This is a genomic window from Flavobacterium pectinovorum (assembly GCF_900142715.1).
GTDB lineage: Bacteria > Bacteroidota > Bacteroidia > Flavobacteriales > Flavobacteriaceae > Flavobacterium > Flavobacterium pectinovorum.
This window is the reverse complement of record NZ_FRBX01000004.1, coordinates 57,672-173,014: the sequence shown is the minus strand read 5'-3', so window position 1 is coordinate 173,014 and position 115,343 is coordinate 57,672. Positions and strand designations below refer to the sequence as shown.

Below are 115,343 nucleotides of genomic sequence, written 5' to 3'. Positions count from 1 at the left end.
TTTTTTCAGAAACTAATTTATCATTTTGATAAAACTCAAAATACCATTGATTATCTTTTGCATTTAATGTTCCCTGCACCCCATCTTTTATAGCAATAAAAGAATCTGGTCTGGATGTTTTTAGCAGCTTCATAACCACTTTTGGTGTTTTATCAATTAATTGATAACCATTTTCTGTTGGTTGTGCGTAAAGTAAATTCGGATCAGAAGTATCTGCCACAGGAGTTGTTGCAACAGCAACAGTTTCCACTGGAACCGAAGCTACCGCAGAAGTCACCTTAGAAGAACCTGTAATTGTTTTACCGCTGTATTTATAATGTAATTTATTTACAGATAAAAAAGCCTGATCAAGACTTTCTTTGTAAGCTACCTCATATTCTTTTTCCTTGCTTTTCCCAATTTCAGAAGTATAAATTACTTTTCCGTAACAATCTTTAAATTCTAAGTAAAGCTTTGTTACTAAAAAACCATTGTCTTTTTTTACATCAATATATAAAAGCTGACAGCGATCACCATATTCAGCAGGAACATCCTCGTTTGTATAATAAGCAGGAAAACCGGCTTTAAGCAAATTAGACTTAGTCATTGTTGACAATCTGTATTGATTTTCTGTTCTAAGGAAATCATATTTCAATGGCACAATTACAGCTTTATAATCGTTAACTGATTGCGAAAATCCAACGACAGAAATTAAGAGAGTAACCAGCAAAAATTTAATTTTCATAGTTATAAATATTTTTTTAGTTCTAATAAATGATTTACTTGTTTAATATTTTGGGGAGCTTCTATTTTTTTATCATTAAAGAAAATAGCATCGAGCCCCGCATTTAGCGCTCCGTTAACATCTGCATCCAGACAGTCACCAATCATAATACAATTTTCTTTTGAAGCCTGAGCCACATTAACTGCATAATCAAAGATAATACTATTTGGCTTTTTAACACCAGCTAATTCAGAATTTGTAATAGTCATGAAATAGCCTGATAATAACGCATTATTGATCTTTTTATCCTGAACATTGGCAAAACCATTTGTAATGATGTGCAATTTGTATTTAGGTTTCAAATATTCCAAAACCTCAATTGCACCGTCAAATAAATGATTGTTATCTGTGAGAGTCTCAATATAATCATTTGCAATTTGATCTATATCTTCGTCTGATATTTTAATATTTAAGGCATCAAAAGAAAATTTTAATCTATTATAACGTAATTCCTGATGCGTAATTTTATCATGTTGATACAATTTCCAACACGCCTGATTTATTGGCATATACTTTTCGATAAAATCCGCAATTTTTACATTTGGAAATCGCTCCTTAAAAATTCGATCAAAAGCTAATTCAGAATTCTTATCAAAATCCCAAAGTGTATGATCTAAATCAAAAAAAATGTCAGTTATATGCGTATTCATAATTTAAAAGATTCCTTCATCTACAAAACTATAATATTTTGTTTCAGTAATAATCAAATGGTCTAAAACTTTAACATCTAAACTATCACCTGCTAATTTTAATTTCATTGTAATTTCTTTATCAGCATCACTCGGATTAAGATTTCCAGAGGGATGATTATGGCACAAAATCAGGCCTGTAGCGCCACTTTCAAGTGCTAATTTAAACACCAATCGTACATCTACAATAGTTCCTGTAATTCCTCCTTTGCTTAATTGCGATTTTGAAATTACCTTATTCGAATTATTCAGAAAAAGCACCCAAAATTCTTCATGAGGAAGTTCACCAATAATGGGCTGCATGATTTCAAAAACGACTTTACTGGATGTTATCTTATTTTTGAATTGTAACGCATCTTCACTCCTTTGCCTCCTTCCTAATTCTAAAGCCGAAACAATAGTAATTGCTTTTGCCTCTCCTATTCCCTTAAAATTCATTAATTGAGAAATTGACATTTTTCCCAACATATTAAGATTGTCTACACTTGCCAAAATCCTTTTGCTTAATGCAACTGCAGATTCATTTCGGCTTCCTGAACCAATCAAAATGGCAATTAATTCAGCATTACTTAAAGCTTCTTTACCTTTAAGCATCAATTTTTCACGCGGACGATCATCTTCTGCCCAATTTGTAATTGGAAAATGAGTTACTTCCATAAGACTAAATTATGGATTTACTCATGCAGATACTATTCGTTAAACCTACATAAGGTTCGTAGTTATCTACTATCTCGAATCCTACTTTTTGGTACAAATTAATAGCCTCAATTTGTTTATATAAGGTTTCTAAAATCATGATTTCAAAACCCTGATTTTTTGCTTCGACTTCTAACTCTCCAATTATCATTTGTGCCAAACCCAAACCTCTGGCTTTGGGCGAAACAAACATTCTTTTTAATTCGGTTGTATTTTTATTATATTTTTTAAAACAGCCACAAGCGACAGGCTCATCATCTAAATAAATGATAAAAACATTAGAATTAAATTCAATTATATTATTTCCCCAATATTCCCTCTTTAACTCCGGATATCGTTCCCACAAAAAGGTATCGAATGTTTCAATCAAAAATAAAAAATCAGGATTTTCGCTAGTTGTTTTTACAACTTTTATAGTTGGATTCATTTATAAAATCTTAAAAGGCTAATATATGAAAAATAAGAAAAATCACTCAATAAAGTTTAAAGAAATAAAAAAGAGAAATCATAGCTTTTGCGTTTGCAGTGATTTCTCTTTTAATTTATGTCTATTTCATTTATTCAATTAATGCTTTTACTTCGTCAAAGTTCAATCCTCCATAATTACCTGAACTCATTAATAATAAAGCAGAATTTTCAAGATTTAAATTGAATAGATATTCTTTAAACTCCACAGGATTTGTGTAAATAATTAAATCTTTTCTATTAAAAGAAGTCGCAATTTGTTCATAGGTAACTTCTTCTAATTGCTTAATTTTTACTGCATCCGGAGAGTAGAATACTACAGCTACATCAGCATATTCAAGCGCTCCTTCGTATTCTTTTAAAAACTCAGCATTTAAACTGCTATAGGTATGCAATTCTAAACAAGCTACTAAAGTCCTGTTCGGATATTGTTCTTTTACAGCTTTTGTTGTTGCTGCCACTTTACTTGGCGAATGAGCAAAATCTTTATAAGCAACTTTTCCTTTTCCTTCTGAAATTTTTTCAAGTCGTTTTGATGCTCCTTTAAAACTTGCAATTGCCTCATAAAAATCTGCTTCATCGACACCCATATTTTGGCAAATCCATTTTGCTCCGGCTAAATTGTTTAAATTGTGCGCTCCAAAAACTTCAATTGGCATATCCCCTTCCGGAGTTTTAAGCAAAGTTATACCATCACTAACTGTATATTCGGGCGTATTATAAGGCAGTTTACGAATTGGATTTGTAGCTGCCTCTGAAACTCGTTTTACTTCAGGATCATTTTCATTGTAGACTAAAATTCCTCCATTTGTAATTTTGCCAATGAAAATCTCAAACTGTTCTACATAATTTTCATACGTTGGAAAAACATTAATATGATCCCAGGCAATACCTGAAATCAAAGCAATATTTGGCTGATATAAATGAAATTTCGGGCGTCTGTCTATTGGCGAAGATAAATACTCATCACCTTCCAGAACCATAAAATCATTTTCTTCAGTAAGATGAACCATTGTATCAAAACCTTCTAATTGTGCACCAACCATATAATCCACTTCAATATTATGATAATGCATTACGTGCAAAATCATCGAGGTAATCGTTGTTTTTCCGTGAGAACCACCAATTACAACACGTGTTTTATTTTTAGATTGCTCATACAAAAATTCAGGATAAGAATAAATTTTCAATCCTAATTTCTGAGCTTTTAACAATTCAGGATTATCAGCTTTAGCATGCATTCCTAAAATTACAGCATCGATATCTGATGTTATTTTTTCAGAAAACCAACCCATTTCAGCAGGTAAAATTCCTTTCTTTTCTAATCTTGATTTAGATGGTTCAAAAATAGCATCATCACTACCTGTTACTTTATATCCTTTGTTATGCAATGCTAATGCTAAATTGTGCATGGCACTTCCGCCTATAGCGATAAAATGTGTTCTCATTTAAATTCCAATTTTTATCCCGAAGCATCGGGACCAAATTCCAATTACATTTCAGAATTCAGTATTTAATATTTGCTTATTACGGTTCAAATTTTTGTTTTAATTCCCTGGCTTTTTTAGGGTCATTTAATTTATTCAAATATAAATTATATAATTTTTGAAACGTGTTTTTTGATTTACCAATTTCATGAGCTTTTATAAAGTTTTTTTCGGCTGCTGTATATCTTTTAAAATAAACATCTATTCTTCCTCTCGACAAATAACCATCAACCGGCGATAATTGTGCTAACTGATTGGAGTACGAAATCGCTTTTGATTCACTTCCGCCAAAAATTCCCGGCAATTGCAAATATATTTCGATTAATGCCCATCTGGCCGGAATATGTTTTGGATCTAAAGCAATCGCTTTTTCAAATGCTTCTTTCATATCACCCACCATTCCCAAAGCTTTAATCCTGTTCACTTCCATGGCCCGCATGGCCAGACAGCCGCCGTATTTATAAAAATAATCTGCTGTAGTAGGCTTAAGTTCTTTTAGTTTTTTAAAATAAACAGCGCCACTTTCCCAGGCCTTATGATGCGCTTCAATTTCGCCTAAATATTCAAGTGTTTTTATATCCGAGGGCTTCGTTTTTAAAATCTCTTCAAAAATAACCTGAGCCTCATCATACTTTTTTGAGTGAAATAATTTCTCTCCTTTTTCAAAATTAGTTTGTGACCAAAGTATAAGCGGTACAAACAAAAAAAGGAATAGCAGTTTTTTCATGTCTCAAAAATAAGGAAATATAACGTGCATCATTTAGTTTTAATTGCAAATTAATATTCAAAAAAAATCCGTCCTGTAAAAAACAAGACGGATTTTTAAATGTTATTAAATTCGATTATTTTACAATCGTCATTTCATCAATAATATTTTTAGCACCTGCATATTTGTCAATAATCCAAAGTACATAACGAATATCCACATTGATTGTTCTTTGTAATTTAGGATCAAAAATAACATCACCGGCCATAGCTTCGATGTTACCATCAAAAGCAATTCCTATTAACTCTCCTTTTCCGTTAAGAACCGGAGAACCGGAATTTCCTCCTGTAATATCATTATCTGTTAAAAAGTTTACTGGCATATATCCTGCTTTATCAGCATATTGACCGTAATCTTTTGCTTTATTCAATTCTAACAAACGTGCTGGCAAATCAAATTCCTGATCTCCTGCTTTATACTTTTTCACCATACTTTCCATGGTTGTATAATTGTTTATTGTAGCATCATTACGAGTATCAGCAGGCAATGCGCGAACTTTTCCGTAAGTAAGTCTCAACGTTGAGTTTGCATCCGGATATTGAATCGTATTTAATTTTGATGCTCTTAAACCTTCAACCAATTCGCGGTAAGCAATTGCAAAACCATCATCAGCTTTTGCCTGATCGTCTGTTTTAGAACGGTATTTTGTCAACAAATCGTTAGAAATAATATACAAAGGATCATGTACAATAGCTAATGGTTTCGGATTAGCCATAAATGCCAATACTTTCTCTTTAGTTGTAAAATAACTTATTTCAGTTGCCTTTGCTACATCTGCAGTAAAATCACCATTATTCTCTGATTTCATTTTAGCAATTTGTGTAGCTAAACCATATTCAGCAGCTTTAGAAGCATACAAATTTAACTGCGCCGTTAATATATCTTTTTCAAGAGGCGCATGAAATTCACCGTAAATATTATCAATCATCGTATTGATTTTTGGTAACATTTCTGCTTTTTTAGCATCATTTTCAGCATAGTAAGCAATCAATGCATTTCCTAAATTTGCAGGACCTGCTGCGTAAGCAGAAGTACGTAAAAGCTGCATCAAATAATTATCATGACGTGCTTTTAAATTGGTCTCTCTGTAATAATCATTGATTGTTGGAATTACATTTTCATATTTTTCGCTATTTGCCGGTTTAGTCGCCCATTCGTAGAATTTGTCTTCTTGTGCCGTTTTAGCATCTACCGTTCCTGCTTTTGTCAAAGCATCGATCATACCCTGACGGTTTTTCCAGTAATTAGCTGTCGAAGCATATTTAGATGCATATTGCAAACGCACTGTAGCATCTTTATCCATATACTTTTTCATTTGGTCCATTCCGGTTTTTGCACCTTCAACCCATGCAGGATAAGCGTACTTAATATTTTGCTCAATTCCGCCAGCTGGCATCCAACGGTTTGTTCTTCCCGGATATCCAAGAATCATAGCAAAGTCATTTTCTTTTACACCTTTAATACTTACAGGTAAAAAATGTTTTGGTTTCAAAGGCACATTCTCTTTAGAATATGTTGCCGGATTTCCGTCTTTATCAGCGTAAACTCTAAACATAGAGAAATCTCCAGTTTGACGTGGCCATTCCCAGTTATCAGTATCACCACCAAATTTACCAACACTTTCAGGAGGTGTTCCTACTAAACGAACATCTGTGTAATCCTGATAAACAAAATAGTAATATTCATTTCCCTGAAAGAAAGGACGAACAGAAACGGTATATTTTCCACCTTCATTATTCTCTTTTTCAATCAAAGCAATTTCTTGTTGAATAATTTTGTTTCTTTCTGTTTCCGTCATCGTATCATTTACTTTTGATAAGATTCTTTTAGAAACATCATCCATACGAACAAAGAAACGAACGTATAATGATTTTGGTTTCATCTCGGCACTTCTCTCTTTTGCCCAAAAACCATCTTTCAGATAATTTTGTTCTGCTGTAGAAAGTTCCGCAATTGCATTATATCCACAGTGGTGATTTGTTAAAACCAATCCATCTTTAGATACAATTTCAGCAGTACAACCTCCATTAAACTGAACAACAGCATCTTTTAAACTATGATGATTAATACTGTAAATTTCTTCGGACGTTAATTGCAAGCCCATTTTTTCCATATCCCTATGGTTTAATCTTTCGATAAACATCAAAAACCACATTCCTTCATCAGCTCTTACAGGAAAAGCCATTAAGCACATGGTCAAGAATAAAACTATTTTTTTCATGTTATTTTGTTTAAGTATGCGAATATAGCGCATTTTCGCAACAATACACAAAATTAGCGCCTAACTACAAAACATATTAAATGTATTTCATCTCAGTTTTGCGAAATTCATAATTCATAAAAAATAAAATTTAAACTAATTTCAAAGATCAAAAATCAATTAACTTATTAAAATCTAAAAGAATGCAAAAAGAAATCATTAAGAAACAATACAATTTGTAAAAATTAACTTTCAATTAAAAATAAACAATATAAATTATTTCTTACAATTATGTTTGTCTAAATTTGCTTTAAATTTAAAACAAATACAAAATGAAAAAATTTTTACTGGCATTAGCCTTATTAGTAGTTACTATTTCTAATGCACAAAAAGGATCAATGTTATTAGGTGGGAATGTTGGGTTTTCTTCAGAAAAACTAGGAGACAGCAAATCAGAAAATTTTGAATTTTCTCCAAAAATTGGATATCAATTTGCAGATAAATGGACTGCAGGAGTTGAAGGTTCAATCAAAACTTTTAAAAACACAGGATCAGACAGCGCAGAGAAATATAAAATTGGAGGTTTTGTACGTTATGCTACTCCACTTTCTGAATTATTTTCGGTTTATGCTGATTTAGGTGCAGGTTATCAAAATGCATCTATAAATAATGCAAAAGGAATGTATGTAAATCTTACTCCTGCTTTGTTTATTAATATGAAAAGAGGATTTGGTTTAAACTTCTCTATCGGAGGTGTTAACTATGATAACATTGATGGTAAAAATGATCCAAGACAAGAACGTTTAGGTTTTGATTTTGGAAAAACATTTAACATTGGTGTATCTAAAAACTTCGGACTTTAATCTTTAAATAAAAAGATAAAAACCGAGATGCTTTTGTTATTCGCTAAAAGCAAAAACCCGACAAGCTATTAACTGTCGGGTTTTTTATTTTATTTTAATTAAAGATTTTAATCATTTAGCATTTTCCAAAGCTTATCTTTTAAATCTGTCAAACCTTGCTGTGCAACAGATGAAATAAACATATACGGAACATCTTTAAAGGCAACATCTAATTCTAGTTTTAATTCTGCTTTTAATTCGTCATCCAGCATATCACATTTTGATATTACTAACAAACGTTCTTTGTCTAACATTTCAGGATTATACTTCGTTAATTCATTAACTAAAATATCATACTCTCCTTTAATATCCGGAGTATCAACAGGAACTAAAAACAGTAAAGTTGAGTTACGCTCAATATGGCGAAGGAAATAATGTCCTAAACCTTTTCCTTCGGCTGCTCCCTCAATAATACCGGGAATATCGGCAATTACAAACGACTGAAAATCTCTGTAAGCGACAATTCCTAAATTTGGTTTTAAGGTTGTAAAAGGATAATCGGCAATTTTTGGTTTTGCTGAAGTTAATACAGACAATAAAGTTGATTTTCCAGCATTTGGGAAACCTACTAAACCAACATCTGCCAAAACTTTAAGTTCCAGAATTACATCCATTTCTACACCCGGTAAACCTGGCTGTGCATATCTTGGAGTTTGATTTGTTGAACTTCTAAAATGCCAGTTTCCTAGTCCTCCTTTTCCTCCTTTTGAAAGAATTCTTTTTTCTCCGTCTTCCGTAATTTCGAATAAAGTTTCTCCGGTTTCCTTGTCTTTTACAACAGTTCCTAAAGGTACTTCGATAAATTTATCTTCTCCATCTGCACCCGTACTACGGTCTCCTCCTCCATCTCCACCGTGGCCGGCTTTAATATGACGAGCAAATTTTAAGTGAAATAATGTCCACAAACCTTTATTTCCAACCAAATATACGTGTCCACCACGACCACCATCACCTCCGTCAGGTCCTCCTTTTTCAATAAATTTCTCTCTATGTAAATGTGTAGATCCTTTTCCTCCCTTTCCGGAAGAAACATATATCTTAACGTAATCTACAAAATTTCCTTCTGTCATTTTTCCTTGTTTATATATAGTTTCAAGTTTCAGCCTTCAGGTTAATCAACAGAACGTCAACAAACTTGAAACCTGAAACTTGAAACAAATTTTCTTTTACTCTTTAAGCGCTTTTACCAGCACTTTATCAATCTTTACACCGTCCATATCCAATACTTCAAGTACAAACTTTTGCCAGATTAATTTTTCGCCTTCTTTTGGAATATGCGAAAGCTCGGTCATAATCATTCCGCTTACCGTATTTACTTCATAATCGTTTGTTAGTTCATCTAACTCAAAATACGTTAGAAAATCATGTAACGAATAATGTCCGTCTACAAGCCATGAGCCATCTTCTCTTTCGATTAACTGAAACTCATCTTTATAAAACTCAGAGGCATCTCCTACTAATGCTTCAAGAATATCATTCAGAGTAATTATTCCCTGAAAAACCCCATATTCATCAGAAACCAAAGCGTAATGAACACCTGTTCTTTTAAAATTTTCCAACGCTTTATAAGCCGTTGTCTGCTCCATTAAATAGGGAGGATCTGTCATGATTGCCGACAAATCAAAATGATCGCTTTCGATATTGGCAAATATATTTTTCAGCGTTACAATACCTACAATATCATCATAGTTATCGCTATAAACTGGATAAACAGTATGTAAATCCATTAAAACCAACTCTTTAATTTTTGCTCTTTCTGCATTTAATGGCAACATATCAACCGATTTACGGTGTGTCATTAACGAGTTTACTTTTCTGTCGCCAATATGAAAAACTCGTTCTACAATATCTTGTTCAATTTCCTGAACCTCACCTACCTCAGTTCCTTCTTTAATGATGGCTTTAATTTCTTCTTCGGTAACTTTTCCGTCAGCAGTTGGTTTTATCTGAAAAACATTCAATAAAAAATCTGTTGAAGATGTTAACAACCAAATAAATGGCGCTGTAATAATCGAAATTACTTTCATTGGCATTGCTACCATTTTTGCAATCGATTCCGGATAATTTAATCCGATGCGTTTTGGAAGTAATTCTCCTAAAACCAAAGAGAAAAAAGTTAAAACCACAACTACAATTCCTACTGCAACTGAATGTGCGTAAGGTTTTAAAACTTCGAATCCGTTTACAAAAGTTTCAACATCTACTGTGATTTTATCTCCACTATAAATACCTGTTAAAATACCAATTAAGGTAATTCCGATTTGTACGGTTGATAAAAACTTATTTGGAGAGTTGGCTAAATCCAAAGCTGTTCTGGCGCTTTTATTTCCTTTTTTTGCGGCAGTTTCCAATCTGTTTTTTCTAGCCGAAATCAGTGCAATTTCTGACATGGAGAAAACTCCGTTTAATAGAATTAGAAAAAATATTATTAGTATTTCCAATTTGTGGTTTATTCGTTATATAATAGTTCGTTAATTGTAATTTGTAACCTCAATGTATTTTATAGCCCAGATGAAAGAGAAAAGCCCGGAGCTAAAAAAACTAATTTTTCTTGCCAGAAAACAGCGACCAGCGGAAGCTCGTTTTATGGTTAGAAAAATAGTTTTTTTAGCGTCCCGAAGCTTCGGGATGTAACGTACAGCCGGAAAAAGCTTCTACAAATTATCTATAACTGACGTTAATCGCTCTGTAATTTCTTCGATAGTTCCGATACCATTTACGGCATGAAATTTACCTTGTTCTTTATAATAACCAATTAATGGTGCTGTTTTTTCGTTGTATTCCTGATATCTCACACGAATTTTCTCTTCATCCTGATCATCTGCTCTGCCACTTGTTTTTCCTCTTTCCAGTAAACGTGCTACTAAAATTTCGTCATCGGCTTCTAATGCAATTGTTGCCGTAACACTTGAACCAATTGTTGGTAAAAATTTATCTAAAGCTTCTGCCTGATCCAATGTTCTTGGATAACCATCAAATAAAAACCCTTCTGTATCAGGGTGTTTTTTTACTTCATCGATTAACATTGCTGTGGTAACTTCGCAAGGAACCAATTCGCCATTATCCATAAAAACTCTGGCTTTTTTTCCTAATTCGGTATCATTTTTTAAATTAAAACGAAATATATCTCCAGTTGAAAGATGTGTTAATTTATATTTTTCTTTTAAAAATTCTGCCTGAGTCCCTTTTCCTGCTCCTGGCTTTCCAAATAAAACGATGTTAATCATAATGTTAGTGTTTCTTGACTTCCAGACTGTAATTCGAGAAGTTTAAAATGAATATATAGTTGTGTTTTGTTTAAATTTATTCTGCTAATTTGTAAACTTCAGATAAATTACGCCCTAAACCATCGTAGTCTAAACCGTAACCTACAATGAATTTATTTGGAATTCTGATTCCAACGTAATCAATCTTAATATCTTTTTTATACGCCTCTGGTTTAAAAAATAAAGTAGCTACTTTAAAATGTTTTACATTTTGCGCTTTAAAAAGATGTTTTAATTCTTCGATAGTATTTCCTGTATCGATAATATCTTCAATAATAACAACCGATCTGCCGGATAAATCCTGATTGATACCAATTAATTGTTTTACTTCATTGGTACTTTCTGTTCCTTCATAAGATGCCATTTTTATAAATGAAACTTCGCAGGGACTTTTGTATTTTTTCAGAAAATCGGCAACAACCATAAAAGCACCATTTAAAACGCCGATAAAAATTGGCGTATCGTCTCCAAAATCATCTTCAACCTGAGCTACTATTTTGGTTAAGGCAAAATCAATTTCTTTAGCCGAAATAAACGGAACAAATTGTTTATCGTGAAGTTGTATCATTATTTTTAATGTTTTAAAACAATGGACAAAGATACAGAATTAGAAACAAAATCTAAGTATCAAAATAAACGGTTGATTTATTTTTTTGTTAATGTTAAATATCAGTTAATGTTTACAAAATTCAATTTAACATTATTTTTAAATTTATTAAATTGTTATAGTATAAATATTTAACTAGAGAGCGTAATGAAAACAGCGACACAATTATTTTCTATATCATTATTAATTTTAATGACAGCTTGCAACGGTCAGGTAAAAAAAGAAGAAAAAGAAGCTCTGGCAAAACAACCCGGAAATGTTGTAAAAACGGCAGTGGGAGAAATTACTTTACCACCTCCTTATGCTACTGAATCTAAAACAAAAAATAGTAAAGTAATAGGCTGGCCGGAAGGTAAAATGCCTACCGCACCGGAAGGTTTTACAGTCACAAAATTTGCTGATGGTTTTGAAAACCCCCGTTGGACTTATATTGCACCAAACAATGATATTTTTGTTGTAGAAAGCGGAACAAGAAGCAGTAAAAATCAAATTACAGTTTTACGGGACAAAGATAAAGACGGCAAATTTGAAACCCGTGAAGTTTTTATAGATGGCTTAAACAAACCTTTTGGAATGTTGGTTTTAAAGGACTTTTTCTATATCGCGAATACGGATGGTTTGTATCAATATCCATATAAAAACAATCCGTTAAAATTAGAAACAAAAGGTGTAAAAATTCTTGAACTTCCTGCCGGAGGTTATAACAATCACTGGACAAGAAATTTACTTGCCAACGCCGATGGAACAAAAATTTACGTTTCTGTTGGATCTGGAAGTAATGTAGCAGAAAACGGCATAGATAAAGAAATTCGCCGTGCTTGTATTCTGGAAATTAATCCTGACGGAACGGGTGAAAAAATCTACGCATCGGGACTTAGAAACCCTGTTGGTATGGATTGGAACCCGGCAAACAAGGAACTTTGGACAGCGGTTAACGAGCGAGATGAATTGGGGGATGATTTAGTTCCGGATTATATTACAAGTGTTAAAAAAGATGGTTTTTACGGCTGGCCGTATTCATATTTTGGTAATATTTTAGATCCAAGAATGAAAGGACAAGGTAAAGATCTTGCTGCAAAAGCAATTGTTCCTGATGTTCCGGTTGGTTCTCATACGGCATCTTTAGGGTTGGCTTTTTATAATAAAAGTGCTTTTCCGGCAAAATATAAAAACGGCGCTTTTGTGGGTCAGCATGGTTCATGGAATCGCTCGAAAATATCGGGTTATAAAGTCCTTTTTGTTCCTTTTGCAAATGGAAAACCGTCTGGACAACCGGAGGATTTTTTAACCGGTTTTATTTCAAATGATGAAAAAGCAGAAGTTTACGGGCGTCCGGTTGCAGTTACGGTTATGAATGACGGAACGCTTTTGGTAAATGATGATAGCGGAAATACAGTTTGGAAGGTTACAGCTAAGTAAAATTCCAAATTTTTTAAATTCCAAATTCCAATTGCTGGTGAATATTAAACACATAGATTCTATCTTTAAAGAAAAGTATTGTATCCAGAATTATTTTTTAATTTTTAATTCTCAATTTTTAATTAAAAAAACTTTATGATCTTAAAAAAATATTGTCTTTTTCTTGTTGCGATTTTTGTTTCTCTAAACACTTTCGCACAAGAAAAAGGCAAAACTATTGATTCTCTTAAAACAGAAAAACTGGAGGAAGTGGTTATTAGTCCGCTTCATATAAATACCAATATTTTGGATGCTCCGGCTTCAATCGGGATTTTATCCAAAAGTCAGCTTTTGCAAAATAACACCACAGATATTACAACGGTAATTAATACAATTCCCGGCGTTTTTATGCAATCGTCGAATTTTGCGACTAGCCGAATTTCGATTCGCGGAATTGGTGCGCGAACTACTTATGGAACCAACAAAATCAGGGCTTTTTACGGCAGTATTCCGTTAACTTCTGGAAACAGCGAAACTGTAATTGACGATATTGATCTTCAAAACCTCAACCAGATCGAAATTATAAAAGGTCCGCTTTCGAGTATTTACGGCGCAGGTTTAGGCGGTGCGATTTTAATTTCACCTCAGCTTTCTAAATCGAATGGACAAAATGCCGGTATGAGTTCAGTCTTCGGTTCTTACGGCTTATTAAAAAATAGTCTGAATTATAGTTTAAACGAAAATGAAGGCAGTTTAAATATCAGTTATCATAATTTAAAAACAGATGGCTGGCGCGAAAACAGTGCGTACAACCGCGAAGGAATTACGCTTGCAGGTGAATTGTTTCGAAAGCAAAACAGCAAACTGACTTATTTTACCAATTATACGTATTTAAAAGCTTTTATTCCGAGTTCGATTAACAAAGATGCTTTTGAAAACAATCCCGAATCGGGCGCTCCAACCTGGGTGGCTTCAAAAGGATTTAAGGAATACAAATCGACTTTGGGCGGATTAGCGTATGATTTCAAAATCGGTGACAACCTAAATAATTCAACTTCTGTTTTTATTAATTATAAAGACAGTAATGAGCCAAGACCTTTTGATATTTTGCGTCAATATACTTTTGCGACAGGAGCGAGAACGCAATTTTCCGGTAATTTTAAAATTAAGGAAACCGGAATTAATTTCATCGCCGGAGTTGAATATTTTACGGATACGTATAGCGGAAATACTTTCGAAAATTTATATCAACAAAATAATGGGCTGGGAAGTTTGCAGGGAGATCAACTTACAGAAACCGATCAAAAAAGGCACTTTTATAATATATTCTCGCAGCTTAAAGCTTCACTTTCTGAACATTTTGAAATTCAGGCGGGAATCAATTATAACAAAACACAATTTGAACTTACAAATTATACCGAAAACTCAAATCAGAAATATAGTTATGATGGTATTTTCTCTCCGCAATTATCCATTCTTTTTAAACCAAATAAAGAACAAACAATTTATTTTTCTGCAAGTCGGGGATTTTCTCTTCCGGCTACCGAAGAAACTCTTACCAGCGAAGGCACCATTAATCCGGATATAAAACCTGAAAACGGTTATAATTTTGAAATTGGGGGAAAGTTCTATTTTTTCAACAAAAAACTTTATACCGAAATTGCTGTTTACCGAATGGAAATTAAAGATTTATTGGTTGCAAAAAGAATTGGCGACGATCAATATGTAGGTGCAAATGCCGGAAAAACTTTTCATGAAGGAATTGAAGTTACGCTAAATCATAATTGGCAAATTAATCGATTTTTTGGGCTGAATTCTTATTTGGGAGCTTCTATTGGAAATTATGAGTTTAAAGAATTTATTGATAACGGAAATGATTTTTCGGGAAATAAACTAACCGGAGTTCCTGCCAATAAAATAAATGCAGGTTTGAGTTTTAATACCCGTTTGGGAATTTATTTTAATGCCGATTATCAGTTTGTAGACGAAGTTCCGATGAACGATGCTAATTCAGCTTTTTCAGATTCATATGCTATTATTAATCTGAAAACGGGATATCGATTTGAGATTCTGCAAAATCTAACTTCTCATATTGCTGCGGGAATAAATAATGTAACTAATGAAAAATATGCTTCGTTAATTTTACCAAATGCGGTTGCAAATGGCAATACTGCGCCCAGATATTATTATCCTGGTTTGCCTGTAAATTATTACGGCAGTGTTTCATTAAATTACTTATTTTAGATGTTTATTTCAAATCGAAAATTAAAAAAAATGTCTTCTGAATTGCAAAAAAAACTCGACTATGTTAGTCCTTGCAGAGCAAGCCGATCGCTGCTTTCAGGTGAAATTTTAGAAAACCATTCTTTATTTGATGAGCTGGTTGCTGCCTGTTTTTTAACTTCGGATAAAAATCATCACAGAGCTTGTTGGATTTTAGAATTTGTTTGTTACGAAGAATTACTTTGGATGCAGCCTCATGTAGATTTTTTCTGTTCGAATCTGAAACATTTGAAAGAAGAAAGCGCCATTAGACCGATTGCAAAAGTGATCCAGCTTTTAATAAAATCTCATTATAAAAAAGCCGAAAACTGCATTCTCCTTTCTGAAGAAAATCTGCAAAATTGCATCGAAGCTTCTTTCGACTGGCTGATAAATGATGTAAAAGTAGCGACAAAAGCCTATTCTATAAGAACTTTATATGTTTTGGGAAATCATTACGATTGGATTCATCCTGAACTGAAAATTATTCTGAATAAAGATTTTTCAAATCATTCGGCAGCATACAAAGCCGTTGCCAAAGAAGTTTTGAAGAAAATAAAATAGCATTGAAGTAATCTGGATATTTGTAAAATAAATAAGGGCAGCTGTGATAGCTGCCCTTATTTCTAATATTCTGGATTTGATTTTTTTGAGGTATTAAATTTAAACCTCAAGAAAAATTCATTTGAGTTTTTGGCACTTGCCATAACTTTACCAGTATTGGTTTCATAAGCATAACCGAATGTCAAATGCTTACTAATTGTTATACCGGCCATTGCTGCGTAAGCATTGTTTACTCTGTAACTTCCTCCAATTTCTAAAAATTCTTCAATTTGAAGCATTAAATTTAGATCTACAGAAAGCGGCGCACCATTAACATAACGCATCATAAAAGATGGTTTTAAAATTAAAAGTGTTGTTGTTTCAAGATCAAAATTATAACCACTACTTAAATAAACGTGTGGTCTGTCTGTAGCAACAGCCGTGTAACCATCTTTGTTTTTTGCTCGTTCAGTATTCAAAATTCTTGGGACAGAAAGGGATACGAAATATTTGTCACTTTTTAATAAGGCTCCAACACCAACATTTGGATTAAACTGATTGATGTTTGCCAAAGCAGGATCTGACTGATTTGAATAGGTTTCAAGACCAGCAGCATTTACATTGTAAAAATTTCCACCAGCTTTTATTCCGAAATACAAATCAGTAAGTTCACCAACCTGCATTTTGTATGAAAGGTCAATTCCTAATTGGGTTTGTTTTTCAACGAATGTCTTATCGTAAACCATAGAAACTCCTAATCCTATGTTACCTCCAACCGGTGTACCAAAAGATAAAGCTTGTGTTTCGGGAGCATTTTCAATTCCTGTCCATTGTTTACGAAATGTAGTTGCCAAAGCAGTTTCGTTGTCTACACCTACATAAGCCGGGTTTACCAAATTCATGTGGTAACGGTATGTTGTAAGTATGGTTTCCTGTTGGGCAAAAAGCATACTACTAAAAAGTAGTAATGCTCCCGCCGATATATTTTTAATTATTTTCATTTCTAAAATTTTAATTTTTACAATTACCTGTTTATGTATATCCAACCTTGTCTGTCAATTGTTCCGTTACCATCTAAATCGATTTGATAGTAATAAGAACTTGCTGCAGGTAAAGTGCTTGACTGACCTTTTGCTTGTCCGTCCCAATTATTTTGGTAATTTCTTGAAGTAAATACTTCTGCTCCCCAACGATTGAAAACACGAACTACAGACGCAGGATGATTTTCTATATTAGAAATAACCCACGTATCGTTTATACCATCTCCGTTTGGAGTAAAGGCTTCAGAAATATTCATTTGATCTTTATCGCAAGTATCTCCAATACCATTATTGTTACGATCTTCCTGATATGGATTTGCTGTAATTGGGCAATTGTCTTTTGCGTCTAAAATTCCGTCATTGTCATCATCAGGATCGCAATTGTCTAAAATTCCGTCATTGTCATTATCTCCAAATTTGTTTACAACAGTCACTTTCGCAGTTGCAGTTGCTGTGTTTCCACTTTTATCTACTACTGTTAAAACAACTGTATTGGCTCCAACATTGGTACAATCAAAAGAAGTTTTACTAAGAGTCATGGTACCGATACCACAATTGTCAGAACTTCCATTGTTAACCTGGTTTGCAGTAACCAAAACATTTCCTGCCTCATCAAGTTCAACCGTTATATCCTGAGTCTGAACTATTGGTGCAATGTTTTCAAGTACGGTTACTATTGCCGTTTCTGAAGAAATTTCTCCATTTGTACCAGTTGCAGTAAGTGTTACTGTATTGGCTCCGGCGTTGGCACAAGTAAATGATGAAGGAGAAACTGCTAAAGTTAGCGATCCGCCACAAACGGTTATTGAACCATTATCAACATCTGCCGCTGCGATTGAAGCATTTCCTAAAGTATCAAATTGAATTGTGATGTTTTTTGTTAAAACAATTGGCGCTGTTTTATCTTCGATTGTTACTGTTGCAGTTGCTGTATCAAAATTTCCGCTGGCATCTGTAACGGTTAAAGTCACTGTATTGGCTCCAACATTTGTACAATTAAAAGTATTTGGTGAAACTGAATACGTTAATGTTCCATTACAAACATCTGCCGATCCATTATCAACATCATTTCCTGTTATTGTAGCATTTCCTGTTACATCAAGTTGAACTGTGATGTTTTTTGTTGAAACAATTGGTGCCTCAGCATCAACTACAGCAACATCATAATTACAAGTCTCCGTATTTCCGGCAGCATCTGTTACTGTCCAGATTACATTTGTTGTTCCAACCGGAAATATTGCTCCGTTTAGTGTAGCTGAATTATTAAAATTATTTAAAACTGATACTGTACTACAATTATCTGCAGCAACAGGATCTAAACTATTGTCTACTACTGTAAAACTACAAACACCTAGGTCATTATTATAAGAAGCCGCAGGAACAGCGCACGTAATAGTTGGTTTTTCTGCATCAACTACAACAATATCATACGTACAAGTTGCAGTATTTCTGGCAGCATCAGTTGCTGTCCAGATTACAGTTGTTGTTCCAAGAGGAAAAATTGCTCCGTTTAATGTAGCTGAATTATTAAAATCATTTAAAACTGTTACAGAACAATTGTCTGCTGCAACAGGGTCTAAACTTGTGTCTGATACTGTATAACTACAAACACCTGCATCATTATTATAAGAAGAGGCAATAGTGGCACATGTAATAGTTGGCAGAGCTGTATCTTCAACTGTTATAGTTGCATTTACAGAAGAAACATTTCCATTATTATCTGTAACATATAAAACAACATCATGATTACCAAGATCGGCACAAGAATAAGTTATTGAACCTGTTGCAGACGAACTTGAAGGTCCGTAAGCAGCTTCAACAGCTAATCTTTTTTGTGTTCCATTACAAGGATCTCCAAAATTATTATTATCTGCCGTAATATTAGCGGTGCTTTGTCCAAGTAAAAAACCAGAAACTGTACTTACACTATTAGAAGCATTACACCAGCCCATACTATAATTACCACAGCTTCCTGTAGGATTTCCATAACTTGCAAATACTACATTTGTAAAAACACCCGATGGTGCAGTAAGTGATAAAACGCTTCCTTCGTTAACCGTATTACAAACTGTTCCCGAAGTTCCCGAAGCAATTTTATAATTGCTAATACCGCAATTGTCAGTACTGCTATCATTTAAATCTTCAGCATTTACCGTTACATTTCCAGTTGCATCTAATTGAACTGAAATGTTTTTTGCAATTGCAACGGGATTTGTAGTATCTACAGCCTCTGTTGCATGTACTGTAAAAGTATAAGGATTTTCATCTGCATCATCGCTTGCGATACTAACAACTGCATTTTGATCTCCGCCTCCACAACTTGAGGTATTAGAGACAAATCGTACAGTAAATGTTTGTGAAGTACCACCAGCAATAATATTCGAAGCTGGCTGCGACAAAATAGAAAAATTACTGCTGCCGCTAATGGTAATCGGTGTACTTGCCAAATTCAAATCATTTACTCCCTGATTCTTAATTGTAAAATTATTATCTACCGTACTGCCTGTAGTAATAAATCCATATTCTGTATTATCAACAGCTTTTGGTGTGCTATCTCCATTTACAATAGAAGTTGTATTACCTTGAATGTTTATTTCCTGATCTGCTGTTGCCGCTGCATAATTAACTGTTATTATGGCATAAACACCCGAATATCCCGGAAGAAGATTGATACCTTCAGAAGATGCCATACCCTCAATATCTAAAACATTTAGTCCCCCAACATTATAATCTGAAGGATTTAGGTTCCATGTAGTAGGAGATGCTACAGAAGGAGAGCAACTACAACTATAAGGACCTGGTGTAGGCTGTGCTTCCTGATACGAATTATTAAATCTTACCTTATCATTTGTGGGAACAGCAGCACAATTTACCGCATAATTTAAACTTACACTAACACTTACAGGTCTACCTGTACCTGTTGAGGTCCATCTTACTTGAAAAGAGCTTCCCGGATTAGTATATCTTATGTTTCCAGGTCCACACGAATTCCCAGTTACGTCTCCTACGCCAACACTATAAACCTGAGTCTGTGCAAACGATGTAAACGTCTGCACTAATGTGACTATTATAATTAATAAAATTTGTTTTTTCATATTCTAATATGATTTTGGTTTTTTTTTGAGTTGATTGTGAATCTTTTATTTTATTTCGAAAACAACAATAAATTGCCTGTTCCAATTGCTAAGAACAATGGAATTTTACTTGTCTTGAAGACAAATTATTTATAAAAGGAAAATTTTAAAACTGCCTGAAATAACAGTTTGCATCATTTAATATGCAAAGTCGAAATAAGAAGTTTTTTGAAAGTTGCGAGGCTTGTTCGCAGAGTAGCGTAATTTTATTATCATATTGGTTTGGTTATAATTATCTAACAAAAATATATTGAAATAAAATCGCTTAAATAGCCCATTCGGACACATCAATAGCCCGAAACGACCAACTCAATTTCAGAAAAAACAGCTGTAAGTATTGGATTTCTTTACAAAAACTAAAATACTGAAAATCAGTTAAATAAAACTTAAATAGAAATAAAATAAATTATAAAAAAAGTATTCATTGTAAAAGAAAAAACACGAAAAAGAAAGAATTTTACAGCGCTTAAAGCCTTATTTCTGAAGGCATTTTTCCAAAACGCTTTTTGAAATTTGCCGTAAACTTGCTGGAACTTTTATAACCCGTTGCCAAAGCAATATTTTTTATCTGCATATCGGTATTTTGAATCATCTGCATAGCAAGAAGTAATTTCTTCTCTTTATGAAATTGCATCATCGAAACACCGTGAACCAATTTAAAAGTTAACTTGAGTTTTGTAGGCGACATACCGACTTTTTCTGCTATATATTCTACACCCAAAAAAGGATTTGCTATGGTCTCCAAAAGCATTTTTTCGGCTTTTGCTATTTTTCTGTAATCAGGAGTTTCCTGAAGGGTATAATTTCCAATTCTCTGATCTAAAAAAGCATTCTTAAAAAATGTAGAAATCAGCTGAAAAGCCTGGGTTTTTAAAAGTGCTTTGCTTAAAATATCTTGTTTATTGTTTTCTAAAATAACCAAAATTTCTTTAGACAATTGCTCTGCATTCGGAACAATGTTTTGGTAGGTAATAAATCCGTTATCTGAATTCAGGAATTTTTTAATATGATTATCTTCAGAAAGTGTTGCAAAAGAAAAATTACGTTCGGCCCAGTCTTTACTAAACGCAAACAAATTAAATTCACATTCAGAACCTTTATAAAAATAGGCCCCAACTGGCGTTCCTGGTTTTTTGAATCCCCAATATTTGCTCGAAAAAGGCGTTTTATCTGCAAATGTGTTTTGTAGTTTTACTTCACTCTCAAAAACCGAAAATGTTAGTGTATAATAATCAATAGGATAATCTTCATCATAAATCGCTTTCAGCATTACGTTTTTCTTAAAAGTAATACTCGTTACAATAACCCACAAACCTTCTTCAATTTCGCGGTATCGCATAACGCCTTTAGAAAAAGGATTATTTCTGTATACAGCCTGCTCTTCCTCAACATGTTTTACCGATGGCGAATTGACAATACTTTTTATAATTACCTGAGGCGAATTAGACAAATAAGGCAACTCAAAAAAACCATCTCTATAAAAGTTAATGTTGTCTTTTATAAATTTAACCCATCTTCCTACGTTCATATTTCTAACTCAAATTTTAATTTTCCCTAAAAACAGAAGGCAATTCCTTAAAACGTTTTTTAAATGCCGCTGTAAATTTACTTGCGCTTTCAAAACCTGTAATTATCGCAATTATCTGAATTTCGATTTGTGAATTTTGAAGCAATTGTTTCGCCAAAAGCATATTTTTTTCTTTATGATATTGCAACATCGAAAATCCAAAAACGGTTTTAAAATTGGCTTTTAATTTTGTTGGCGATGTGTTGACTTCAAAAGCAATTTTATCAATTCCCAAAAAAGCCGATTGTAAATTGTGCAGAATCATTTTTTCGGCTTTGGCCACATTAAAATAGTCCAGATTGCACAACGAAATATTATCTTCAATCCTGCTGTCTTCAAAAGCATTGCTAAAAAACTCGGTAATTAACTTCGTACAATGTTTGCGCAATTCAGGCGTGTTTTCATGAATATTAACTTCGTCTTGTAAAATATTTGAAAGTTTTTTGGATATTGAATGTGCTTTTGGAGCAATATCCAACCAGGTATAAAATCCCTTTTGTCCGTTGAAGAAATTTTCAAGAATTCCTTTTTCGCAAAATTTATCAGATTTTATATGCTTGTCAACCCACTCCTTATTCATGGCAATATTAAAAAACTTGCCTTTTGTGCCTTTATAAAAATAAGTAGCCACTTCAGTATCGGGTTTGTAAAATGTCCAGCATGTACTTAGCAGGACTATATCCTCTGAACCGGGAACTGGAAATCGATACTCAAAAACCGAAAAAGACAAAATATAGTAATCTTTAATATGATCTTGCGTATAAGTTGCTTTGGCAAGAATATTTTCGTTCATCGTAAGGTTGGTTTCCAGAATCCAGAAACCGTCTTCGATGGTGCGGTAACGCATTGTACCTTTCCAAAAAGCATTATCTGTAACAATTAGCTGTTTGGCAGGTGTATGTTTAACAATAGGCAATTTGATAAGGCTGTCTAACATTACCTGAGGCGAATTAGACAGATAAGGCAATTCAAAAAAATCATCTTTTAATAAAAAAAGATATTTCTGAATATGGTTCGCCCAATTATTTGTGGTCATTATATTACGAAATGGATAATGGTTGAAAATCAGGTCAAACCTAAGGAATTCAGGCATATAAAACAAAATATTTAAACCACTTCTTTAAAAAAAATACATTATTTTAACAAATTATTTTTTGCTTTTGAAATTTTAAAAAACAGCAATTCCATACACAATAAATTGGCTTTTCTATTTTATCAATTATCTTTGCACAAACACACTACAAAATGAATTATTTTTCTTCTGATTTTAAATTAGGAATATTAGGCGGCGGACAATTGGGTAAAATGTTATTGTCTGACACCAGAAAATTTGATATACAAACTTATGTTTTAGATCCGAGCGACGAAGCGCCGAGTAAAATTGCCTGCAACAAATTCTTTAAAGGCGATTTGATGGATTATGAAACGGTTTACAATTTTGGAAAACAAGTTGATGTTCTTACTTTTGAAATTGAATTGGTTAATCTTGAAGCTTTAACACAATTAGAAAATGAAGGCGTAAAAGTATATCCTTCTCCAAAAACATTAAAAGGTATTCAGAATAAAGGCATTCAAAAAGCTTTTTATACCGAAAGTAATATCCCAACCGCAGCTTTTTTACGATTTGATTCTCCTGAACATCTTCAACAATCGATCGGGAATAACGAAATCACAATTCCGTTTGTATGGAAATGTACCGAATTTGGTTATGATGGAAATGGCGTAAAAGTAATTCGCCAGATTTCTGATCTGGATGATTTACCCAACGTAGAATGCATTGCAGAAACTATGGTTCCGTTTAAAAATGAATTGGCCGTTATTGTAGTTCGAAATCCATCCGGAGAAATAAAAACGTATCCGGTTGTAGAAATGGAATTTCACCCGGAAGCCAATCAGGTAGAATATGTAATTTGTCCGGCAAGAATTGATGAAAAAGTAGCCGAAAAAGCCAGAGCAATTGCTTTGAATGTTTCAGAAAAATTTAATCACGTTGGGCTTTTGGCTGTAGAAATGTTTCAAACCAACGAAGATGAAATTCTGGTAAACGAAGTAGCTCCCCGCCCGCACAATTCAGGTCATTATTCTATTGAGGCCAGTTATACATCTCAATTCGAAAATCATTTACGCGCGATTCTTGATCTTCCGTTAGGAAACACAGACAGCAAAGTGGCCGGAGTTATGGTCAATTTAGTAGGTGCCGAAGGTTTCTCTGGAGATGTTGTATACGAAAACATCGAAACTATTTTAGGCTGGAATGGTGTTACACCACATATTTACGGCAAAAAACAAACAAGACCTTTCAGAAAAATGGGTCACGTTACCATTGTAAATGAAGATATGACCGAGGCAAGAAAAATTGCCGAAAAAGTTAAGAATACGATTAAGGTGATTAGTGTTTAGTTTTCAATCTCTGTCACAGTTTACAGTTTATAATAGCAATCATTTTTTAATTAGCTTTGTAAAAATTCAATAAATGAAAATTTCAAAATTACATATCGATCAGTTTAGACATTTAGAAAATCTAGATTTTGATTTTACTTATCCTGAGGATTTTCACATTGAAGAAAAAAGAGGAAAACCTTTAGACAAGATATGTTTTATTGGGCAAAGTGCCACTGGAAAGACTGGTTTATTGGAGTTGATTCATGAGTACACCACAAATATTTTAGACATAGAATTAATTGACAATACTTATTTGGCTGGATTAGGTAATCCTATAAAAAATATAGATGGAGCAATTACTTTTTTAATTGGTGATGAAGTTCTTCTATTAAGAAATAAAGAAATTACTTTTAAAAATCTTAAATATAAATACGAAAATAAAGGAGGAACAGTTACTCCATTAATTCCTTATCAAGATCGAATTGATACTTTTTATTTTAAAGCAAATTTAATATCTGACAAAAATATCGATGTCTTTACTAAAAATCCTATCGATTTGTTTGAAAAATATAAAGACCAAACTTCTGTTAAAATAGAAAATATTCTTCATCAAATTCCATATTCTACAATTTTTAACGATGAAGTTGACACAAAAATATGGCTATCACTTTTAAGTGAAATTTTAGAATACAGAAAAAAATTCAATCAAAAAATGTCAGAGTTAATACACAAGGGACTTTTGGCAAACCAAAAAAAGCTAAGTTCTGAATTTGAAAAGTGGCAAAATCAAAACCCTAATAAATTAGAAGAATTTGCAAAAAAATTCAATCCGATTTTAGAAAAATTGAACCTAGAAGTGGATATTATTGACACTGAATATTCTATTCCAATTAAGAATAAAAAAAATGATGAAATAATTCCTATCCAAAATACAAGTACAGGAACAAAAGGACTATTGTTATCATTTTTACCTCTTTTCAAACTAGAAACTAAAGATTCAATTATTTTAATTGATGAACCCGAACGTTCCTTATTTCCAGACATGCAAATGGAATTAATGGACAACTACCAAAATCTTGCTCCAGAAGCACAATTTATAGTAGCAACACATTCACCATTTGTTGCAGCTTCATTTGAACCAGAGGAGCGATTTATTTTATATTTTGATGAAGATGGAAAAGTAGCTGTTCGCAGAGGAAGTTCTCCAATTGGTGATGATCCAAATGATATGTTGAAAAATGATTTTGGAGTAAATTATTATAACAAACATGGTGAGGAAGCTTATCAAAAATATATTAGGCTAAAACAAGAAGTTGCTAACGAAACAAACCCTAAAAGAAAAAAAGAATTATTATTAGAAACCGTTAAACTCGGTGACACTTATAATTTCTAATATGAGAAAAGTTATTAAAGATAATGATTCTGAAATCGTTACAGAAAACCTAAATTATATCGAAGGAAATTCAAATAACAATTCAAAAATTTCGAAAATCTTATATAAAGAGCAAAAGGGCTTTTGCGTTTATACAGAAGAATATTTAGGAAGGGCAGATGCGCGAGACATTGAGCACTTTAATCCAAATTTTAAAGGAACTATTGATGATTCTTACTCAAATTGGTTTTTAGTTAAACATCAATGGAATAAAGAAAAATCTTCAAAATGGCAAGACTACCAACCGATCTTATATCCAACTGCTATTGATTTTAATGAAAGAATAATATACGATAGCGGTGATTATCGAGTTTCTAATCTGGATGATGATGAAGCAACTAACTTAATAAAACTATTAAAACTTGATGATATTATTTTAGCTGACGAAAGAAAAAAATACATTCAAAGAAAAACTAAAGAACTTTCATTATACGGAGAAACTGCAGAAATTTTCTTTAAAGTATTAATTGATGATGACATAAAACAAATATCTTATTTGAGAGCAATTGATGCAGAATTTGACATTGACATCTGGAATTTACTTCCAAATCCACAATAAAGATTAAAGAATATATTAAAAGTTTTCACCTGAAACAAACAAAAACCACATGAGCAAAGTAGCCATCATAATGGGAAGTATCTCAGACATGCCAGTCATGCAGGATGCCATCGACATATTAAAACAATTTAATATTGAAGTTGAAGTAGATATCGTTTCGGCACACAGAACGCCGGAAAAATTATTCGATTTTAGTAAAAATGCACACACTCGCGGAATTTCGGTAATTATTGCCGGAGCTGGCGGAGCTGCACATTTACCAGGAATGGTCGCTTCAATGTCACCGCTTCCTGTAATTGGAGTTCCGGTAAAATCAAGCAATTCTATTGATGGCTGGGATTCAGTTTTATCTATTCTGCAAATGCCAGGTGGCGTTCCTGTTGCAACTGTTGCACTAAACGGAGCAAAAAATGCCGGAATTCTAGCAGCACAAATTATTGGAAGTCACGATAAAAAAGTACTTGATACTATTATCTCATACAAAGAAGAATTGAAAGCAGCTGTTAATAAAGCGGCAGAAGGTTTAAAGAAATAAGAAGTTACGGTTCCTGCAAGGTTTTCAAAACCTTGTAGGTCTAATTATAGAAATCGAATTTAAAACTTCAAAAATACCTACAAGGTTTTGAAAACCTTGTAGGATAAAATACAATATGGATATTTCAACACAAAGGCTTCCCATTACGGAAGCCTTTGTGTTTTTAGAGTCTTTTTTAATTATGCTTCTTCTTCAATATCCTCCAGAACAGACTCAAACTCATATTCAGTTATATCTTCTTTATTTATCCAGTTTTCCGAAGTAACCAGATTATAATTTACATTATCTTCTGTTGTTAATTCCCATATAATAGCTTCAGCTTCAGGAAACGGAATGTTTTGAGATATTTGATTTTCAAACAATCTTTTAATAAGATTTCTGTCAGACAAACCATTGTTCAATAATTTCAGGACATTTTCCGCTGTCAATTTTCTTAGTTCACCATCCATTGGAGTCATTGAAAAATGAACAACCGACGCTTTTGCATTTGGAAATTTTCCGTTGTAAGCTTTAAAAAGCAATTGATTTACATTAAACAAAATTCCTTGCATGTGTATTTCCGGATATTCTTCACAAACTTTATCGATCAACATATTATTTGATATTTGCTCAATCTGCCCTTCGCTCAATTGATCTCCCAATTTATAATCCAACACTATTACCGCAGCTTCGTTTGGCTCATAATCTGAAATAGCCATTTCTAATAATTCCGGCAAACTACTTTTTTCGGCTGTTGCGCCATCCGGATAATTGAATTTTCCCAGTAACTGAATAAAATCCTGATCAGACCAATATCCTTCTACTTCATTAACAGTATCTATATTCTTTATTGCAATTTGATAGTTCATCGTTTTTTATTTTAATTATGATCAGCATTTTATAATTCTAATCGATTTTTTCAATTTACGCTTTTAAAACCGCATGCAGTAATAAATAACATATCTATAACACAATTTAAGAGGATTTTATGCTGCCAATTCATTTTGTATAGATGATTAGATTTTTATAAATTGCTATCTTTGGAATTCAAAAATACTGACTTCAATTAATAAAAATAATTACATCATAATGAACGTTTTACTTTCAAAATTTAATACCAAACATAACACAGCGCCTTTTTCACAAATTAAAATCGAAGATTATGTTCCGGCTTTCAACGAAGGAATTACTTTGGCTAAAGCCGAAATCGATGCTATCGTAAACAATACAGATGCACCAACTTTTGAAAACACTGTTGTCGCAATGGATTTTGCAGGCGATATTTTAGATCGCCTTTCAAGTGTTTTCTTCAATTTGAATTCGGCAGAAACGAATGACGAAATGCAGAAAATCGCTCAGGAAGTTTCTCCTTTATTATCAGAATTCGGAAATGACATTACGCTAAATGCTGCTTTATTTGCAAAAATAAAAACCGTTTACGAACAAAAAGAAAATCTGAATTTAACTCCGGAACAAACAACGCTTCTGGATAAAAAATACAAAAGCTTTTCGAGAAACGGAGCCAATTTACCGGAAGACAAAAAAGATCAATTAAGAGAAATCGATAAAGAATTATCAAAATTGAGTTTGCAATTTGGTGAGAATGTTTTGGCAGAAACCAATGCTTTCGAATTGCATTTGACAAATGAAAATAATTTGACCGGATTACCGGAAGGAACAATTGAAGCAGCAAGATTATTGGCGAAAGAAAAAGGAAAAGAAGGCTGGATTTTTACACTAGATCATCCAAGTTACGTTCCGTTTTTGACTTATGCGGATAATCGCGAATTGCGTAAAAAAATGGCGATTGCTTTTGGGGCAAGATCTTTTCAGAATAATGAATTTGACAATCAGCAAAATGTTTTGAAAATTGCAAAATTACGTTTTGAAAGAGCCAATTTATTAGGATACAAAACACACGCACATTTTGTTTTAGAAGAAAGAATGGCGCAAAGCCCTGAAAAAGTTTTCTCTTTCTTAAATGATTTACTGGCAAAAGCAAAACCTGCAGCTCAAAAAGAATTTGCCGAATTAACCGCTTTCGCGAAAGAACTGGATGGAATTGAACAATTGGAAAAATGGGATGGTGCGTATTATTCTGAAAAATTAAAACAACAGCTTTTTAATTTAGATGATGAAAAACTAAAGCCTTATTTTCAATTAGAAAAAGTTTTAGACGGCGCTTTTACTGTTGCCCAAAAATTATACGGATTAACTTTTACGGAAGTTTTTGACATCGATAAATACCATGAAGAAGTTACAACGTATGAAGTAACAGATGCTGAAAACAATTTGGTTTCGATTTTCTACGCCGATTTCTTCCCAAGAAAAGGAAAAAGAAACGGTGCGTGGATGACTTCATTCAAATCTCAATCCATAAAAGACGGCGTAAACGAAAGACCACATATTTCTAACGTTTGTAATTTTACAAAACCTACAGAAACAAAACCGTCTTTATTGACTTTTAATGAAGTAACAACTTTATTTCACGAATTTGGTCACGGTTTACATGGAATGCTGGCAAACACAACTTATCCGAGTTTATCAGGAACTTCTGTTTTTTGGGATTTTGTAGAATTACCAAGCCAGATTATGGAAAACTGGTGTTACGAGCCGGAAGCTTTGGCATTGTTTGCCAATCATTATGAGACCGGAGAAATTATTCCGATTGAATATGTTCAGAAAATCAAGGAAAGTGCCAGTTTTCAGGAAGGAATGGCAACTTTGCGTCAGTTGAGTTTTGGATTATTAGATATGGCGTGGCACGGGCAAGATCCGACAAGCATAACCGATTTAAAAGCTTTTGAAACAGAACAATTTGCCAATACGCAATTGTATCCTGATGTTAAGGAAAATGCAATGAGTACGGCTTTTTCGCATATTTTTCAAGGCGGATATTCTTCTGGATATTACAGCTACAAATGGGCTGAGGTTCTCGATGCAGATGCTTTTGAATATTTTCAGGAAAAAGGAATTTTCAATGCTGAGGTTGCTACGAAATTCAAAGAAAATGTACTTTCAAAAGGAGGAACAGAACATCCAATGACTTTATACAAACGTTTTAGAGGTCAGGAACCAAAACCGGAAGCTTTATTAAAAAGAGCGGGATTACTTTAAAAATTTTAGATATCAGATTTTAGATTAACCGAAGTAGCAATACTTCGGTTTTTTATTTACATTTGATTAAATCGATAAACTAAATTTCATTAGATTTGCCTTTTTTTTAATCTTAATCTTACAAAAAATATACATTGAAAAAATATCTAAAACCAATTCTTTATCTTTTTATTCTTGGATTAATTTCGATTATAGCTGTAAATATATATGTGAAATCTTCAACTAAAAAACACATTTCTTATTCACTTAAAAGATTCCCGAAAAATGATGTCGGAATTATTTTTGGTGCAGGAATAAACGGAAATCAGCCAAGCAAATATTTAAAAGACCGACTTGACGCCGGAATTTTACTGTATAAAGCAAAAAGAATCAATAAAATTTTGCTTTCGGGAGATAATGGCCGAGAAGAATATGATGAACTAACCGTCATGAAAAATTACTGTTTTTCACATGGCGTTGACACAACAAAAATATTCATCGATTATGCAGGTTTCGACACTTATTCGACAATGTATCGGGCAAAACATATTTTTAAAATTAAGAAAGCGACTTTAATTTCTCAGGAATATCATTTAAACCGCGCCATTTATATTGGACAAAAAATAGGAATAAAATCTGTTGGGTATTCTGCCAATAATGGAGATTATTTAGGCTACAAATATGTTACCTTCAGAGAATACCTTTCTGTTTTCAAATCTTTTTTTGATGTTTTAAGAAATCGGGAACCTCGCTTTTTAGGAAATCCAATTAATATCAATGGACCTTCAAATTATTCTAAAGAAGATAAACGATAAACAAAAAAATCCGAAGTAAAATTACTCCGGATTTTTTGTTTATTAATGAATCCTGTTTGCTATTAAGAACTTCACGCTTCAAAATAATATTTTTATTTTTTTGAATTAATAAATTCTTCAAACTGTTTTATTTTCAATGCTTCAATTTCTTCAATACGTTTTGCTCTTGAGTTGTTTAAATTATTTGCGTTTTTAGCACTAACATTTGTTGGTGGTTTGGTAAACAATAAATAATCACCAAATAAATGACTTAAAAACAAAGGAGATTTGCCTGGTCTGGTTTTATCAAAGTTTGCAGATGTATGGCAAGAAAGGCAATTTACCAAATTACTATTATTGATGGCATGTATATCTTTTTGAGAAGCCTGGGTGTAGGTTTCCATCGTAATGTTTGACAAATTAACCGAGCCTCTGGCCAGTGAATCAGGAAGCGCACTTGAAATATCTCTTGTAACAATTGCTTTTACTTGATTTTCAGGAGAAACACCATCAAAATTTAACCAGATCGAACCATTGTAGAAATAATTTCTAAAAACATCTTTCAAATTCGCCGCAACACACTTATTGATATTCTCTATGTTATTAAAATTATCAGGTTCTTTTTGGCTTGTCGCCATAAAATTTCCGGTTTTTAAATCCCTTGGCACTCCATATTCATAAAGGATAAATGCTTTATTAGGAACTACGGGTGAAGTTCCTTTTTTAATCCATGTTATACCATCTAAACCTGTAGTTGTTCCTTTTTCGTAAAATAGCTTTTCATTTGCAGAAGTTACCGAATTATTCTTTTTATCGTAAACAGGCGCCATATCCTGATGTTCAAAAGTTGCCCAGATAAATTCAGGATGATTTTTTACAACTCCTACTACGTGCATGCCTAATAAGGCCATGGTTTTTTCGACATATTGTCCGTTGCTGTTTAGAACAGCGGCTTTAGTTGTAAAATAATTTTGCTGCTGCGCTTTTGCAATTGCATCTATATTAATCCACGAAACTTTTAATTCTAAAGCCCCAACAGGAAATGTCTCTGAGTTAGAAACAGGTAACTTTTTACTGTTGATTAACGACGCCATTGTAACTGCTTTGTCTTTTAGCAGCGCATTAACGTGAATGGAATAATATACCGTATCTGCAGCATTATTAAATTTAGGATTAGAACGCAAAACGCCGTGAGATCCTGCCTGGTTGATAGAACTCAAAGTTAGTTTCATACCCAACTGTGGTACAACATCTTCCATTTGCGGACTTACTAAATCCAGAGAATCTAAAAAGAATGGATTTCCACTTGCCAATGGTTTTGTAACCCATAAAAACTTTTGCCACGACCATTGATGAAAATCACAATTTGTTGTATTTGCATTATCAAACGGACTTCCATCGCCTTCTGACGGTGCCGGGGTTTGCTCGTGCGGAAACCAGGTGGTTTCACAATCACATGAATCAGTTGCTGAAGCGGTATAGCCGGAAGAAACTCCAAACTTTTCCATTATTTTTTCCTTATTGAAAAAAAATAAGGCAATCGCTGCTATTATGAAAACAACTAATAAACTAATTATAATAGGTTTTCTTTTCATTTTGTTTTTGGTGATTAATTATTGAGGAACAGAATAATTGTAGATGAAATAGATATTTTTTAGATCTTCTAAAAGAAAATACTTAACAAAAAAGGCCGCCTAAACAGACGAGCCTTTAATCAGATTTGTTTTTCAGAGAAATTGGTTTTTATGCCAATTGTTCTTGTAATTTTTTTGCTGTTGCCACAGGCACATTTTCAATTTGGTGGTTGAAATATGAAAAACCTCCAGTTCCGTTCCATGCGTTATCGATAGCAAAATGAGCATCAAAATCAGCCAAGAAAGCACCAAGTGCCGGAGGTGGGAAAGACTGAACATATTGTCCGTGTAAACTAACTACCTGAGTAAATTGTCCAAATCCTGTTGCATATATTTTTCCTTTTACAGAAACAACGATATGACTATCAGGACCGTTTACAGCCTGTGTGATAACTACTGTACCTGATACTGTATGTTGTGATGGTACTACTACTAAACTAAATGTTGCAATTGGAGCGCCTGGCATTCCAACATTTCCGATTGTGCCTTCTGCTAAATAAGCTCCTTCTAATAAATTTTCCATGGTGATAGTTTTTTGGTGTTTTTTTCTTACTCGTAAGGCTTTTCAGAAACCGCCTCGTTTATTTTAGTGGTTTCTGCTCCACTTTCATTTTATTTTTCAAAGTATGTTTTTGTAACAAACCCATTTTTCTGGTTCAAAAATTATCTGCACAGTTATGTATTTCTACTGTCATTTTTATTTTCATGATTAAAATTACAATGCAGATGAAATCATGAATAAAAAAATGTCATGAGACAGGTTTTTTTATCCATGAAGCGAATAATATGTGGAATGAAAAATTTTGAAAACTTATAAAATGAAACTTTCAGAAAAAGATCGTTTATCTTAAGTCTAACAACATTGGGGTTTTAGTTGTATTGGGATCTGTGTACAATTCTGAAGCGGTGACTAGCAGAACTTCTACTTCCATAAATCTTTTATCGCAGTGTAGTAGTTTTTTTAATTCTGAAGATTTTTTCTGAATATACCCCACTCTTTTATCTGTAGAGATATGTTGTACGATTAAAAGCCTAACAACTTCCTTAAAACTTTCATTGGTAGATAATTGAATTTGAAAAGCATCTGCTTCAGTAGTAACAGAAAGAAATTCGTCTAAATCAAAGTGTTGTTCGCAAACGATAAAAGATTTTGTTTCCCTTGATTTTAATTCTAAAAATGATTTTCCATTTACCTCAACCCATCTCCCCAAATCGCCAATTGCATATCTAAAAACCGGAAATCTCTTGCGGAAAGTATTCGTAACAGCAATTGTACCATATCCGTCCTGATCAGGATTGATAATTTCGACGATAATACCTTTAATAACTGAAAACAAGGATGGGTTTTTAGTAAAATCTGACCACGCCCAAATTCCGGTTTCGGCTGAACCGTACATCGAATATATTTGCTGAAAACCGAATACTTTTTGTAAAAGCTTTTGAACATTTGGCCTTAAAAATTCGCCTGCATAAAACAAATTTTCTATCGCTAGTTTTTTATTGTTCGCTTCTAAAAATTGTGCAAAACATAATAATTTTGATGGCGTTCCCATTATAAAATCAGGTTTAAAATAATGAGCCGCCTGTTCCATATCAGTATAACTTGCATGTGAACTTAACGCTAATGTTGTGGCCTGGCATTTTTCTAAAATATCATCCATTATGGCGGCTGTGCGGTACATATCTGAATAACCAAAAATATTCAAAGCGATCGTTTTAGAAGTAAAGAAATTGTTTCTGGTTAGTTCTTCTGCCAATGCAAAACGTTGTTTTTGATTTTCCTGTATATCAACCGGAAAAACCAAAGGCTTTTGCGTACTTCCGCCCGAGCGAACCAAATAAACACCTGTTTTTTCTTCCTGAAGTTTAAAATTGGTATCTAAAATCGGCATCAACTCTTTTTTGCTGAGCATTAGTGCTTCGGTTGCCAGATCATTTCCTTTATAAAATTCGATGTATAAAGGATTCTTTCTGGCTAATTCAAAATATTCCTGCAATACTGAATTATCTATTTCTGGAGAAATACAAGCTGAATACATAGTTAATGGATTTCTTTTATTTATTTCTTCTTTTGAAATAATAGCGGTTTCTAATTAAGATCCTGAAATGATGTAAAATAAATAACGTTTTTTGCCGCAACGAAGGCAATCGTTCCATTGCGTGCTCCAACCAGCGTTGAGACAACATTCCCATTAATTGCTGATCGTATAGATTAGCACTTTTTTGATATCGTTTTACAGAAACCGGAATTTCTAATTGTTTCCAATTCGTATAATTCTGGCGGGATAAACTTCCTTTCACTTCTCTTACTTCAATACACGCTTTATTCAGTAATCCAACCATTGCGTTTTTATTACTTTTTAAAACACGATACCAAAAATCAATGCCCTCATTTAAGGAAACATTAGTCTCATAGCGAATGTGTTTCAGATATTTTTTGCGAATAATAACATTGCTGCCAACTCCCATAATAAAATCCGGCGAACTAATGGTGTGCAATATATTGGGTATCAAAAACAATTCATCTGAAAGAGAAACCAATTCTGACTCGAACGATTTAATTTTTGGCAGATAATATTCAGATGGAAATAATAGAATTCCGAGTATTAAGACATCTATATTTTCGTTTTGCATAATGAGATCAACCTCGCTTAAACACGAAAACGTATAACAATCATCTGCGTCCAGAAAACTAATAAGTTCTCCGGTTGCCAGTTCTATCCCAATATTTCTTGCATTACCGGGACCTTTATTTTCTTTTAGTTCAATAATTTGAATATCCGTCAGTAAAAATTGCGGTGCAAAAAAAGATATTGCATCTTCCAGATAAAATAGGCTTTCATCTGTACTGCAGTCATCAATTATAATAATTTGCGATGCTTTTTTTTCCTGAAAAGCCAGCGAACGAATGGTGTCCCATATATATTCCTCTTTGTTATAAAGCGGTATAATAACTGTATGTTTCATGATTTATTAGTCTAAAATTGGATAAATCAAAGCTCGCCCCTGATGCACATTTACCACCGTTTCGTCTGAACCGCGAAATAAACCGGATCCATAATTTTTATCATTTTTACACAATAACATCCCTACTAAATGAATCTGACGATTATTTTCGACATCGGTAAATTCTTGCTGGTCAACAAAATGCTGAATCAGGTATTTATTCCAGTTTTCTCTAATAATTTTTTCCCATTCCTGAGTTGTACAATCCTTTTTAACATACGCTCCAATGCCTCTTCCGCTGCTGTTTAATTTTAAAATCAAATTCTCTTCGCCATTTATAAAAATGTCGCAGCCGAAAGGTTCTGTAATCACAAAACTCGGAATGAGATACTTTTGCAAAAAATCATAATCTTCTTTGCTTAAATAATCATTCATAATTTGAGCATCGTACATGACAGCCAAAACTCTTTTGTCGTGAATTAAAATTAAAGTTCGAATATCATTGAAATAAGACTTTCCGCTGATAAGCTTATCCAGCACTTCTGGTTTTATTTTTTTTAATTCTTCCCGATCCATTTCTAATATAAATTGCGAAACCGGTTCACCGTTTACATATATTAAATCATTTGAAAGAATTAAATCCTGAGGTTTTGCAGATATTAATTCGATTTTTAGTTTTGCCAATTCCTTTTGCAGATAAAAAATCTCTGTTCCTTTTTCATCATCATGAAGGAGAGCTATTTTTTGATGAGGAACAAATTGATTGTATAAATCGTCAATAAGATTTTCTAAATTATTTTCTGTTTTATCTTTATTGGCAGTTGTTGAATTTTTTATTAATTGCAAATAATAACTAATCATCCAGCCGTTTAAAGGATATCGGGCGCCTATCTCACAAATTTTGGGCTGATCGTTTTTGTCATATAAAAAATCAGGGCGATAAAAACCCTGATTGTATGCTGCATTATCACTTTTTTTTAATAAAGTTTCCAGGTCTTCATCAAGTTGATAGTATTTCCGAATCCTTTCGTCTTCAAAATAATTCAGAACAATTGCCGTACAAGCTTTATTCAAAATAGAACACAATCGATTCATTTCTTCGCTATATTCTGAAGATAGAATTACAGAAGAACTGGCAAAATAATCACCATTTAATCCTGTCTCTTTCTGAAAATATTTTGAAAATAACTGATTCCATTTTTCTTGTTTTTCGGCCTGATTTTGCTGCAACTTAATTTTAGACATAATGACTTGGAAATTTCTTCTGATACTAATTTTTATTGAAATAGGATTTTAAAAACTCAATTCTTCAACTTCTAAAAGATCTTCCATCACAGCCGATTTTTTAGCCAAATAATCTTTAATAATTACTTCTAAATCATACGCTTCGAGATTAACATTCATTGCTTTGGCATAATGAAATATTGAACTAACGGCAAAAAAGAAATGATTTTTTTCTGTTGGACCACAATGAACACTGATCCACGCCAATGTTTTATCACATTCTTCTTCAGAAAAACCATAGTCGTTCAGCAGCCATGATTGAAATTTTGGAAGTATCAATTCTACTTCGCCATGTGTATAAATTTCATGAATTAAAGTGGTCAATAATGCGATCATAATATCTTTATTTCGTAATGAATTTTGATCTTTCCATGCTTTAAAATCACAAGCACTTTGGTTTAAATATTTTCGAGAAAGCCAGTCATCATCTGCACAAATAGTCGTTGCCATGGTATAAAACATTTGCGAATGCAGAATTCTGCCCACAACTGCCAAATCTTCATCAACAATTCTGTTTAAACTTGTGATAGAATGCAATAACGCTTTTTCGTCTGCAATGGGTTGGTTTTTATGAACCAGCATTGTCATACGGTTGCTAATTCCTGCAACGGTCATAGCGCTGTTATTGGTCTGGCTCCAACTATGAAAAAAGCGCTGTAATCTTTCCTTATCCTGTACTTTCGAAGTAAGCTGATTAAAACTTTTTTCAATTTTTGAAAATGATTCTTCCTGATTAGGCAGGAATTTTAGTAATTGATCTTTTAAATGTGATTCTTCCATTCCCTGAAGAACAGGAAGAATGATGGAACTTAAATTGGTCATGATTATTTTGGGTTTTAAATTGGTTACTATTTTATTTTCCTTTTGATATTTATTAGTCTGATCTCAAGGTTTAGAGCGATAATATTTGATTTTTCTAATCACATCAATATCCTTAAGATGGTATTGTTCTAACCAGTGGGCTTCATCAAAAAAATTGCATCGGGACTCAGCGATTACAACTATATTTTTGTTTAATGAAATCTGATATAGCTTATCTAATAATGTTTTGTATTGAAAATTAAAAAGAGGATTATAGAGGTAAAAAACAGTACCGTCAGAAATATCAGTTTTTAAAATATCGCCTGTAATTGCGGTAACATTTGGTATTTGTTCTTTTTCTATTAAATCCATACAAACCTGATTTCGTTCTTCCAGAATTTCAATTCCTATAAATTTTGCTTCCGGATATTTTACAGCTCCGTATAAAATAATATTTCCGTAACCTGAACCCAAATCATAAAAAACCGTTTCATGAGTTATTTGAATGGGATCAAAAAGATCATCCAAAAAACTGGAAGATCCGTATCTGTATGAATTAAGACCGTATTTAATGGTAATATCCGGCAGACTTAAATTGTCTTCAATAGTATTCGAATACTGATCAATTTCTGATTGGATTTTTTTAAGTAGTTCCATAATTATTTCATCATTAATAATTCGAGTTTCTCCAGCGATCGTTTTGCTCTTTCCATTTTAATGGCATATTCATCATTTACTTTCTGAACATCGGCATTACAAAAGCTGCAGGTAGTTTCTTCTTCATACACATAATTATCACAGCCGTTGCATAATTTTAATGCTTTAGGAATTCTGGGAACCCTGTCTATATTGTTTGAAACCGGAAGTACTTGTGTATCGTTAGGAGATTGTATTTCGACAATTTCTCCTTTTTCATTTTCTACTATAATTTCAAAAAGTCCCTGATCAAAAGAAAGTCCGGGCGCTTCTTGTGTTTTTCTGATACGTTCTCTAAGTCCTTTCTTTTTTAATTCTAAAGCACGGTAATGACAAAACGGGTTGTTTCCTCTTTTGCCAAACAACACATGACTTGTCCAAGTGCAGCCCGCCAAACAAGAAGATTCATAATAACAGCCTTTACAACCGCCCCATAATTCTTCTTTATTTCTATATCTGGAAAAAACCATTTCTTCACTGTATTTCCAGATGTCTTCGAGATCCATGTCTTTTACATTTCCTCCGGTATATGCGTTTGTTGGCAATGACGGGCAGCCTTTTATTTTACCGTCGGCTTCGATACCAATTCCGGTATGTCCTGCTGAACAGCCTGTATAATATTTTTCATTGCCCTGTCTCCAAATATGTTCGTATGGACCAAAATATCCAATGTTGTTTCCTGCTTGTATCAAAACATTATTGGCTAATGCTTTTCTGTAGATTACAATAAGATTTTCGTAAAAATCATTTAATTCATAAGGTTGCAGAATCAATTCGTCTGAATTATCAACGGCATTTCCCATGGCAACGGCAAGTTGTATTTGCCAGTTTTTCACACCATTTTCAATCAGAACATCCACTAATTCATTCAGCTCATTTTTATTGGTTTTTGTAATCACTGTATTTACGCTTGACGGAATATTGTGCTTTTTTAAAAGCTGAAGACAATGAATTACATGTTCAAATGAATCTCTTCTTCCTCTGATTTTATTATGTGTATCCGGTAATCCATCAATAGAAACACCAATGTTTCTGATTCCTGCTTTTTTGGCATCAATAATTCTTTCTTCATTTAAATTGTATGCTCCGGACTGCATCGAACATTCAATACCGCTTTGACTTATTCTTTCTATAATTTCCAGCCAGTCTTTTCTTAAAAAAGCCTCGCCGCCAATAATTGTAATTTCTCTTGTACCAAGACGTTTAAGACTATCAATAACTCCGAAACATTGTTCTGTCGTTAATTCACCAGGCCTTACTTTTCCAGCTCTTGATCCGCAATGCGAGCATTTTAAATTACAGGCTAAAGTAATTTCCCATACTACATGAACCGGCGTGGCAGTTTTATAATCGTCTCTTACTCTGTATCGTGTTGAAGTCTTAATCGTATCCATCTTAATTTTATTTAGGGTTTGGTCATTATTTAAAAAAACGGTTTAAAAAGCGAATCTTAATAAACCGTCTTTTTTAGATTACTTTCTCAATGATTCAATTGCTTCTAACAATTCTATCAATGCTGAGCTTAAGTCTCCTTGTTCTCTTACAGTTTGTTTCGCCTGTTCGGCGACTGCTTTCATTTTTTCTAAATCATTTGAAGCAATCGCCTCTCTGATTCCTGCTGCGTAAAGCATTGTTACTCCCATAATATTGTTGTTTTAAGTTATTCCTACTCTTAAGGTTTTTCGGATCCACCCTTGTTTTACTTAACAAGACAGCTCGTTATTTTTTTATCTTTTATTTTTTAAAGCATCAATTGCATCCAGCAATTCTACCAAAGCAGCACTTAAATCCCCTTGTTCCTTTACGGTTTGTTTGGCCTGTTCTGCAATAGCTTCCATTTTAGATAAGTCGTTTGAAGCGATAGCATCCCGAATCGCAACTCCGTACATTGGTATAAATCCCATGATATTTGTATTTTAAATTATTCCTACTCTTTTAGGTTTTTCGGATACACCTTTATTTCTACAAGACAACACAACTATTTTTTAGTTTTTAGTGCAGCAATTGCTTCAATCAATTCTAAGTACGCTGCAGTAAGATCTCCTTGTTGTTTTATTGTTTGTTTTGCTTGCTCGGCAATAGCTTCCATCTTTGTTAGATCGTTCGAAGCCAAAGCTTCTCTAATGGCGGCGCCATATGGCATCATTACTCCCATAATTTTTATTTTTATGATTAATATTTGGTTTAATTAAAAGGTCCAAACTGACGTAAGAAAATTGCCGGTTCATTTGGATCTAAACAAGTTAAATCACCCATCGTTACTGTTTTTCCGTCCTGGTTTTTTCCGGTAATAATGATGTTTTTTGCTCCTGCCGATAAGTTTCCGAAACGTTTACCGCCTTTTACTTCAACTCCCATTTCGTGAGGTGTACCGGTTCTTGTTGCAATAACATTTCCGGAACCACTTTCAATAAGCAATATTTGCCCAATTGCCGGCGGTGGAAATAACTGACTTACTGTAATATCCGTAAGCGGACCAAGTGTAATATAAGGAGGCACACTTCCTACGCTATTTGCTTCAGAGTTTGGCTGATTAAGTGTAATAGTTCTTCCAAATTCCGGCTGATTGCTTGCGTTTGTGCAATACATCCACGGAGTCGTAAAAGGAGTTCCGTCTTCTGTTTCGCCCATTGCTACATATCTTTGGTGAATGCCCAGCTTAGGTTTTTCGGTGACATTAAGGTCAAGATTATAGAATACAGACATAATAAGTGTTCCAACAGCATAAGTTCCGCTGGCTCCTTCGATAACCGGAAGAATTACAGGTCCAACTCCTCCTCCATGCCATTCGACATAAGGATATACATTAACATTTTTAACTTTTACAGGTATTGGTTGCATAACAATTAGTTTTAGTCCTACTCATTTGGCTTTTCAGATCCGCCTTCGCATTTTACTGTGCGAAACAGTTCGTTTTTTAAGTGGTTTCTGCTCCACTTTCTAAATTTTGTTGTTTCCTTATAATTTGTCTTTCTCATCTAACAAACTTTTATAAATCATATCAACTGATTAAGATTTTCTTATGAGAGATCAATTAGAAACAAATCCTGAAAACAAATGGTGTTATTTTTTATTTTCTGTAGTAAAATTATGTCAGAAATAAAGCCTGGAATAAAAAAATGATATAAGAGGGGGATTATTATGTATGAGAGCCTTAAAAATTAATACGAATCGTTTTTTCATCATAAAATACTCATTATCAGCATTTAAAAACCAAATACAGAAAACAAAGTTCAGTGAATACCAATAGAATAGCCCCCATGAACTAATACATCTAATTTTAATATAAAAAGGAGTATTAGTTCTCGAAGGAAATTCTAATTGAAGTAATAATGTGGATTCTGGGTTTAGGCTCTATAATATCAAAAGGTCATCAATTTGATTTTTGTTTGCACAACAATGATTCTTAATAATTTCATACGAGGAATAAAGAGCCACTTAGGGAATCTTGGATATTCCAGGTGTTCACTAATCATAATAAAAGTTACAACTAGCATCGCTAAATTGTGCCCTTTGGGTAAAAGCATAGGAAATAGCATCAATGCCCATCCAGAACCAATGCACCAAACACCGTGGGTAAGTCCAAAAAACAATGAATCCCTAAAGGCCTTCCATCCAAAGGCTGACAGAATTCGATGATCATGACCGAGGTTTAAAAAACGCTGCTTTATTGGCGAAATCTCCCATACTAATGCAATGACAAACAATCCAAATGCAGGCATATAAGACATGGGTAGTAAAAGGTTAACTCCCATTATTATTTCTATCATAAAAACACCAACAACCATCCATACTAATATATAGCCAAACACAAATAATAAAGAACACAAGAAACGATAGCGTTTGAAGCTCTGTTGGTAAATAAACTGAATGGGCAGAATTAATTTAGGAAGCATCATTGCAACCACCATAAGCCCCCAACCAATTAATTGCGCAGAAAAAAGCTTCATCTCAAGCAACATCTGAAATGATGTTGCAGAGGGACATGAAGCAAATACATGACAGTATTTCATTGCCATAATATGTCCAGGGTTTACCAAAAGTAATGTCCAGACAAAAATGCTGATAAATACTAAATTAATTGCAATACGCTTGTTTTGTGAAAGTTTCATATGTCTTTTTTGACTTATTGCCCTGAACGGTAAATTCCTATTCGCTCTACTGTGATTTCATCACCATCGAGAGGGGCATCTTTACTCTTTATTTGAACATCTAGTGAATTAATATCAATAGCACTCTCAAGATGTAATTCGTCAACAATACTTGTGATATTGAATTTAAAAGTAAGTCCTGCACCGCCATGAGCAGTATTTTTCAGAGATGCACCAAGGAGTCCAAAAAGAGAAACAGACTTAATAAATGTATTATTTACATAAACTGAAAGAAAATTGGAGTCAGCGCCTCCTTTTACACCTTCTAACTGAAGATACACCTCATCGGGGATATTAGAGACAGAAGCTTTTAAAAGACTATTCTTTACTGATTTCCATGCCGTTTTATCCAATTGAACAGTAGCTTTGGTTTCTTTATCCTTTAATGTAATTGAACCACTACTTGCTCCAACTAATTCATTATTTTGTTTACTAGCCATCTTAATTCCTGTTTCTAAATTTATCGCACTCAGTTTATTTAATCTAAGAGATAAGTTCTCTTTCAAAAAACCCGGTTGAATTGTGTCATAAGAAGTTAAAGAGAGATCGCTATATGTATAAGAATAATAAGATCCGTTATACTTCAAATTATTTGTCGTTTGAACATCTGCAGGTGTGTAATACCAGGCAGTACCCTGTGCATCCAAAGGCATAGCAAATTGTGAATTGCCATTAGCAGTTGGTCCGGCCAGCCAATTTACATCCGAAGGATTGTTATTTTGTCCTGTTACATTCCAGGCATCCCACATACGGTCAATATTAGAATGATGCAAGAAAAATATAGGATCGAGCCCTGCTGTTGCCGGCACGCCCATCAAACCTATTTGTCCCGCAGCATTTTGTCCACCTACCATACCATGAACGAAATTATGAGGATTCTGCTCAAGATCTCCGGTTTCTGAACCGCTATGTGAAAATCCGGTTTCTCCGCCACCATAAAAATAGCCATTTAAATCACCTGCTCCAAGTTTTGCAGGGGCAGCTCCTTCACTGTAAATGGTATCCCATTGACATTGATCATTTGCTGAATTCTCTCCATTACCTACTTGTACATTAGGTCCATAACGCTCAGGTACGTACAAAGGATTTGGGGTGTTATCCGGTAAAACAGTAAGTGTAAATGCCGGAGGGATATGAGATTCAATATAGACAGTAGATTGGTTTAGATAATTCCAATAGGGCAATGCCCAGTCCGAAGGGCCATTTAATTGAGATATAATGGTACGAAGAATATTTTCTAATGCTACCAAATAACCTCTGTGCCAAGGAGGGAAAAACCAGGTACCATGCTGACATTGATCCCAAAAAATAGTTGTTAATGCATTGGATGGAACCACACTTAAATTTGCAGCTGCTCCTATGTAGTTAACATTCTTCCAGTTTAGATATTGGTATGGCTTTGGATATAAAGATCCTGGCAATAGTAATTCACCATGAATTGCAGCATAAAACCACCAGCTGGTAGGATCGCTTATTGGGCGGGATTGCATTACCTTAACAGCTTTTGCATACCAATAAAGGTCGGTATAATTGCCAGACTTATCTATAAATTGCCCACCGTTGTTGTCATCCCATGCATTTTTTCTTAAATAAACTAGTTGTTTCCAAGTTGTCCCATTATCCCAATTTATATCAGAATTGTTATTTGACAGCGTACCTGTTTTATTTCCTCCATCATCCGTAAAGTTTACGGTAATTACTGATGGATTAGAAGCGTTTAGAGTACCTTGAAAGGGGCCGCGTCCGTTGCCGTAAGCTACACTAATGCTAGTTTTAGATCCGGTAATTGTGATTAACACATTTTGTTGATCTACCCATTTTCCAATAAATGAATTCATATCTTAATGATTTAATTATTTGTCTTACTCATAAGGCTTTTCAGATGACACCTTCGCATTTTACTGAGCGAAACAGTTCGTTTTTTAAGTGGGTTCTGCTCCACGACTTGATTATTTATTAATAATGAGGATATTAAAAAATAATTTTAAAAATTTATACCCAAAGCTATTTTAGAACTACAGATTTAATTAGGAAAATGTTACAGAAAGAAGATTCTTTGTCATAAAACACAAAAAACAATACATAAGACTATTCTTAAAAAATAATATGTTTTGAAAATAAGTTTCATTTATTTTTGAAAGTTTAAAAACTTTTGTTTACATTTGTTCTATGGAATTCAAAGAAGCAAAAAATAAGTTTGTACAAACCTGGGGAGCGTTAGGTTCTCAGTGGGGAATTAATAAAACCATGGCGCAAATCCATGCTTTATTAATGGTCTCGAATGAAGCTGTTTCGATGGAAGATATTATGGAGGAATTGCAAATTTCGCGCGGAAATGCCAGCATGAACCTAAGAGCTTTAATGGATTGGGGAATTGTTTATAAAGAATACAAAGCGGGAGAAAGAAGAGAGTTTTTTACTGCCGAAAAAGATCTGGACGAATTGGCCGTAAAAATTTCGAGAGAAAGAAGCAAAAGAGAAATCAAACCTGCTCTTAAAATTTTAAAGGAAGTTTCGACAATTGAATCAAACAATTCTGCAGAAGAAAAACACTTTGTTGATCAAACTTCTAAATTATACGATTTTGTTTTAAAAGCAGATAATATGTTAGATAAAATAACAGAGTTCAACGAAAACTGGTTAGGACGTTTGGTTCTAAAAATCATGAAGTAAAAAAATTTAAATAAAACTTTCATTTTTTTCTGAAAGTTCAAAACAAACACAAGATGACAACTTTTACCAATTTACACAAAATCAACAAAATATTTTATTTCACAACTCTTGGACTTTATCTTTTAGTCTATTTTGGAATGCTCTTTCAAATCGTCTTAGGGATTGTACAAATAACAATCGGAATTATTTTACTCACAAAAATGAAGGAACTCAGCAAAGAAAAAAAGAGAAAAATTCGACTTTACTGGATTTTGGTTGTGATTGATTTTTTTCTGATCCTTACCAATTCTGCATTAGGAAATGATTTCGAAAATCTTATTAGTTTTTTTCTGTTTCCAATGGTAATAGCAACTTACTTCTACTTTTTGACAGCCAATATTACTTCTGATTCATTTCTACATGCAGAATGGAAAAACTTAGCTCTTTTGAATTATGAAGTTGATCCTAAAATCTTAGAAAAATATATTCCTGCAGGAACTGAAATCGATATCTGGAACAACAAATGTTATGTAAGTCTGGTTGGGTTTATGTTTAAAAACACAAAAGTTCTGGGCGTAAAAATTCCGTTTCATGTCAATTTTGAAGAAGTCAATTTAAGATTTTACGTAAAACGTTTTGAAAACGGCGAATGGAAACGCGGCGTAGTTTTCATCAAAGAAATTGTTCCAAAAAAAGCGATTACATTCATTGCAAATACTTTGTATCAGGAACATTATGAAACTCAGAAAATGAAACATGAAATTGTTGAAGATGATAATACGCAAACTTTTATCTATCAATGGAAAAATAAGGAACAATGGAATACAATTCAGTTAGAAACGGAAAAGAATCCAATAGAAATTGAAATCGGTTCTGAAGCTGAATTTATTACAGAACATTATTTTGGATATACTAAAATTGATAACGAAACCACTTTCGAGTATGAAGTTCAACACCCGGGATGGGAACAATTTAAAGTTCTAAAACATAAAGTTGATATTGATTTTCAGGAAAATTATGGTCATGACTTTGAGTTTTTAGAAACTGCAATTCCAACTTCCGTTTTTCTTGCAAAAGGATCTGCCATTGAAGTAAAAAACAAACGCAAATTGGAAATTGCATACCTTTTGACACAACGCGGCTTAAATTATGAATATTAACCCAAAAAAATAATCGTCATGAATTTCAACATCATTGGATATTTTATCTATCTCGGCATTACGATTTTCATTATTCTAAGAGTTGGTAAAATCTGTTACAGAAACGGAAACATTTACGTCGCAGAACTGATCCCGAACCATGCTGATATCTGCCAAAAAATTAATCAGGTTTTACTTTTAGGCTATTATCTTTTAAATATCGGTTACTGTGCAATGACGCTTATTTCCTGGCAAAAAATTTCATCTTCGACGCAATTAATTGAAACCATCGGAACAAAAACAGCAATTATAATTTTCATCATTTCGATATTGCATTATCTCAATATCATTATTCTAACCAAGTACATTCACAAATTAATTAAATAATACCTTAAATTAAATATCATGGAAACTACAAAAATCTTAATCGGTTACGGACTTTATTTACCAATCGCTTTATTTCTTACTTATTATGTTTCTAAAACTCTTTTTAAAAACGGAAAAATATTTATGCTGGACATTTTTAAAGGCCGCGAAGATATTGCAGAAGCCACCAACAAACTTTTTGAAACCGGATTTTATCTTTTAAATATTGGTTTCGCTTTAATGATTCTGGAAATGCAATTAAGCAACAACAGTTATCAGGAATTGATCGAAAGATTAAGCTATAAAATTGGCGGATTTTCTATTTATTTGGGAGTAATGTTGTTCTTCAATTTGTATTTCTTCTTTAGAGGAAAAAGAAAAGCCAAAGAAGCGCAACAAGAAGAAAGATTGGTTTTTAAAGCGTAATTATCATTAAAAAGTTCGCCACGAATTTCACGAATTTTCACAAATTAACTTTTAGCACTAAAATTGCACATTTTAAAAATTAGTGTAATTCGTGCAATTCGTGGCAAAAAAAACATACTCAAAATGAACAAACTTATAATCGCAGCCGGAACAGGATTTTTAGGACAGGTTTTAGTCCATAAATTCAAAGATAAATTTGATGAAATTGTAATTCTGACCAGAGGAAAATCTAAAACAATTGACGGAATTAAATATATAAACTGGAACGCAAAGAGTTTTTCCGGCTGGGAAAACGAACTCGAAAATGCAACCGTTCTAATTAATCTTGCAGGAAAATCTGTTGATTGCCGTTATACGAAAGAAAACAAAAAAGAGATTTTATGGTCAAGAATTCAAAGCACAAGAATTTTAAACAAAGCGGTTTTAAATTGTACTAATCCGCCAAAACACTGGCTGAATTCATCAACTTCTACTATTTATAGATTTTCTCTTGACAAACAAATGGATGAGGTTGATGGCGAAATTGGAAATGATTTTTCTATTAATGTTGCGCTTTCATGGGAAAAAGCATTTTTTAAAATCGAAACGCCAAATACTTTAAAAACAGCTTTGCGAACTTCGATTGTTTTAGGTAAAAATGGCGGTGCTTTTATTCCGTTAAAAACTTTGGCAAAAACAGGTTTTGGAGGCAAACAAGGAAAAGGAAACCAGTTTGTGAGTTGGATTCACGAAGAAGATTTTGCCAATGCAATTGAATTTGTCATTCAAAAAGAAATGACCGGAATTGTGAATGTTGTCTCTCCGGAACCAGTTCGTAATGCTGATTTTATGCAGAAACTTAGAAAAGCAGTTGGTTTTCCATTCGGAATTCCGTTGAATACTTTCTTGTTAGAAATTGGTTCATTCATTATTCGTACTCAACCGGAGTTGGTTTTGAAAAGCAGAAATGTGATTCCGAAACGACTTTTGGATAATGACTTTAAATTTAAGTTTGGAGATATTGATGAAGCTTTTGAAGATTTGTTACGCAAATAATTTATTATTTTCTGATAGCTCCAGCGGAGCGTAATATTTATAGAAAACATAAAAATGCATCGTTCTTTTAAGCTCCAGCGGAGCGATATATTTGCTTTCTGATTATTCCTTAACATTCCACCTCGCTGGGGTTCAAAAACCTTTTTTTCATTGTTCTATAAACATAACGTCCCGCTGGGACTTGAAATAAGCTGATTAATTATGACAACAATAAACCTCACAACAAAAATAAAAGCACCAAAACAAATCGTTTTTGATGCTTCACGAAATATCGATATTCATCAGAAATCTGCGAGTAAAACAAGTGAAAAAGCAATTGCAGGCGTAACTTCTGGATTAATAAATTTTGACGAAACTGTAACCTGGCGTGGTAAACATTTCGGTTTTTATCTCACACATAAAAGTCGAATTACCGCAATGACATTTAATGATTATTTTGTCGATGAAATGGAAAAAGGCAAATTCAAATCTTTCAAGCATCAACATTTTTTTGAAGAAGTAAATGGTTTTACAATTATGAAAGATAAATTGGAATATGAAACGCCTTTCGGAATTTTTGGAGAATTATTTGATATTTTATTTCTCGAAAAACATATGACGCAGTTTCTTTTGGAAAGAAATAAAGTTCTAAAAGATGTTTCTGAAAAATAGCATAATTTAAATAAAGAATATAATATTTGGCTAAAGCCACTTTTATTCTATCATTTTTACCTCCAGCTAAAGCTGGAGGCAATTCAAATAAATCATCTAAAATTTTCTTTAAAAAATGAATTTTCTCGCTTTACGGTTTGCGTGAGGGATAGAAGTGGAAAGCCCACAGCCTGACGGAGGAAGTGCGAGGACTTGCAGCGGATAGCCCGACCCGGAGGGACACGCCCAAAATATTATTATTTAGAATCCGATGTTGAACGCATCGGATTTTTTATTTACAGAAACACTATCATCAGCCACCAAAAAATGGGTACGCTTTCGACCCAAAAAGAAGTATAATATTTTGATCGATTTGTATTGGCGAATAGAATAAACAACATCAAAGTAAGAACCATTACAAGATTGATAATAAGATCATGAAGTGTAAAACTTAAAATTCCTAAAACCCAAAACGGAACTAATAATGAAAAGCCTAAAATTTTTGTACGCTTAACGCCAATTGTCTGCGGAACGGTTTGCAAATGCGGATCATCATTGGCTAAATCTAAAATCTCGAAAACCAGAATCAGCACAAAAACCAAGACAAAACGCTGAATGCATTTAATGAAAAAGTTACCTGTAAAAGGAATTTCGGCATTTATATAAGGTAAAACCAGCGTTGCTCCTACCCAACAAAGTGCCACAATGTAAATTTTTACACCGGTCCAGTTTCTGGCATTTTTACGATTTGGAAAAAACGGAAGTGTGTAGAGTGCAGTTATAGCAAATATTCCAAAGGAGACTATTTGGGTAATTCTTTTTAACTGAAAAAAATAATAGCCAACTAAAATCAGAGAAACAAAACTCAAAACTGCTATAATTTTTAACTGATTTCCGATTGGTTTTTTTTTCACCCGAACCAACGCATCATATTTAACAAAATTATACCCCACAATTGTTCCAAAAAAAACGAACAAAGCCATTTGTTCATCATATTGAATATGAAAGAAATAAAATGTTATATGAACTAATGCATAACACGACAAAGCCACATGAATACTACTATGGAGGTAAAAATCGAATATTTGTTTCAACACTTTCATTCCTTAAATCTAATCAATTATTAACAAATCAACTCTTTAGTTAGAAATTTCATAAAAATTGAAGTTAAAAATACCTATTAAATTATTAATAATACTTAATTTTGCGCCACAAAAAACAACACATTTACTATAAAATGTAATAAACCTTGTGTATACTGCTTAAATTGAAGTTTACGCTTTGTTAATTGCATTGCCTTTAAAAAAATAGATAGCTACAAATGAGAACAGATGCTTTTGCTTTAAGACACATTGGCCCAAGAGAAACAGATCTTCAACACATGTTAAAGACTATTGGAGTGGAATCGATTGAACAACTTGTTTATGAAACTCTTCCGGATGACATTCGTTTAAAAGCGCCTTTGAATTTAGATCCTGCAATGACGGAGTACGAATTCGCAAATCACATTCAGGAATTAGGAAAGAAAAATAAGGTATTCAAATCGTATATTGGTTTGGGTTATCACCCAACTATTGTTCCTGCGCCAATTCAAAGAAATATCTTCGAAAATCCAGGATGGTATACAGCTTACACACCTTATCAGGCAGAAATTGCTCAAGGTCGTCTTGAAGCTATTTTAAACTTCCAGACTACGGTTATTGAATTAACAGGAATGGAAATTGCAAACGCATCTTTATTAGATGAAGGAACTGCAGCTGCCGAAGCTATGGCTTTGTTATTTGACGTTCGTACACGTGACCAAAAGAAAAACAATACAAACAAATTCTTCGTTTCTGAAGAAATTTTACCACAAACTTTATCTATACTTCAAACACGTTCAACTCCTATTGGAATTGAATTAGTTGTTGGAAACCACGAAACGTTTGATTTTTCAAATGAGTTCTTCGGAGCCATTTTACAATATCCGGGAAAATATGGTCAGGTAAACGATTATAGTGCTTTTGTTGCTAAAGCAAAAGAAAATGAAATCAAAGTTGCCTTTGCTGCAGATATTTTATCACTAGCTGCTTTAACTTCTCCGGGAGAAATGGGAGCTGCTGTAGTGGTTGGAACTACACAACGTTTTGGTGTACCAATGGGTTATGGTGGTCCACACGCTGCTTTTTTTGCAACTAAAGACGAATACAAACGATCTATGCCAGGTCGTATTATTGGGGTTTCTATTGATGTTAATGGAAATCGCGCTTTACGTATGGCTTTAGGAACTCGTGAGCAGCACATTAAACGTGAAAAAGCAACTTCAAATATTTGTACAGCTCAGGTTTTATTAGCCGTTATGGCCGGAATGTATGCTGTTTACCACGGTCCAAAAGGATTACAATATATTGCAGGTAAAGTTCACGCATCGGCAGTTACTGCTGCTGAAGCGTTAAATAAATTAGGCGTTTACCAGACTAATACGGCTTACTTTGATACTATTTTGGTAAAAGCTGATGCTCAAAAAGTAAAAGCGATTGCTGAGAAAAATGAAGTAAATTTCTTTTATGTTGATGCTGATACAATTTCGATCTCATTCAACGAAACAACTTCAATTGCCGACATCAATCAAATTATTGCGATTTTTGCTGAGGCTTTAGGAAAAGAAAGTTTTACTGTTTCTGAATTAACTGCTTCAAGTCAATTACCGGCTTCATTAGAAAGAACGTCATCTTTCTTAACGCATGATGTATTCAACAATCATCATTCAGAAAGTCAGATCATGCGTTACATCAAAAAGTTAGAGCGTAAAGATTTATCATTGAATCATTCGATGATTTCATTAGGTTCTTGTACAATGAAACTAAACGCAGCTTCAGAAATGTTGCCTTTATCGATGCCAAACTGGAACAGCATTCACCCTTTTGCACCAGTTGAGCAAGCTGAAGGTTATATCACAATGCTTAAAAAATTAGAAGAGCAATTGAATGTAATTACCGGATTTGCCGGAACAACATTACAGCCTAACTCAGGAGCTCAGGGAGAATATGCTGGTTTAATGGCTATTCGTGCTTACCATTTGTCAAGAAACGAAGGTCACCGTAATGTATGTTTAATCCCTTCATCGGCACACGGAACAAATCCTGCTTCTGCAGCGATGGCCGGAATGAAAATTATCGTTACTAAAACTACTCCGGAAGGAAATATTGACGTAGAAGATTTAAGAGAAAAAGCGATTGAGCATAAAGATGATTTATCTTGTTTAATGGTAACGTATCCTTCTACTCACGGAGTTTTCGAATCTTCAATTATCGAAATCACAAAATTAATCCACGACAATGGCGGATTAGTATATATGGATGGTGCTAATATGAATGCTCAGGTTGGTTTAACAAACCCGGCTACAATTGGCGCTGACGTTTGTCACTTAAACTTACACAAAACATTCGCTATTCCTCACGGTGGAGGTGGACCTGGAGTTGGACCAATTTGTGTGAACGAAAAATTAGTACCTTTTTTACCAACAAACCCAATCTTAAAAGTTGGTGGCGAACAAGCTATTACAGCAATTTCATCTGCACCTTACGGATCAGCTTTAGTTTGTTTAATTTCTTACGGTTACATCACAATGATGGGTGCTGAAGGATTAAAAAGTGCTACAGAACATGCTATTTTAAATGCTAACTACATGAAAGCCCGTTTCGAAGGACACTATCCAATTCTTTATACAGGAGAATGCGGAAGAGCAGCTCACGAAATGATTTTAGATTGTCGTTCGTTTAAAGAAAACGGAATCGAAGTTGGCGATATCGCAAAACGTTTAATGGATTACGGTTTCCACGCACCAACGGTTTCTTTCCCTGTAGCTGGAACTTTAATGATCGAACCAACTGAATCTGAAGATTTAGCAGAGTTAGATCGTTTTTGTGATGCGCTTATTTCAATCAGAAAAGAGATTGAAGCTTCAACAGCCGATGATAAAAACAATGTATTGAAAAATGCACCTCACACATTGGCAATGTTAACTACTGATTCTTGGGATTTTCCTTATACTAGAGAAAAAGCAGCTTACCCATTAGAGTATATTGCTGAAAATAAATTCTGGCCATCTGTTCGTCGTGTAGACGATGCTTACGGCGACAGAAATTTAATCTGCAGCTGTGCTCCTATTGAAGCTTATATGGAAAACTAAGAAATAAGTTTTCTTTTATTATAAATTCCAAACCCGACAGATTTTAAAAATCTTTCGGGTTTATTTTTTGTTTCAGGTTTAAGGTTTCAAGTTATTTGAACCTGAAACTTTCTAAACAATTATAAGTTGGGCGTGCCTCCATCCCGATGAGAGGGCAAATATACTTGGTGTGCATACGCCCTCTCATCGGGGTGCTGTCGGGCTATCCGGGCTACTTCGGTAGCTTCCTTCTATCCCTCACGCGACTCGTTTTCAAAACCACTTTAATACTTCAAAGCAAAACAGGACTTTCTATTTTAACACTTTTAAAACCTTCAGTTTCATTTATAACAAAATCAAAATGACTTTAAGAATTCTACGAAATAAAAATAAGTTCTCAAACAATTCGCAAACGTTTGAAATCTCGATAAAACCACAAAATCATTAGAAAATAAACAATATATCCATAAAAAAAATTACTATTTCATAATTATATGCATGCATAGTATTTTTTATGATAGTTATCATAAATTTATTTATAATTTAGCAATAAATTTATCGGATAATTAAGGAATAATGAAAATAAAAATAATTGGTATAGGAAGTTACATTCCTAATAAAGAAGTTAAGAATACTGACTTTGATAAACATATTTTTTTAAATGAAGACGGAACTCCTTTTGGATACCCGAATGAAGTTGTAATTAAAAAATTTAAAGGCATTACCGGAATCGAAAACCGTCGTTATGCCGAAGATCATCATACTTCATCTGATTTAGCTTTTTTTGCTGCTGAAAGAGCACTTGAAAATGCTAATATAGATCGTGAAACTTTAGATTACATCATTTTTGCCCATAATTTTGGCGACGTAAAAACAGGTACACATCAAACTGATATTTTACCAAGTTTGGCCACTCGTGTAAAAAACAAACTGGATATAAAAAACCCTAAATGTGTGGCTTATGACATTCTTTTTGGATGCCCAGGCTGGATCGAAGGTGTTTTGCAAGCCAATGCATTTATTAAATCCGGAATGGCAAAAAGAGTTTTGGTCATTGGAGCTGAAACTTTATCAAGAGTTGTAGACGATCACGATCGTGATTCTATGATTTATTCTGATGGTGCCGGTGCTTCTATTTTAGAGGCTTCTGAAGATGACGAAACTGGTTTACTATCTTACGAAAGTGCTACTTATGCTAATGATGAAGCTAATTTCCTTTACTTCGGAAAATCATATAATCCAGATTTAGATCCGGATATAAAATACATTAAAATGTACGGTCGTAAAATCTACGAGTTTGCATTAATTCAGGTTCCTTGCGCAATGAAAAGCTGTTTAGACAAAAGCGGAATTGGAATCGATGAGGTAAAAAAAATCCTGATACATCAGGCAAATGAAAAAATGGACGAAGCTATTGTCGATCGTTTTTATAAACTGTACGACAAAACTGCACCTAAAGATATTATGCCAATGAGTATTCATGATTTAGGAAACTCAAGCGTAGCAACCGTACCAACTTTGTATGATCTTTTGATACAAGGAAAATTAGAAAATCACGAAATTAATAAAGGCGATGTTGTCATTTTTGCTTCCGTTGGAGCCGGAATGAACGTTAATGCCTTTGTTTACCGATATTAATTAAGTTATATAATAAGTCCCAGTGGGACGTCACATTTATAGAACAAATAATTCATTTTGGGAAAAGCTCCATCGGAGCGATATTTTGGCAAGTGCAAAACATATCGCTCCGATGGAGCTCTAAAAATCCATTACCTAATTATCTATAAAGATTACGTTTCTACGAAGCTATTAGTAAATCACATAAAGTATAAAATTATAGTCCGCATTTGAAAACATATTTTAAATGCGGACTTTTGATTTTCATCCTAATTAAAAAATACAAAAAAGAAGATAACTTTGTATATTTGCGCCTTTGCCGATAAAAAATAAAAAATGTACGAAAAAACGTTTCCCAATAAAAGATTCAAACTTACTTTAGAATTTTTACAAAAACATGTCAAGACATCAGAAACCATTTTTGATTTTGGCGTACCCAATCCATTCTCTAAAATAATGGAAGAAAATGGTTATACCGTAAAAAATACAAAAGGCGAAGATTTAGATAACGATCAAAGGGCGCTACAAACAGAAGAATATACTGTTTTTACGGCATTTGAAATTTTCGAACATTTATTAAATCCATACACTATTTTACAAAACGTAAAATGTGACAAATTGCTAATTTCGATTCCGTTACGTTTATGGTTTTCTCCGGCATATCGTTCAAAAACAGATATGTGGGACAGACATTATCATGAATTTGAAGACTGGCAATTAGACTGGCTTTTAGAAAAAACAGGCTGGAAAATAACCGATCGCCAAAAATTTACACATCCGGTAAAAAAGTTTGGTTTTAGACCACTTTTAAGATATTTCACTCCGAGATATTATATTGTTGTTGCCGAGAAAATAAAAGCCTAACGGCAAATTCCAAAAAATAAATTCCAAATTCCAATTTTAACCTTATCGGTAAGATTGGAATTTGGAATTTTAGAAAGTTGGATTTATTCTCAGCAATTGGAATTTGGGATTTAAAAAAAAATTGGAATTTAAAATGAAATATTACATCGTTATTCCCGCGCACAACGAACAGGATTTAATTGGCCTGACCTTACAATCTTTGGTTTCGCAAACTGTTTTGCCTTCTAAAATTGTGGTTGTAAACGACAATTCAACAGATAAAACAGAAGAAATCGTGTTGGGTTTTGCAAAAGAAAATCCGTTTATTTCTGTGGTTAATAAAACTTCAGATGCGATTCACATGCCGGGAAGTAAAGTAATTCAGGCTTTTCAGAAAGGTTTTGAAACATTGGATTCAGAATATGATATTATTGTAAAAATAGACGGCGATTTAATTTTTCCTTCCAATTATTTCGAAACCATAATCAATCATTTCCAATCTGATCCAAAAATTGGAATGGTGGGCGGATTTTGTTACATTGAAAAAAATGGTGACTGGGTTTTAGAAAACCTAACCGATAAAGATCATATTCGCGGCGCATTAAAAGCCTACAGAAAAGAAACTTTCCAGCAAATTGGAGGTTTAAAACCCGCTATGGGCTGGGACACCGTAGACGAATTACTTTGTAAATACTATGACTGGAAAATAGTTACAGACACTTCTTTACATGTAAAACATCTTAAACCTACTGGCGCAAATTACAATAAAACAGCACGTTATAAACAGGGTGAAGCTTTTTACACCTTGGGATACGGTTTTTGGATTACCGCAATTGCTTCGGCAAAACTGGCGATGATGAAGAAAAAACCATTCTTGTTTTTCGATTATATCACAGGATTCTGGAAAGCAAAAAAAGCAAAAACACCTTTATTAGTTACACCCGAACAGGCTAAATTTATAAGAAAATATCGTTTTGAGAAAATGAAACAAAAGTTAATTTGATTCGAAAAACAACCGAAAATCGGTAACTCATAACCCAAAACTCATAACTTATTTTTACCTTAGCCAATATTTGTAAAACTTATGATGCTAATTCGTTACTTATCTCAGATAGGAAGATATTTTTTAATGCTAAAAGAAATTTTTAATAAACAGACAAAATGGTCTGTTATGAGAAATTTAATTTTCAAAGAAATCGATGATTTGATTATCGACTCACTAGGTATCGTTTGTTTTATCTCTTTCTTCGTAGGAGGAGTTGTTGCCATTCAGACCGCACTAAACTTAACAAATCCGTTAATTCCAAAATATTTAATTGGTTTTGCTACACGTCAATCTGTAATTTTAGAGTTTGCCCCTACTTTTATTTCGGTTATTATGGCCGGAAAAATGGGTTCGTTCATCACATCAAGTATTGGTACAATGCGTGTTACAGAACAAATTGATGCTTTAGAAGTAATGGGTGTAAATTCATTAAACTATTTAGTTTTCCCTAAAATTATTGCTTTGCTATTGTATCCATTTGTTATTGGTATCAGTATGTTTTTGGGAATTTTTGGAGGATGGCTTGCCGGAGTTTACGGAGGTTTTACAACAAGTGCCGCTTTTATTGATGGTGCACAAATGGAATTTATTCCGTTTCATATTGTTTATGCCTTTATCAAAACGCTAATTTTCGCAATGTTATTGGCAACAATCCCATCTTTTCATGGTTATTATATGAAAGGTGGAGCACTAGAGGTTGGTAAAGCCAGTACAGTTTCATTTGTTTGGACGTCGGTTTGTATCATTCTTTTTAATTATATACTAACACAATTGTTACTAGGATCATGATAGAAGTAAAAAATTTAGAAAAATCATTTGGAGATAGCAAAGTTCTAAAAGGGGTTTCGACAGTTTTTGAAACTGGAAAAACCAACTTAATTATTGGACAAAGTGGATCCGGAAAAACAGTTTTATTAAAAAGTTTATTAGGAATTCATACACCTGATTCTGGAACTATTGAATTTGACGGACGAGTTTATGCTGATTTAGATCCGGATGAAAAAAGAGAATTAAGAACTGAAATTGGAATGGTTTTTCAGGGAAGTGCCTTATTTGATTCGATGACTGTTGAAGAGAACGTTGCTTTTCCTCTAAAAATGTTTACCAACGATAATAGAGCAAAAATCAAAGAACGTGTTGATTTTGTTTTGGAAAGAGTTAATCTAGTTGATGCTCATAGAAAATTACCTTCAGAAATTTCAGGAGGTATGCAAAAACGTGTGGCTATTGCCCGTGCTATTGTAAACAATCCGAAATATTTGTTTTGTGATGAACCAAACTCTGGTTTAGATCCAAATACTTCAACTTTGATTGATAATCTGATTCAGGAAATCACTAAAGAATATAATATTACCACCGTAATTAATACGCACGATATGAACTCGGTTATGGAAATTGGTGAGAATATCGTATTCCTTAAAAAAGGTTTAAAAGCGTGGCAGGGAACCAAAGAAGAAATCTTTAGAACAGACAATAAAGATATTGTGAAGTTTGTTTACTCTTCGAACCTGTTTAAGAAAGTAAGAGAAGCATATTTGAGAGAAGGGTAAACTTTTTCAAATTCCAATATACAGGAAATTCCAAAAAATAAATCCCAAATTCCAAAACTAAGCAAGTTGGAATTTGGGATTTTCCTTTATAATTGGAATTTCCCCACAAGTTTGGAATTTGGATTTTTTTTTATTGGAATTTCTACTTGATGTTGATCAATTCAACCTCAGCATTTGGATTAAAAAGATAGGTTCTTCCTGAGCTTATTTCGATGCATTCAAAACGTTTTGTTCTCACGGCAAGTTTCTTGAATATTTTTCCGTTTTTAATTCTGAAAACACTTCCGTATGGAATCTCAAAAACATAGTTTTTATCGTTTTCCTTGTCGTATTGTTTTAAAGCCAGAGACAAAGTGGTATCGGTATCACTACTTGCTGTAGGATTCTTAAAATGACGCGCTAATAACGGTAATAATTGTCCCGGGAAAATCTCTGGACGAATAAAGGGAACCATTAATCTTTGAAAAGTAAATTTCCATTCGTCGCCGTGCGGTTTTATATTTCGCCCAAACTTTTCAAAAGCAACTAAATGGGCAATCTCATGAATTAACGTTATTAAAAACCGATATTTATTTAAACTCGAATTTACTGTAATTTCATGTTTCCCGGTATGTCCACGCCTATAATCGCCATGACGCGTTAGTCGCTCATTTACGATTTTCAAATGAACCTGATTGGCAACAATCAGTTCAAATGCAGGCTTTACAGCATGTTCCGGTAAATATTTAGCTAAGGTTTCGTTCAATTTTTTGAGTTAAATGTTATTCGTAAGAAGTTAAAAGTTTATTCGTTCAAAATTGGAATTTATAATTTAAGGATTCGTCGAAGAAACTTCCAAAACCTTCCCATTAAAATATTTATTTCCGTTTAAGGTAAAATCATAAATATAAGTTGCCATTCCTTCAGCAGAAATTGGCGCCTGATAACCTGGGAAAGCTTCATTTAACATTTCTGTCTGAACTGAACCTAAAGCCAGAACATTAAACGAAATTCCTTTTTCTTTGTATTCTTCGGCTAATAATTCAGTTAAAGTAATTACGGCCCCTTTGCTTGAACTGTAAGCTGCCAATCCGGCAAATTTAAGACTTCCCCTAACGCCGCCAATTGAACTTATGGTTACAACGTGGCTTCCGCTTTGAAGATAAGGCAAACAGATCCTCGTAAGATTTGCAACTCCAAAAACATTCACTTTATAAATACTTTCAAAATCAGCTTGCGTTGTTTCTGCAAATGGTTTTAATAATAAAGCCCCGGCATTATGCACAACGGCATCAACTTTTTTCCATGTTGAAGAAAGAAAATCTTCAACAACAGCCAAAGCCGATTCGTTTGCCAAATCAACTGAAAGACAAGTTATATTTTGATGTTGTAAAAGTGCCTGAGGTGTATTTCTCGAGATAGCCAAAACCTGATGACCTGCATTGGCAAACTGCAAAGCCAATTCGTAACCAATTCCCCTACTCGTTCCGGTAACAATAATATTTTTCATGTGGCAAAAATAAGCAATCCAACAAAAAGAGTAATTATTATTTCATTGTAATTTCCTCTGTTGGAGTATCTGCCATTTTGGTAACAGCGGGTAAAAATTCCTGAATAAAAGCGGTCATATGTGGAATATCCATTAGTTTAAATTCATCTGAAACATGATGATAGAATTCGAAATTTTCAAAATCAAAAGTACTTATCGATTGACATGGTTTTTTGAATGCTTCATAAAAAGAGAAATTGTCAGATCTGTAAAACAATTTATACTCTGCTTCTTTTGGTAAAAAACCAATTGTATTTTTCCCTGTATATTGGTTTATTTTCTCTGCCATGTTTGACTTATCAAAACCAGTTATGTATGCCAAATAATCGCGTTTCATTGGAACTCCAATCATTTCGATATTCAATTGTGCATATAAATTAAAATCCTGTGCTTTTAGTTTTTGAGCTAAACTTTTAGAACCCAAAAGTCCTTTTTCTTCTCCGGCAAAAAACACAACCAAAATACTTCGCTTATTCGATTTTGTTTCTGTAAAATATTTTGCCATTTGAGCCACAGCCGTTACGCCCGAAGCATCATCATTTGCTCCATTATTTACAACATCATCTTGTTTCTTTTTCTCTAAACCAATATGATCGTAGTGTGCGCTTAAAACCACAAACTCTTTTTTAAGTACGGGATCTGTTCCTTCAATAACCCCAACGATATTAAAAGCCGGCAATTTAAAATTGGTAAGTGTATCGCGATAGGTTTTAAAATACGGTTTTACGTTATTCTTTTTTAAGAAATCTTCCAAAAATACTGCTGCTTTTTCTATTCCTCTGGTTCCGGTTTCGCGGCCTTCTAATTCATCTGAAGAAAGATATTTTAAAAAATCCGAAACCTCAGTTTCCTGAACCTTGTATGTTATTTCAATTGGTTTGGATGCTTCTTTTGAAGATTTATCGCCTACTGTAGTATTCGATTTACATGCCAACAAAACAAATGGAAGAAGAAAGTATAGTTTTTTCATGGATGAAGAGTTTTAGCTTTAGAAACTAAATCCCTAAAGCAGATGATTTAAAATATTTTTTATACACTTTAAATACCTGAATACTCCCCAATAGAATGAAAAACAACGGAATAAAAACAGGCATTACATACTTTGAAAATGGGTTGGTTTTTTGAAAAATGGTTTGCAATGTTACTATCAAACTCAACATTCCTAAAAAAACACCAATTAAAGTTCCTGCAATATAATAATATTTTAGCTGTTTTTCGGTTGCAATATATTTTCCATTAATTAAATATAGATTCCAACTCGTCCAGAATGGCAGTTGTAGAAAATTAAAACAATTTAAAATTACGCCAATTACAAACGGTGAATACATCAAAAATTGATTTATATGATTATTTGCAAGTGTCGTTTGATTGGAATTTGAATAAAATAAGTAAGCCAGAACAAACATAAACCCGACGGCAAAAAAATCAATAATTTTCATTAATTTTTTACTGTTAACCAATTGTCTGGCAAAAAGCAACGTAAAATAAACCACAAAAGTTTCAACGAAAATAACTCCGAATAAAAATAAAACTAAATGATGAAAGCCCGATCTTGAATAAATCTCTAATCCGGCGAGATTTAAATATCCAAGCGGAATTGAACCGATGAAACTCACCAGAAAACCAACACAGATATTTTTTAATCTTTTCATTTTTAAAAATTTACAATCTTATTATTCTGGGCAAGATGCAGTTTATATTCCCGCATTCCTACTTTATAATCTAAATACGGAACGCCCATTTTATGATTCACAACGCTTATTTCATACATATAGGTAATATGTCTGGCGAGTTCTTTCCAGGCAAACCAAACGGAATGTTTGGGATCATAAATATGTGTTGGTTCGCTCGCGGCGCCGTTAAGTTCTACAATTAAAAAGTTTTCTCCTCTTTCTAATTCTTCAAAAGTGTTGTACATAATATCAAAACGCCCGAAGTAAAACTCTGGAATTTGAGTTGCAATATTATCTATCATTGCGGTTAATTTTGGTGTAATCAAATCGCTTCCATCCAAGAATTTAGCACCGCGTGCATGATTGCCAAACGGAACCAGGTTTATACTTTCATCCTTTTTTAAAACTCGTTTCAATTGATCTCCGTATTGTTCTTTTAAAGTTTCAAACTGAAATTTAAACCGAGGTGTTTTATGAATTAAATCTTCAATTGATGAAACGCCATCACCTTTTACAATTAAAAATTCTTTAGAAACGATTCCGGTAATTTTTCCTTTCTTTTGATGTGGATGGCGTACGTAAAAAACGCCAACTTCATTTTTAAACGGAATCAAATCCTGTAATAAAAAATCGAAATTTGCTTTTTCTGCGTAGTTTTTTAATTCAGAAACTGTTTTTATTTTTTTTACACCAGAACCTCGCAAACCAATATCCGGTTTTGCAATCAATGGAAAATAGATTCCTTTTTCGACAACGGTTTCTATTATCTTTTTCAAATCTGTATTTTCCTTAATCAATATAGTTTTAGGATAATATTTTTTGGGCAATAAATCGTAAATCTGTTTTTTGCTTTCCATCATAAATCCTCCATTTTTAATTTTCGGATTTGAGGCATTAAAGAAAAAAATAGATCTTGCTTTGATGGCATAATAAGCCCAAAGAAAATAAATAGGAATGTACAAAACCTGAAATGGCCAATATTCCCAATTGGTGATTTTATGAAAAAATAGCTTCATGATTACTTTATTAAATACTAATAAATGTTGTTGAAAAATCCTCTGCACTAATCAAATCATAATGTCTCATAATACCTTTGTTTTGTTCTATTGTAACTTGTGTAATACTCAATGTTTTTAAAACATTCTGTCTGTTTATTACTAAACCATTTTCGGCATCATCATCTTGTGTATTTCGATGAAAACGGAACATATCCTGTGGTGAAATTTCACTTTTATCTTTTAAAAACTGCGTGAACCAATCAGAGCGTTTTTTCCTGATTTCGCCTGGATATAAAGTAACCGACGACCAAATATGATTTTTATTTTGGTCTAACTTCCTCATTCTTTTTACGAAACCGTCCCAGATAAGTTCATATAATTTTTCTTCCTGATACAAAACCAATGTAAATGGTTCGATATTTTCAAGGTTAATCTGAGTCCAAAAATCTTTGGGAGAATGGCTGTACATCATATCCAGGGCAATTAATCCGCGGCTTTTCCTATAGGAGAAAGCCGCTTTATGTTTTTCCAAACCTCCATTTAAAAGCACTAAAACCGTCTTATCCGCATCAACAGCAAACCAGGTTCCTCCTGCTTTTGGATCTTTGGGATATATAACATTTTTTCCATTTTGATTGTAATTTTTTGGTGCGATTGCACCTGGCCGAACAACTTGTTCATCACGGTTCGAAGTAATCATTACAACTCCATTATTATTTACAAAACTTACTGTACACATTGTTTTCTATATTCTATTGTAGAGCGTGCAACTCCAAAATTCTCGTGTACCATAACATTTTTATATTGTAGAACAGCCACTTTTATCAAAGCCTGATGATGAATGCAATGTTCCAGATTGTATAATAATTCCCTATAATAATTGGTCTGAATTCGCATCGTAAGTCCATCAATAAACTGCTCCAGATAAAGTATTTTATTTTCGCTTTTCAAACTTCTTTTTATTTCAAAAATGCATTGTTTTGCGTAATCTGTTTCTGTTTGAATTTGTATATTTCTTTCTCTTTGATCATAATTTAAAACTCCTGAATCATAGCTTTTATCAAGACATTGAAACATTTCAAGAATATGTCTGGTGTGTTCTCCAATACTTGAATTACTTAATGCTTCACATGGTTTTGAATAATCATGATCTGATAGCTGACCTAATAAATTAATTAGCTCATCTAAACTGCGATGTATCGATTTTATCAACATAATTATTTCGCTTTTAAAAGGTTAAAAAAATTATTTCTACTCAGATTAATTAATTCTATGCAACTCAATAACACGATCAATGCCAATACAAAAAGTAATCCTCCGTCGTTTTCAACCGCTATTCCTAAAACAAATAAATGCGAGAGAATAGCACCACTCATAATTCCGCAGGCTAATAAAGCGCCCATCCAGGTTGTTTTTGGTATTAAGATTAAAATGGCGGCAATTAATTCGGCAATTCCCGAACCAATTCTTCCGTAAGGTTCCATTCCTAATTTGGAGAAAATGTAGACACTTTCTTCGGCTCCGCTGAATTTAAAAAATAGTGTCTGCAATAAAATAGCTGCGGCGACAATTCTTAAAAACCAAACTAATTTTTTCCTTTTCATGATTTCTTTCATTTATAAAATTTCTTCCAGTTATTATCTGCTTTCGATTTTAAATTACTCTCATCTTTATTCCAGCTTTTCAATGTATTATTTAAATAAGCGTTGTAATACAAATAGAGTTTTCCGTCAATAATTTTAAAAGTCTCGGGGTTTATTTCGACTTTTTCTCCGGCGCTTCCCATTGCGTAAGCGCACCAACCGCCATATTGAGGTTCATATTTGGAAGGATTTTTTACAAAAGCATCTTTGTTTTCGTTAGATGAAAATTTATAAATCACTCCCTGATAGTTGGCTGCTATTTCTTTTTTGCCTTTTACAGCTTTTCCCACATTAAAATAGGCAACGGGATCGTAACCCAGAATAGCAACTTTGTTTTCTAAATTATATTGGGCAATGCGTTTCGAATCGTTTTGAGCAAATGAAGCAATTGAAACAAATAGTAATACGAATAATGTTAGCTTTTTCATCTTAGTTTATTTTAAATTTTTTAATACAGAAATCAATAATTCAGATGAAATCCGATGTTTAAAATCTGGTGAAATATATTCGAATAAAATGTCACTATCAGCATTTACCACAAAAACAGAAGGAACAGGTAAAAAACTCGTATTCATTCCATTAGAATATACGTTAATTGTTGATTTATAGTTTTCAGGAGCTTCAAAAGCAATTCCTGCCGCTTTTATCAAATCTCCTTTTGAGTCAGAAAGCAAAGTGTATTTTACTTTATCTTTTTCTGCTGTAATTTTTAAGTTTTCGGGAGTATCAGGACTTATTGCAATAATTTGATATCCTAAATCAAGAATTTGTTTTTCGGCTTCAGCCAAAGCAGAAAGATGCATATTGCAATACGGACACCAGCCGCCGCGGTAAAAAACCAAAATGGTCTTTTTGTTTTTAAATAAATCAGAAAGCTGAACAGCTGCATTTTCAGCTGTCTTTAAAGTAATATCCGGAATTTTTTCTCCTATTAACAGCGGAGCAATATCATTCGCAGTTTTAGGCACTGCGGTTTGAGCATTAGCAAAGAAACTTATTGTTGCCAAAAGCATAAAGAGTAGTTTTTTCATAGTTTTACATTTATCATTTATTGATGATGTAAAACTACTTTACTATGAAAAAACAAAATGTCGGCTAATTTACACTTAGCTTAAAATAATTATAATTTGGTAATATCCTGAATCACAATCTCGCTTCTGCTATAATGTAAAAGCTGATTATTTTCCATTTCATTTAATAACTGAGTCGCCGTTTGTCTTGAAGTACAAATAATTTGCGCGATATCTGTTTGGGTTAGATAATTTTCGATGGCCACCATATTTCCTTTTCGAACGCCTTCTTTCTCGGCCCAGTCTTTTAGAAATTGGTACATTCTGGTTTTGGCATCTTTAGAAATTAAATTAGCATAGCTATTTTTGATACGCTTCATTTTTAAACCAACAAATTTGGTATATGAAAGTGCCAATGATGGATTTCGAAGTAATAAATCTTCAAAGTCTGACATCAAAAAACTGCAAATAGCAACATCGTCAGAAAGTACTTTGGCATATTCTTCGACTTTATCATCGGTTTCCAGAGTTAATTCGCCAAACAAATCTCCCTTTTGGATAATATCTTTTATGGTTTCATTGCCATCTTCGTCAATAGCCACAATTTTGATGTTTCCTTTTTTCAATAAAAATATACGCGGAACATCCGAAGAGGAAAAATAAATAATCTCGCCTTTTGATGCTTTTTTAAAACCTGTAATAATGCACAATTGTTTAATTTGTGAAAAACTCAACGTTCTAAACAATTTATGATCACGCAAATACCAATATTTTAAATCTTCGTACATAAAAATACTTTTTGTAAATGTAGCAAAATTAAAAAGCAAACAAAAAAACCCTTTCGAAGCCAAAGCCTGAAAGGGTTTATAATATATTTTGAAGGAAATTTATCCCGCAATCACTGATCTTGAAATTACAATTTTCTGAATTTCAGAAGTTCCTTCGTAAATCTGAGTGATTTTTGCGTCACGCATAAAACGTTCAACGTGATATTCTTTTACATAGCCATTTCCACCGTGAATCTGAACAGCCTCTACAGCTGTATCCATTGCAACCTGCGAAGCAAATAATTTTGCCATCGCACCACTTACATCATAGTTTTTGTGCTGGTCTTTGTCCCAAGCTGCTTTCATACATAAATGACGCGCCGCTTCGATATTTACTGCCATGTCTGCCAATTTAAAAGCAATTGCCTGATGGTTGCAGATTTCTGTTCCAAAAGCTTTTCTTTCTTTCGAATATTTTAATGCCAGTTCATAAGCTCCAGATGCAATCCCTAAAGCCTGAGAAGCAATTCCGATACGTCCGCCTGCAAGTGTTTTCATTGCAAATTTAAATCCAAAACCATCTTCGCCAATTCTGTTTTCTTTTGGAACTTTTACATCATTAAACATTAAAGAGTGTGTATCAGAACCACGAATTCCCATTTTTTGTTCTTTTGGACCAACCGAAAAACCAGGCATATCTTTGGTCATAATCAACGCATTGATTCCTTTGTGTTTTTTCTCAGCATGTGTTTGGGCAATTACTAAATAAACAGATGCTGTATTTCCGTTCGTAATCCAGTTTTTTGTTCCGTTTACCAAATAATGGTCGCCCATATCAATAGCAGTTGTTTTTTGCGAAGTGGCATCACTCCCCGCTTCCGGCTCGCTTAAACAGAAAGCTCCGTGTATTTCACCTGAAGCTAATCCCGGTAAATATTTTTGTTTTTGTTCTTCTGTTCCAAATTCTTGTAAACCCCAGCAAACTAATGAGTTATTAACAGACATTACTACAGAAGCCGAAGCATCAACTTTTGAAATTTCTTCCATTGCAATTACATACGAAATTGTGTCTAAACCGCTTCCGCCGTATTTAGGATCAACCATCATTCCCATGAATCCCAGTTGTCCCATTTTTTTTACTTGTTCTGTTGGAAAAATTTGTTTTTCATCGCGTTCGATAACTCCCGCCAACAATTCGTTTTGGGCAAAATCTCTCGCAGCTTGTTGAATCATTAAATGTTCTTCGGTAAGATTGAAATCCATAGTGTCGTTTATTTTTTGTTTTTGCTAAACCAAAATTAAAAATAGTAGTTCGGCTAGTGGTTTTTTTGTGTTTTTGAATTGCTTTTTCTTCACCTGAATAAAGGCTTCCAAAGATAATTTTTAAAGTCGAATTAACAATGCGTGCATATAATTTTAAGATATTAGCAAGAATCACGATAACGTTTTCGTGATTATATTGAATTTTAGTCTCTATAACGTGAAATTTGCAACATTTTCTTCAAAATTTAAGAATTAAGTTATCGATAAAAAATTAGTAATTATAAAGGTTTAAATAATTCAGGATGCAAAAAAACCAAAAGCCATAAAACCACGTATATGTACGTAAAACAAGTCTTACTAATTTGATTATGAATAAACTAGATCAAAAAAAATAATTTCAATATGTTAAAAAATCGGAAAATTAACATTAATTTTGCCTAAAAAAAATAAACTATCGATAGAGTATGAAAAAGATTTTACTATTATTTGCATTCATTTTAAGCCTTCAGTTTTCAACAGTTTCTGCACAAACTCACCTTGAGGTAAACGGCGTTACTGTACCTAGAAAAATTGAATTTCAAAACAAAACTTTACAGCTTAATGGCGCAGGCGGAAGATCTAAAATGTGGTTAGAAGTTTATGTTCAGGCTTTGTATTTATCTCAATTAAGCCAGGATCCGAAATTCATTATTGACAGCGATACTGAAATGGCGATTCGAATTGAAATTACCTCATCAATGGTTTCTTCAAACAAACTGACGAAAGCGATGAATGCAGGTTTTGAAAAATCTGCCGGAAGCAATTTTGAGGAATTAAAACCGAGAATTGAAGATTTTAAAAAATTATTAAGTGATGTAATTACAGAAAAAGATGTTTTTGTTTTGGCATACAATCCTTTTGATCAAACGATCAACGTAATTAAAAATGATGTTGTAAAAGGAAAAATTCCCGGGTTTGATTTCAAAAAAGCATTATTCGGAATCTGGTTATCTGACAAACCGGTTGACGATACATTAAAAAAACATTTATTGGGGCAATAATTTAATTCCCCTGAATTATATAAATATCAAAGCCGAAAACTATTACGTTTTCGGCTTTTTTATTTTGTTGAATAAAATTGCTCTACAATACATTATTCGCATTATTCTATTTTATACTTTTACGCAAAATAAACATATCTTAACAAAATGAAAGATTTATTACAGCAATTTGAAAATAAGGAACCTGAAATTGTTTTTAACTGGAAAGATTCTGAAACAGAAGCCGAAGGTTGGACAGTAATTAATTCACTTCGTGGAGGAGCCGCGGGTGGTGGAACAAGAATGAGAAAAGGTTTGGATATGAACGAAGTTTTATCACTGGCCAAAACCATGGAAGTAAAATTCTCGGTTTCAGGTCCTGCAATTGGCGGTGCTAAATCCGGAATTAATTTTGACCCAAACGATCCTCGTAAAAAAGGAGTTTTACAACGTTGGTACAAAGCAGTTTCGCCTTTATTAAAAAGTTACTACGGAACTGGTGGAGATTTGAACGTGGATGAAATTCACGAGGTGATCCCAATGACAGAAGAATGTGGTGTGTGGCACCCGCAGGAAGGTGTTTTTAACGGACATTTTAAACCAACAGAAGCTGATAAAATCAATAGAATTGGTCAATTACGTCAGGGTGTAATTAAGGTAATCGAAAATCCTAAATTTTCACCGGATGTAACCAGAAAATATACTGTTGCCGATATGATTACAGGTTACGGTGTTGCCGAAGCTGTTCGTCATTTCTACGCAACTTACGGCGGAGAAATTAAAGGTAAAAAAGCAATTGTACAGGGCTTTGGAAACGTAGGTTCTGCAGCTGCTTTCTATTTAGCCGAAATGGGCGCAAAAGTTATCGGAATTATTGATCGCGACGGAGGATTAATTAAAGAAGAAGGTTTTTCTTTTGAAGAAATCAGAACTTTATTCTTAAACAAAGACGGAAACAAATTAGTTGCCGATAATATGATTCCGTTTGAGGAAATCAACTCTAAAATATGGACCATTGGTGCTGAAATTTTCACGCCTTGTGCTGCTTCAAGATTGGTACAACAAACTCAAATTGACAGCTTAATTGCAAACGGATTAGAAGTGATTTCATGTGGAGCCAATGTTCCTTTTGCAGATAAGGAAATTTTCTTCGGATCGATCATGGAAGAAGTGGACCGTAAAGTAAGCTTGATTCCTGATTTTATTTCAAACTGCGGAATGGCACGCGTTTTTGCTTATTTCATGGAGAAAAAAGTGCAAATGACAGATGAGGCGATCTTCAACGATACTTCAGAAATTATTAAAAATGCGATTGTTAAGGCTCATGCTTTAAATCCGTCAAAAACAAATATTAGTGCAACGGCTTTTGAGATTGCATTGAAACAATTAGTATAATTTTTTTATACTTTATTTCTAAGCGGGCTAAATTTGTTTTTAGCTCGCTTTTTTTATTTAACGGCAAAGCACGAAGGTTTACGCAAGGAACGCTAAGAAAAACGTTAAAGCTTTGCGAACTTCCCTTGAGAATCAACTTAAACTAAACTTCATGAACTTTGCGAAAAAACTTTGCAAACTCTGCGGTAAAATTTAGCTCAAAGATTTCACGCAGATTTAAATGGATTTAAGCAGATTTACACAGATCTATATTTATTTTTCAATCAACAATAATTTAAAATCTGCTCAAATCTGCCAAATCTGCGTGCAAAAAAACCTCAGCCCATAAAATCCGGCTCAGCCTTTGATTGTAAACAATTTTTAGTACTTTTAAACGTTTTTATTAAATACATTACAAAAATTCAGAATCAAAATGAGTTCCACAGATTCTTCAGATAAAAAGAAATCATTATTACTCACCACGGCGATATATGCGGTAATAATACTATTGCTGTTTTTTATACGTTTTTGGCCTCCATACAATCCGGAGAACAACGCAGCGCTTGCAGAAGGCGGTGGCGGTGGCGGCGTGACTATAAACTTTGGAGACAGCGATGTAGGATCAGGAGCCAATTATAAAAGTGAAGTTCTTGACGTTAAAAATGAAGCGAAAGCAACGCCTGCAAAAGCAACTCCTGAAGAAGCCATTATTACTCAGGAAAACACAGCAGATGACGATAATGATGTCGTTATTCCCGTAAAGAAAAAACCTAAAAAACCTGTTCCTGTTGAAAAACCGGAAACAAAACCTGTACCTCAAAAACCAAAAGTTTCTAATTCTACAAACGATGCTTTATCAAGTATTTTAAAAGGATCAAACAAAGGCGGAGACGGAGACGATAAAGCAGCAGGAAATAAAGGAAAAGCAAACGGAAGTTTAGGCTCTAACGGCTATTACGGCACTGGAGGTTCTGGTGGTGGAACTGGCGGAGGAAACGGTACCGGAAACGGCATTGGTACCGGAAGCGGTTACGGAGCCGGAAGCGGCGGTGGTTCTGGTGGCGGATCTGGATATTCGTTAGGAAACCGAAAAGCGTTATCGAAACCTGCACCAAAATATACGTGTAACGAAGAAGGAAAAGTTGTTGTTGAAGTTACAGTCGACCAAAACGGAAAAACAATAAGCGCAAGACCAGGAATAAAAGGAACAACCAATACAGCAAGCTGTTTGCTAGATCAGGCAAAAATTGCTGCTATGAATACCAAATGGGATGCTGATAGTAATGCTCCTGCAAAACAGATCGGTAAGATTATTTATAATTTTAGCTTGAATTAAAACACGAATTTCACGGATTTTCACGAATTATATGGGTAATAAAAAGGCTTTCTGAAAATTTCAGAAAGCCTTTTTTGTGTGTTTTTATTTCACCAGTATGTCATTTCGACGGAGGAGAAATCACATCCAGAGAGCGACGTACTGTGTGTCTTCACTTTATGTGATTTCTCCCTTCGGTCGAAATGACATACTTTATGGCTACTTTTTCTTTAATCTTTAATCTTTACTCTTTCTTCTATACTCTATGCTCTCTTTTTTCCGCGTGAGGGAAGCTGGCTACCGAAGTAGCGCGGATAGCCCGACCGCAATAAAAAAATGGGCGAATCAACGCAATGCTGATTGGCCCATTTTTTTATTGTGGTCACGCCCTAATGATAAATCTATTTCGGACTCGTAGCAATTACAAATTTCAAATTGTTCTTTACTCCAATTTGCAATACATCGACTAAATCCTGAACCTGCAAATTAAACGGGATTCTTACTACAACGGTTTGTTGTTTGTCTGCTCCTATTTTTGCCATCAAACTCGTTTCCAGTTCTTCAAATTCAACTGGCTGTTTGTCGATGTAGAACTTTTTATCTTCTGTAACTGATAAACTGATTAATTGTTTATTGGTTTTTTCATTTGATTTCGCTTTTGGCAATGTCATTTTAATAACATTAGGATTTGCAAGCGTTGATATAATTAAGAAAAACAACAGCAAGAAAAACATAATATCACTAAGTGAGGAAGTCGCCACTTCGGCATGAAATCTTCTTTTTCTTTTAATAGACATAGTTTATGCTCTTTGAATTATATTGACAAATTCTAATATTTGTTTCTGAATTTTCAAGGCAAAATCATCAATTTTTCCGTTCAATAAGTGGTACGCGCTATACGCAATAATACCCACAATTAATCCGGAACCTGAACTGATCATTTTTTCGTATAAACCTCCGGAAATGTTTCCGATACTAATATTTTCGGTTACAGAAATACTGTAGAAAATCTTGATAACCCCAGAAATTGTTCCAATAAAACCTAATGTTGGTGCAATACCGGCAATAAGTCCCAGGTGACCTAAATGTCTTTCCATTTCGCCAATTTCGATATCGGCAGCACGGTCCATGTTGGATTCGATTTCGGCAATTGGTCTTCCAATTACTAAAACGCCTTCTTTTAAAATATTTCCTGCAGCTGTATTGCTTCTTTCTACAATTGTTCTCGCTAATTCTATGTTTCCTGCATTTAATTTATCGGCAACATCCTGCATTAATCTTGCATCAATTTTCGATGCTTTGCTGATATACATATAACGTTCAAAAATGACATAAATCGTGTAAAAAAGTAAAATGGCAATTGGTATTAAGAAAAAACCTCCTTTTAAGATAAATCCTAAAACAGAGATTTCGGTATTTGGTGCAATTTTTTCGATAACTACGTTAGATGCAGCGTTTGCGATAGTATCTGCTTGTAATTGAATGAAGCTAAACATATTTTAATTCTTGTTTTTAATAATTAATTCTAAAAAATATTTCAATTTTGCATTAAAGATAATTTCACTGTAATATTAAACTAAAAAAACCGTAAATTATTTCAATCGACAACTATTTTATCCAAATATAATGAACTATCAGGAAACAACAAATTGGATGTTTAACCAATTGCCCATGTATCAACTTCTGGGTGCTTCGGCTTATAAAGAAGATTTAACCAACATTAAGTTGCTTGCGGCGCATCTTGATAATCCACAAAATCAATTAAAGTGTATTCATGTTGCCGGAACAAATGGTAAAGGTTCTACGTCGCACATGCTGGCTTCGGTTTTGCAGGAAGCGGGATATAAGGTTGGATTGTATACTTCGCCACATTTAAAAGATTTTAGAGAAAGAATAAAAATCAACGGAAACGATATTTCTGAAGATTTTGTGATTGAATTCGTAGCCAAACATAAAGACTTTTTTGAAGCAAATGATATGAGTTTCTTCGAAATGTCGGTTGGTTTAGCTTTTGATTATTTTGCTGCCGAAAAAACAGATATTGCCATTATCGAAGTAGGTTTGGGCGGAAGATTGGATGCTACGAATATCATAACGCCTTTGGTTTCAGTAATTACCAATATTGATTTGGATCACATGCAATTTTTAGGAAACACAACGACAGCAATTGCAGGAGAAAAAGCCGGAATTATTAAACCGAATGTTCCCGTTGTAATTGGAGAATATACAGAGGAAACAGAAGCTGTATTTTTAGCCAAAGCAAAAGAAAACGATGCACCAATTTATTTTGCTGCCGATTTGATTTCGGGCGTTTTTCCTTCTGATTTATTGGGGGATTATCAGTTTCACAATAAAAAAACGGTTCAGCAGGTTGTTGTTGTTTTAAACTCACAAACCGATTTTAAAGTTTCGATTGATAATCTAAAAAGCGGTTTATTAAATACCATAAAAAATACCGGTTTACAAGGAAGATGGCAACAGCTTGGAGAAAACCCAAAAATAATCTGCGATACGGCGCACAATAAACATGGTTTGGCGGTTGTAATGAATCAGATTCAGAAAGAAACTTTTAAAAACCTGCATATTGTTTTGGGAGTTGTAAACGATAAGGACCTTGATTCTATCTTACCGCTTTTTCCTCAGAAAGCGCAATATTATTTCTGCAGACCAAATTCGTCGCGAGGATTAAGTACTGAAATTCTCCAGGATGCAGCCAAAAAGTATAATTTGTTTGGAGAAAAATACGAATCGGTTGAGCTCGCTTTCGCGGAAGCAAAGAAAAATGCCTCCCAAAATGATTTTATCTATGTTGGAGGAAGCACTTTTGTTGTTGCTGAATTGCCTTTGAACTGAGGAAAAGGAAATTTGCAGCAAAAAGTTTAAAAAAATCATTTTAATAACAAATTCATAAACAGCAAGATATAATTAATTTAAAAAAAAGTTTTCTTTTTTATTCTATTTTCTTTGCAGAACTCAAAAACTAGCGTATATTTGCACTCGCAATCACAAACGATAGCAACCTAGTAAAATAGGGCGATTAGCTCAGCTGGTTCAGAGCACCTCGTTTACACCGAGGGGGTCGGGGGTTCGAACCCCTCATCGCCCACCAAGAAACTCCTTAAGAAATTAAGGAGTTTTTTTTATGTCTTTATTTTTCTTCCACAAAGTATTTGTCATTTCGACCAAAGGGAGAAATCACAAAAGAATCTCTACAAAGATTGGCGATTTTCGTTGCGGAGTTACTTGTGAAGATTTCTCGTTCCTCGAAATGACAAGATTGTGTACATATCTTTGTCTAAGATTTATCTGTGAAATTCAGGATTTTTAATCCAAATGGTTTTATCTTTGAGCCTGTAGAAAAATTGATATTCATTATGGAACAGAAAATACATCAGGGAAGAAACGTAAAACGCTTCAGAGAAATGTTAGGCATCAAACAAGAAGCATTGGCTTTTGATCTGGGAAATGATTGGAATCAGAAGAAAATTTCTATGCTGGAACAAAAAGATGTAATTGAAGATAATATTCTTAATCAAATCTCGCACGCATTAAAAATTCCTGTGGAAGCTTTTCAGAATTTTGATGAAGAGCAAGCAGTAAATATTATTTCTAATACTTTTTCAGATTTTAAAGATGGAGCTTCTGCAATTAACATTCATCCAACATTTAGCCCTGTAAAAGAGGTTTTAAAACTTCACGAAGAAAAGATTGCTTTATACGAGCGTATGCTGAAAGAGAAAGATGAAATGATGGCAAGGCTTGAAAAATTATTGAATAAATAACTACAATTAAACGATATATTAATTCAAAAAAGAGACTTCCGGGTCTCTTTTTTGTTTTACGAAGAAAAGATAAAGTTGAATATCTCGAAAAAATAATAAAAGGGAAATAAACTTTTCAAAAAACAAAAACTCCTTAAGACATTAAGGAGTTTTTGTTATGTCTTGTTTCTCGTAGATTTTGCGTTCACGAGCGAAACACTCACACCAGCAGGCGAAAGATTATCCATTTTTTTTGATATATAAGACATCCTTTTTTCCTCATTTAATTAAATTTTTCGGCTACAAGAAAATACTTTTCGGCTACAAGAGTACATAAACGAAATCTGAACTTTGCTTCATTAAATTATATCAAAATGAAAGTATTTGTTACAGGCGCTACAGGTTTTATAGGAACTGCCGTAGTACAGGAATTATTAGCCAATGGACACCAGGTTTTGGGATTGGCTCGTTCGGAAGAATCGGCAAACAAATTGATTGCCGCCGGCGCAGAAGTACAGCGCGGAGATTTAAACGATTTTGAAAGTTTGAAATCAGGAGCTATCGCTTCAGATGCAGTGGTTCACTTAGGATTTGTTCACGATTTTACAAGATTTGAGGAAATGTGTACACTTGATGGAAAAGTGATTGAAACAATAGGCGAAGCTTTATTGGGAACAGACAAACCTTTTCTCATAACTTCAGGAACGGCACTTTTTTCAAAAGACGGAATCACAACTGAAAAAGATCTTTCTGCAAACAATCCACATCCCAGAATTGCAACAGAAAATGCAGCTGATGCCGTAGCCGCAAAAGGCGTGAAAGTTGCCGTTGTAAGACTCTCTCCATCTGTTCACGGCAAGGGAGATGTAATTGGTTTTGTTCCAACCTCGATTAATATTGCAAAAGAAAAAAGAAAAGCTGCGATTATTAATGGTGGCAGTAATTTATGGCCTGCTGTTCACAGATTAGATGCAGCAAAATTGTACCGATTAGCTTTGGAAAAACCTTTCGTAAGCGGAACAAGATATCACGCAGTTGCAGAACAGGGAATTCCGTTTAAAGACATTGCAGCTTTTATTGCTGAAAAATTGCAGATTCAGGTTGTTTCGCTAACAAACGATGAAGCAGCAGAACATTTCGGCTGGTTTGCACATTTTGCAAAGCTTAATAATCCTACTTCAAGCGAAGAAACTAAGGCGGCATTAGGCTGGAATCCTCAACACCCAACTTTGATGGAAGATTTGCAAAATGTTTATTTCTCTGAGGTAGAATAGTCTGTACCTTTATATTCACTAAATTTGATTAAATAATAAAACGATGTCTGATTCGCCGATAAGAATAAAAACAATCTCTCAATTCCATACTTTGCGTGGTTTGCCAAAGCCGAAACATCCGCTCATCAGTGTGATAAATTTTGAAGATATGGCGGTGGCTTTGGAAAGTGGAAAGCAGAGTTTGATATTTGATTTTTATATGATTTCTGTCAAAAGAGATATGAATCATAAATATAGATACGGGCAGCAGGATTACGATTTTGATGAAGGCGTGATGTTTTGTATGGCTCCAAATCAGATTCTGAGCATCGTCCGGGAAGAGCACGGCAAAAATCCGTCTGGATGGATGATGATGATTCACCCGGATTTTCTTTGGAATACGCCAATGGCAAGCACAATCAAGAAATATGAATTCTTTGATTATTCTGTTAATGAAGCATTATTTTTATCTGAAGATGAGGAAATAAAAATCCAGCAAATCACTGATAATATCAAGCAGGAATATCAAACCAACATTGACAAATTCAGTCAGAACATTATTATTTCTCAGCTGGAAACGCTTTTGAATTATTCTGAAAGATTTTATCAGCGACAGTTTATTACACGACACAAAGCGCATCATCAATTTTTAGAAAAATTAGAAATCCTGCTTAATGATTATTACGAAAGAGATGATTTCAAAACAAAAGGATTGCCGAGCGTTCAATATCTCGCTGATGAATTCAATATGTCGCGGCATTATATGCGAGGCCTTTTGAAAACTTTGACCGGAAAAACCACTCAGCAACACATCCACGAAAAACTGATTGAAAAAGCCAAGGAAAAACTTTCCACAACAGAACTTTCTGTAAGTGAAATTGCTTATGAATTGGGATTTGAACATTCTCAGTCTTTCAGTAAATTATTTAAGGCTAAAACTGATATTTCGCCCTTGGAATTCAGGAAGTCGTTTAATTAAAATTTCGAAAGTTATTTTTAAGTCTTCTTTATTTCAGTAAGTTTTATTTACAAGAACAAAAAACTCCTTAATTTCTTAAGGAGTTTTTTGTTCTTGTAAATTCTCTTTATGTTCATGAGGGGGTACGCTCGCGCCAGCAGGCAAAACCACGGACGGTGTGTGCCGTTTTTATTTATTCAACTCTTTTTCAATATCTTTAATAAGTTCAACTGCTAGTGGTTTTGTGTTTTCATTATAAACCCTTATGTTATTCTTACCTAGTTTGACAAGAAATTCGATTGTCTTTTTAAATTTTGGGTCAGAATATAATTTTTCTTCTGGTTTATCTGCATTTTCTATCATTTTATCAAAACACTTAAACAGAAAATCATTGTACATTTTATCAACTTCGTCTTGTGCCGGTACAAATATTTGGTAATAAGTTAACATTTTCTGTTTTAATTTTTCGTCTTCAATGTAGCCAATTTTACCACTTGATTTAAAACCTTCATAATTACCAATATTCATTGTATGACCATGTGAATGAATTGGAAAATTAACCTTATTTTTAGACTTGTAAATACTGTCAAGTTGAAGAGGCGTTAATGCTAAAATTTTTTCATAGGCTATGTTTGACTTTTGGTAGGCTTCCTTTTCATTGTCGATGTTTTGTATGTCAATCTTTAAATCATTCTTTAAATTAACTAGAAACACAGATACCTCTTCTTGTTGATGCCTGTGTTCACTCCAGCTGTGCAACCCTATTGAAAGTGTTACTGCAAAAACGATTATGCATATTTCTATAATGATTTCTTTTACTTTCTCTCCCAATGTGTGTTCTGAATTTTTCACAGTTTTATAAATTTTTTCTGAATGTTTGGTTATTTCTTCTTGCATATTTTGGTTTTGTAATTTTAAATCTATCTATTCGTGGCAGTTTATTTTAGTACGCTATTTACTTCAATAACTTCAAAGTCGTCATTATTTTGTAACAGGTGTTTTAAAATCGGAATATGGCCTTGTCCAAATATTAGTATAACGTATTTGTCATTTGCATTTATTTGAGTTATTACATTAGAATAAATTGCTAAATTCCTCAAGTACCAATCAGACACTGCTTCTGCACCAATATAATTTTCTCCTGCTCCAACTTTTGCAATATATTTTAAGTACAATGATAAATTTTTCTGCAAAAGTTCTTTTTTGTTTATATATTTTAGTACTTCGGTTATTGAATTTCGTTTTACTATATTATCGAATTCAAGTTTTAAGTTATTTGCATTAGTACCTAATTCTTTTAATAAATACAACTGATTTTTTTCTTTAGCAGTTACAGAAAGTAAACTGTCATGTTTCATTCCATAAAAAATATCTACACAATTTATCTCTTTTAAATTTAATTTTTTAGCTAATCTAAAACCAATTTGCTCTCGCTCAGAAACGGTTAACTTATACTTATTTTGTAAATACGCCTTATACAAACTATCAATTTGCTTTTGCTCCTTAAGTGGCTTTTCTATCATCACTTTATCAGCATTTGTTTGTTTTAAAATTCCAGTCAATTCTTCCAGTTCTTGTTGTCTTTTGGGAGCTAAAAAATCGTCTGTTTTTAATTCATGTGCATCTAAATGAGGCGTTTCGAAGTGAATTGTCCCGATTAATAAAATTTTGGTTTTATGTTTAGATCCTTGTCCAAAAGCTGTGGTTGCTAATAAAAGTGTAATTAAAAATGTAGAAATTGTTTTAATGAAAGTCATTTTTTTAGTTTGGTTTTATCATTATAAATAGCCTCAATAAAGGCTAATTAGGACTTATTTTATTCATAAACTGAATTTTTATTTAAAAGCGAATATAAGACTATTTGTACAACGTTTTATTAATTTTTTAAATACTATATAAAAAAAATTAACATTTCTATTAGAAAGTTTCTTCAAATCCTGCATGAAATGATTTCATAAATAGTTCCGTAAGAACCACCAGAAAAGTCCTTAAGAAAATTAAGGTTTTTTGCTTATATTTTTTTTAGTTCCGCATCAATACAGATTGCTATGCGGTTGATAATCTTATAAAATAAAAAACACTCATAACCAGCGATTTTGACAAAAATTGAGTAAATTTAAACAACATTTCAAAAACATAAAATCATGATTAAATTTTGGTTAATTACAATTTTGATCTTTATCATTTCAACATTTATACTTGCGAAATTAACTTTAAAATCAAACCGGGAAGAAACTGGCGAAAGAATTTGGCGATTTGGGTATGGAAGATCTACTTATTGGCGTCTTCTAACTTTGTGCAGTATTGGAATAACTATCGCACTAATTTTTATATTTCATTGGATAGGAGTTCCTATTGTATAGAATCAACCGGAAAAACAACTTATTAAAGAATACATATTTCGAAAACTACTCCATTACTTAATAATAATTCCAAATATTTTTGTATTTTACCATAAACATAAAAGCCTTAATTTATTATACATATGGAAAAACAAAAATATTGGTCAATAGATGAAATCCAGGAAATTTGGCAGCTAGCTTCGAAATTACATAATGGACAAAAATATGGTGGCCTCAAGGATGGAGAACAAGTTGAATATATAAATCATATTGGAAGTGTTGTCTTTGAAATTCTAAATGCTATTCAATCAACAGAAAATATGAATTCTGGTTTAGCTATCAAATGCGCAATTCTACACGATACAATTGAAGACACTGCAGCGACCTATGAAAAAATAAATGAACTTTTTGGTCATGAAGTTGCCAGTGGAGTTCTTGCTCTTACAAAAAATGATAAAATCGAGGGGCAAATTGAAAAAATGCTTGACAGTTTAAAAAGAATTAAAGAGCAACCTGTAGAAATTTGGGCGGTTAAAATGGCCGATCGAATTTCAAATTTGTATCAACCTCCATATTATTGGGAAGACGAAAAAAAGTTAAAATACATAGAAGAAGCTGAAATCATACTCGATGAATTAAAAGACGGAAACCAATATTTGGCTGAAAGATTAAAAACTAAAATTAAAGAATATTATCGTTTTCTAAGTACTTCTGAAATTAACTCGTGAGGACAACAAGATCTATTATTTATTTCAAACCTCGCTCCTTCAAAAGATTTTCTAATTCTTCTTTCTCGTATTTTGAATTGTTAATCAATTTATAAGCAAGAAACAAAGGAATCAGCGTAAGAAATCCCCATGTATTTTTTACAACACTATAAAATACAACTCCAATCAAAAAACCAATTAGAAAAGCGTTAGTAATTGAAGCTGATTTTCTTTTTTTTGCCTCTTGTAATAATTCCTGGTCTGTTAAATCTGATAGTGGTTTTTTATCCATTGGTTATTTGTTTATCATAAATAGCTTTTAATCAAGCTAATATAATAAAAAAAATATTACAATTAATTCAAATTAAAATACTTATTCAACCAAACAAATCTCAAAAACAGTTCTCCCCTCTTCCGTTTTAAACGAAATATAACCGCCGTGTGCTTCGATAATATTTTTTGATAAAGTCAAACCAATTCCGGCTCCTTCATTTCTGGTGGTAAAAAACGGAAGGAAAATTTTGTTTTCGATTTCCTTTTCGATTCCGGTTCCACTATCTGAAATTTTAATAAAAATTCTGTTTTCTTTGGCTTCCGCCGAAATGATAATCTGTTTTAATTCGGCATTTTTTACAGCGTAAATACAATTGGTCAGCAAATTGATCAAAACTTGTTCTACTTGCTGTGAATCGACATTTATCCAACGTTTAAACGCTATGTTACTTAAAACTTCAATCTGATTTTCCTTAAATAACGGATTCATGATTTGTAAACAATTATCTATCAAGTCTTGTAATTCTATTTCTTCTTTTTTAGGCGAAGGCAGCATGGCGAGTTTTCGATACCCTTCTACAAATTTTTGCAAATGGTCACTTCTTCTTAACATCGTTTCAACGCTGTTTTTAATATCTTCCAAATCTTCTGCAGACAAAGAATCCTGTTCGACTAAATCCTGCAGATTCTGGCAAATAGAACGAATTGGCGTTATCGAATTTAAAAGTTCATGCGAAATCACTTTCATCAAATTTACCCAGGCATCTTTCTCTTTTTTCTCGACCACATTCTGAATCGAATCTAGCAAAACAATAAAATAATCTTTCTCGAAAATTTCTGTTCTCGAAGCTTGTAAAACAAACGTTTGTTTATTCTGTTCGTTAATACTGATTTCTATAGATGTTTTTATTTCCTGAAAATTATCTTCTTCAATAATTTCACATAACGAAGGCAATTGATTTTTGAGGTATTTCCACTTTGAAACTTTTGGAACATTAAACTGTTTGGAGAAATATTCATTCATTAAAAAAACATTCCAATCTGAGTCTTGTTTTTGCAAAATGATGATTCCCGTTTCGATATTATTTAGAATCGAACGGTAAATTATATCTTTTGAAACCTGTTCGTTTTGCTTGTTTTTTAATGTGTCGTATAAATGAAATAAATCATCATAACTTCTATTGAATTTATGCTTGGTAAAATCAGATGTAAAATCATTTTGCAAGATCGAAGAGATGGTTTTATCGTAAAGCAAAACAAAATTCCGAACATAAAAATACATTTCGCGAATGAGTAAAAAAACAATAAAAAGACCAAATACGCCCGTAAAAATCAAATCGATTTTAAAAAAGTAAATCGAAATTTCTATCGCTGCAATAATTAGAATTAATCGTATAAACAAAAGTTTATAGGTTTGAAATGTTTTAAACATATTTTTAAAATTAAAAATCCTGAACTGTAATTTTTCTCATAACTATGCTACCATCTGGACACAAATATTATAAATCAATTTTAAACACAAATTTCACAAACTAAAATTAGTGTCTATTCGTGTTTGTTTTTATACTTATGTGATTTATTTTTAAATTACAACTCATCTGTTTTGATATTATATTTCTCTAAACGTCGATACAAAGAACCACGTGACAATCCTAATTCATCGGCGGTTTTGCTGATATTACTATTGTGTTTCAACAATGCTTTTTCGATTGTCGTTTTTTCTATAGAAGAAAGCTGAATATCATCCGGATTTTCATCGTAAAGAGTTACGGTTTCGAGATCTAAATCAGAAACTGTGATTTTGTTGTTTTCACAAAGAATAACGGCGCGTTCAATTTTATTTTCCATTTCGCGGATGTTTCCATTCCAGGCGTGTTTTTCAATTTGTTCCAATACTTTTTTATCGAATGTAATTTCATCTCTGTCGTATTTTTCGATCATTTTTTCCAGAAGATATTCGGCCAACGGAATTTTATCCGCGTTTCTTTCTCGCAACGGCGGCAGAATAATTTCCATCGTATTAATACGATAATATAAATCTTCCCTGAAGTTTTTATCGGCAACTTCCAGTTTTAAATTCAAATTAGTTGCCGTAATAATGCGTACATTCAAAGATCTGGGTTTAGTTTCTCCCAGTCTTGTTACTGTTTTGGTTTGAATAACCTGCAATAGTTTAGATTGCAAATGCAGCGGAACATTTCCTATTTCATCCAGAAAAATAGTTCCGTTTTGCGCCATTTCAAAGCGTCCGGGAGTATCAACTTTTGCATCTGTAAAAGCGCCTTTTGCGTAACCGAATAATTCGCTTTCGAAAATATTAGAATTTAGAGATCCTAAATCAACCGCAATAAATGGATTATTTTTCCTTTCCGATTGAGAATAAATATGATGCGCGAGAACAAATTTTCCGGTTCCGTTTTCTCCCAGAATTAAAACATTAGCATCGGTTTTTGCTACTTTATCTCCCAGAGAATACGCTTTTTTTATATTATCAGAAGTTCCTATAAAGAAGTCATTCTGTATTTCAACATTCTTATCTTTTTTCTGTTCTTTTCTGGATTTATCAACGGCTTGTTTTACAGATTCGAGTAGTTTTTTGTTTTCCCAGGGTTTCAGTATATAATCAAAAGCACCCGATTTTAAACCTTCGACAGCCGTTTCAACTTTTCCAAAAGCGGTCATTAAAATCACAATAGTTTTTGGCGAAAGCGTTTTTATTTCTTTTAATAAATACAAACCTTCCCTTCCATCTTCAAAACCTATTCTGTAATTCATGTCTAACAAAACGACATCGATGGCTTTGTTAGACAATAATTCGATAACATTTTTGGGATTATTAAGTGTATAAATGTTTTCAAAATACTTTTTCAGAAACACTTTCGACGCAAAAAGGATGTCCTCCTGATCGTCGATGATTAATATTGAGGCATTTGTCTTTTTCATTTTTGTTCGGTTTTGGACGAAAGCTGTCCACTAATGGACACTTCTGGTTTTTTATAAAAAATAAAAACGTAAAAATAAGGTAGTTACAATCTTTAATTTTTTGGCACGAAAATCACATTTAGACTAACAAATCATCAAATATGTGAACCATTATTGCTGGTAAAAGTAACAAAATTTGATAGCTAACAACTATATTGTTAATTATCTTAATTTCGGGCCTGTTTCTATTACTTCGGCAATAAAAAATACATTGGGTGTAATTAATAAAAAAGTATCAAACACATAGAAACATAGGTTTTTCTTTGACTAAAAGAAGATTAAAAGAAACTTGTTTCTAACCCATAGTTATGGCTATGTGAATTTAAACAAGTGAAATGCCTTTTTTGAGCATGCAAAATCTATGTTTCTATGTGTTTAAAACAAATTAAACCCGGCGGGTAAAAAAATCATTAAAATCATCAATCTAAAACAACAATTATGATCAAGATTAACAAACTTTCAAAAATTTTCAGAACCGAAGAAGTAGAAACAAATGCATTAAGCGAAATTTCATTAACCATAAACGAAGGCGATTTTGTCTCAATTATGGGACCATCCGGAAGCGGAAAATCAACTTTATTAAATATTATCGGATTGTTGGACAGCGCTTCGGGAGGAAGTTATCAATTGTTAGGTCAGGAAATGATTGGCTTAAAAGAAACATTAAAGTCTAAAGCCAGAAAAGAAAACATTGGATTTATTTTTCAGAATTTTAATTTAATTGATGAATTGTCTGTTTTTGATAATATCGAATTGCCTCTTATTTACAATGACGTCCCGGCTTCTGAAAGAAAGAAAAAAGTACAGAATATCGCCAATATATTAGGTATTTCGCATCGACTAAAACATTATCCGCAACAACTTTCCGGCGGTCAGCAACAACGTGTGGCGGTTGCAAGAGCTTTAATTAACGATCCGAAAATTATTCTTGCCGATGAACCAACGGGGAATCTGGACAGTAAAAACGGAAATGAAGTAATGGAATTATTGACTGATCTTCATGCTGGCGGCGCCACGATTTTAATGGTGACGCACTCAGATTACGATGCTTCATTCTCTCAAAAAACGATTTTAATGAAAGACGGAATTATTCTTTCTGAAAAAATAAACAATAGAAATGTCGATGTTTTGGTAACTTCTAAAAACTAGAATAATGCTAAAAAACTGGACAAACATATTTATATACCACATCAAGAACAATAAGCTTTTTACAGCTTTGAATGTTTTGGGTTTGAGTATTGGAATTGCAGGATTGATTTTTGCAATTTTGTATTGGAATGATGAACACTCATACGATCAGTGGAATCCCGAAAAAGATAAAATCTATTCGGTTATGAATAATCTTGGCGGAGGTAATATCTGGGCTGTATCTTCTGCAATTCCTGCTCCTATTTTAAAATCGACCACATCTTACTTAGATGAATATTGCTATTTTAGAACCAATTACTCGAAGCAAACGATACAATATCACGGAAAAACAGAATTAGTTGATAAGATTTTAACGGCACAAAGCAGTTTCTTTTCTTTTTTCCCTTTTGAATTTATCCGTGGTAATGCAAAAAGCGCTATTCACGATCGCAACAGCATTGCTCTTTCTGAAGAAACAGCTTCACGTCTGTTTAAAGACGAAAATCCGATGGGGAAACAAGTCAGATATGCTGAACGAATTTTCGTGGTTCGTGGAGTATATCGATTAAACGAAAAATCTTCGGTGATGCCATCTGCAGTTACAACGGTAATAGAAGATGATTTAGAAAAAAACAGAGAAAGCTGGGGGTTGAATTACGGATTAATGCTTAAGCTAAAAAATGCAAGAGATACAACCGCTGTCATTAAAAAACTGGATCAAATCTTTCTTGAAGAAAACTATAAAAAACAGGCAAAGGCAGAAGGTTTAGATCTTGAGTCGTTCATAAAAAGATACGGAGAACCTATTAAAGCACAGTTGTTACCGCTTACAAGTGCAAGACTATATAACGGAAACACCCCGTTTGCGGAAGGAAGTGCCAATGTGATTTTTTTGCGAATATTGATAGGTTTATCCATACTTATTTTGTTATTATCGATTGCCAATTACATTAATCTGGCAACTGCAAATGCTGTAAAACGTGCGAAAGAAGTTGGGGTACGAAAAATTGTTGGCGCCTCAAAATTGCAAATCATTATGCAATTTGTATTTGAAACTATATTAATTACGCTGTTTTCTGTATTGATTGCATTGGTAATTGTAGAACTTTCATTACCTTTTTACAACGCTTTATTAAACAAAAATCTTATTCTTTTAGGAAATCAATTCTATGTTCAATTAGTATTAGTTTTCATTCTTGTTGTTTTTGTTTCTGGTGTTATTCCTGCCATCTACATCTCAAATTTTGAAGTGCTGAAAGTTTTAAAAGGAAACTTTTCGAGAAGCAAAAGCGGTATATGGCTTCGTAACGGAATGCTCGTATTACAATTTGCTATTGCCACATTTTTTATCATTGGTTCTTTTATCGTATATCAACAGGTAAATTTTATGGCCGAAAAAGATTTGGGCTTTAAAGGAGCGCAGGTTATAGACATTTCATTTAAGTCTAAAAAAGGAAAAGGACAGTTTGAAAGATATAAGGCAATTCAACAGGAACTTCAAAAAATTACCGGTGTCGAAGCTGTTTCTGCCGCATCATTTTCTATTGGAGGTATAGAAAATTCATGGGCTGGTTTACACTACAAAACACACCAGGAAGTTATAACGCAGCAAATGGGTATTGATTTTGGAATACTGAAGCTTCTGGGTATTCAAGTGATAAAAGGACGTGATTTAAGAGAAGAGATTTCTTCAGACACCATTTCAAATGTTTTATTAAATGAAACTGCAGCAAAAACATTAATGGAAAAAGACCCGTTAAACAAGATCATAAATTGGCAGGATGGCAATTATAAAGTTGTCGGGATTGTAAAAGACTTTAATTTTTTTGGTCTTGAAAATAAAATTGGTCCAATGATTTTCTATCACATTAAAGCACAATCATGGAGTCAAAGTGAAATGCATACAATCTCAGTCAAAATTTCATCAAATGATATGCCTCAAACCATTGATAATATTGGAAAGTTCTGGAAAACAAAAGTCGATTCCGAATATCCGTTTGAATATGCTTTTGTAGATAAAAACTTTGCCAGATCGTATAAAAAATATGAAAACCAAAGAGATTTATTTGCTTTATTAAACATTGTAGTAATCCTAATTGCCGTTTTCGGACTGTTTGCTTTGGCTTCTTTTTCTATGGAAAGAAGATTACGGGAAATTGCCATCAGAAAAACGCTTGGTGCGGAAACCAATACTTTACTGAAAGGATTATCCAAACAATATGTGATTTTCTGCATTATTGGATTTCTAATCGGAATACTGCCGGCTTACCTTTTATTGCAAAAATGGCTGGAGAATTTTGCCTTTAGAATCGATATTCCTTTGCTTCCATTTTTTGCTGCATTTGTTTGTTTGATGTTTTTGACCTTAACCATTGTTTTGGCAAAAGCGTATCAGGTGACTAAAATTGATGTTTTGAGATATCTGAAATATGAATAAAAAAAGACAATTTTCTTCTTTTTATTCTTAACGCTACAACTAAAACTATGATACTTAACTGGATAAACATATTTATATACCACATTAAAAACAATAAGCTTTTTACAGCTTTGAATATTCTGGGCTTAAGTATTGGAATTGCGGCCTTAATTTTTGCGATTTTGTATTGGAACGATGAACATTCTTATGATAAATGGAATGCTTCAAATGATAAAACATTTATCGTGATGAATGATTTGGGAGAAGGTAATATCATGGCTGCAAACTCTGCTATTCCTGCACCGGCTATAAAATCAACCACTCCGTATTTAGAAAATTATTGTTATTTCAATACTTATTACACAAAAGAAACAATACAATACAATGGAAAAATAGAGTTAGTCGATAAACTATTTTCGGCCCAAAAGAGTTTCTTTTCTTTTTTTCCATTTGAATTCAAATACGGTGATGCAAAAAGTGCACTTCACGATCCGCAAAGCATTGTTTTTTCTGAAGAAACAGCCTTTCGTTTATTTAAGAATGAAAACCCCGTTGGCAAACAAGTAAAATATGCTGACAAATTATTTGTTGTTCGCGGTGTTTATCGAATACCCGGAAAATCAGTTGTAATGCCGAATGCAGTTACGAACATTATTGAAGAAGACCTGGAACATCTTAAAGACCATTGGGGTTTTAATTTTGGTTTAATCTTAAAACTAAAAAAGAAAAACGATGCAGGACTTGTCATTAAAAGTATGGAACAATTGTTTATCGAAAAAAACTACAAAAGGCAGGCAAGAAAAGAAGGAATGACCCTTGAAGCTTTTATAAAAAAGTTCGGTGAACCCTTCAAAGTTAAATTACTTCCGTTTGAAAACTCAAGGCTTTATAAAGGAAATTATCCGTTTCCGGAAGGGACAGGAAACCTTCAGTTTTTACAAATATTAATGGCGCTGTCTATTTTAATTTTAATATTATCGATTGTAAACTATATCAACTTAGCCACGGCGAATGCCATAAAACGCGCAAAAGAAGTAGGCATCAGAAAAATTATTGGCGCTACAAAATTGCAAATTGTGTTTCAGTTTGTATTTGAAGCTGCATTGATTACCTTATTTGCTATATTATTGGCACTTGTAATCGTCGAAATTTCTTTGCCTTTTTACAATCAATTTTTAAACAAAGAATTAATTCTGGCCGGATCACAATTTTACCTACAGCTCGTTTTAATCTTCATCGTCGTGATTTTTGTTTGTGGAGTCTTTCCGGCAGTTTACATTTCAAATTTTGCAGTTTTAAATGTTTTAAAAGGAAATTTTTCCCGCAGTAAAAGCGGGATATGGATTAGAAACAGCATGCTTGTTATACAATTTTCGATTGCTGCTTTTTTTATTATCGGTTCTTTTATCGTCTACCAACAGGTCAATTTTATGGTAGAAAAAGATTTAGGTTTTAAAGGATCTCAAATCATGAATATCGCTTTTAGGGAACAAAAAGGCAAAGGTAAATTTGAGCAATACAAAAGCATCCAACAGGAAATACAAAAAATTAACGGTGTCGAAGCCGTTTCTGCCGGAGCATTTTCTATTGGAGAAAACGAAATTTCAAGAGGGGGTTTATTTTATAACAATAAAGTGACAGTAATTCAGCAAATCGGGTTTGATTTTGGAATGCTGGAAATGTTGGGAATAAAAGTTATAAAAGGAAGATCGCTCACGGATAAACTGGCATCCGATACTATTTCTAATGTTTTACTGAATGAAGTAGCAGCCAAAACTTTGCAGGAAAAAAATCCTTTGGATAAAATAATCGGCTGGAATGGCGAAAAATATAAAGTTGTGGGAATCGTTAAAAACTTCCATTATTCTGGTTTAGACAATGAAATTAATCCCATGATTTTATTTCATATAAATACTCAGAAATGGACGCAAGGCAATATAGAATACGTTTCTGTAAAGCTTTCGCCAAAAGACATTCAGAAAACTATTGCTTCACTAAAGAATTTTTGGTCTAAAAAAGTGGATTCAGAATATCCTTTCGAATACAATTTTGTGGATAAAAATTTCGCCAAAACTTACAAAAAGTATGAAGACCAAAGAAATTTATTTGCTCTGTTGAATGTGGTTGTAATTCTAATTGCCGTTTTCGGATTGTTTGCCTTGGCATCGTTTTCTATGGAAAGAAGATTTAAAGAAATCGCTATTAGAAAAACCCTTGGCGCTGACACCAATATTTTACTGAAAGAACTTTCTAAACAATATGTGGCTTTCTGCATTATCGGATTTTTAATCGGAATTATTCCAGCTTATATTTTATTAAAAAACTGGCTCGAAGATTTTGCCTTTCGCATCGACATTCCAATTTTACCTTTTATTCTTGCCTTTGTGTCTTTACTATTCCTGACACTTGCCGTTGTTTTGGCAAAAGCATACCAAGTAACAAAAGTTGATATCCTGAAATATTTAAAATACGAATAAATGATACTAAACTATATCAATATATTTATTTACCGATTAAAGCACAACAAGCTTTTCTCATTCTTAAACATGTTAGGATTGTCAATTGGTATATCCGGATTAATTTTCGCGTTGCTTTATTGGAACGACGAACAAAATTACAACGACTGGAATCCTGAAAAAGACAATGTTTATCAGGTTTTGATTCAACTAAGCGATATGCCGGCATGGTCAGATTGTGCCTTATTCCTGAAACCTGCGTTGGATGAAGATCCAAATATCGAAACTATAATGTATGCGGACAGTTGGTATCAAAAGGATAAAATTATTTATAACGGAAAAAAGGAATTTGTAGATAAAATTATCAATGTCGAACAAAATTTCTTTTCTTTTTTTCCTTTCAAAATTATTCAGGGCGATGCGATTTCAGCCATAAAAGATGATTCCAGCATTGCTATTTCAGATATTACGGCTAAAAGAATTTTTGGAAATGAAAATCCCATTGGAAAACAAATAAAATGCTTTGACCAGTTGTTTTCAGTGCGGGCGGTGTATCATATTCCCGGCAATTCTTCGATTGCGCCAAATGCCATCATCAATAAAATGAAGGAACTGACAACTTCCGGACACATAAATCCGTTTATTTTAAAGTTATTATTAAAAGTAAAAGACCCGTCAAAAGTTGATCTTACAAGAAAGAAACTCGAAAGAATTTACAACCACGATTTTATTACGCGACTTTCCAAAGAAGCAGGTTTTACTCCCAAAGAGATGGCTAAAAAAGTAGGTTATTTTAACGTTGTTCTTGAGCCATTGTCAAAAGCCAGATTACATTCGATTGCAGACGGATATCCTGAAACACGGGGAAATTATCAGTTTTTAATGATCATGATGGGGTTATCCGTTTTAATTCTCACTTTATCGATTGTTAATTACATCAATCTCGCAACTGCAAATGCCGTAAAGCGTGCTAAAGAAGTTGGAATACGCAAAATTTCGGGTGCATCTAAAAGTAATATTATTGTACAATTTCTTTTTGAAACGGTTTTAACCACGAGTTTTTCTATTTTACTGGCATTAGTAATTGTAGAACTGACTTTGCCGTATTACAACAACTTTTTAAACAAAAACATTGCACTTCTTGCCAGTCAGTTTTACATACAATTGATATTGATTTTTATCATTACAATTTTGACAGCAGGATTATTTCCGGCCATTTATGTGTCCAATTTCGAAACTTTTAAAGTTCTGAAAGGAAATTTCGAAAGAAGCAAAAACGGAATCTGGCTTCGCAACGGAATGCTTATTTTTCAATTTGCAATTGCGGCCTTTTTTATAATTGGTTCTCATATCGTTTATCAGCAAATTCAATATTTACAGAATAAAGATCTCGGTTTTAAAGGTGATCAGGTTCTTACAATTCCATTAAATATTCCGTTGGCAGAATATACATCTGAAAATGCAGAACAAACCATTTCTGCTAAATACAATACTTTAAAACAGGAATTGGGCAAAATTAAAGGTGTTGAACAAATTTCAACCGGACTTATTTGTTTTGATGGATCTGATAACTCGATTTCACCCGTTCTTTATAACAATGAACTTTTTAAAGAAAGAGGTATCGCTATAGACTATGGTTTACTTGAAATGCTGAATGTTAAAATGAAAGAAGGCAGAAATTTCGATAGAAAATTAGCTTCGGATACGGTTAATTCGGTTATAATAAATGAAAGTGCTTTAAATTTAATGAAGCTTAAAAATCCTATTGGGAAAGAACTTCTGATACGCGATCAGAAATTAAAAATCATTGGTATTGTTAAAGATTTTAATTTACTGAGCCCGGAATTAAAAGTGCCGCCAATTGTTTTCTATCACATTAAAACCTTTAATATGGCGCACAACATCAACAGGGTTTACATAAAAGTAAAATCTGACAATCTGGAAACTACGATTAAAAGTATTGAAAAATTATGGGCAAAAGTGGATACCGAATATCCTTTTCGATATGATTTTGTTGACAAAGAATATGCGAGAACTTACGAATCTTATATTAAGCAAAAGAACTTGTTTTCATTACTGAATATCGTCGTAATCCTAATTGCACTTTTTGGTTTATTTGCGGTTGCCTCTTATTCGATACAAAGACGAATGAAAGAAATCGCCATCAGAAAAACACTTGGCGCCGAAACAAATGTGCTGTTGAAAGAACTGTCGAAACAATATGTTTTGTATTGTATTGTTGGTTTTTTAATTGCGCTGTTTCCTGTTTATTATTTGTTGAATAAATGGCTGGAGAATTTTGCTTTTAGAATCGACATTAGCATAATTCCTTTTATTTTAGGATTTGTTGTGTTATTAATTCTAACTTTAATCATTGTGCTTTCAAGAGCTTATGCAGCAACAAAAACTGATATTTTGAAATATTTAAAATACGAATAAAAATCATCTTACTATTTATAATCTTAATTCATTAAAACAAAAAACTCCATTATTACTAATGGAGTCTTTTGTTTTGTTTATGTAAATCAAAGAAAATCAATCAAACGTATTACTCAAACAATTCTTCTGTTTTGGTTAAAAACTCTTGAGTTGCTTCTTCAATATTAATGTTCATTCTTTCTGCCAAAACGGTAAGCCACCAAATAGACTCTCCTAATTTATGTTTTAGTTCTTCTTCTGTATTTGCTTTTGGCCATCTTCCTTGCTGCGACATTACGTGGCGCCCCACTAAACCTGCATCGGTTAAAAAAGCCAATGCATCTTCTTCAACCGTCCATTCGCTACCGTGATGTGTAAGTTCCAATTCTCGGTATTTTGCTCTTATTTTTAAAGAACGTTCTTTTAATTGTTCAAAATTTATTGATGCCATAATTTAATTTTTATTGAATAATTCCTGAAACGCAACCGGACTTATATTCGTTTTTTTCTTGAATAATTTATTGAACGATTGTGGATGTTCAAACCCAAGTTTATATGCAATTTCAGAAATCGATAAAATTCCTTTTGCAATGTATTCTTTTGCTTTTTCGATCAGTTTATCATGAATAAACTGCTGCGTATTTTGTCCAGAAACACTTCGCAATAAATCGCTCAAATATCTTGATGACAATTGCAATTCATCTGCCACAAATTGTACCGTTGGTAAACCATTTTCAAGCGGTTTTTCGGTATTAAAATAATCTTCGAGCAGGTTTTCCAGTTTCGAAAGCACATCGTTATTAACCGCTTTTCGTGTAATAAACTGTCTGTTGTAAAACCGATTGCTGTAATTAAGCAACAATTCTAATTGCGAGATAATTACATCCTGACTAAAATTGTCAATTCGCTGATCGAGTTCGTCCTGAATATTAGCAAAAACCGCCAGAATTGTTTCCTTTTCTTTCTCTGACAAATACAAAGCTTCGGCAGCAGAATACGAGAAAAAACCATACTTTTTAATATTTTCATTTAAAGTATAAGGCCGAATAAAATCAGGGTGAATATTAAGCGACATTCCGCTATAATCCGCTTCTTCTTCCTGCATCTTTAAAATTTGTCCTGGTGCCACAAACGACATTCCGCCTTCTTCAAAATCATAAAAACCATATCCGTATCGCAATTTTCCAGAGAAATTTGTTTTAAAAGATATCTTGTAAAAATCTAAAATGATTCCCTGCTCAAAATCCTTAGGGTCAAAAATCGCTTTGCCATAATCCAAAACACTAATCAGCGGATGCATTGGTTTTGGCTGTCCCATCGCTTTATGCAGTTCTGATATGGACTGGAATATTTTAGGCTGATTTTTCATTTTTAGCAATACTATTGTACAAATTTACAAAATGTTCTACTGGCGCAATATTCCAGCTTACAGAACTTTGATCGATCATATCATGTACGACCGAATCGCTCAACTCTGTCATTAATTTATGCATTGCGTTTGTGCCGTCTTCGGTGCTGTCCCAAACGAGCATATCGTAAACAACACCTTTTTTTAATTCGAAAATAGTTCTCGAACAAAATCCATTTTGACGTTTTAAAAATGCATCGATTTCTGCATTGGCCTCAATAAATTGTTGTGTTGTAAAACCATTTAGTTTAAAAGTAGTCAATTCTATTGCTTTATTTTTCATCTGATTTCGAAATTAAAAAGTAAACATTGTTTTGATATTTTGCACCTGAGTTTCGGCACCCAATTTCAAACGCTCATCGTATAAAGCGTTTGCGTCGTTTCCGGCAACATATCGCAATTGAGTTTTATTATCGGTCGCTGCTTCGTAAATAATTTGGGCAACATCTTCGGCTTTTGTATAATTGCTAATTTGCTCTTCACTATAGCCTTTACTTACTTCAGCTGTTAGTTTTTCATACGCTTCATGTTGCCCACCATCCATAGATCTTGTCGTAAAATCGGTTTGCATTCCGCCAGGTGCGACTACTTTTACCTGAATTCCGAATTGCACTAATTCAGAAGCCAAACTTTCAGAGAAACCATCAACCGCAAATTTGGTAGCGCTGTAAATAGAGCAAGTCGGAAAACCCATTAATCCAAAAGTCGACGTTATATTAATAAACGTTCCACTTTTCTTTTCACGAAAGTGAGATACAAAAGCCTTAGAAACTTTAATAACTCCCAACAAATTGGTCTCGATTTGACGCTCGATTTGTTCCTCATTCAAAGATTCTAAAGCGCCAATTAAACCATAACCCGCATTGTTCAGCACAACATCAACCGAATATTTCTCTGTAACATTTTTGATAGTAGATTTTATTTGTTCCGAATTTGAAACATCAAGCGGAAGCAGAATTACGTTTTTTAATTGATTTAATTCCGTTTCCTTTTCCGGATTACGCATTGTAGCAATTACCTGCCAGCCTTTGCTTTGAAATAATTTTGCTGTTGATTTTCCTAATCCTGATGAAGCTCCTGTAATAAAAATTGTCTTTTGCATTTTTAATTGTTTTAAAATTATAATGCAAAGATCAGCCGAAGTATAAAGTAAGAATTAGCCATTTTGGAGTTTGCATTAGCCAAAATGACGAGCATACAAAAACTCCATTATTGCTAATGGAGTTTTGTATTACTGTATTAGAATAGATTATTGTGAATAAGACAGCAATTAAACTTTTAATTTATGTAGCACAGATGGAAAAACAATTATTCCCTGTTGCGTTTGAATTCGTATATTCGGCCATTATTTTGAAAAAAGAAAATGATTGCAAAATTGAATGAAAAAAAATCCTATCCATGGATTGTTGTTGGCTTGTTGTGGTTTGTAGCTTTACTGAATTATTTAGACCGACAAATGCTTTCTACTATGAAATCAGCGATGATGGATGACATTCCTGAATTGGCTAAAGCTGAAAATTTCGGTCTCTTAATGGCTATTTTCCTTTGGATATATGCTCTAATGAGCCCTGTTTCCGGAATTATTGCGGATCGATTTAACCGAAAAAGAATAATCATAGGCAGTCTTTTTATTTGGTCTGGGGTTACAATGGCGATGGGGTATGCCACAACTTTCAATCAAATTTATATTTTACGTGGAATTATGGGTTTTAGTGAAGCTTTTTATATTCCGGCTGCATTATCCTTAATTGCAGATTACCATCAGGAAAAAACTCGCTCTTTTGCTATTGCAATTCATACCACGGGGATTTATTTAGGACAGGCGCTGGGTGGTTTTGGAGCTACTGTTTCTAAGCATTTTTCCTGGCATTTCAGTTTTCACTCCGTAGGTTTACTAGGTGTACTTTACAGTTTAGTACTGATATTTTTTCTACAGGAAAAGAAAACTTACTTTTTTGACCCTACAAAAAAGTCATCTGTCAGCTATGAATTCAGGCAAATGTTCAAAGGGTTGGGAATATTATTCGGTAATATCTCCTTTTGGGTTTTACTCTTTTATTTCTCTGCACCTAGTTTACCGGGTTGGGCAGCCAAAAACTGGTTACCCACCTTATTTACTGAAACTTTACATTTAGACATGTCTATAGCGGGACCAATTGCAACGGTAACCATTTCGATGTCTTCCTTTTTTGGCGTTTTAATTGGTGGTGCCATTTCAGATAAATGGGTGATGAAACATCTTAAAGGAAGAATTTACACCAGCGCTATTGGATTGTTTCTTACCATTCCGGCATTGTTTTTATTTGGCTACTGCTGTGACATAGAAGCTATTATTTTTGGTGCTATCCTTTTTGGAATTGGATTTGGAATATACGACACCAACAACATGCCTATTCTTTGTCAGTTTGTTGCGCCTCGTTACAGGGCTACCGGATACGGAATTATGAATTTTGTTGGTATTTCGGCCGGGGCTGTTATCACCGAATTTTTAGGAAAAGCTGCTGATAATGGCGGAATGAGGCACATTTTTGTACTTCTATTATTTGTAGTTGTTACTGCCATCGTTTTACAACTAGCTACCCTAAATCCAAAAACTATAGATATGACCGAGGAAAATGAGTTTTAAGGGTTGGTGTTATTTGTTATTTTATATTAGGAATGGTTTTACTTCACATCAAATTTTGTAACGTAATCGTAACCCAATATTCCTTTTCGCAAAGTCAAAACTATTTCATTATCATCTCTAATCGCTTCATACAATTCTTTTTTGACATCCAATCGTTCGTTGCTGTCATATTGCGTTTTGATGAAAAGTTCATAGTTTCTTACTCCTTTACTACTTTTACTTATTTTTTTGTGGTTAATTATATTGGTCTGCTGCTTTTCGATTTCATTAGAAATCTTGGTGTTTATAAAGATTCCAACACTGGGAATCAACATAAAAGTACACAGACAAATGCAAAATATATTATTTGACTTTGATCCATCATTAGAATTAAGGTAGCTATTCAAAATCACAACAAACAAACCATTGAAAATCAAACTCAAAAACACAAGTTTCCAAAACAAATTATACCCGCCAATTGTGTTTTCAAAATACCTCAAAACAAATACAGATGGAATTAAACCAATAAAAAGGATGTATTGAAAATTTTTATTCAGTTCTCGTTTAGGCTGGCCTTTTTTGTGAATAATTTTTAAAATTAAATCAGATAAATTATACGATAAAATGACAAAAGACGGAATAGACATAAACAAATATCCAAACTCATTAATTGTAAAGGAAAGAACAATACTGCATAAAACTATTATGATAATATTCTGTTTCATTGTTTCTTATTTAAGATGAAATTATTGTGTTACTTTGATTCGGTCAGCATAATTCATAATTGTTGTGAATTTTCTAATGACAGCTAAAACATCTTCTTTAGGCTGATCAATTTCACTTAGTTCTATTTTATTTGTTTTTGAACTTTCTTTTCTATGAATTACCAGGAAAAAAGATCTTCCTCTTTTTTCTTTTACGGAATCGTATTCAACATGCTTAATATCATTCCATTTTATCAGTTCAAGAGCAGAAAATGGAAGAATTGTTTTTCTGACCCAAAAACCATCTTTCTTGATAATAAATTTTGGCTGAGTATCCAAAAGCCATAACCATGACAAAACACACAATATTGAAATCGCTAAAAAAGCAATTGTAAAAATGCCATTAGGATTAAACTTTTCCCACTGAAGAAGTTCTTTAGGCAATTTATAAATCATTAAAACTGCGATTGCCGTAAAAACTACAACCAAAAAAGACTTTACCGAGGAATCTGTCTTAACTTCTATTTCTTCTAAAATTGCAGAATTTTTGAATGTTTCCAAATTAGTTTATGTTTTTGATTTTGCTTTTAGGTATCACAACTAATAGAATCCCAATCCTGATCCATATAATTTATAAGCCAATTTAAGGCATATTGTCTTTCATAAACAATTCCCGGATTTATGCCTTCGATTTGTCTGCCATTAATTCTTTCGTCAACACAAGCCCAATTGTATCTGTAATACAAATCATCGGCATCTAAAATTTCACTTTTAGATCTTGTCGAAACTATGGCATCTATAAAATCATTTGGATCTTTATCCGGACCTACGGGATAATCCTCGGGGCTTATATTTTCGAGATTGCAAAACACATCCGGAAAATCCAGGTTCTCCACCTTTTTCAAAGCCCACATTAAAGTCCAGATTCCTTCACATTTCCAGCTTTCCTGTGCTTTTTTGTCATCTGTTGGATCTGCCAGAAACTCTTTTTCGTTTTCTGTAACAAAATCCCAAAGATTATAACTTTGTAAATAATCAATCGCTACGTCTGGATCAATACTATTAAAAGCCACTAAATTTGTCATGGCCAAAATACTTACTCTTTGTGCAATTTCTTTTGGTGTTCTTATAGTCGTTTCGGCTTCAGATTCTATACAAGGCAGATTTTTGTTGATTTTTATGCCTTTTACTTCCAGAATTTTTTCGTTATTTTCTTTTCTGTTTTTTTGATCTTCTTCCAGTTCATTTTGATCTCCATCAAAATAAACCGAATTGATTTTGACATCTAAGGCATCAATTTCACAATTTCCGTCACCGTCAATGATCAGATTTAAATTCTTGTCTAAAAAATGCTGTCCGCTAGATTTACTGATAGCCGTATCAGGCTGAACAAATAAAACCGCATCAAGTTCGTTTGCTATATTTTCGATTGCTGTTTTTAACTCTTTTACTTCACCTTTTTCCTGAATAATCGAAAATTCGCAATTCAGGGTTTGTATTTTGTGAAGAAACAAATCTTTTACTTTTTCATTTACTGTTGGCAATGAATCTACATAGCCATAAAGTCCCTTTAAATTTGCTGTTAAATCAGAATCATTGATTTCTGGAATTTGATAAGAAGGTTTAAGTCTTTCGCGATAAGCAATTTTTATTTTTTTTGAAGAACCCAGAATTCCTCCTTTTATTTCAAGATTGATGATATCAAATTCATCCTGAGTACTAATAACAGTATTACCTTTTGGGAAGCTGGACAGGATTAATTCTTTAATAGTGTCAAATCCAACATTGTGTGAATAAATAGTACAAATCATTTTATTATTTCTGTTTGAAGTTAAAAATTCAGGTTTATATAATTTGTTTGCTTATGCTAATATAAATTTATTTATTACAAACTGAAAACTTAATTAATCTGAATTTTAGTAATTAATCCGAGCTGCGGGTTTGACAATTTAATCAAGAAGTAATTAGAAAAATCCGTTTTTATCAGCGTTTTCGCTTTAGCGAATCAGTAAAATCAGCGTCTAATTTTGACGCGGATAAAACCGATTTACTTCGTAAAAACGCGGATAAAAACGGATTTGATTTGCAATAATTTTATTTTTTTTAAAGCTTAACTTAATGACATTGCCAGTAGAACTACCCTTTTTAACAGACAACCTAAATAAATTATTACAGATAAAAAAAACTCCATTATTGTTAATGGAGTTTTATAGTATTTAAAGATTTTATTTAATCAACTTTCAATTCAAGAACAGCATCCGGAATCCCATTTCCAGTCGAAGCTTTAATTTTTATTGTTTCCCTCTTTCCAATCGACTGAATAATCGCAATACATTTTCCATTAAATAATTTACACGAACTCGCTTTAAAAGAATCCAGATTGGCCTGATAACCGTTATCAACGCCAACTAATTTTCCTCCGCCAGAAACTTCAAAATTGATTAAATCATTTGCAGTTGGCAGAAGATTTCCAGCTGCATCAGTAATAGAAACCGTAACATAAACTAAATCATAAGTATCGTTTTTGATCACTTTTTTATCTGCTGATAAATCTATTTTAGCAGCATCTCCCGCAGTATGAATTTCTTTTTCTAAAACAACTTTCCCGTTTTTTCTTGAAATGGCTTTTATGGTTCCAGGTTCAAATTTTATACGCCATGAAATGTGTAAATCGTCATTTTGTTTTGATTTTTTACCAAGAGATTTTCCGTTAAGGAATAATTCAACTTCATCGGCATTATTGTAGTATGCCCAAACATCAACTTCCTGATCTTTTGCCCAATTCCAATGCGGAAAAATATGCAAAACAGGTTTTATTGTCCATTCGCTTTGGTACATATAATACACATCTTTTGGGAAACCGGCCAAATCTACAATCCCGAAATAAGAACTTCTCGCCGGATACGGATAAGGATCAGGTTCTCCGATATAATCAAAGCCCGTCCAGATAAAAGTTCCCGCCATGAAATCCTGTTTTTTGATGGTTTTCCAATTCTCTTCGTGTGTGGCACCCCAATACGATTTTACCTGATCAAAAGCCGAAACCGTCCAGTCTGCATTTCCGTCAAACGGAGCGCCATGTTTTGGAGGCCAGGCTTTAATTCCATCCGCAGGAAAATCATAATGGCCACGCGTTTCCAAAGCCGAAACACTTTCTGAAGCAATTATTTTTTGTCCTTTAAAACGAGTTGGAAAATCTTTGTAATCTTCGTGTTTGTAATTAAAACCCAAAAGATCTAAAGCACCGGATTGATAAATAAAATTTTTCTCAATCACATTCTCCGTCAAAGCAGAAGTTACCGGACGTGTTATATCTAACGATTTTACAATTTTTGCCAATTCTTTCGTAATCGCAATTCCCGTACTATCAAATTGTTCGCGGATTTCGTTACCAATGCTCCACATCATAACCGATGGATGATTGCGGTCTCTTTTAATAAAATCTTCTAAATCTTTTTTATGCCACGCATCCCAGTCTTTATGATAATCGTTGGTTACTTTTTTCTTTTTCCAAACGTCAAAAGCTTCATCCTGAACAATAAAACCCATTTCGTCGCACAATTGCATCATTTCTAACGAATGCGGATTATGTGACATTCTAATGGCGTTTACGCCCATTTCTTTCATTAAAACTAGTTTTCTTTTTAATGCATGAATGTTCTCAACTGCACCCAAAGCGCCGTTATCATGATGCAGACAAACCCCTAAAATTTTCGTTGGTTTTCCGTTTAATGAAAATCCTTTTTCGGCATCAAAATCAAAAAAACGAACTCCAAGCGGTGTTTCGTAATTATCAGCCAATTCCCCTTTCTCATAAATTTTAGTGATGATTTTATACAAATATGGATTTTCCGTATCCCATAGTTTTGGCTTTTTTAAAGTAAAATCCTGAATCTTTTTTGAAGATGAATTTGCTGCAATTTTTCCTGTTGCTTGTACCTCGGCAACATCATCATTATTTTTATCGAAAATGGTAGAAACCAATATAAATTCCTTTTCTCTATCCGAATCATTTTTAACCTCAACTTCTAAATGAACCAAAGCTTTTTCTTTATAAATTTCCGGCGTTGTTACAAAAGTTCCCCATTCGGCAACATGCAATTTTTCGGAGATAACCAAACGCACGTTTCTGTAAATTCCAGATCCTGTATACCATCTTGAATTTGGCTGTGCATCATTATCGACTTTTACAGCGATAATATTGGGCTGACCAAAATTTAAAAATTGAGACAAATCATAAGAAAATGAAATATAGCCGTTAGGACGAATTCCTAAAGAATGTCCGTTAATGAATACCTCGCTGTTTTTAAAAACACCATCAAATTCTACCGAAATAGTTTTGCTTTTAAAGCTTGCAGGAACGGTAAACGTTTTACGATACCAACCTTTTCCAGCCGGTAAAAATCCTTGCGCTTGTTTTGTTTTACTGTCTTTGTCAAAAGTGCCTTCAATACTCCAATCGTGTGGTAATTGCAAAGTTCTCCAATCGGCAGTACTAAAATCTTTTTGTGGTGCCGATGGATAATCACCCAATTTGAAATTCCAGTTTTTATTGAAATCTTCGATAATTCTGGCTTTTTTTCCTTGGGCAAAAGATGTTGTGGTAAGCAATATTGCTAAGGCAATTAAGGTATTTTGTAAAATGTTTTTATGTTTAATCATAAATTATGTTTTTTTATTCTAATCTTCTTTTGTCTTTTTTGTCAGGCTGAGCGTCCCGAGACTTCGGGAGAAGCCCGCGTAAGTAACTCTAAACAGTAAATCCCCAATCTTTATCGAGCTTCTTACGGAGATTTCTCGTTCCTCGAAATGACAAAAATGAGGAAAAACTTTGCGTGGGCTTGACTTCGCTCAGCCTGACAATCGTGGTTACGTTATGTTTATTGTAGAGATGGACAATTGGAACGTAGACGCACTGCTGTGCATCTCTACAATCTTTATTAAACCTTCGAGCCTTTGTGCCTTCGTGGCAAAACCTCGTTATTGAAATTCAAAACTATCCAACATCAACCCCTTCAAATCATCTCCTTCCAGCGTAATTTTATACGTTCCCGCATTAATATAACCTCCCGAAGTTGTATTCAAAACTTTCCATTTTTCCGGTGAAGGAAAAAATTCGATTGTATCGTTTCGCATCATAATTCCGTAGGCATCTTCCATTTTGAAATGTACTTTTAATGGCGTTTCGTTTCTGTTCATGAACTTAAAACGCATTAAATAAATTCCGGCAACTCCGGGTTTTACTTCAAATTCAATACTGTTTGAAGTCTTTTTTGTGAATTCAATATAATCGGCTTTTTTGAAATTTCCTTTTACAATATCCGTTCCGGTTGTTTTGGCATTTTCTGCTTCTAAAACTAAGGTCTGACGTGAATCATCTTTTTCGCCCATATCATAAATTGGAACGACGATAAAAGTACTCAGCGTTTCTGAATTATCAAATGTTATTTTTTCTCCTTTTTTTACTTTTTTAGCATAAACAGCAAACTCAATGTTGCTGCTGTTTTTTGCTATTTCTTCTGATTTTTTATAATCTGATAACCAGGCAAATTGTGTTTTGATTTTATTATCAATCAAAAAATAAACATCCGAATCTTCTTTAGCTATAAACGAACCCGAAACTTTTGATTTAGAAGAAAACTGTAAATAATCTGCTCCAAAAACTTCAGAAGGCAATTGTGTAAAAACAACATCTGAATCTGAATATTGTTTAGAGTTTATACCCAGCCAGGACGCAACTCTGTTAATCGTTTTATCATAAGAACTTAAAACCAGATTCTGAATATTTTTTGGTGATGTGTCTGCCGGTTTTTCAAATCTCTTTTTAGTTCCGATTGCAATGGCAGAAATGATCGCCTGACCCGATTTTACATTTGGGAAATTAATGCTAATTTTTCCGTTTTTGCTTTTTACCAAGAAGGTTTTCTTTAAGGCTTTATCATGTCCGGCTTCTGCCCAAATATCAAAATCTTTTAGAACAACATTCTCGTTTATAGCAACATCAAACAGACGCCAGCCTTTGCAATTTAAACCCCCGCCGGTCCCGTACCAAGGTTCTGTAAAATACAATTCGACCAAATATTCTCCATCGGCAACAGGAAATTCGTAACTCAGTTTATCAACTCCGTATCTGAAACTTTGAAATAATTCAGGATCTTTTGTACCCGAAATTGGATCGAAAGTAGTTCTTTGGCTCGCATAAAAGTCGGGTAATTTTTCGAATTTATCTGTCCATGACAAAGATCCCCAGGTATATTGTCCGTTTTTGTGTGTATCGGTAAACCATGTATTTCCAGATGAATCTGTAAATTCAGAACCTCCACAATTTACCCTGTAAATATAATTGTATCCTTTTTTAGATTTTGTAATATCAGCCTGATCGGTATATAATGCGTTTAAATTTGGCGCTTTCGGAAGTGTATTCAAAACCACATAATCTTTGGCAACCGCTTTTCCGTTTACATAACCCACGGCATACAAAACATTGTATTGAATATTGACATTATTAAACTGAAAATGCTGTCCAATTCCCGGGTTTTTCAATTTCCCTAATGATAATTTATTGGCATCATTAAACAATTCAACCTCATCGCAATTGGAGTAAATATCGATTCCGTTTTTGACACCTGCCGAATCCCAACGACTTGGCCATGAATGCGAAACAATATAAACCATCGGATTTGTTTTGTTCGAAACATAATTGGCGCGGTACATATAATACGCATCGAGAGGTTCGCCCCAAACCGTAAAAAGTCCTTTGTAATTTATGGGTCCAACTTTATCAATATCACGAAATCCTTCGCCGTTTTGAGAACGTCCCGGATTTTCGTGTGATGCAAAAAGCCAGTTAAATTGTCCTGCTATTTTATCTTTTACAGATTCGGCTTCGCGAACTTTGATTTCCATTAGTTGCGAAAATCTGTTTTCGCTCAAAATTCCCTTTTGATCAAATTCTCCTTCGGTATGTAAATCTGCTGTTCGCCATGCACCGTATTCTCCGTTTAATAACTGAGTTGTCATTTCGAGGTGGTATTTTAAAGGATCACCGCCGTAAGTTCCAGACCAGTTTTGTACCACATTCCAGTCTGTTCCTTCACCGCCGTTGCAAGTGGTTACAATTCTTTGAGAAGCTGATAACGGATCCATTTCACGGATAATTTTCGTGCATTCTTCTGCAAATTCCTTCGGAATCGTGCTTTCATTCTGCAAACCCCACATCACAACCGACGGACTGTTTCTGCGTTCTTTAATCCATTCGCGTAACAAAGTTTTAAAATTCTCTTTAAATTCTGGCGTATCATACCAAATATGTGCCGAAAACTGACTCCAAAAAAGGATTCCGTTTTCGTCCAGTTCTTTTTGATAAAGTAAGTTATGTGGCTGATGCGCTTCTCGAAACGCATTAAATCCTGCTGCTTTTATCTGCTCGATTCTGGCGTGAATTTGTTCGTTTGAAAACGAATGACTGTTTCCAATCATGTGTTCGTACTCGCAAATTCCGTTTACAAATAATGGTTCATCGTTAATATAAAAGCGATTGTCTTTTCCGTCACGGCTAATTGGCCAGCTTACCCAACGAATTCCGTATGGCGTTCTTAGTTCGTCTATTTTCTTTCCATTTTCGAAAATGGAAGTCACCAACTCGTATAAATAAGGGCTTGACGGAGACCACAATTTTGGATTTATAATTTCCGGAAGTGTGTGTGTTATTTCTTTTGTTTCTCCGGAAATGGTTTTGACATCGCTTTTACTTATAGCAACCTGTTTTCCTGCAGCATCAAAAAGTATATTTTCGATCGTTAAATCACGATTTGACTTTCCGTAATTTTTAATTTCTGTTGTTGTATGCAGAATCGCTTTTTCTTTAGAAATTGATTTATCATTCCAGATATGAACGCCAAAAGGCTCGATACGAACCTCATCTGTAACAATTAACGAAACCGGTCTGAAAATACCAAGCGGCTGAGAACCTTCAGAAAATCCCCATTCGCCGGAACAGCCACCGCAAACCCACGGAAGATCTGCAATAAAAGAGGGATGATCGGCTTTGACCATTATTTTATTCTCCCCATCAAAAGAAACGGCGTTTGTAATATCGATTGTAAAAGTGGTTCTTCCTCCTTTATGGGAGCCGACTTTTTTTCCGTTTACCCAAACTGTAGCGTATGAACCAACTCCTTCAAAATACAAAAAAAGGCGTTTGCCTTTGTCTTTTTTATCAGCTTTAAAAGTTTTATGGTACCAGGCACTCCCGTGCAAATTGCCATGTTTCATTCGGCGGTAACCGTAATATTGATCCCAGTTATGAGGCACATTTACGTTTTGCCATTGCGAATCAATTTTGGGGTTGTTCACAAAGCTTTCATCTTGCTGAACGGGATTATTTAAGATTATAGTTTCCCAAGATGAATTCAGCGAAATTTCTCTACGTAATTCCGCTGACGCATGTTTCACCTGGCTCTGGAGAGAGCAAAAAACTAAAAAAAAATAAATAAAAAAAAATGTTTTCTTCATGCTTTTTTGATCCTGCGAGGTTTCCAAAACCTCGTAGGTTTAATTTTTATAACGTTGACTTTGAATACTTACAAGGTTTTAAAAACTTGCAGGAAAGTGTATTTCTCGTTTATTTGTTATTTTACTTCTTCAATTAGACCTGACAGGTTTTAAAAACCTGTCAGGTCTAAATTAACTGAGAGTTCGCGTGAGGGATGGCAGTGGAGCTCTTTTTTGAGGCGATTTTTCATCGCCTCAAAAAAAGCGGGAACGTACAGCCCGACCCGGAGGGACACGCCCAACTTATTCTAATTAATAAAACAACCAGTCAATCGCACCTTTTTCTCCGGCATCAATATAACCAACGTCGCGCGGCGTAATGGTTTGATTGGCGTCTATAAATCCTAAAATCAACACTCTTCCTTTTCCTAAATTCAATTCGTTTTCGCCCGGCTGAAACGTGTACGTATGAATGTTTACACGAGGCAATTCTTTAAGATTCATGGCGCTTGCCAAAATAACTTCGGCCTGACCGTAAGCGTTTCCGGCTGCATCTGTTTCTAAACTTGGCGGAAACAAAAATCGCTTTTGATCTGAATTGAAATACCCAACAACTAATTTTACAGGTTTTGTATTTTTAAATTTCAGATGTGTTCCTTTCTCATTTTGTGCTGTTTCCTCAAATGCAATTCCTTTCAGGTTTTGTAATTCAGGAGCTATTTTCGTCAATTCAGAAATTGGCGTCCCGTACACTTTTGTACCGTTTTTTACAGCATACGTTCCTTTGTTTTCACTTAGTAAAGTTACTTCTGCAGTTTGCCACGGCTTTCCTTCTTTGGTTGCAATTTTACCATCTTTTGATGATTTTAGCAACTCTAAATTTCTTTTAAAATTAACCAATTCACGTTCATAATGCGGCAATAATTCTGCCCACGTTTTATTATTTCCATCATCGCCTCCAATCGGAATTCGGCGTTGTGCGGTTTGCATGCTGTTGGCGTATAGATAACTATCTTTAGTTAAATTTACTAATGTTTCGTAATATTCGATGCTTTTCTCCAAATGAGGAAGCGCTTTGTCCAGATCTGAAATATCATTTGAATAACTGTATCTCAACACCAATAAGGCGGCTTTTACTTTTTCTGAAAAGAAATCGGCGAAAGCCTTATAAGCATGCATATCGTTTTTAAGACGCAAAAATTCCTCTTTATTTTTAGTGACTTTTGCTTCTGCTTTATCAATGGCGCTAACGGCTAATTTTCCGTGTTCTGTAATTTCGGTAATAATCTGAGTTGGAAGTTCGCCCGAATGCGGTTCCTTGTTCCATTCTTTTTTAGCATATTCTAAAAGCAATTCTCCCGCTGGGCCACAAGATTCATGGAAACCTGGGTAAACACGCCATTTTGCCGGATTAACCAATTGACTTTCAAACATTCCTAATAACAAAGTCTGACGATTTCCTTCTGTAATTCCGAAACGTCTTAAGGTTTTTGGAGCAATTTCTCCCGATTCGTCGTATGCTTTTTGAATGTTGTTTGCTGCTTCTAAATCGGTTCCGTATTTCGCAGCCAGATCTTTATCCCAAAATTGAACTTCTTCTTTTCGGTCTCTTTTACTGTCCCACGCATATCTTGCCCATGCTTTGTACCAAATCCAGTCGCGATCCATTTCTAATAAACGTTCGCCTCTTTTGGTTTTATCTGCAGAATACGGCCAATCCCAATACGAAGCCTGCGGATATAAATGCAGTGCATTTGCACCGTGAACGCTGTGCATTGCTTTTACGGTTTTCTGGATAAAATCTGGTGAACCGTATCTGAAAGGTTCTAAGTTTGCCAGAATATGTACGTTTTCTATATGAATCGATTTTAAAGCGCTTAACTGTTTGTGCGTTTCTCCCCAAGGTCCGCCCGGCGTATAAGTCGTTAAAGACTCTCCGGTATATTTACTTTCTGTGTATAGATTTTTGTATAACGGAAGTGATTTTTCCATCACCAAAGGCCCATCGGTATCATGCGAACGCAAAATAATTGGCGGTTCCTCTGTTTTACCTAAAGCCTCTAAGCCATCACGAACACCTGGAATAATAGTTTTCGTAAACCATTCTACATCGTCATCAACGGTATTGATTGCTTCTCCCAAACAAACCATTAACCCAACATTTGGATATTTTTCGATAAAAGCAGCGATAGATTTTCTGGTATAATCTGAAAGTAAGGGCGTAATTGGTCTTGAACGATCTTGTGTTTTTATGTTATAATGTTCTGCAAAAGGCTTAGAAACAATAATATTATAAAACATTTGAATTACCCAGATGCCTCTTTTGTTGGCTTCTTCGGTTAGGAATTTATAGATTTCTTCGTTCTTTTTGAAATCTTCATCGCTTACTTCTACAGCAAACGGATATTCTTTCAATTTTACTAAAGAGGCAAACGGATGTCCGTTCCATAAATACAAGGAGTTCATCCTGTTTTCTACCAGCATATCCAAGTACTTTACCCATAATTGTTTATCGTAAAACCAAGGAAAAGTTTCAGGCGTATACGGATATTCGTAAACATCACGACCCGGAAGGTAAACGGGTTTCTGCATTCCGATACAAGCGCCTCTTAAAACCATTTCCGGACTGTCATCAATATTGATATCTGACGGAATTTCACCTGAATTTTTAATACGATCTGCCAATTCCATTGCGCCATACAAAGCTCCAGAAGCATCGGTTCCTTCGATGTAAATGATATTTTTTTGAGTACGAATTTGAAAACCTTCTTTCTTGCTTAATTTGCTATCGTCGATTTTAGCCGATTTTGCATTTTGTTTCCAAAAATCAGTTCCTTTTTCACCAATAACAATGACTTTATCTTTTTTATTTATTTTATCAGAAGCAATTACTTTGAATCCTTTTTGAGATAAAGTTTCAGATAATTTCTCCACTCCAAACTGCACTCTTGGCGATTTTGAATCACTAACAATAGTAATGTTTTGCGCTGTTGCGAAAGTGGTATAAACGGTTAAAAAGAGTAAAGTAAAGTATTTCATTGTATTATAATTTTTATTCTTTGCGTGAAAATTAATCTGCCAAATCTGCTTAAATCTGTGTAAATCTGCGTGAAATAATGGCACGCAGATCGGGCAGATTTAAGCAGATAAACGCAGATTAAAAGTGTGAACTTGTAATATTTAACTTTTACGTAATCAGCACTTTTACAAGCTTATTAATTCTGAAAAATCTTTTTCAAATACGCCACATTTGCACCGTAATTGGCTTTTACGTTATGCACTTGTGTAACGTCGCGAGAACGCTCTACAATAAGCCAGCCACTCCATTTCATTTCGTCAAGCGTTTTTTTGATTTCCGGCATATTAATCATCGTATCATTTTCAAGCCAGACTTTATCTGTGTTGGAAGCATGAATTTGCGCCAAATGTTTTTTGCCTAATATTTTTAATTCTGATACAATATCTCTTCCGTTGTCTGCGGCATTGGCAAAATTGAAAGAACTTTTAATGCATTTAGAATCTATTTCTTCTAATAATTTTTTCTCTTCTGTAGCGTTCAATGAAGTTTCAATCGCGATTACACCGCCAATTTTACCCACTTGTTTTCCTGCCCATTTTAATCTTTCAATAACGATCGGACGTAATTCCGGATTTTTAACCAAATCACTTTCTGTTCCTAACGGAAGATAAGCGACTTTTACTTTCATGTCTTTCATTGCTTTTACACAATCATTAATCATGGGTTCGATGGTTTCTCTTTTGGCAAAAGACTGTGCATAGAATCCGGACATGGCAATAGAACTGATTCCCACATGCAATTCTTTAGATTTATCGAGAAACTTTTTTCTTTCAACGGGATCTCCCAATTTGCTGTCAAAAGTTGGTCTTTTTCCTAAACCGCCCATGTCCAGTTCTATTCCGTCGGCTTTGATTTCGCTTGCCAAACCAAAAGCGCCTAATTTTTGTCTTTTTAAAATCATCCAGTCGCAAACCGCAACTTTATATTGCTGTTTTTTACTGGAAGACTGCGCCGTTGCACAACTGTTGAAGGCTCCAGATAAAACAACTATGAAAAGTATAGCCGTTAACTTTATAAAACTCTTATTGAAATTGCTCATTGTTGTGTTTTTTTTTAGCTACAAATTGCACAAATTTTCACAAATTAACATTGAAAAAAAATTAGTGTAAATTCGTGAAATTCGTGGCGAACTTTTTTACTCCTCTTCAGCCTTAACAGCGGTTACGACTTTGTTTTCGTCTCCAGGCCAGATTCCGTTTTTGATTGGAAGTGCTTTTAATTTACTTGGATCAACTTTTACATATTTCAGTTTTTCTCTTCTCCAAGTGTAAACAATATGCACCATTCCGTCAGAACTTTGAATCATAGAAGGATATGAATATTGACTGATTTTTGAATCTTCTAAAACCAAAGCTGCTTTCCAATTGATTCCATCATCAGAAATTGAAACATTCAAAGGCGTTCTTGGACCTTTTGCTTCTGTTCCCGGAGGTAAAACGTGATTGTAAACAAGTAAATGTTTTCCATTTTTAAGGGTTACGGCATCGGTTCCTGAGTTGTTATTTGGCAAACCAATTAATTCTACATCTGACCATGTTTTTCCGTTGTCTTTTGAGAAAGTGCTAAAAATGGCTCTGTTTCTGGTTCTTCCAATGGCTTGGATACTGCCATCTTTGTGGAATAATATACTAGGTTGAATAGCATTGATTTTTTGTTTTCCTCTTGCAAGCGTATCACCCATTACCCAGGTTTTTCCGAAGTCTGGAGTAGATTCCATGCGAAGTCTCCACCCGTCGCCTTCGATACTTGACGGACATAATAAAGTTCCGTTGCTTAATAAAACAGGTTTATTTTTGATTGGTCCTAAAAATCCATCAGGCATTTTTTTAGCCTCAGACCATGTTTTTCCGCCATCAGATGAAGTTCTGATTACGCCCCACCATTCCGATGGTTTTGGTCCGATTTTGTAGAAAAGCATTAAATCACCACCCGGAATTTGATACAGAACCGGATTCCATGTTGGCAATCTCGGACCTTCTTTCATCACGCCATCGGCAACTTTAACGCCTTCGCCCCATTTATCACTTCCTTTCGGCTTGATGCTTACATAGATACAAACATCAGGATGTCTTTCGTGCGTTCCTCCAAACCAGGATGAAACTAAATCACCATTTGTTGCTTCGACAATTGTAACCGCGTGGCAAGACGGATAAGGCGCTTTATCATAAATAAATTCATCAACCAGAATACCTTCTTTCCAAGTCTTTTTTTCTAAAGCCGATTTACAACTTCCTAAAAGGAAAAGTCCAAACAAGACAAATGCTAATTTTGTTATCTTCATTCTTAATTTAATTATGAATTAAAATTTTCAACTATAAATACATTCCTACTATTTTTTTAGGTAAAAATATTTATTAAGTGTAAAAATAACACTAAAAAATTAACAATGTATCCTGTACTGTCCCGAATTGTCTAAAATTAACGCTTTACGACGATAGCGTAAGAACCGGATGATAAATTGAGAACCAAATTGTTGTTTTCAATTTTATAGTAAGATGAAAAAGCAGCAGTTAATTTTTGATTATTAACCATTACAGCTGAAATATCCGAAGTTGGTAAATAAACGATTGCCGAACTATTTGCCGGAATATTTATTTTCCATTCGAGTTTATTTTTAGCCTTTTTCCAGTCACTTTTAATCAATCCGTAAATAGATTCATAAGATGCGTTTACGAAAGTTAATCCGGTTTCAAAATCAGGTTTCATGATGATTTGTTTGAAACCCGGAGTTTCAGGATTACTCTTGATTCCTGCTATATTTTCGTAATACCAAATCAATAAATCGCCCAAAAGCATCACATGGTTTTGCGAATTCATTTTAGGATCTGCGGTATTTCCGTTCCATAACTCCCAAATCGTGGTTGCACCATTTTTCGCCATATAACCCCAACTCGGATATGTGTTATTCGAAGCCAGTTTATAACTCAAATCCGGTCTTCCAAATTGAGATAATGTTCGCATTAAAAACTGGGTTCCGATAACGCCCGTACTTATATGGCCTTTGTACGTTACCTCAACTTCATGCACAATATTGTCAAATACTTTTGACTGAAGATTTTCAGGAACCATTCCAAAAGTCAATGGAAGCAAGTTTGCTGTTACTGTATTATTTGCATATTTATTTGTTTTTGAATCAAAAAACTTTGCATTAAAAGCCGTTTTTATTCTCTCCGAAAGTGAATCGTAATATTGAATATTTTCCGAATTTGTTCCGTTAATTGTTGCAAACTTTTTCATTTTTTGCAGTAAATGATAATAGAAAGCACTTGCAATTAATTCACCATTCGTTGTTCTGGTCGAATCTTTGGAATGAATTAATTCTAAAGATTCTGGCGGAACGCACCAGTCTCCGTATTTGTCTTTGGTCATTAAATCGTTAACCAAATAATTTTCTTCCATATACACGATCCATTTTTTCATGGATGGATAATGTTTTTCAATCACTTTTTTATCACCAAATTGCTGATACAACATATCGGCAACCGTAATATAGGTTCCCGGCCAGGTTACATTATCACCATAATAACGCCAAAATGCCGGTGCAACATCCGGAATTCCGCCATCTGCCGTTTGTGCATTTTTAATATCGTCAAGCCATTTGGCATATAATGTTTGGCTATCGAATAAAAAACTTTCGCCATAAGCTCCCGTCGTTCTGTCGCCCAACCATGGCTGGCGCTCATTTCGCTGCGGACAATCGATTGGCATTCCTTTGTAATTTCCTCGAATTCCCCAATAAGCATTCTTAAAAATCTGATTCATCACAGCATCCGAAGATTCAAAAGTTCCGATTGTTTTGATATCATCATAAACTACTTTTCCAACGAAATTATCTACAGTTGGTTTTGTCGGAAATCCTGAAACTTCTACAAAACGAAATCCGTGAAATATAAAAGTCGGTTCCCAAATTTCTTCGCCTTCACCTTTTAAAGTATAAACATCTGTTGTTCTGGCATCGCGTAAATTATCGATATATAAAGATCCATCGGTTTGTAATGATTCAGCAAATTTCATATTGATTTTTTCGCCGCTTTTTCCTTTTACTTTCAATTGCAGCCAGCCTACCATATTTTGACCCATATCGAAAATATAAGTTCCTCTTGGCGTTTGCTTGATTGAAATTGGTTTTACTTCGCCCATTATTTTCATATTCGGCGTCATTTGTGCTTCATAAAAACCACCCGGTTCCTGAACATATTCTGCTGTTAACCAATTTTTATCATCAAAATTTGTGGTATTCCAACCTTTCATTTCCTTTCGGGCGTCGTATTCTTCACCGTCATATTCGTTGTTCGATAAAATGGGTCCATTTGTGGTAACTTTCCAAGTATCATCCGTTCTAATTACGTCTTTTGTTCCATCGGTATATTCAACAAAAAGCTGCAAAGCCATTTTTGGGTAACCAAAAGTTTTAATTTTATACGGTTTATAATCCTGACGCATGGTAAAAAAACGTCCGTTACCTAAAATCGTTCCCAGTGCATTTTTGCCTTCCTGCAATTGCGAAGTCACATCAAAAACATTGTATTTTACATTCTTCGTATAATCCGTAGGAACGGGCGCTAAAACCTGATCGCCAATTTTATTTCCATTTATGTACAACTCATACAAGCCCATACCCATGATATAAACCTTGGCATTTTTGACTTGTTTTTTTACGTTGATTTCTTTTCGAAGATAACGTGCAGACAATTTTGAATATTGAGAAATACTATCTCCGGCAGAAGTTTTTTCATAACCAATCCATCGTGTCGATTTCCAGTCGGCATAATTTAAAATTCCCATACTAAAATTCGCCTTTTCTTTCGATTGAATTTCCCCTTTATTCGTCCAAACGGTTACTTTCCAAAACGCATTTTGTCTGTCGTCAAGTTTTTTTCCTTTATAAATAATATTGACAGATTCATCATTTTCAATTTTTCCGCTATCCCATAAATCGGCATTATTAGTATTTAAGTTTTCTAAAGTTGAAGCCACAATAATTTGATACGCTGTTTGTTTTACATCGTTTACATCTGCATTTATTTGCCAGCTCAATCTTGGTTTTACAACATCAATTCCTTCCGGATTGTTCAGCATTTCGCATTGCAAATTGGTAACGCTGATTTTATTTTGGGCTTTCGCCGAAAAAGAAATCAATGTTATGATGATGAATGTTGTATGTAAAAAAAACTTTTTCATGTGTTGTGTTTTAATGGTATGCTGATAGTATTTTTTGCCCGCAGATTTGACGGATTAAACGGATTCGCACTGATTTATTTTTGATCTCTAATTATGAAATTCCATCAAGTGTGTAACTTCCAAAGGGAGAAATCACAAAAACAAGAATAAAATCTGCGCCAATCCGTTTTACCTGCGTCATCCGCGTGCCAATTCTCACTCCGAAACCAATTTCTCCAATCTTTCAGAAACCGCAATTTCCTTACCATTTTTAAAAATCCTGAATCCTTTTCCTTTATGATATTTCTCTCCCGTTTTATCCCAAAGAATCGTAATAATATTGCCGTGATACAAAACATTGTCCAAACAAAACCAATCCCATTTTTCCTGTGGAATCAACGGATTCACTTCTATTTTTTCATCCGCTCTCGGGCGTAAACCAACCAAACCTGTAATCATCAAATCGTTAAAAGTCGAATGATTGTAATAACGGCTTCGTTCTCTGTCACCCATTAACCAATATCCTGTTGTTTCGTCTAAATATTCGCCAACATACGGTTTTCCACGGTAATATTGCGACTGCACATACAAATCCATTTGTTTGAAATAATCGGTTTTCGCAACAAAATTCTGATCGTAATTGTTCAACACATTTGCCAAAGCGGTCAAAGTTTGCGAACTGGCAAAAGGCCAAATTGCGCCGTCCCATTCGCAAGTTCCAGTTCCGTGCGTTCTAAAACGAGAGCTTCTTCTTTCAGCCGTCGTCAAACCAAATGGCGCCGAAAACCCTTTTTCATCTTTGATTTGTTCCCACGCTTTTTCGAAACCTTTATTTTTCTGCGGTAAATTAAAATACCACGGAATAAATCCGATCGCCTCACGAACCTGCGCTAAGGTATCTTTTTCTGTAAAGGTCTCAAAGAATTCACTTTTAGGATTCCACAGTTTTGTTTCTACTAATTTTTGAAGCGTATCTGCTTTCGCTTCAAAATAACTTTCTTGTTTGGCATCGCCTTTCATTTTGGCAATTTTCGCCAAAGCAGTTGCATTTCCAAACATATAACTATTAATTGTTGGGCGCGCATTTCTAAATTTTCTGGCACCACTCAACGATTCTTCCATTCCGTCTTTTACATCAAACTGCCAGAATAAGCCGTCTTTTCGTTTTCTGTCTCCTTCCCAAGCTGCATATTCTGCAACCAAATCCGGATACATATCCAATAAAAATTTGTCGTCTTTATTTACTAAATACCTGTTGTACAAAGCATCTGCAGTCCAACTGCTAAAAGTTCGAAGCTTTTTCATCGGTTTGCCATCATTTCCTCTAAACCACAAATGAACATCCTGCTCCACATATTGCGGATCATGAACCCATCGAAATTCATTAATATGATGCCCCAAAGCACAACTAATCATATTGTATTTATCGGCATAAGAACGATCTACCAAAAACTCTGTAATCGCAAATCCCTGCGGAGTTTTCTTGATATGTTTGCGCGCGCTCCACCAACGGAAATAATAAATCTCCTCAAAATTTTGCTGCGGACATTCAAACAACGGAATATTCTTTTCCATCCAAACCCAGGCAGAATCATTCGGAATCGCAAATTTTAAATTCTCATCTTCCATCGTGTTGAAATAATCAACATAATGTTTGAAGTTTTTTTCTTTTAAAATAACGGCTGAGCTTTTTTTAGAAGCAATGATTCCTGATTTGCAACTTGTGTTTAAAGTTGAAATCAGAATTATAAAAGCAATTATTTTATATTTAAAATGATGTAACATATTCAAATTATTATTAAAATTCTTTGGGCGTGTTCGCCGCGGCGAATCGTGCTGTCCGTTCCTGCTTTTCATTCCTGCAAGGTTTTCAAAACCTTGTAGGTATAAACATTTCAAAAGTCTATACTCACCAATTTGTCATTTCGACGGAGGAGAAATCACATAACGTTAAGACACACAGTACGTCGCTCTCTGGATGCGATTTCTCGTTCCTCGAAATGACAAACTAGACTTGCTAATTTATACCTACAAGGTTTTGAAAACCTTGCAGGAAACGTAACCAGACCTGACAGGTTTTAAAAACCTGTCAGGTCTAAACTTTTAGATTAATTCCCATAAAAAACATTAGTCTGTCCAGCTTTCATCTGAACATCATATTCATTATACTTTGGCAACATAACTTTCTTCAAATTCGCTTTTTCAGATATGATTGGTTTCTTCACTTCCACATCATAAAACAACGAATTCGTATTTTTCCCTTTTGCTTTTTTAAGCGAAGAACCTTTTAAAGTATTCTCTATTTTTAATCTACAGTTTCCTCCAATTTTAGAATAAATTTTTAGTTCAGAAACTTTATTGTTTTTCCAGGTCAAATCAATTACAAATCCACCTCTGGCAACCAAACCTTTTATACTTCCATCTTTCCAAACGTCTGGTAAGGCCGGCAATAAATGTATCGCATCTTCCTGACTTTGCATCAGCATTTCGGCAATTCCGGCAGTACAGCCAAAATTCCCATCAATTTGAAACGGCTGGTGCGCATCTAACATATTTGGGTAAGTTCCACCACCTTTTCTTTGGTCGGACGTTACCAAATGCAGTTGATCCTGAATCAGTTTATAAGCATGGTTTCCGTCTAATAACCTCGCCCATAAATTTACTTTCCAGCCCATCGACCATCCTGTCGATTCGTCTGTTCTATATATCAAAGATTGTTTTGCTGCCTCAAATAATTCAGGAGTTTTCACTGCCGAAATCTGATTACTTGGATACAATCCGTACAAGTGCGAAACGTGTCGGTGATTGTCTTTCGGATTATCCCAATCGTCCTGCCATTCTTGTAACTGACTGTGTTTTCCCACTTTCATTGGAGGCATTTTTGCCAGCGCCTCACTTACTTTTTTTACATAAGCAGCATCTGGTGAAACCAATTTGGAAGCTTCAATAACATGCGTAAATAAATCAAAAACCAATTGATTATCCATTGTCGTTCCGGAAGCAATTGTCGCTTTTCCGGTTCCACCCGCATGTGTGTTCTCAGGTGAACTTGAAGGAACTACAACTAAATATTTTGTATTTGG

General features: G+C 33.8%; 100 protein-coding genes and 1 tRNA gene (2 of these 101 cut by a window edge). 36 read left to right on the top strand and 65 right to left on the bottom strand.

The window, feature by feature from the left end:
- The 7 genes from BUE22_RS14400 to BUE22_RS14370 all read right to left on the bottom strand — a co-directional run.
- Window positions 1-724 carry the 5' portion of a hypothetical protein gene (locus tag BUE22_RS14400; RefSeq protein ID WP_073395764.1) on the bottom strand. 17 nt of this gene lie to the left of the window's left edge, so the window shows 724 of its 741 coding nt (coding positions 1-724); the start codon lies at window positions 722-724; its stop codon lies off the left edge, out of view.
- Window positions 725-726: 2 nt separating this feature from the next.
- Complete coding sequence (locus BUE22_RS14395; RefSeq protein WP_073395761.1) at window positions 727-1,413, bottom strand: YjjG family noncanonical pyrimidine nucleotidase; 687 nt, start codon at window positions 1,411-1,413, stop codon at window positions 727-729.
- Window positions 1,414-1,416: 3 nt separating this feature from the next.
- Window positions 1,417-2,109, bottom strand: a complete 693-nt coding sequence (gene radC / locus BUE22_RS14390) for a RadC family protein (protein WP_073395759.1) — start codon at window positions 2,107-2,109, stop codon at window positions 1,417-1,419.
- 4 nt (window positions 2,110-2,113) lie between these two features.
- Entirely contained in the window at window positions 2,114-2,575 is a 462-nt protein-coding gene (locus BUE22_RS14385; RefSeq protein ID WP_073395756.1) for a GNAT family N-acetyltransferase, read from the bottom strand.
- Between the two features lie 130 nt (window positions 2,576-2,705).
- Complete coding sequence (locus BUE22_RS14380) at window positions 2,706-4,061, bottom strand: UDP-N-acetylmuramate--L-alanine ligase (protein WP_073395754.1); 1,356 nt, start codon at window positions 4,059-4,061, stop codon at window positions 2,706-2,708.
- Between the two features lie 79 nt (window positions 4,062-4,140).
- On the bottom strand, window positions 4,141-4,827 hold the full coding sequence (locus BUE22_RS14375; protein ID WP_042565860.1) for a tetratricopeptide repeat protein: 687 nt from the start codon (window positions 4,825-4,827) through the stop codon (window positions 4,141-4,143).
- A gap of 115 nt (window positions 4,828-4,942) precedes the next feature.
- Window positions 4,943-7,087, bottom strand: a complete 2,145-nt coding sequence (locus BUE22_RS14370) for a S46 family peptidase (protein ID WP_073395751.1) — start codon at window positions 7,085-7,087, stop codon at window positions 4,943-4,945.
- 311 nt (window positions 7,088-7,398) lie between these two features.
- Here BUE22_RS14370 and BUE22_RS14365 point away from each other — a divergent pair, with 311 nt between their 5' ends.
- Window positions 7,399-7,929 carry an outer membrane beta-barrel protein gene (locus BUE22_RS14365; protein WP_073395748.1) on the top strand — a complete coding sequence of 177 codons (531 nt, stop codon included), beginning with the start codon at window positions 7,399-7,401 and terminating at the stop codon, window positions 7,927-7,929.
- A gap of 107 nt (window positions 7,930-8,036) precedes the next feature.
- On the opposite strand, the gene obgE is transcribed toward BUE22_RS14365, so the two are convergent.
- The 4 genes from obgE to hpt form a co-directional block, all read right to left on the bottom strand.
- Window positions 8,037-9,038 (bottom strand): GTPase ObgE, encoded by a 1,002-nt coding sequence (gene obgE / locus BUE22_RS14360; RefSeq protein WP_073395746.1) that lies wholly within the window; start codon window positions 9,036-9,038, stop codon window positions 8,037-8,039.
- Window positions 9,039-9,134: 96 nt separating this feature from the next.
- Window positions 9,135-10,409, bottom strand: coding sequence for a hemolysin family protein (locus BUE22_RS14355; protein WP_073395744.1), 1,275 nt, complete (start codon window positions 10,407-10,409; stop codon window positions 9,135-9,137).
- Window positions 10,410-10,622: 213 nt separating this feature from the next.
- A complete protein-coding gene (locus BUE22_RS14350) occupies window positions 10,623-11,195 on the bottom strand; it encodes an adenylate kinase (RefSeq protein ID WP_042565855.1) in 573 nt (190 codons plus the stop codon).
- 76 nt (window positions 11,196-11,271) lie between these two features.
- Window positions 11,272-11,802: a hypoxanthine phosphoribosyltransferase gene (hpt, locus tag BUE22_RS14345; RefSeq protein ID WP_073395742.1), complete on the bottom strand. Its 531-nt coding sequence runs from the start codon at window positions 11,800-11,802 to the stop codon at window positions 11,272-11,274.
- A gap of 186 nt (window positions 11,803-11,988) precedes the next feature.
- Here hpt and BUE22_RS14340 point away from each other — a divergent pair, with 186 nt between their 5' ends.
- The 3 genes from BUE22_RS14340 (at window position 11,989) to BUE22_RS14330 (ending at window position 16,065) form a co-directional block, all read left to right on the top strand.
- On the top strand, window positions 11,989-13,260 hold the full coding sequence (locus BUE22_RS14340) for a PQQ-dependent sugar dehydrogenase (protein ID WP_073395740.1): 1,272 nt from the start codon (window positions 11,989-11,991) through the stop codon (window positions 13,258-13,260).
- A 135-nt stretch (window positions 13,261-13,395) separates the two neighbouring features.
- The gene (locus tag BUE22_RS14335) at window positions 13,396-15,483 is read left to right on the top strand and encodes a TonB-dependent receptor (protein WP_073395738.1); all 2,088 of its coding nucleotides are present in this window, start codon (window positions 13,396-13,398) and stop codon (window positions 15,481-15,483) included.
- 30 nt (window positions 15,484-15,513) lie between these two features.
- The gene (locus BUE22_RS14330) at window positions 15,514-16,065 is read left to right on the top strand and encodes a hypothetical protein (RefSeq protein WP_073396704.1); all 552 of its coding nucleotides are present in this window, start codon (window positions 15,514-15,516) and stop codon (window positions 16,063-16,065) included.
- Window positions 16,066-16,127: 62 nt separating this feature from the next.
- Here BUE22_RS14330 and BUE22_RS14325 read toward each other — a convergent pair whose 3' ends face one another.
- The 4 genes from BUE22_RS14325 to BUE22_RS14310 form a co-directional block, all read right to left on the bottom strand.
- On the bottom strand, window positions 16,128-17,045 hold the full coding sequence (locus BUE22_RS14325; RefSeq protein WP_124020474.1) for a PorP/SprF family type IX secretion system membrane protein: 918 nt from the start codon (window positions 17,043-17,045) through the stop codon (window positions 16,128-16,130).
- Window positions 17,046-17,068: 23 nt separating this feature from the next.
- On the bottom strand, window positions 17,069-20,179 hold the full coding sequence (locus BUE22_RS14320) for a T9SS type B sorting domain-containing protein (RefSeq protein WP_073395734.1): 3,111 nt from the start codon (window positions 20,177-20,179) through the stop codon (window positions 17,069-17,071).
- Window positions 20,180-20,684: 505 nt separating this feature from the next.
- Window positions 20,685-21,746, bottom strand: coding sequence for a helix-turn-helix domain-containing protein (locus tag BUE22_RS14315; RefSeq protein WP_073395732.1), 1,062 nt, complete (start codon window positions 21,744-21,746; stop codon window positions 20,685-20,687).
- Between the two features lie 16 nt (window positions 21,747-21,762).
- The gene (locus BUE22_RS14310; RefSeq protein WP_084540263.1) at window positions 21,763-22,878 is read right to left on the bottom strand and encodes a helix-turn-helix domain-containing protein; all 1,116 of its coding nucleotides are present in this window, start codon (window positions 22,876-22,878) and stop codon (window positions 21,763-21,765) included.
- Window positions 22,879-23,030: 152 nt separating this feature from the next.
- On the opposite strand from BUE22_RS14310, the gene BUE22_RS14305 reads away from it, so the two are divergent.
- From BUE22_RS14305 to purE, 4 genes are all read left to right on the top strand, one after another.
- Window positions 23,031-24,185, top strand: a complete 1,155-nt coding sequence (locus BUE22_RS14305) for a 5-(carboxyamino)imidazole ribonucleotide synthase (RefSeq protein ID WP_073395729.1) — start codon at window positions 23,031-23,033, stop codon at window positions 24,183-24,185.
- Window positions 24,186-24,258: 73 nt separating this feature from the next.
- Window positions 24,259-25,560, top strand: a complete 1,302-nt coding sequence (locus tag BUE22_RS14300) for an AAA family ATPase (RefSeq protein WP_073395725.1) — start codon at window positions 24,259-24,261, stop codon at window positions 25,558-25,560.
- 1 nt (window position 25,561) lies between these two features.
- Entirely contained in the window at window positions 25,562-26,158 is a 597-nt protein-coding gene (locus BUE22_RS14295) for an HNH endonuclease domain-containing protein (RefSeq protein WP_073395724.1), read from the top strand.
- Between the two features lie 49 nt (window positions 26,159-26,207).
- Window positions 26,208-26,693 carry a 5-(carboxyamino)imidazole ribonucleotide mutase gene (purE, locus tag BUE22_RS14290; protein ID WP_007803541.1) on the top strand — a complete coding sequence of 162 codons (486 nt, stop codon included), beginning with the start codon at window positions 26,208-26,210 and terminating at the stop codon, window positions 26,691-26,693.
- A 179-nt stretch (window positions 26,694-26,872) separates the two neighbouring features.
- Here purE and BUE22_RS14285 read toward each other — a convergent pair whose 3' ends face one another.
- Window positions 26,873-27,541 carry a hypothetical protein gene (locus BUE22_RS14285; RefSeq protein ID WP_073395722.1) on the bottom strand — a complete coding sequence of 223 codons (669 nt, stop codon included), beginning with the start codon at window positions 27,539-27,541 and terminating at the stop codon, window positions 26,873-26,875.
- A 220-nt stretch (window positions 27,542-27,761) separates the two neighbouring features.
- Here BUE22_RS14285 and BUE22_RS14280 point away from each other — a divergent pair, with 220 nt between their 5' ends.
- Complete coding sequence (locus BUE22_RS14280) at window positions 27,762-29,789, top strand: M3 family metallopeptidase (RefSeq protein ID WP_073395721.1); 2,028 nt, start codon at window positions 27,762-27,764, stop codon at window positions 29,787-29,789.
- A 134-nt stretch (window positions 29,790-29,923) separates the two neighbouring features.
- Window positions 29,924-30,583, top strand: coding sequence for a SanA/YdcF family protein (locus BUE22_RS14275; protein ID WP_073395718.1), 660 nt, complete (start codon window positions 29,924-29,926; stop codon window positions 30,581-30,583).
- Between the two features lie 92 nt (window positions 30,584-30,675).
- On the opposite strand, the gene BUE22_RS14270 is transcribed toward BUE22_RS14275, so the two are convergent.
- The 14 genes from BUE22_RS14270 to BUE22_RS14205 form a co-directional block, all read right to left on the bottom strand.
- Complete coding sequence (locus tag BUE22_RS14270) at window positions 30,676-32,157, bottom strand: hypothetical protein (protein WP_073395716.1); 1,482 nt, start codon at window positions 32,155-32,157, stop codon at window positions 30,676-30,678.
- Between the two features lie 148 nt (window positions 32,158-32,305).
- On the bottom strand, window positions 32,306-32,719 hold the full coding sequence (locus BUE22_RS14265; RefSeq protein WP_073395713.1) for a DUF1842 domain-containing protein: 414 nt from the start codon (window positions 32,717-32,719) through the stop codon (window positions 32,306-32,308).
- 319 nt (window positions 32,720-33,038) lie between these two features.
- Window positions 33,039-34,235 (bottom strand): phenylacetate--CoA ligase family protein, encoded by a 1,197-nt coding sequence (locus BUE22_RS14260; RefSeq protein WP_073395711.1) that lies wholly within the window; start codon window positions 34,233-34,235, stop codon window positions 33,039-33,041.
- A gap of 16 nt (window positions 34,236-34,251) precedes the next feature.
- Window positions 34,252-35,163, bottom strand: a complete 912-nt coding sequence (locus tag BUE22_RS14255; RefSeq protein ID WP_073395709.1) for a glycosyltransferase family 2 protein — start codon at window positions 35,161-35,163, stop codon at window positions 34,252-34,254.
- A 6-nt stretch (window positions 35,164-35,169) separates the two neighbouring features.
- Complete coding sequence (locus BUE22_RS14250; RefSeq protein ID WP_073395706.1) at window positions 35,170-36,387, bottom strand: hypothetical protein; 1,218 nt, start codon at window positions 36,385-36,387, stop codon at window positions 35,170-35,172.
- Window positions 36,388-36,435: 48 nt separating this feature from the next.
- Window positions 36,436-37,248 (bottom strand): hypothetical protein, encoded by an 813-nt coding sequence (locus BUE22_RS14245; protein ID WP_073395704.1) that lies wholly within the window; start codon window positions 37,246-37,248, stop codon window positions 36,436-36,438.
- A 63-nt stretch (window positions 37,249-37,311) separates the two neighbouring features.
- Entirely contained in the window at window positions 37,312-37,884 is a 573-nt protein-coding gene (locus tag BUE22_RS14240; RefSeq protein WP_073395703.1) for a class I SAM-dependent methyltransferase, read from the bottom strand.
- 2 nt (window positions 37,885-37,886) lie between these two features.
- Entirely contained in the window at window positions 37,887-39,317 is a 1,431-nt protein-coding gene (locus BUE22_RS14235; RefSeq protein WP_073395702.1) for a radical SAM/SPASM domain-containing protein, read from the bottom strand.
- 78 nt (window positions 39,318-39,395) lie between these two features.
- Complete coding sequence (locus tag BUE22_RS14230) at window positions 39,396-39,566, bottom strand: DUF1843 domain-containing protein (RefSeq protein WP_073395700.1); 171 nt, start codon at window positions 39,564-39,566, stop codon at window positions 39,396-39,398.
- 84 nt (window positions 39,567-39,650) lie between these two features.
- Window positions 39,651-39,827 (bottom strand): DUF1843 domain-containing protein, encoded by a 177-nt coding sequence (locus tag BUE22_RS14225; protein ID WP_073395697.1) that lies wholly within the window; start codon window positions 39,825-39,827, stop codon window positions 39,651-39,653.
- Window positions 39,828-39,901: 74 nt separating this feature from the next.
- Entirely contained in the window at window positions 39,902-40,078 is a 177-nt protein-coding gene (locus BUE22_RS14220; RefSeq protein ID WP_073395694.1) for a DUF1843 domain-containing protein, read from the bottom strand.
- Between the two features lie 29 nt (window positions 40,079-40,107).
- Window positions 40,108-40,764 (bottom strand): hypothetical protein, encoded by a 657-nt coding sequence (locus tag BUE22_RS14215; RefSeq protein WP_042565835.1) that lies wholly within the window; start codon window positions 40,762-40,764, stop codon window positions 40,108-40,110.
- Window positions 40,765-41,285: 521 nt separating this feature from the next.
- Window positions 41,286-42,035, bottom strand: a complete 750-nt coding sequence (locus BUE22_RS14210) for a copper chaperone (RefSeq protein ID WP_073395691.1) — start codon at window positions 42,033-42,035, stop codon at window positions 41,286-41,288.
- Between the two features lie 14 nt (window positions 42,036-42,049).
- Window positions 42,050-43,912: a tyrosinase family protein gene (locus tag BUE22_RS14205; protein ID WP_084540262.1), complete on the bottom strand. Its 1,863-nt coding sequence runs from the start codon at window positions 43,910-43,912 to the stop codon at window positions 42,050-42,052.
- Window positions 43,913-44,243: 331 nt separating this feature from the next.
- On the opposite strand from BUE22_RS14205, the gene BUE22_RS14200 reads away from it, so the two are divergent.
- The 6 genes from BUE22_RS14200 (at window position 44,244) to BUE22_RS14175 (ending at window position 48,343) form a co-directional block, all read left to right on the top strand.
- Window positions 44,244-44,747, top strand: coding sequence for a GbsR/MarR family transcriptional regulator (locus BUE22_RS14200; protein WP_073395689.1), 504 nt, complete (start codon window positions 44,244-44,246; stop codon window positions 44,745-44,747).
- A 53-nt stretch (window positions 44,748-44,800) separates the two neighbouring features.
- Window positions 44,801-45,886, top strand: coding sequence for a YqjF family protein (locus tag BUE22_RS14195; RefSeq protein WP_317043537.1), 1,086 nt, complete (start codon window positions 44,801-44,803; stop codon window positions 45,884-45,886).
- Window positions 45,887-45,904: 18 nt separating this feature from the next.
- Window positions 45,905-46,252: a hypothetical protein gene (locus tag BUE22_RS14190; protein ID WP_073395686.1), complete on the top strand. Its 348-nt coding sequence runs from the start codon at window positions 45,905-45,907 to the stop codon at window positions 46,250-46,252.
- Window positions 46,253-46,270: 18 nt separating this feature from the next.
- On the top strand, window positions 46,271-46,657 hold the full coding sequence (locus BUE22_RS14185; protein ID WP_042565831.1) for a hypothetical protein: 387 nt from the start codon (window positions 46,271-46,273) through the stop codon (window positions 46,655-46,657).
- 123 nt (window positions 46,658-46,780) lie between these two features.
- Window positions 46,781-47,692 (top strand): TIGR01777 family oxidoreductase, encoded by a 912-nt coding sequence (locus BUE22_RS14180; protein WP_073396696.1) that lies wholly within the window; start codon window positions 46,781-46,783, stop codon window positions 47,690-47,692.
- A 201-nt stretch (window positions 47,693-47,893) separates the two neighbouring features.
- On the top strand, window positions 47,894-48,343 hold the full coding sequence (locus BUE22_RS14175) for an SRPBCC family protein (protein ID WP_073395683.1): 450 nt from the start codon (window positions 47,894-47,896) through the stop codon (window positions 48,341-48,343).
- Window positions 48,344-48,618: 275 nt separating this feature from the next.
- Here the strand turns inward: BUE22_RS14175 and BUE22_RS14170 are convergent, their stop codons facing one another.
- Window positions 48,619-49,425, bottom strand: coding sequence for a UbiA prenyltransferase family protein (locus BUE22_RS14170; RefSeq protein WP_073395680.1), 807 nt, complete (start codon window positions 49,423-49,425; stop codon window positions 48,619-48,621).
- 218 nt (window positions 49,426-49,643) lie between these two features.
- On the opposite strand from BUE22_RS14170, the gene gcvP reads away from it, so the two are divergent.
- The 6 genes from gcvP (at window position 49,644) to BUE22_RS14140 (ending at window position 57,527) form a co-directional block, all read left to right on the top strand.
- Window positions 49,644-52,493 carry an aminomethyl-transferring glycine dehydrogenase gene (gcvP, locus tag BUE22_RS14165; RefSeq protein WP_073395677.1) on the top strand — a complete coding sequence of 950 codons (2,850 nt, stop codon included), beginning with the start codon at window positions 49,644-49,646 and terminating at the stop codon, window positions 52,491-52,493.
- A gap of 555 nt (window positions 52,494-53,048) precedes the next feature.
- Window positions 53,049-54,110, top strand: coding sequence for a 3-oxoacyl-ACP synthase III family protein (locus tag BUE22_RS14160; protein ID WP_042565827.1), 1,062 nt, complete (start codon window positions 53,049-53,051; stop codon window positions 54,108-54,110).
- A gap of 315 nt (window positions 54,111-54,425) precedes the next feature.
- Complete coding sequence (locus BUE22_RS14155) at window positions 54,426-54,953, top strand: methyltransferase (RefSeq protein WP_073395674.1); 528 nt, start codon at window positions 54,426-54,428, stop codon at window positions 54,951-54,953.
- Between the two features lie 133 nt (window positions 54,954-55,086).
- Entirely contained in the window at window positions 55,087-55,935 is an 849-nt protein-coding gene (locus BUE22_RS14150; protein WP_073396693.1) for a glycosyltransferase family 2 protein, read from the top strand.
- An 81-nt stretch (window positions 55,936-56,016) separates the two neighbouring features.
- The gene (locus BUE22_RS14145) at window positions 56,017-56,766 is read left to right on the top strand and encodes an MlaE family ABC transporter permease (protein ID WP_042565824.1); all 750 of its coding nucleotides are present in this window, start codon (window positions 56,017-56,019) and stop codon (window positions 56,764-56,766) included.
- Window positions 56,763-57,527: an ABC transporter ATP-binding protein gene (locus BUE22_RS14140; protein WP_042565823.1), complete on the top strand. Its 765-nt coding sequence runs from the start codon at window positions 56,763-56,765 to the stop codon at window positions 57,525-57,527. Before BUE22_RS14145 ends, BUE22_RS14140 begins: the two co-directional genes overlap by 4 nt.
- Before the next feature lie 142 nt (window positions 57,528-57,669).
- Here BUE22_RS14140 and BUE22_RS14135 read toward each other — a convergent pair whose 3' ends face one another.
- From BUE22_RS14135 to BUE22_RS14080, 12 genes are all read right to left on the bottom strand, one after another.
- On the bottom strand, window positions 57,670-58,272 hold the full coding sequence (locus tag BUE22_RS14135; RefSeq protein ID WP_073395671.1) for a SprT-like domain-containing protein: 603 nt from the start codon (window positions 58,270-58,272) through the stop codon (window positions 57,670-57,672).
- Between the two features lie 66 nt (window positions 58,273-58,338).
- Window positions 58,339-59,016: an SDR family NAD(P)-dependent oxidoreductase gene (locus BUE22_RS14130; protein WP_073395668.1), complete on the bottom strand. Its 678-nt coding sequence runs from the start codon at window positions 59,014-59,016 to the stop codon at window positions 58,339-58,341.
- Between the two features lie 37 nt (window positions 59,017-59,053).
- Window positions 59,054-60,025, bottom strand: a complete 972-nt coding sequence (locus tag BUE22_RS14125) for a M20/M25/M40 family metallo-hydrolase (protein WP_073395665.1) — start codon at window positions 60,023-60,025, stop codon at window positions 59,054-59,056.
- 25 nt (window positions 60,026-60,050) lie between these two features.
- Window positions 60,051-60,707: a hypothetical protein gene (locus tag BUE22_RS14120; protein ID WP_073395661.1), complete on the bottom strand. Its 657-nt coding sequence runs from the start codon at window positions 60,705-60,707 to the stop codon at window positions 60,051-60,053.
- 2 nt (window positions 60,708-60,709) lie between these two features.
- The gene (locus BUE22_RS14115; RefSeq protein WP_073395658.1) at window positions 60,710-61,744 is read right to left on the bottom strand and encodes an ATP-grasp domain-containing protein; all 1,035 of its coding nucleotides are present in this window, start codon (window positions 61,742-61,744) and stop codon (window positions 60,710-60,712) included.
- Window positions 61,745-61,754: 10 nt separating this feature from the next.
- On the bottom strand, window positions 61,755-62,465 hold the full coding sequence (locus BUE22_RS14110; RefSeq protein WP_073395656.1) for an NRDE family protein: 711 nt from the start codon (window positions 62,463-62,465) through the stop codon (window positions 61,755-61,757).
- The gene (locus BUE22_RS14105; protein ID WP_042565815.1) at window positions 62,453-62,941 is read right to left on the bottom strand and encodes a DinB family protein; all 489 of its coding nucleotides are present in this window, start codon (window positions 62,939-62,941) and stop codon (window positions 62,453-62,455) included. Before BUE22_RS14105 ends, BUE22_RS14110 begins: the two co-directional genes overlap by 13 nt.
- 2 nt (window positions 62,942-62,943) lie before the next feature.
- A complete protein-coding gene (locus BUE22_RS14100; RefSeq protein ID WP_073396691.1) occupies window positions 62,944-63,330 on the bottom strand; it encodes a DoxX family protein in 387 nt (128 codons plus the stop codon).
- Between the two features lie 8 nt (window positions 63,331-63,338).
- Window positions 63,339-63,797: a YHS domain-containing (seleno)protein gene (locus BUE22_RS14095; protein ID WP_073395653.1), complete on the bottom strand. Its 459-nt coding sequence runs from the start codon at window positions 63,795-63,797 to the stop codon at window positions 63,339-63,341.
- Window positions 63,798-63,803: 6 nt separating this feature from the next.
- The gene (locus BUE22_RS14090; protein ID WP_073395650.1) at window positions 63,804-64,400 is read right to left on the bottom strand and encodes a peroxiredoxin-like family protein; all 597 of its coding nucleotides are present in this window, start codon (window positions 64,398-64,400) and stop codon (window positions 63,804-63,806) included.
- Window positions 64,401-64,489: 89 nt separating this feature from the next.
- On the bottom strand, window positions 64,490-65,167 hold the full coding sequence (locus tag BUE22_RS14085) for a Crp/Fnr family transcriptional regulator (RefSeq protein WP_073395647.1): 678 nt from the start codon (window positions 65,165-65,167) through the stop codon (window positions 64,490-64,492).
- 99 nt (window positions 65,168-65,266) lie between these two features.
- On the bottom strand, window positions 65,267-66,409 hold the full coding sequence (locus BUE22_RS14080) for an acyl-CoA dehydrogenase family protein (protein ID WP_042565810.1): 1,143 nt from the start codon (window positions 66,407-66,409) through the stop codon (window positions 65,267-65,269).
- 464 nt (window positions 66,410-66,873) lie between these two features.
- On the opposite strand from BUE22_RS14080, the gene BUE22_RS14075 reads away from it, so the two are divergent.
- The 3 genes from BUE22_RS14075 (at window position 66,874) to BUE22_RS14065 (ending at window position 70,138) form a co-directional block, all read left to right on the top strand.
- Entirely contained in the window at window positions 66,874-67,449 is a 576-nt protein-coding gene (locus BUE22_RS14075; protein ID WP_042565809.1) for a chalcone isomerase family protein, read from the top strand.
- Window positions 67,450-67,596: 147 nt separating this feature from the next.
- On the top strand, window positions 67,597-68,823 hold the full coding sequence (locus BUE22_RS14070; protein ID WP_073395644.1) for a Glu/Leu/Phe/Val dehydrogenase dimerization domain-containing protein: 1,227 nt from the start codon (window positions 67,597-67,599) through the stop codon (window positions 68,821-68,823).
- A 412-nt stretch (window positions 68,824-69,235) separates the two neighbouring features.
- Window positions 69,236-70,138: an energy transducer TonB gene (locus BUE22_RS14065; protein ID WP_073395640.1), complete on the top strand. Its 903-nt coding sequence runs from the start codon at window positions 69,236-69,238 to the stop codon at window positions 70,136-70,138.
- A 380-nt stretch (window positions 70,139-70,518) separates the two neighbouring features.
- Here the strand turns inward: BUE22_RS14065 and BUE22_RS14060 are convergent, their stop codons facing one another.
- Entirely contained in the window at window positions 70,519-70,914 is a 396-nt protein-coding gene (locus BUE22_RS14060; RefSeq protein WP_073395636.1) for an ExbD/TolR family protein, read from the bottom strand.
- Window positions 70,915-70,917: 3 nt separating this feature from the next.
- Window positions 70,918-71,613 carry a MotA/TolQ/ExbB proton channel family protein gene (locus tag BUE22_RS14055; RefSeq protein WP_042565805.1) on the bottom strand — a complete coding sequence of 232 codons (696 nt, stop codon included), beginning with the start codon at window positions 71,611-71,613 and terminating at the stop codon, window positions 70,918-70,920.
- Window positions 71,614-71,743: 130 nt separating this feature from the next.
- On the opposite strand from BUE22_RS14055, the gene BUE22_RS14050 reads away from it, so the two are divergent.
- From BUE22_RS14050 to BUE22_RS14030, 5 genes are all read left to right on the top strand, one after another.
- Window positions 71,744-72,970, top strand: a complete 1,227-nt coding sequence (locus BUE22_RS14050) for a bifunctional folylpolyglutamate synthase/dihydrofolate synthase (RefSeq protein ID WP_073395634.1) — start codon at window positions 71,744-71,746, stop codon at window positions 72,968-72,970.
- 178 nt (window positions 72,971-73,148) lie between these two features.
- Window positions 73,149-73,226 (top strand) — tRNA-Val (locus BUE22_RS14045).
- 265 nt (window positions 73,227-73,491) lie between these two features.
- Window positions 73,492-73,899, top strand: coding sequence for a helix-turn-helix domain-containing protein (locus tag BUE22_RS14040; protein WP_073395631.1), 408 nt, complete (start codon window positions 73,492-73,494; stop codon window positions 73,897-73,899).
- A 353-nt stretch (window positions 73,900-74,252) separates the two neighbouring features.
- Window positions 74,253-75,152 carry an SDR family oxidoreductase gene (locus BUE22_RS14035; protein ID WP_073395628.1) on the top strand — a complete coding sequence of 300 codons (900 nt, stop codon included), beginning with the start codon at window positions 74,253-74,255 and terminating at the stop codon, window positions 75,150-75,152.
- 43 nt (window positions 75,153-75,195) lie between these two features.
- Complete coding sequence (locus tag BUE22_RS14030) at window positions 75,196-76,110, top strand: helix-turn-helix domain-containing protein (protein WP_073395626.1); 915 nt, start codon at window positions 75,196-75,198, stop codon at window positions 76,108-76,110.
- Between the two features lie 168 nt (window positions 76,111-76,278).
- Here BUE22_RS14030 and BUE22_RS14025 read toward each other — a convergent pair whose 3' ends face one another.
- The gene (locus BUE22_RS14025; protein ID WP_073395624.1) at window positions 76,279-76,986 is read right to left on the bottom strand and encodes a DUF6090 family protein; all 708 of its coding nucleotides are present in this window, start codon (window positions 76,984-76,986) and stop codon (window positions 76,279-76,281) included.
- A 41-nt stretch (window positions 76,987-77,027) separates the two neighbouring features.
- Window positions 77,028-77,846, bottom strand: coding sequence for a DUF5694 domain-containing protein (locus BUE22_RS14020; RefSeq protein WP_073395621.1), 819 nt, complete (start codon window positions 77,844-77,846; stop codon window positions 77,028-77,030).
- A gap of 728 nt (window positions 77,847-78,574) precedes the next feature.
- Between BUE22_RS14020 and BUE22_RS14010 the strand changes: the two genes are divergently transcribed.
- Window positions 78,575-79,159, top strand: a complete 585-nt coding sequence (locus BUE22_RS14010) for an HD domain-containing protein (RefSeq protein ID WP_073395616.1) — start codon at window positions 78,575-78,577, stop codon at window positions 79,157-79,159.
- A 19-nt stretch (window positions 79,160-79,178) separates the two neighbouring features.
- Here BUE22_RS14010 and BUE22_RS14005 read toward each other — a convergent pair whose 3' ends face one another.
- From BUE22_RS14005 to BUE22_RS13995, 3 genes are all read right to left on the bottom strand, one after another.
- Window positions 79,179-79,430 (bottom strand): FUSC family protein, encoded by a 252-nt coding sequence (locus BUE22_RS14005; protein WP_073395613.1) that lies wholly within the window; start codon window positions 79,428-79,430, stop codon window positions 79,179-79,181.
- Window positions 79,431-79,511: 81 nt separating this feature from the next.
- On the bottom strand, window positions 79,512-80,843 hold the full coding sequence (locus BUE22_RS14000) for a sensor histidine kinase (protein WP_073395610.1): 1,332 nt from the start codon (window positions 80,841-80,843) through the stop codon (window positions 79,512-79,514).
- Window positions 80,844-80,998: 155 nt separating this feature from the next.
- Window positions 80,999-82,354: a sigma-54-dependent transcriptional regulator gene (locus tag BUE22_RS13995; RefSeq protein ID WP_073395607.1), complete on the bottom strand. Its 1,356-nt coding sequence runs from the start codon at window positions 82,352-82,354 to the stop codon at window positions 80,999-81,001.
- Window positions 82,355-82,831: 477 nt separating this feature from the next.
- On the opposite strand from BUE22_RS13995, the gene BUE22_RS13990 reads away from it, so the two are divergent.
- The 4 genes from BUE22_RS13990 to BUE22_RS13975 are packed head-to-tail and all read left to right on the top strand — an operon-like array spanning window position 82,832 to window position 90,832.
- Window positions 82,832-83,542: an ABC transporter ATP-binding protein gene (locus BUE22_RS13990; RefSeq protein WP_084540261.1), complete on the top strand. Its 711-nt coding sequence runs from the start codon at window positions 82,832-82,834 to the stop codon at window positions 83,540-83,542.
- A gap of 4 nt (window positions 83,543-83,546) precedes the next feature.
- Window positions 83,547-85,958: an ABC transporter permease gene (locus tag BUE22_RS13985; RefSeq protein WP_073395600.1), complete on the top strand. Its 2,412-nt coding sequence runs from the start codon at window positions 83,547-83,549 to the stop codon at window positions 85,956-85,958.
- A 47-nt stretch (window positions 85,959-86,005) separates the two neighbouring features.
- Entirely contained in the window at window positions 86,006-88,414 is a 2,409-nt protein-coding gene (locus tag BUE22_RS13980; protein ID WP_073395597.1) for an ABC transporter permease, read from the top strand.
- Window positions 88,415-90,832 carry an ABC transporter permease gene (locus BUE22_RS13975; protein WP_073395594.1) on the top strand — a complete coding sequence of 806 codons (2,418 nt, stop codon included), beginning with the start codon at window positions 88,415-88,417 and terminating at the stop codon, window positions 90,830-90,832.
- Between the two features lie 109 nt (window positions 90,833-90,941).
- Here BUE22_RS13975 and BUE22_RS13970 read toward each other — a convergent pair whose 3' ends face one another.
- Genes BUE22_RS13970 through BUE22_RS13955 form a run of 4 tightly spaced genes read right to left on the bottom strand, consistent with a single transcriptional unit; the run spans window position 90,942 to window position 93,321 of the window.
- Entirely contained in the window at window positions 90,942-91,262 is a 321-nt protein-coding gene (locus BUE22_RS13970; RefSeq protein ID WP_042565784.1) for a MazG-like protein, read from the bottom strand.
- Window positions 91,263-91,265: 3 nt separating this feature from the next.
- Complete coding sequence (locus BUE22_RS13965; protein WP_073395591.1) at window positions 91,266-92,180, bottom strand: helix-turn-helix domain-containing protein; 915 nt, start codon at window positions 92,178-92,180, stop codon at window positions 91,266-91,268.
- Window positions 92,164-92,502: a hypothetical protein gene (locus tag BUE22_RS13960; protein WP_073395588.1), complete on the bottom strand. Its 339-nt coding sequence runs from the start codon at window positions 92,500-92,502 to the stop codon at window positions 92,164-92,166. The genes BUE22_RS13965 and BUE22_RS13960 overlap by 17 nt, the downstream gene beginning before the upstream one ends.
- A 12-nt stretch (window positions 92,503-92,514) precedes the next feature.
- A complete protein-coding gene (locus tag BUE22_RS13955; RefSeq protein ID WP_073395585.1) occupies window positions 92,515-93,321 on the bottom strand; it encodes an SDR family oxidoreductase in 807 nt (268 codons plus the stop codon).
- Between the two features lie 261 nt (window positions 93,322-93,582).
- Between BUE22_RS13955 and BUE22_RS13950 the strand changes: the two genes are divergently transcribed.
- Window positions 93,583-94,845: an MFS transporter gene (locus tag BUE22_RS13950; protein ID WP_073395583.1), complete on the top strand. Its 1,263-nt coding sequence runs from the start codon at window positions 93,583-93,585 to the stop codon at window positions 94,843-94,845.
- 38 nt (window positions 94,846-94,883) lie between these two features.
- Here BUE22_RS13950 and BUE22_RS13945 read toward each other — a convergent pair whose 3' ends face one another.
- The 11 genes from BUE22_RS13945 to BUE22_RS13895 all read right to left on the bottom strand — a co-directional run.
- Window positions 94,884-95,549 carry a hypothetical protein gene (locus BUE22_RS13945; protein ID WP_124020473.1) on the bottom strand — a complete coding sequence of 222 codons (666 nt, stop codon included), beginning with the start codon at window positions 95,547-95,549 and terminating at the stop codon, window positions 94,884-94,886.
- Window positions 95,550-95,570: 21 nt separating this feature from the next.
- Entirely contained in the window at window positions 95,571-96,089 is a 519-nt protein-coding gene (locus tag BUE22_RS13940; RefSeq protein ID WP_073395577.1) for a hypothetical protein, read from the bottom strand.
- A 26-nt stretch (window positions 96,090-96,115) separates the two neighbouring features.
- Window positions 96,116-97,339, bottom strand: coding sequence for a DUF4272 domain-containing protein (locus BUE22_RS13935; protein WP_073395575.1), 1,224 nt, complete (start codon window positions 97,337-97,339; stop codon window positions 96,116-96,118).
- A gap of 418 nt (window positions 97,340-97,757) precedes the next feature.
- Window positions 97,758-100,190, bottom strand: coding sequence for a glycoside hydrolase family 2 TIM barrel-domain containing protein (locus BUE22_RS13930; RefSeq protein ID WP_073395572.1), 2,433 nt, complete (start codon window positions 100,188-100,190; stop codon window positions 97,758-97,760).
- 318 nt (window positions 100,191-100,508) lie between these two features.
- Complete coding sequence (locus BUE22_RS13925; RefSeq protein WP_073395569.1) at window positions 100,509-104,042, bottom strand: malectin domain-containing carbohydrate-binding protein; 3,534 nt, start codon at window positions 104,040-104,042, stop codon at window positions 100,509-100,511.
- A 291-nt stretch (window positions 104,043-104,333) separates the two neighbouring features.
- Window positions 104,334-107,060 (bottom strand): alpha-d-galacturonidase, encoded by a 2,727-nt coding sequence (locus BUE22_RS13920; protein ID WP_073395566.1) that lies wholly within the window; start codon window positions 107,058-107,060, stop codon window positions 104,334-104,336.
- 176 nt (window positions 107,061-107,236) lie between these two features.
- Window positions 107,237-108,139, bottom strand: a complete 903-nt coding sequence (locus BUE22_RS13915; RefSeq protein ID WP_073395563.1) for a sugar phosphate isomerase/epimerase family protein — start codon at window positions 108,137-108,139, stop codon at window positions 107,237-107,239.
- 96 nt (window positions 108,140-108,235) lie between these two features.
- Complete coding sequence (locus BUE22_RS13910; RefSeq protein WP_073395560.1) at window positions 108,236-109,381, bottom strand: sialidase family protein; 1,146 nt, start codon at window positions 109,379-109,381, stop codon at window positions 108,236-108,238.
- Between the two features lie 137 nt (window positions 109,382-109,518).
- Window positions 109,519-112,281 (bottom strand): glycoside hydrolase family 78 protein, encoded by a 2,763-nt coding sequence (locus BUE22_RS13905; RefSeq protein WP_073395547.1) that lies wholly within the window; start codon window positions 112,279-112,281, stop codon window positions 109,519-109,521.
- A 195-nt stretch (window positions 112,282-112,476) separates the two neighbouring features.
- Window positions 112,477-114,117 (bottom strand): MGH1-like glycoside hydrolase domain-containing protein, encoded by a 1,641-nt coding sequence (locus tag BUE22_RS13900; protein ID WP_243396753.1) that lies wholly within the window; start codon window positions 114,115-114,117, stop codon window positions 112,477-112,479.
- A 251-nt stretch (window positions 114,118-114,368) separates the two neighbouring features.
- Window positions 114,369-115,343: the final stretch of a glycoside hydrolase family 95 protein gene (locus tag BUE22_RS13895; protein ID WP_073395545.1), read on the bottom strand. The gene runs 1,482 nt beyond the window's last position; only the last 975 of its 2,457 coding nucleotides appear in the window; its start codon lies off the right edge, out of view — the gene reads right to left on this strand; the stop codon is at window positions 114,369-114,371.

Excerpts from the sequence above, each read along its gene's own strand:
- BUE22_RS14335 (WP_073395738.1), top strand. The coding sequence starts at position 13,396 with ATGATCTTAAAAAAATATTGTCTTTTTCTTGTTGCGATTTTTGTTTCT.
- BUE22_RS14210 (WP_073395691.1), bottom strand. The coding sequence starts at position 42,035 with ATGAAACTTTCACAAAACAAGCGTATTGCAATTAATTTAGTATTTATC.
- BUE22_RS14115 (WP_073395658.1), bottom strand. The coding sequence starts at position 61,744 with ATGAAGCTATTTTTTCATAAAATCACCAATTGGGAATATTGGCCATTT.
- BUE22_RS14140 (WP_042565823.1), top strand. The coding sequence starts at position 56,763 with ATGATAGAAGTAAAAAATTTAGAAAAATCATTTGGAGATAGCAAAGTT.
- BUE22_RS14170 (WP_073395680.1), bottom strand. The coding sequence starts at position 49,425 with ATGAAAGTGTTGAAACAAATATTCGATTTTTACCTCCATAGTAGTATT.
- BUE22_RS14100 (WP_073396691.1), bottom strand. The coding sequence starts at position 63,330 with ATGAAAAGGAAAAAATTAGTTTGGTTTTTAAGAATTGTCGCCGCAGCT.
- BUE22_RS14085 (WP_073395647.1), bottom strand. The coding sequence starts at position 65,167 with ATGTACGAAGATTTAAAATATTGGTATTTGCGTGATCATAAATTGTTT.
- BUE22_RS14055 (WP_042565805.1), bottom strand. The coding sequence starts at position 71,613 with ATGTTTAGCTTCATTCAATTACAAGCAGATACTATCGCAAACGCTGCA.
- BUE22_RS14285 (WP_073395722.1), bottom strand. The coding sequence starts at position 27,541 with ATGAACTATCAAATTGCAATAAAGAATATAGATACTGTTAATGAAGTA.
- BUE22_RS13910 (WP_073395560.1), bottom strand. The coding sequence starts at position 109,381 with ATGAAGATAACAAAATTAGCATTTGTCTTGTTTGGACTTTTCCTTTTA.
- BUE22_RS14365 (WP_073395748.1), top strand. The coding sequence starts at position 7,399 with ATGAAAAAATTTTTACTGGCATTAGCCTTATTAGTAGTTACTATTTCT.
- BUE22_RS14325 (WP_124020474.1), bottom strand. The coding sequence starts at position 17,045 with ATGAAAATAATTAAAAATATATCGGCGGGAGCATTACTACTTTTTAGT.
- BUE22_RS14315 (WP_073395732.1), bottom strand. The coding sequence starts at position 21,746 with ATGAACGTAGGAAGATGGGTTAAATTTATAAAAGACAACATTAACTTT.
- BUE22_RS14030 (WP_073395626.1), top strand. The coding sequence starts at position 75,196 with ATGTCTGATTCGCCGATAAGAATAAAAACAATCTCTCAATTCCATACT.
- BUE22_RS14235 (WP_073395702.1), bottom strand. The coding sequence starts at position 39,317 with ATGGATACGATTAAGACTTCAACACGATACAGAGTAAGAGACGATTAT.
- BUE22_RS13905 (WP_073395547.1), bottom strand. The coding sequence starts at position 112,281 with ATGAAAAAGTTTTTTTTACATACAACATTCATCATCATAACATTGATT.
- BUE22_RS14190 (WP_073395686.1), top strand. The coding sequence starts at position 45,905 with ATGAATTTCAACATCATTGGATATTTTATCTATCTCGGCATTACGATT.
- BUE22_RS14340 (WP_073395740.1), top strand. The coding sequence starts at position 11,989 with ATGAAAACAGCGACACAATTATTTTCTATATCATTATTAATTTTAATG.
- BUE22_RS14195 (WP_317043537.1), top strand. The coding sequence starts at position 44,801 with ATGACAACTTTTACCAATTTACACAAAATCAACAAAATATTTTATTTC.
- BUE22_RS14220 (WP_073395694.1), bottom strand. The coding sequence starts at position 40,078 with ATGGGAGTAATGATGCCATATGGCGCCGCCATTAGAGAAGCTTTGGCT.
- BUE22_RS14305 (WP_073395729.1), top strand. The coding sequence starts at position 23,031 with ATGAATTATTTTTCTTCTGATTTTAAATTAGGAATATTAGGCGGCGGA.
- BUE22_RS14200 (WP_073395689.1), top strand. The coding sequence starts at position 44,244 with ATGGAATTCAAAGAAGCAAAAAATAAGTTTGTACAAACCTGGGGAGCG.
- BUE22_RS14280 (WP_073395721.1), top strand. The coding sequence starts at position 27,762 with ATGAACGTTTTACTTTCAAAATTTAATACCAAACATAACACAGCGCCT.
- gcvP (WP_073395677.1), top strand. The coding sequence starts at position 49,644 with ATGAGAACAGATGCTTTTGCTTTAAGACACATTGGCCCAAGAGAAACA.
- BUE22_RS14025 (WP_073395624.1), bottom strand. The coding sequence starts at position 76,986 with ATGCAAGAAGAAATAACCAAACATTCAGAAAAAATTTATAAAACTGTG.
- BUE22_RS14215 (WP_042565835.1), bottom strand. The coding sequence starts at position 40,764 with ATGCAACCAATACCTGTAAAAGTTAAAAATGTTAATGTATATCCTTAT.
- BUE22_RS14005 (WP_073395613.1), bottom strand. The coding sequence starts at position 79,430 with ATGGATAAAAAACCACTATCAGATTTAACAGACCAGGAATTATTACAA.
- BUE22_RS14050 (WP_073395634.1), top strand. The coding sequence starts at position 71,744 with ATGAACTATCAGGAAACAACAAATTGGATGTTTAACCAATTGCCCATG.
- BUE22_RS14120 (WP_073395661.1), bottom strand. The coding sequence starts at position 60,707 with ATGAAAAGATTAAAAAATATCTGTGTTGGTTTTCTGGTGAGTTTCATC.
- BUE22_RS14010 (WP_073395616.1), top strand. The coding sequence starts at position 78,575 with ATGGAAAAACAAAAATATTGGTCAATAGATGAAATCCAGGAAATTTGG.
- purE (WP_007803541.1), top strand. The coding sequence starts at position 26,208 with ATGAGCAAAGTAGCCATCATAATGGGAAGTATCTCAGACATGCCAGTC.
- BUE22_RS14230 (WP_073395700.1), bottom strand. The coding sequence starts at position 39,566 with ATGGGAGTAACAATGCTTTACGCAGCAGGAATCAGAGAGGCGATTGCT.
- BUE22_RS14225 (WP_073395697.1), bottom strand. The coding sequence starts at position 39,827 with ATGGGATTTATACCAATGTACGGAGTTGCGATTCGGGATGCTATCGCT.
- BUE22_RS14060 (WP_073395636.1), bottom strand. The coding sequence starts at position 70,914 with ATGTCTATTAAAAGAAAAAGAAGATTTCATGCCGAAGTGGCGACTTCC.
- BUE22_RS13935 (WP_073395575.1), bottom strand. The coding sequence starts at position 97,339 with ATGATTTGTACTATTTATTCACACAATGTTGGATTTGACACTATTAAA.
- BUE22_RS14180 (WP_073396696.1), top strand. The coding sequence starts at position 46,781 with ATGAACAAACTTATAATCGCAGCCGGAACAGGATTTTTAGGACAGGTT.
- BUE22_RS14370 (WP_073395751.1), bottom strand. The coding sequence starts at position 7,087 with ATGAAAAAAATAGTTTTATTCTTGACCATGTGCTTAATGGCTTTTCCT.
- BUE22_RS14000 (WP_073395610.1), bottom strand. The coding sequence starts at position 80,843 with ATGTTTAAAACATTTCAAACCTATAAACTTTTGTTTATACGATTAATT.
- BUE22_RS14175 (WP_073395683.1), top strand. The coding sequence starts at position 47,894 with ATGACAACAATAAACCTCACAACAAAAATAAAAGCACCAAAACAAATC.
- BUE22_RS14250 (WP_073395706.1), bottom strand. The coding sequence starts at position 36,387 with ATGTCTAAAATTAAGTTGCAGCAAAATCAGGCCGAAAAACAAGAAAAA.
- BUE22_RS14125 (WP_073395665.1), bottom strand. The coding sequence starts at position 60,025 with ATGAAAAAACTATACTTTCTTCTTCCATTTGTTTTGTTGGCATGTAAA.
- BUE22_RS13995 (WP_073395607.1), bottom strand. The coding sequence starts at position 82,354 with ATGAAAAAGACAAATGCCTCAATATTAATCATCGACGATCAGGAGGAC.
- BUE22_RS14270 (WP_073395716.1), bottom strand. The coding sequence starts at position 32,157 with ATGAAAAGAAAACCTATTATAATTAGTTTATTAGTTGTTTTCATAATA.
- BUE22_RS14035 (WP_073395628.1), top strand. The coding sequence starts at position 74,253 with ATGAAAGTATTTGTTACAGGCGCTACAGGTTTTATAGGAACTGCCGTA.
- radC (WP_073395759.1), bottom strand. The coding sequence starts at position 2,109 with ATGGAAGTAACTCATTTTCCAATTACAAATTGGGCAGAAGATGATCGT.
- BUE22_RS14300 (WP_073395725.1), top strand. The coding sequence starts at position 24,259 with ATGAAAATTTCAAAATTACATATCGATCAGTTTAGACATTTAGAAAAT.
- hpt (WP_073395742.1), bottom strand. The coding sequence starts at position 11,802 with ATGATACAACTTCACGATAAACAATTTGTTCCGTTTATTTCGGCTAAA.
- BUE22_RS14395 (WP_073395761.1), bottom strand. The coding sequence starts at position 1,413 with ATGAATACGCATATAACTGACATTTTTTTTGATTTAGATCATACACTT.
- BUE22_RS14350 (WP_042565855.1), bottom strand. The coding sequence starts at position 11,195 with ATGATTAACATCGTTTTATTTGGAAAGCCAGGAGCAGGAAAAGGGACT.
- BUE22_RS14065 (WP_073395640.1), top strand. The coding sequence starts at position 69,236 with ATGAGTTCCACAGATTCTTCAGATAAAAAGAAATCATTATTACTCACC.
- BUE22_RS13960 (WP_073395588.1), bottom strand. The coding sequence starts at position 92,502 with ATGAAAAATAAAGCAATAGAATTGACTACTTTTAAACTAAATGGTTTT.
- BUE22_RS14105 (WP_042565815.1), bottom strand. The coding sequence starts at position 62,941 with ATGTTGATAAAATCGATACATCGCAGTTTAGATGAGCTAATTAATTTA.
- BUE22_RS14320 (WP_073395734.1), bottom strand. The coding sequence starts at position 20,179 with ATGAAAAAACAAATTTTATTAATTATAATAGTCACATTAGTGCAGACG.
- BUE22_RS13915 (WP_073395563.1), bottom strand. The coding sequence starts at position 108,139 with ATGAGCAATTTCAATAAGAGTTTTATAAAGTTAACGGCTATACTTTTC.
- BUE22_RS13920 (WP_073395566.1), bottom strand. The coding sequence starts at position 107,060 with ATGAAATACTTTACTTTACTCTTTTTAACCGTTTATACCACTTTCGCA.
- BUE22_RS14160 (WP_042565827.1), top strand. The coding sequence starts at position 53,049 with ATGAAAATAAAAATAATTGGTATAGGAAGTTACATTCCTAATAAAGAA.
- BUE22_RS13965 (WP_073395591.1), bottom strand. The coding sequence starts at position 92,180 with ATGAAAAATCAGCCTAAAATATTCCAGTCCATATCAGAACTGCATAAA.
- BUE22_RS14385 (WP_073395756.1), bottom strand. The coding sequence starts at position 2,575 with ATGAATCCAACTATAAAAGTTGTAAAAACAACTAGCGAAAATCCTGAT.
- BUE22_RS14240 (WP_073395703.1), bottom strand. The coding sequence starts at position 37,884 with ATGGAACTACTTAAAAAAATCCAATCAGAAATTGATCAGTATTCGAAT.
- BUE22_RS13970 (WP_042565784.1), bottom strand. The coding sequence starts at position 91,262 with ATGGCATCAATAAATTTTGAACAATTAAAAGAACGTTCTTTAAAAATA.
- BUE22_RS14295 (WP_073395724.1), top strand. The coding sequence starts at position 25,562 with ATGAGAAAAGTTATTAAAGATAATGATTCTGAAATCGTTACAGAAAAC.
- BUE22_RS13990 (WP_084540261.1), top strand. The coding sequence starts at position 82,832 with ATGATCAAGATTAACAAACTTTCAAAAATTTTCAGAACCGAAGAAGTA.
- BUE22_RS14040 (WP_073395631.1), top strand. The coding sequence starts at position 73,492 with ATGGAACAGAAAATACATCAGGGAAGAAACGTAAAACGCTTCAGAGAA.
- BUE22_RS13985 (WP_073395600.1), top strand. The coding sequence starts at position 83,547 with ATGCTAAAAAACTGGACAAACATATTTATATACCACATCAAGAACAAT.
- BUE22_RS14090 (WP_073395650.1), bottom strand. The coding sequence starts at position 64,400 with ATGAAAAAACTACTCTTTATGCTTTTGGCAACAATAAGTTTCTTTGCT.
- BUE22_RS14380 (WP_073395754.1), bottom strand. The coding sequence starts at position 4,061 with ATGAGAACACATTTTATCGCTATAGGCGGAAGTGCCATGCACAATTTA.
- BUE22_RS14155 (WP_073395674.1), top strand. The coding sequence starts at position 54,426 with ATGTACGAAAAAACGTTTCCCAATAAAAGATTCAAACTTACTTTAGAA.
- BUE22_RS14185 (WP_042565831.1), top strand. The coding sequence starts at position 46,271 with ATGGAAACTACAAAAATCTTAATCGGTTACGGACTTTATTTACCAATC.
- BUE22_RS13955 (WP_073395585.1), bottom strand. The coding sequence starts at position 93,321 with ATGCAAAAGACAATTTTTATTACAGGAGCTTCATCAGGATTAGGAAAA.
- BUE22_RS14110 (WP_073395656.1), bottom strand. The coding sequence starts at position 62,465 with ATGTGTACAGTAAGTTTTGTAAATAATAATGGAGTTGTAATGATTACT.
- BUE22_RS14265 (WP_073395713.1), bottom strand. The coding sequence starts at position 32,719 with ATGGAAAATTTATTAGAAGGAGCTTATTTAGCAGAAGGCACAATCGGA.
- BUE22_RS13900 (WP_243396753.1), bottom strand. The coding sequence starts at position 114,117 with ATGAAAAGCAGGAACGGACAGCACGATTCGCCGCGGCGAACACGCCCA.
- BUE22_RS13945 (WP_124020473.1), bottom strand. The coding sequence starts at position 95,549 with ATGAAACAGAATATTATCATAATAGTTTTATGCAGTATTGTTCTTTCC.
- BUE22_RS14145 (WP_042565824.1), top strand. The coding sequence starts at position 56,017 with ATGATGCTAATTCGTTACTTATCTCAGATAGGAAGATATTTTTTAATG.
- obgE (WP_073395746.1), bottom strand. The coding sequence starts at position 9,038 with ATGACAGAAGGAAATTTTGTAGATTACGTTAAGATATATGTTTCTTCC.
- BUE22_RS13930 (WP_073395572.1), bottom strand. The coding sequence starts at position 100,190 with ATGATTAAACATAAAAACATTTTACAAAATACCTTAATTGCCTTAGCA.
- BUE22_RS14375 (WP_042565860.1), bottom strand. The coding sequence starts at position 4,827 with ATGAAAAAACTGCTATTCCTTTTTTTGTTTGTACCGCTTATACTTTGG.
- BUE22_RS14070 (WP_073395644.1), top strand. The coding sequence starts at position 67,597 with ATGAAAGATTTATTACAGCAATTTGAAAATAAGGAACCTGAAATTGTT.
- BUE22_RS13925 (WP_073395569.1), bottom strand. The coding sequence starts at position 104,042 with ATGAAGAAAACATTTTTTTTTATTTATTTTTTTTTAGTTTTTTGCTCT.
- BUE22_RS13980 (WP_073395597.1), top strand. The coding sequence starts at position 86,006 with ATGATACTTAACTGGATAAACATATTTATATACCACATTAAAAACAAT.
- BUE22_RS13975 (WP_073395594.1), top strand. The coding sequence starts at position 88,415 with ATGATACTAAACTATATCAATATATTTATTTACCGATTAAAGCACAAC.
- BUE22_RS14130 (WP_073395668.1), bottom strand. The coding sequence starts at position 59,016 with ATGAAAAATATTATTGTTACCGGAACGAGTAGGGGAATTGGTTACGAA.
- BUE22_RS14075 (WP_042565809.1), top strand. The coding sequence starts at position 66,874 with ATGAAAAAGATTTTACTATTATTTGCATTCATTTTAAGCCTTCAGTTT.
- BUE22_RS14080 (WP_042565810.1), bottom strand. The coding sequence starts at position 66,409 with ATGGATTTCAATCTTACCGAAGAACATTTAATGATTCAACAAGCTGCG.
- BUE22_RS14255 (WP_073395709.1), bottom strand. The coding sequence starts at position 35,163 with ATGAAACATACAGTTATTATACCGCTTTATAACAAAGAGGAATATATA.
- BUE22_RS14310 (WP_084540263.1), bottom strand. The coding sequence starts at position 22,878 with ATGCCTGAATTCCTTAGGTTTGACCTGATTTTCAACCATTATCCATTT.
- BUE22_RS14020 (WP_073395621.1), bottom strand. The coding sequence starts at position 77,846 with ATGACTTTCATTAAAACAATTTCTACATTTTTAATTACACTTTTATTA.
- BUE22_RS14330 (WP_073396704.1), top strand. The coding sequence starts at position 15,514 with ATGTCTTCTGAATTGCAAAAAAAACTCGACTATGTTAGTCCTTGCAGA.
- BUE22_RS14095 (WP_073395653.1), bottom strand. The coding sequence starts at position 63,797 with ATGAAAAAGCTAACATTATTCGTATTACTATTTGTTTCAATTGCTTCA.
- BUE22_RS14260 (WP_073395711.1), bottom strand. The coding sequence starts at position 34,235 with ATGTATTCAGCTTGTATTTCTCCAGAAATAGATAATTCAGTATTGCAG.
- BUE22_RS14245 (WP_073395704.1), bottom strand. The coding sequence starts at position 37,248 with ATGACCAATTTAAGTTCCATCATTCTTCCTGTTCTTCAGGGAATGGAA.
- BUE22_RS14150 (WP_073396693.1), top strand. The coding sequence starts at position 55,087 with ATGAAATATTACATCGTTATTCCCGCGCACAACGAACAGGATTTAATT.
- BUE22_RS13950 (WP_073395583.1), top strand. The coding sequence starts at position 93,583 with ATGATTGCAAAATTGAATGAAAAAAAATCCTATCCATGGATTGTTGTT.
- BUE22_RS14205 (WP_084540262.1), bottom strand. The coding sequence starts at position 43,912 with ATGAATTCATTTATTGGAAAATGGGTAGATCAACAAAATGTGTTAATC.